General features: G+C 31.0%; 113 protein-coding genes, 1 tRNA gene, 1 other RNA gene and 1 pseudogene (2 of these 116 only partly in view). 60 read left to right on the top strand and 56 right to left on the bottom strand.

Translation table 11 applies throughout. The features are described from left to right. On the top strand, positions 1-2,242 hold the 3' portion of the coding sequence (locus tag WHA43_RS03450) for a PAS domain-containing protein (RefSeq protein WP_105045747.1). It extends 1,139 nt beyond the left edge of the window; only the last 2,242 of its 3,381 coding nucleotides appear in the window; its start codon lies off the left edge, out of view; its stop codon occupies positions 2,240-2,242. Positions 2,243-2,260: 18 nt separating this feature from the next. Here the strand turns inward: WHA43_RS03450 and WHA43_RS03445 are convergent, their stop codons facing one another. The 9 genes from WHA43_RS03445 to WHA43_RS03405 form a co-directional block, all read right to left on the bottom strand. Continuing rightward, a complete protein-coding gene (locus tag WHA43_RS03445) occupies positions 2,261-3,070 on the bottom strand; it encodes a M48 family metallopeptidase (RefSeq protein WP_105045746.1) in 810 nt (269 codons plus the stop codon). Beyond that, a complete protein-coding gene (locus tag WHA43_RS03440; protein ID WP_105045745.1) occupies positions 3,067-3,498 on the bottom strand; it encodes a DUF4870 domain-containing protein in 432 nt (143 codons plus the stop codon). Before WHA43_RS03440 ends, WHA43_RS03445 begins: the two co-directional genes overlap by 4 nt. Next, entirely contained in the window at positions 3,495-3,911 is a 417-nt protein-coding gene (locus WHA43_RS03435) for a DUF2752 domain-containing protein (protein WP_105045744.1), read from the bottom strand. Before WHA43_RS03435 ends, WHA43_RS03440 begins: the two co-directional genes overlap by 4 nt. Beyond that, positions 3,911-4,249, bottom strand: a complete 339-nt coding sequence (locus WHA43_RS03430) for a TM2 domain-containing protein (RefSeq protein WP_105047272.1) — start codon at positions 4,247-4,249, stop codon at positions 3,911-3,913. The genes WHA43_RS03435 and WHA43_RS03430 overlap by 1 nt, the downstream gene beginning before the upstream one ends. A gap of 180 nt (positions 4,250-4,429) precedes the next feature. Next, positions 4,430-6,766, bottom strand: coding sequence for a transglycosylase domain-containing protein (locus tag WHA43_RS03425; RefSeq protein WP_105045743.1), 2,337 nt, complete (start codon positions 6,764-6,766; stop codon positions 4,430-4,432). 314 nt (positions 6,767-7,080) lie between these two features. Then, positions 7,081-8,826 carry a hypothetical protein gene (locus tag WHA43_RS03420; RefSeq protein WP_146104895.1) on the bottom strand — a complete coding sequence of 582 codons (1,746 nt, stop codon included), beginning with the start codon at positions 8,824-8,826 and terminating at the stop codon, positions 7,081-7,083. A gap of 115 nt (positions 8,827-8,941) precedes the next feature. Beyond that, positions 8,942-9,622: a response regulator transcription factor gene (locus tag WHA43_RS03415; protein WP_105045741.1), complete on the bottom strand. Its 681-nt coding sequence runs from the start codon at positions 9,620-9,622 to the stop codon at positions 8,942-8,944. A 39-nt stretch (positions 9,623-9,661) separates the two neighbouring features. Next, positions 9,662-10,180, bottom strand: a complete 519-nt coding sequence (locus WHA43_RS03410) for a hypothetical protein (protein WP_146104894.1) — start codon at positions 10,178-10,180, stop codon at positions 9,662-9,664. A gap of 107 nt (positions 10,181-10,287) precedes the next feature. After that, positions 10,288-12,534, bottom strand: coding sequence for a tetratricopeptide repeat-containing sensor histidine kinase (locus WHA43_RS03405; protein ID WP_170039507.1), 2,247 nt, complete (start codon positions 12,532-12,534; stop codon positions 10,288-10,290). Between the two features lie 363 nt (positions 12,535-12,897). Here WHA43_RS03405 and WHA43_RS03400 point away from each other — a divergent pair, with 363 nt between their 5' ends. Next, positions 12,898-15,600: a phosphoenolpyruvate carboxylase gene (locus tag WHA43_RS03400; protein ID WP_105045738.1), complete on the top strand. Its 2,703-nt coding sequence runs from the start codon at positions 12,898-12,900 to the stop codon at positions 15,598-15,600. Positions 15,601-15,924: 324 nt separating this feature from the next. Here the strand turns inward: WHA43_RS03400 and WHA43_RS03395 are convergent, their stop codons facing one another. Genes WHA43_RS03395 through WHA43_RS03380 form a run of 4 tightly spaced genes read right to left on the bottom strand, consistent with a single transcriptional unit; the run spans position 15,925 to position 18,443 of the window. Next, the gene (locus WHA43_RS03395) at positions 15,925-16,350 is read right to left on the bottom strand and encodes a DUF2147 domain-containing protein (RefSeq protein WP_105045737.1); all 426 of its coding nucleotides are present in this window, start codon (positions 16,348-16,350) and stop codon (positions 15,925-15,927) included. A gap of 6 nt (positions 16,351-16,356) precedes the next feature. Continuing rightward, on the bottom strand, positions 16,357-16,881 hold the full coding sequence (locus tag WHA43_RS03390; RefSeq protein WP_105045736.1) for a KdsC family phosphatase: 525 nt from the start codon (positions 16,879-16,881) through the stop codon (positions 16,357-16,359). Then, positions 16,871-17,566 (bottom strand): Rossmann-like and DUF2520 domain-containing protein, encoded by a 696-nt coding sequence (locus tag WHA43_RS03385; protein WP_105045735.1) that lies wholly within the window; start codon positions 17,564-17,566, stop codon positions 16,871-16,873. The genes WHA43_RS03390 and WHA43_RS03385 overlap by 11 nt, the downstream gene beginning before the upstream one ends. Before the next feature lies 1 nt (position 17,567). Beyond that, entirely contained in the window at positions 17,568-18,443 is an 876-nt protein-coding gene (locus WHA43_RS03380; RefSeq protein WP_105045734.1) for a DUF808 domain-containing protein, read from the bottom strand. A 237-nt stretch (positions 18,444-18,680) separates the two neighbouring features. Between WHA43_RS03380 and WHA43_RS03375 the strand changes: the two genes are divergently transcribed. Further along, positions 18,681-19,841, top strand: coding sequence for a trans-sulfuration enzyme family protein (locus WHA43_RS03375; RefSeq protein ID WP_105045733.1), 1,161 nt, complete (start codon positions 18,681-18,683; stop codon positions 19,839-19,841). Between the two features lie 78 nt (positions 19,842-19,919). Here WHA43_RS03375 and pckA read toward each other — a convergent pair whose 3' ends face one another. Next, entirely contained in the window at positions 19,920-21,548 is a 1,629-nt protein-coding gene (pckA, locus tag WHA43_RS03370; protein ID WP_105045732.1) for a phosphoenolpyruvate carboxykinase (ATP), read from the bottom strand. Positions 21,549-21,879: 331 nt separating this feature from the next. Here pckA and bshB1 point away from each other — a divergent pair, with 331 nt between their 5' ends. Further along, positions 21,880-22,596, top strand: coding sequence for a bacillithiol biosynthesis deacetylase BshB1 (gene bshB1 / locus WHA43_RS03365; RefSeq protein ID WP_105047271.1), 717 nt, complete (start codon positions 21,880-21,882; stop codon positions 22,594-22,596). Between the two features lie 56 nt (positions 22,597-22,652). Continuing rightward, positions 22,653-22,728 (top strand) — tRNA-His (locus tag WHA43_RS03360). 157 nt (positions 22,729-22,885) lie between these two features. Here the strand turns inward: WHA43_RS03360 and WHA43_RS03355 are convergent. From WHA43_RS03355 to uvrA, 3 genes are all read right to left on the bottom strand, one after another. Next, a complete protein-coding gene (locus tag WHA43_RS03355; RefSeq protein ID WP_105045731.1) occupies positions 22,886-23,254 on the bottom strand; it encodes a hypothetical protein in 369 nt (122 codons plus the stop codon). 521 nt (positions 23,255-23,775) lie between these two features. Beyond that, positions 23,776-24,854 (bottom strand): IS3 family transposase gene (locus WHA43_RS03350; protein ID WP_226742795.1). Its coding sequence is split into 2 segments (ribosomal slippage): positions 23,776-24,593 and positions 24,593-24,854, totalling 1,080 coding nucleotides; the frame shifts between segments, so codons are not numbered across the junction. Positions 24,855-25,139: 285 nt separating this feature from the next. Beyond that, positions 25,140-27,929 (bottom strand): excinuclease ABC subunit UvrA, encoded by a 2,790-nt coding sequence (gene uvrA / locus WHA43_RS03345; RefSeq protein ID WP_105045730.1) that lies wholly within the window; start codon positions 27,927-27,929, stop codon positions 25,140-25,142. 216 nt (positions 27,930-28,145) lie between these two features. On the opposite strand from uvrA, the gene WHA43_RS03340 reads away from it, so the two are divergent. Then, positions 28,146-28,733, top strand: a complete 588-nt coding sequence (locus WHA43_RS03340; RefSeq protein WP_394372833.1) for an RNA polymerase sigma factor — start codon at positions 28,146-28,148, stop codon at positions 28,731-28,733. Between the two features lie 313 nt (positions 28,734-29,046). Here the strand turns inward: WHA43_RS03340 and WHA43_RS03335 are convergent, their stop codons facing one another. After that, positions 29,047-29,703, bottom strand: coding sequence for an endonuclease III domain-containing protein (locus tag WHA43_RS03335; protein WP_105045729.1), 657 nt, complete (start codon positions 29,701-29,703; stop codon positions 29,047-29,049). A gap of 36 nt (positions 29,704-29,739) precedes the next feature. Next, positions 29,740-30,171: a hypothetical protein gene (locus tag WHA43_RS03330; protein ID WP_105045728.1), complete on the bottom strand. Its 432-nt coding sequence runs from the start codon at positions 30,169-30,171 to the stop codon at positions 29,740-29,742. Positions 30,172-30,273: 102 nt separating this feature from the next. Between WHA43_RS03330 and bcp the strand changes: the two genes are divergently transcribed. Then, positions 30,274-30,729, top strand: a complete 456-nt coding sequence (bcp, locus tag WHA43_RS03325; protein WP_105045727.1) for a thioredoxin-dependent thiol peroxidase — start codon at positions 30,274-30,276, stop codon at positions 30,727-30,729. Positions 30,730-30,784: 55 nt separating this feature from the next. Here bcp and WHA43_RS03320 read toward each other — a convergent pair whose 3' ends face one another. Continuing rightward, positions 30,785-33,232, bottom strand: coding sequence for a TonB-dependent receptor (locus tag WHA43_RS03320; RefSeq protein WP_105045726.1), 2,448 nt, complete (start codon positions 33,230-33,232; stop codon positions 30,785-30,787). A gap of 5 nt (positions 33,233-33,237) precedes the next feature. Continuing rightward, positions 33,238-34,941, bottom strand: coding sequence for a M23 family metallopeptidase (locus tag WHA43_RS03315; RefSeq protein ID WP_105045725.1), 1,704 nt, complete (start codon positions 34,939-34,941; stop codon positions 33,238-33,240). A gap of 147 nt (positions 34,942-35,088) precedes the next feature. Here WHA43_RS03315 and WHA43_RS03310 point away from each other — a divergent pair, with 147 nt between their 5' ends. The 4 genes from WHA43_RS03310 (at position 35,089) to rny (ending at position 37,472) form a co-directional block, all read left to right on the top strand. Beyond that, positions 35,089-35,379 carry a hypothetical protein gene (locus WHA43_RS03310; RefSeq protein WP_105045724.1) on the top strand — a complete coding sequence of 97 codons (291 nt, stop codon included), beginning with the start codon at positions 35,089-35,091 and terminating at the stop codon, positions 35,377-35,379. Positions 35,380-35,389: 10 nt separating this feature from the next. Further along, positions 35,390-35,683 carry a cell division protein ZapA gene (locus WHA43_RS03305; RefSeq protein WP_105045723.1) on the top strand — a complete coding sequence of 98 codons (294 nt, stop codon included), beginning with the start codon at positions 35,390-35,392 and terminating at the stop codon, positions 35,681-35,683. Positions 35,684-35,736: 53 nt separating this feature from the next. Then, positions 35,737-35,856: non-coding RNA, 6S RNA (gene ssrS, locus WHA43_RS03300), on the top strand. A 47-nt stretch (positions 35,857-35,903) separates the two neighbouring features. Next, positions 35,904-37,472: a ribonuclease Y gene (rny, locus tag WHA43_RS03295; protein ID WP_105045722.1), complete on the top strand. Its 1,569-nt coding sequence runs from the start codon at positions 35,904-35,906 to the stop codon at positions 37,470-37,472. Between the two features lie 182 nt (positions 37,473-37,654). Here the strand turns inward: rny and xerD are convergent, their stop codons facing one another. Beyond that, positions 37,655-38,551, bottom strand: coding sequence for a site-specific tyrosine recombinase XerD (gene xerD, locus WHA43_RS03290; RefSeq protein ID WP_105045721.1), 897 nt, complete (start codon positions 38,549-38,551; stop codon positions 37,655-37,657). 127 nt (positions 38,552-38,678) lie between these two features. Between xerD and WHA43_RS03285 the strand changes: the two genes are divergently transcribed. From WHA43_RS03285 to aroQ, 3 genes are all read left to right on the top strand, one after another. Then, positions 38,679-39,203 (top strand): outer membrane beta-barrel protein, encoded by a 525-nt coding sequence (locus WHA43_RS03285; RefSeq protein ID WP_105045720.1) that lies wholly within the window; start codon positions 38,679-38,681, stop codon positions 39,201-39,203. A 214-nt stretch (positions 39,204-39,417) separates the two neighbouring features. Continuing rightward, positions 39,418-39,897 carry an outer membrane beta-barrel protein gene (locus WHA43_RS03280; protein ID WP_211290303.1) on the top strand — a complete coding sequence of 160 codons (480 nt, stop codon included), beginning with the start codon at positions 39,418-39,420 and terminating at the stop codon, positions 39,895-39,897. Positions 39,898-39,976: 79 nt separating this feature from the next. Next, positions 39,977-40,390 (top strand): type II 3-dehydroquinate dehydratase, encoded by a 414-nt coding sequence (gene aroQ, locus WHA43_RS03275; protein WP_105045719.1) that lies wholly within the window; start codon positions 39,977-39,979, stop codon positions 40,388-40,390. A gap of 116 nt (positions 40,391-40,506) precedes the next feature. Here the strand turns inward: aroQ and WHA43_RS03270 are convergent, their stop codons facing one another. From WHA43_RS03270 to WHA43_RS03255, 4 genes are all read right to left on the bottom strand, one after another. Continuing rightward, the gene (locus tag WHA43_RS03270) at positions 40,507-40,863 is read right to left on the bottom strand and encodes a GNAT family N-acetyltransferase (protein WP_317197484.1); all 357 of its coding nucleotides are present in this window, start codon (positions 40,861-40,863) and stop codon (positions 40,507-40,509) included. 35 nt (positions 40,864-40,898) lie between these two features. After that, positions 40,899-42,074 carry a DUF4105 domain-containing protein gene (locus WHA43_RS03265; protein WP_105045718.1) on the bottom strand — a complete coding sequence of 392 codons (1,176 nt, stop codon included), beginning with the start codon at positions 42,072-42,074 and terminating at the stop codon, positions 40,899-40,901. Between the two features lie 5 nt (positions 42,075-42,079). Continuing rightward, complete coding sequence (locus WHA43_RS03260) at positions 42,080-43,156, bottom strand: PorV/PorQ family protein (protein ID WP_105045717.1); 1,077 nt, start codon at positions 43,154-43,156, stop codon at positions 42,080-42,082. A 64-nt stretch (positions 43,157-43,220) separates the two neighbouring features. Continuing rightward, positions 43,221-44,204, bottom strand: coding sequence for a YheT family hydrolase (locus tag WHA43_RS03255; RefSeq protein ID WP_105045716.1), 984 nt, complete (start codon positions 44,202-44,204; stop codon positions 43,221-43,223). A 99-nt stretch (positions 44,205-44,303) separates the two neighbouring features. Between WHA43_RS03255 and WHA43_RS03250 the strand changes: the two genes are divergently transcribed. Continuing rightward, complete coding sequence (locus WHA43_RS03250; RefSeq protein WP_105045715.1) at positions 44,304-45,053, top strand: CDP-alcohol phosphatidyltransferase family protein; 750 nt, start codon at positions 44,304-44,306, stop codon at positions 45,051-45,053. Here WHA43_RS03250 and lptB read toward each other — a convergent pair. The 4 genes from lptB to WHA43_RS03230 form a co-directional block, all read right to left on the bottom strand. After that, positions 45,050-45,787, bottom strand: coding sequence for an LPS export ABC transporter ATP-binding protein (gene lptB / locus WHA43_RS03245; protein WP_105045714.1), 738 nt, complete (start codon positions 45,785-45,787; stop codon positions 45,050-45,052). The two genes, WHA43_RS03250 and lptB, sit on opposite strands and share 4 nt — an antisense overlap. 100 nt (positions 45,788-45,887) lie before the next feature. Continuing rightward, complete coding sequence (locus tag WHA43_RS03240) at positions 45,888-46,235, bottom strand: carboxymuconolactone decarboxylase family protein (protein ID WP_105045713.1); 348 nt, start codon at positions 46,233-46,235, stop codon at positions 45,888-45,890. Further along, complete coding sequence (gene tatC, locus WHA43_RS03235; RefSeq protein WP_105045712.1) at positions 46,210-47,040, bottom strand: twin-arginine translocase subunit TatC; 831 nt, start codon at positions 47,038-47,040, stop codon at positions 46,210-46,212. Before tatC ends, WHA43_RS03240 begins: the two co-directional genes overlap by 26 nt. Next, positions 47,040-48,008: a KpsF/GutQ family sugar-phosphate isomerase gene (locus tag WHA43_RS03230; RefSeq protein ID WP_105045711.1), complete on the bottom strand. Its 969-nt coding sequence runs from the start codon at positions 48,006-48,008 to the stop codon at positions 47,040-47,042. The genes tatC and WHA43_RS03230 overlap by 1 nt, the downstream gene beginning before the upstream one ends. A 139-nt stretch (positions 48,009-48,147) precedes the next feature. Between WHA43_RS03230 and WHA43_RS03225 the strand changes: the two genes are divergently transcribed. Next, a complete protein-coding gene (locus WHA43_RS03225) occupies positions 48,148-50,331 on the top strand; it encodes an ATP-dependent DNA helicase RecQ (protein WP_105045710.1) in 2,184 nt (727 codons plus the stop codon). A 49-nt stretch (positions 50,332-50,380) separates the two neighbouring features. Here the strand turns inward: WHA43_RS03225 and WHA43_RS03220 are convergent, their stop codons facing one another. The 12 genes from WHA43_RS03220 to WHA43_RS03165 all read right to left on the bottom strand — a co-directional run bounded on the left by WHA43_RS03220 (position 50,381) and on the right by WHA43_RS03165 (position 60,181). After that, positions 50,381-50,674 carry a hypothetical protein gene (locus WHA43_RS03220; RefSeq protein WP_105045709.1) on the bottom strand — a complete coding sequence of 98 codons (294 nt, stop codon included), beginning with the start codon at positions 50,672-50,674 and terminating at the stop codon, positions 50,381-50,383. A gap of 78 nt (positions 50,675-50,752) precedes the next feature. Next, positions 50,753-51,700, bottom strand: coding sequence for a hypothetical protein (locus WHA43_RS03215; protein ID WP_146104893.1), 948 nt, complete (start codon positions 51,698-51,700; stop codon positions 50,753-50,755). 10 nt (positions 51,701-51,710) lie between these two features. Beyond that, the gene (locus WHA43_RS03210; protein WP_146104892.1) at positions 51,711-52,622 is read right to left on the bottom strand and encodes a DUF6175 family protein; all 912 of its coding nucleotides are present in this window, start codon (positions 52,620-52,622) and stop codon (positions 51,711-51,713) included. A gap of 13 nt (positions 52,623-52,635) precedes the next feature. Further along, on the bottom strand, positions 52,636-53,151 hold the full coding sequence (locus WHA43_RS03205; protein ID WP_146104891.1) for a hypothetical protein: 516 nt from the start codon (positions 53,149-53,151) through the stop codon (positions 52,636-52,638). Further along, positions 53,148-53,981, bottom strand: coding sequence for a FlgO family outer membrane protein (locus WHA43_RS03200; RefSeq protein WP_146104890.1), 834 nt, complete (start codon positions 53,979-53,981; stop codon positions 53,148-53,150). Before WHA43_RS03200 ends, WHA43_RS03205 begins: the two co-directional genes overlap by 4 nt. 18 nt (positions 53,982-53,999) lie before the next feature. Next, positions 54,000-54,845 (bottom strand): hypothetical protein, encoded by an 846-nt coding sequence (locus WHA43_RS03195; protein ID WP_105045704.1) that lies wholly within the window; start codon positions 54,843-54,845, stop codon positions 54,000-54,002. Positions 54,846-54,948: 103 nt separating this feature from the next. Continuing rightward, complete coding sequence (locus WHA43_RS03190) at positions 54,949-55,797, bottom strand: hypothetical protein (protein WP_105045703.1); 849 nt, start codon at positions 55,795-55,797, stop codon at positions 54,949-54,951. Positions 55,798-55,810: 13 nt separating this feature from the next. Then, entirely contained in the window at positions 55,811-56,452 is a 642-nt protein-coding gene (locus WHA43_RS03185; RefSeq protein ID WP_170039505.1) for a response regulator, read from the bottom strand. 64 nt (positions 56,453-56,516) lie between these two features. After that, complete coding sequence (locus WHA43_RS03180) at positions 56,517-58,196, bottom strand: tetratricopeptide repeat-containing sensor histidine kinase (RefSeq protein WP_105045701.1); 1,680 nt, start codon at positions 58,194-58,196, stop codon at positions 56,517-56,519. Between the two features lies 1 nt (position 58,197). Further along, a complete protein-coding gene (locus WHA43_RS03175) occupies positions 58,198-58,695 on the bottom strand; it encodes a hypothetical protein (protein ID WP_105045700.1) in 498 nt (165 codons plus the stop codon). Positions 58,696-58,781: 86 nt separating this feature from the next. Beyond that, positions 58,782-59,459 (bottom strand): ZIP family metal transporter, encoded by a 678-nt coding sequence (locus WHA43_RS03170; RefSeq protein WP_105045699.1) that lies wholly within the window; start codon positions 59,457-59,459, stop codon positions 58,782-58,784. Further along, on the bottom strand, positions 59,456-60,181 hold the full coding sequence (locus tag WHA43_RS03165) for a class I SAM-dependent methyltransferase (RefSeq protein WP_105045698.1): 726 nt from the start codon (positions 60,179-60,181) through the stop codon (positions 59,456-59,458). Before WHA43_RS03165 ends, WHA43_RS03170 begins: the two co-directional genes overlap by 4 nt. A gap of 111 nt (positions 60,182-60,292) precedes the next feature. On the opposite strand from WHA43_RS03165, the gene WHA43_RS03160 reads away from it, so the two are divergent. Then, positions 60,293-61,465 (top strand): THUMP domain-containing class I SAM-dependent RNA methyltransferase, encoded by a 1,173-nt coding sequence (locus tag WHA43_RS03160; protein WP_105045697.1) that lies wholly within the window; start codon positions 60,293-60,295, stop codon positions 61,463-61,465. Here WHA43_RS03160 and WHA43_RS03155 read toward each other — a convergent pair. Both WHA43_RS03155 and WHA43_RS03150 read right to left on the bottom strand, forming a co-directional pair. Next, entirely contained in the window at positions 61,451-62,305 is an 855-nt protein-coding gene (locus tag WHA43_RS03155; RefSeq protein WP_105045696.1) for an alpha/beta hydrolase, read from the bottom strand. The genes WHA43_RS03160 and WHA43_RS03155 overlap by 15 nt on opposite strands. A gap of 9 nt (positions 62,306-62,314) precedes the next feature. Next, positions 62,315-63,223 carry an alpha/beta fold hydrolase gene (locus WHA43_RS03150; protein ID WP_105045695.1) on the bottom strand — a complete coding sequence of 303 codons (909 nt, stop codon included), beginning with the start codon at positions 63,221-63,223 and terminating at the stop codon, positions 62,315-62,317. A gap of 271 nt (positions 63,224-63,494) precedes the next feature. On the opposite strand from WHA43_RS03150, the gene priA reads away from it, so the two are divergent. The 5 genes from priA (at position 63,495) to ald (ending at position 71,633) form a co-directional block, all read left to right on the top strand. Next, a complete protein-coding gene (gene priA, locus WHA43_RS03145) occupies positions 63,495-65,945 on the top strand; it encodes a replication restart helicase PriA (RefSeq protein WP_170039503.1) in 2,451 nt (816 codons plus the stop codon). Between the two features lie 190 nt (positions 65,946-66,135). Beyond that, positions 66,136-69,195, top strand: a complete 3,060-nt coding sequence (locus tag WHA43_RS03140) for a PAS domain S-box protein (RefSeq protein ID WP_170039501.1) — start codon at positions 66,136-66,138, stop codon at positions 69,193-69,195. A gap of 8 nt (positions 69,196-69,203) precedes the next feature. Continuing rightward, complete coding sequence (locus WHA43_RS03135) at positions 69,204-69,611, top strand: response regulator (protein ID WP_105045693.1); 408 nt, start codon at positions 69,204-69,206, stop codon at positions 69,609-69,611. A 26-nt stretch (positions 69,612-69,637) separates the two neighbouring features. Continuing rightward, positions 69,638-70,345, top strand: coding sequence for a GDSL-type esterase/lipase family protein (locus WHA43_RS03130; RefSeq protein ID WP_105045692.1), 708 nt, complete (start codon positions 69,638-69,640; stop codon positions 70,343-70,345). Positions 70,346-70,547: 202 nt separating this feature from the next. Beyond that, positions 70,548-71,633, top strand: coding sequence for an alanine dehydrogenase (gene ald / locus WHA43_RS03125; protein WP_105045691.1), 1,086 nt, complete (start codon positions 70,548-70,550; stop codon positions 71,631-71,633). Between the two features lie 34 nt (positions 71,634-71,667). On the opposite strand, the gene WHA43_RS03120 is transcribed toward ald, so the two are convergent. Next, the gene (locus WHA43_RS03120; protein ID WP_105045690.1) at positions 71,668-72,558 is read right to left on the bottom strand and encodes a sterol desaturase family protein; all 891 of its coding nucleotides are present in this window, start codon (positions 72,556-72,558) and stop codon (positions 71,668-71,670) included. A 115-nt stretch (positions 72,559-72,673) separates the two neighbouring features. Here WHA43_RS03120 and rpsF point away from each other — a divergent pair, with 115 nt between their 5' ends. The 10 genes and pseudogenes from rpsF to WHA43_RS03070 all read left to right on the top strand — a co-directional run bounded on the left by rpsF (position 72,674) and on the right by WHA43_RS03070 (position 78,377). Beyond that, positions 72,674-73,015: a 30S ribosomal protein S6 gene (gene rpsF, locus WHA43_RS03115; protein ID WP_105045689.1), complete on the top strand. Its 342-nt coding sequence runs from the start codon at positions 72,674-72,676 to the stop codon at positions 73,013-73,015. Positions 73,016-73,018: 3 nt separating this feature from the next. Continuing rightward, positions 73,019-73,315: a 30S ribosomal protein S18 gene (gene rpsR, locus WHA43_RS03110; protein ID WP_105045688.1), complete on the top strand. Its 297-nt coding sequence runs from the start codon at positions 73,019-73,021 to the stop codon at positions 73,313-73,315. A 16-nt stretch (positions 73,316-73,331) separates the two neighbouring features. Further along, a complete protein-coding gene (rplI, locus tag WHA43_RS03105) occupies positions 73,332-73,775 on the top strand; it encodes a 50S ribosomal protein L9 (protein WP_105045687.1) in 444 nt (147 codons plus the stop codon). A gap of 63 nt (positions 73,776-73,838) precedes the next feature. Further along, positions 73,839-74,303, top strand: a complete 465-nt coding sequence (locus tag WHA43_RS03100; protein ID WP_105045686.1) for a DUF6495 family protein — start codon at positions 73,839-73,841, stop codon at positions 74,301-74,303. A 136-nt stretch (positions 74,304-74,439) separates the two neighbouring features. Next, a complete protein-coding gene (locus WHA43_RS03095; RefSeq protein WP_105045685.1) occupies positions 74,440-74,853 on the top strand; it encodes a response regulator in 414 nt (137 codons plus the stop codon). A 90-nt stretch (positions 74,854-74,943) separates the two neighbouring features. After that, a pseudogene (locus WHA43_RS03090) lies at positions 74,944-75,153 on the top strand (ATP-binding protein); the annotation flags it as partial. Continuing rightward, a complete protein-coding gene (locus WHA43_RS03085) occupies positions 75,150-76,292 on the top strand; it encodes an FIST signal transduction protein (protein WP_105045684.1) in 1,143 nt (380 codons plus the stop codon). The pseudogene WHA43_RS03090 and the gene WHA43_RS03085, both read left to right, overlap by 4 nt. Further along, the gene (locus tag WHA43_RS03080) at positions 76,289-77,338 is read left to right on the top strand and encodes a sensor histidine kinase (RefSeq protein WP_105045683.1); all 1,050 of its coding nucleotides are present in this window, start codon (positions 76,289-76,291) and stop codon (positions 77,336-77,338) included. Before WHA43_RS03085 ends, WHA43_RS03080 begins: the two co-directional genes overlap by 4 nt. Beyond that, positions 77,335-77,658 (top strand): histidine kinase, encoded by a 324-nt coding sequence (locus tag WHA43_RS03075; protein ID WP_105045682.1) that lies wholly within the window; start codon positions 77,335-77,337, stop codon positions 77,656-77,658. The genes WHA43_RS03080 and WHA43_RS03075 overlap by 4 nt, the downstream gene beginning before the upstream one ends. 5 nt (positions 77,659-77,663) lie before the next feature. Next, the gene (locus WHA43_RS03070; RefSeq protein WP_105045681.1) at positions 77,664-78,377 is read left to right on the top strand and encodes a LytR/AlgR family response regulator transcription factor; all 714 of its coding nucleotides are present in this window, start codon (positions 77,664-77,666) and stop codon (positions 78,375-78,377) included. A gap of 327 nt (positions 78,378-78,704) precedes the next feature. Here WHA43_RS03070 and WHA43_RS03065 read toward each other — a convergent pair whose 3' ends face one another. Continuing rightward, a complete protein-coding gene (locus WHA43_RS03065; RefSeq protein ID WP_105045680.1) occupies positions 78,705-79,403 on the bottom strand; it encodes an SIR2 family NAD-dependent protein deacylase in 699 nt (232 codons plus the stop codon). A 68-nt stretch (positions 79,404-79,471) separates the two neighbouring features. Here WHA43_RS03065 and WHA43_RS03060 point away from each other — a divergent pair, with 68 nt between their 5' ends. Continuing rightward, positions 79,472-80,065 (top strand): YdeI/OmpD-associated family protein, encoded by a 594-nt coding sequence (locus WHA43_RS03060; RefSeq protein ID WP_105045679.1) that lies wholly within the window; start codon positions 79,472-79,474, stop codon positions 80,063-80,065. Here the strand turns inward: WHA43_RS03060 and WHA43_RS03055 are convergent. Genes WHA43_RS03055 through tsaE form a run of 3 tightly spaced genes read right to left on the bottom strand, consistent with a single transcriptional unit; the run spans position 80,062 to position 82,092 of the window. After that, a complete protein-coding gene (locus WHA43_RS03055) occupies positions 80,062-80,430 on the bottom strand; it encodes a DUF4258 domain-containing protein (protein WP_105045678.1) in 369 nt (122 codons plus the stop codon). The genes WHA43_RS03060 and WHA43_RS03055 overlap by 4 nt on opposite strands. A gap of 48 nt (positions 80,431-80,478) precedes the next feature. Beyond that, positions 80,479-81,675, bottom strand: coding sequence for an alanine dehydrogenase (locus tag WHA43_RS03050; protein WP_105045677.1), 1,197 nt, complete (start codon positions 81,673-81,675; stop codon positions 80,479-80,481). 9 nt (positions 81,676-81,684) lie between these two features. Then, complete coding sequence (tsaE, locus tag WHA43_RS03045) at positions 81,685-82,092, bottom strand: tRNA (adenosine(37)-N6)-threonylcarbamoyltransferase complex ATPase subunit type 1 TsaE (protein WP_105045676.1); 408 nt, start codon at positions 82,090-82,092, stop codon at positions 81,685-81,687. A gap of 277 nt (positions 82,093-82,369) precedes the next feature. On the opposite strand from tsaE, the gene WHA43_RS03040 reads away from it, so the two are divergent. The 21 genes from WHA43_RS03040 to WHA43_RS02940 all read left to right on the top strand — a co-directional run bounded on the left by WHA43_RS03040 (position 82,370) and on the right by WHA43_RS02940 (position 103,332). Then, positions 82,370-83,917, top strand: a complete 1,548-nt coding sequence (locus WHA43_RS03040) for a SulP family inorganic anion transporter (RefSeq protein ID WP_105045675.1) — start codon at positions 82,370-82,372, stop codon at positions 83,915-83,917. 381 nt (positions 83,918-84,298) lie between these two features. Continuing rightward, positions 84,299-84,850: a hypothetical protein gene (locus WHA43_RS03035; RefSeq protein WP_105045674.1), complete on the top strand. Its 552-nt coding sequence runs from the start codon at positions 84,299-84,301 to the stop codon at positions 84,848-84,850. Between the two features lie 20 nt (positions 84,851-84,870). Beyond that, positions 84,871-85,458 (top strand): hypothetical protein, encoded by a 588-nt coding sequence (locus WHA43_RS03030; RefSeq protein WP_105045673.1) that lies wholly within the window; start codon positions 84,871-84,873, stop codon positions 85,456-85,458. Between the two features lie 147 nt (positions 85,459-85,605). Beyond that, entirely contained in the window at positions 85,606-87,156 is a 1,551-nt protein-coding gene (locus WHA43_RS03025; RefSeq protein ID WP_105045672.1) for an MORN repeat-containing protein, read from the top strand. 155 nt (positions 87,157-87,311) lie between these two features. Further along, entirely contained in the window at positions 87,312-88,061 is a 750-nt protein-coding gene (locus WHA43_RS03020) for a hypothetical protein (protein WP_105045671.1), read from the top strand. Between the two features lie 37 nt (positions 88,062-88,098). After that, positions 88,099-89,112 carry a hypothetical protein gene (locus tag WHA43_RS03015; RefSeq protein WP_105045670.1) on the top strand — a complete coding sequence of 338 codons (1,014 nt, stop codon included), beginning with the start codon at positions 88,099-88,101 and terminating at the stop codon, positions 89,110-89,112. A 581-nt stretch (positions 89,113-89,693) separates the two neighbouring features. Then, entirely contained in the window at positions 89,694-90,080 is a 387-nt protein-coding gene (locus tag WHA43_RS03010) for an HU family DNA-binding protein (protein WP_105045669.1), read from the top strand. Positions 90,081-90,306: 226 nt separating this feature from the next. Continuing rightward, a complete protein-coding gene (locus WHA43_RS03005) occupies positions 90,307-91,026 on the top strand; it encodes a toll/interleukin-1 receptor domain-containing protein (RefSeq protein ID WP_105045668.1) in 720 nt (239 codons plus the stop codon). Positions 91,027-91,186: 160 nt separating this feature from the next. Continuing rightward, a complete protein-coding gene (locus WHA43_RS03000; protein ID WP_105045667.1) occupies positions 91,187-91,714 on the top strand; it encodes a hypothetical protein in 528 nt (175 codons plus the stop codon). Beyond that, complete coding sequence (locus WHA43_RS02995) at positions 91,704-92,483, top strand: nucleotidyltransferase domain-containing protein (RefSeq protein WP_146104889.1); 780 nt, start codon at positions 91,704-91,706, stop codon at positions 92,481-92,483. The genes WHA43_RS03000 and WHA43_RS02995 overlap by 11 nt, the downstream gene beginning before the upstream one ends. A 156-nt stretch (positions 92,484-92,639) precedes the next feature. Next, a complete protein-coding gene (locus tag WHA43_RS02990; RefSeq protein ID WP_105045665.1) occupies positions 92,640-93,455 on the top strand; it encodes a hypothetical protein in 816 nt (271 codons plus the stop codon). A gap of 371 nt (positions 93,456-93,826) precedes the next feature. Next, positions 93,827-94,009: a hypothetical protein gene (locus WHA43_RS02985; protein ID WP_211290302.1), complete on the top strand. Its 183-nt coding sequence runs from the start codon at positions 93,827-93,829 to the stop codon at positions 94,007-94,009. A gap of 65 nt (positions 94,010-94,074) precedes the next feature. After that, complete coding sequence (locus WHA43_RS02980) at positions 94,075-97,737, top strand: Eco57I restriction-modification methylase domain-containing protein (RefSeq protein WP_105045664.1); 3,663 nt, start codon at positions 94,075-94,077, stop codon at positions 97,735-97,737. A 754-nt stretch (positions 97,738-98,491) separates the two neighbouring features. Further along, a complete protein-coding gene (locus WHA43_RS02975; RefSeq protein ID WP_105045663.1) occupies positions 98,492-98,875 on the top strand; it encodes an HU family DNA-binding protein in 384 nt (127 codons plus the stop codon). 169 nt (positions 98,876-99,044) lie between these two features. Then, positions 99,045-99,641: a GNAT family N-acetyltransferase gene (locus tag WHA43_RS02970; RefSeq protein ID WP_105045662.1), complete on the top strand. Its 597-nt coding sequence runs from the start codon at positions 99,045-99,047 to the stop codon at positions 99,639-99,641. 161 nt (positions 99,642-99,802) lie between these two features. Then, the gene (locus WHA43_RS02965) at positions 99,803-100,597 is read left to right on the top strand and encodes an SDR family NAD(P)-dependent oxidoreductase (RefSeq protein WP_105045661.1); all 795 of its coding nucleotides are present in this window, start codon (positions 99,803-99,805) and stop codon (positions 100,595-100,597) included. 12 nt (positions 100,598-100,609) lie between these two features. Then, on the top strand, positions 100,610-101,194 hold the full coding sequence (locus tag WHA43_RS02960; protein WP_105045660.1) for a DNA-3-methyladenine glycosylase family protein: 585 nt from the start codon (positions 100,610-100,612) through the stop codon (positions 101,192-101,194). Between the two features lie 327 nt (positions 101,195-101,521). Next, a complete protein-coding gene (locus WHA43_RS02955) occupies positions 101,522-101,908 on the top strand; it encodes a hypothetical protein (RefSeq protein WP_105045659.1) in 387 nt (128 codons plus the stop codon). Positions 101,909-101,935: 27 nt separating this feature from the next. After that, positions 101,936-102,373, top strand: coding sequence for a VOC family protein (locus tag WHA43_RS02950; protein WP_105045658.1), 438 nt, complete (start codon positions 101,936-101,938; stop codon positions 102,371-102,373). 47 nt (positions 102,374-102,420) lie between these two features. Continuing rightward, a complete protein-coding gene (locus WHA43_RS02945; protein ID WP_226742933.1) occupies positions 102,421-102,879 on the top strand; it encodes a hypothetical protein in 459 nt (152 codons plus the stop codon). Between the two features lie 60 nt (positions 102,880-102,939). Next, positions 102,940-103,332: a DUF1398 domain-containing protein gene (locus WHA43_RS02940; protein ID WP_105045657.1), complete on the top strand. Its 393-nt coding sequence runs from the start codon at positions 102,940-102,942 to the stop codon at positions 103,330-103,332. A gap of 59 nt (positions 103,333-103,391) precedes the next feature. Here WHA43_RS02940 and WHA43_RS02935 read toward each other — a convergent pair whose 3' ends face one another. Beyond that, positions 103,392-104,210: a DUF1853 family protein gene (locus WHA43_RS02935; RefSeq protein WP_105045656.1), complete on the bottom strand. Its 819-nt coding sequence runs from the start codon at positions 104,208-104,210 to the stop codon at positions 103,392-103,394. Between the two features lie 55 nt (positions 104,211-104,265). Between WHA43_RS02935 and WHA43_RS02930 the strand changes: the two genes are divergently transcribed. Then, positions 104,266-104,940, top strand: a complete 675-nt coding sequence (locus WHA43_RS02930) for a DUF2461 domain-containing protein (RefSeq protein ID WP_105045655.1) — start codon at positions 104,266-104,268, stop codon at positions 104,938-104,940. On the opposite strand, the gene WHA43_RS02925 is transcribed toward WHA43_RS02930, so the two are convergent. Beyond that, on the bottom strand, positions 104,930-106,270 hold the full coding sequence (locus WHA43_RS02925) for an MATE family efflux transporter (protein ID WP_105045654.1): 1,341 nt from the start codon (positions 106,268-106,270) through the stop codon (positions 104,930-104,932). The genes WHA43_RS02930 and WHA43_RS02925 overlap by 11 nt on opposite strands. Positions 106,271-106,374: 104 nt before the next feature. Between WHA43_RS02925 and WHA43_RS02920 the strand changes: the two genes are divergently transcribed. The 4 genes from WHA43_RS02920 to WHA43_RS02905 all read left to right on the top strand — a co-directional run bounded on the left by WHA43_RS02920 (position 106,375) and on the right by WHA43_RS02905 (position 109,063). Next, the gene (locus WHA43_RS02920; protein ID WP_105045653.1) at positions 106,375-106,770 is read left to right on the top strand and encodes an acyl-CoA thioesterase; all 396 of its coding nucleotides are present in this window, start codon (positions 106,375-106,377) and stop codon (positions 106,768-106,770) included. 77 nt (positions 106,771-106,847) lie between these two features. Then, complete coding sequence (locus tag WHA43_RS02915; RefSeq protein ID WP_105045652.1) at positions 106,848-107,969, top strand: DEAD/DEAH box helicase; 1,122 nt, start codon at positions 106,848-106,850, stop codon at positions 107,967-107,969. Position 107,970: 1 nt separating this feature from the next. Beyond that, positions 107,971-108,594 (top strand): trimeric intracellular cation channel family protein, encoded by a 624-nt coding sequence (locus WHA43_RS02910; protein WP_105045651.1) that lies wholly within the window; start codon positions 107,971-107,973, stop codon positions 108,592-108,594. A 4-nt stretch (positions 108,595-108,598) separates the two neighbouring features. Continuing rightward, a complete protein-coding gene (locus WHA43_RS02905) occupies positions 108,599-109,063 on the top strand; it encodes a MaoC family dehydratase (RefSeq protein WP_105047267.1) in 465 nt (154 codons plus the stop codon). Between the two features lie 34 nt (positions 109,064-109,097). Here the strand turns inward: WHA43_RS02905 and WHA43_RS02900 are convergent, their stop codons facing one another. The 5 genes from WHA43_RS02900 to WHA43_RS02880 form a co-directional block, all read right to left on the bottom strand. Continuing rightward, positions 109,098-109,532: a hypothetical protein gene (locus WHA43_RS02900; RefSeq protein ID WP_105045650.1), complete on the bottom strand. Its 435-nt coding sequence runs from the start codon at positions 109,530-109,532 to the stop codon at positions 109,098-109,100. A gap of 132 nt (positions 109,533-109,664) precedes the next feature. Next, the gene (locus WHA43_RS02895; protein WP_211290301.1) at positions 109,665-111,065 is read right to left on the bottom strand and encodes a TolC family protein; all 1,401 of its coding nucleotides are present in this window, start codon (positions 111,063-111,065) and stop codon (positions 109,665-109,667) included. Positions 111,066-111,068: 3 nt separating this feature from the next. Continuing rightward, positions 111,069-112,424: an HlyD family secretion protein gene (locus WHA43_RS02890; RefSeq protein WP_105045649.1), complete on the bottom strand. Its 1,356-nt coding sequence runs from the start codon at positions 112,422-112,424 to the stop codon at positions 111,069-111,071. 5 nt (positions 112,425-112,429) lie between these two features. Beyond that, the gene (locus WHA43_RS02885) at positions 112,430-114,094 is read right to left on the bottom strand and encodes a peptidase domain-containing ABC transporter (protein ID WP_105045648.1); all 1,665 of its coding nucleotides are present in this window, start codon (positions 114,092-114,094) and stop codon (positions 112,430-112,432) included. Next, positions 114,087-114,770, bottom strand: a complete 684-nt coding sequence (locus WHA43_RS02880) for a TetR/AcrR family transcriptional regulator (RefSeq protein WP_105045647.1) — start codon at positions 114,768-114,770, stop codon at positions 114,087-114,089. Before WHA43_RS02880 ends, WHA43_RS02885 begins: the two co-directional genes overlap by 8 nt. A 236-nt stretch (positions 114,771-115,006) precedes the next feature. Between WHA43_RS02880 and WHA43_RS02875 the strand changes: the two genes are divergently transcribed. Then, a protein-coding gene (locus tag WHA43_RS02875) for a cold-shock protein (RefSeq protein ID WP_105045646.1) crosses the window boundary here: on the top strand, positions 115,007-115,343 show its 5' portion. 116 nt of this gene lie beyond the right edge of the window; only the first 337 of its 453 coding nucleotides appear in the window; the start codon lies at positions 115,007-115,009; its stop codon lies off the right edge, out of view.

Raw genomic sequence — 115,343 nt, 5'->3', positions numbered from 1 at the left:
AGAAAATGAGCTTAAAATGAAAGAAGCTCAAAAACTGGCTAATTTAGGAAGTTGGTATTATGATGTAATTAATAAAAAATCGAATTGGTCTGAAGAAACTTATCGTATTTGGGGATTATACCCCGAAAATACTGAAATTGATTTGGTTGATCATAAAAAATTAGTCCATCCAAAAGATTGGGAACGTTTCAATTCAGTTATCAATAATGCTACAGAAAAAGGTATTCCTTATAAAATGGAATTAGAACTTATTTGTCCTGATGATACTTACAAAAAAGTCAATACTATTGGTGAACCGATTTTTGATGAAAACCACAATGTAATTGCTTTTAGAGGAACTACTCAAGATATTACTGATAGAGTAATCATAGAAAATGAATTAAGAGACGCAAAAGAGAGAGCAGAGAAAAGCCAGTATGCAATGGAGCAAGCAAGTAAATTGGCTAAAATTGGTTATTGGGAACACAATTTTATTACAAACAAACTTACTTGGTCAGATTATATTTATGAATTGTATAATTTATCTCCTGAAGTAAACAATATTAAATATTTAGATGCTAGAGAATTTTTTGATAGTCAATCTCAAGAAAAAATTATCAAAGCAACCAAAGAACTCATCAAAAATGGCACTCCTTATGATTTAGAATTAAGAATGATTAATTCTAAAAACGAAGAAATTTTTGTCAGAAATGTAGTGCAACCTGTTTATAATGATGATAATGAAATCATAGGTAAAAGAGGAATCATTCAAAATATTACTACAGAAAAATATTTACAAGATTTAAATCGTGAAGTGGCTAGAATGGTAAAAATTGGAAGCTGGAGTGTTGATTTAGAGAAAGAAACAGTTTTCTGGTCAGAACAGATTCACGAGTTACATGAAACGGATTCAAAAACATACAAACCAAACTTACACGAAGGGACCAATTTTTACAGAGCTGATTTTAGAAATATGGTAGAATCAAGTATTGAAAATGCTGTAAATACTGGTGAAGGTTGGGATTTTGAAGCTGTAATTGTTACTGCTAAGAAAAAAGAAATTTGGATTCGCTCTATTGGAAATGCTGAATTTATTAATGGAAAATGCATTCGACTTTACGGAGGGTTGCAAGATATAGATAGCAGAAAACAAGCCGAAATTAGACTGCAATCATTGGCGAATAATTTACCTGGTGTTGTATTTCAATACTTTATTTATACAAACGGAACTGATGCATTGAAAAATGTAACTAAAGGTTCTTTACAAGTTTGGGGGTTTGAGCCTGAAGAAGTTATGGACAATAACCAATTGGTTTGGGATAGAATTAAAATCGTAGGAGATTATGAAAAAGTTCAAAAAACTATCTTAGAATCCATAGAACACAAAACAAAATGGTCATGTCGTTTTAAATATGTAATGCCAAATGGCGAATTAAAAATTCTTTTAGGAAGAGGAACACCTAATGTTCTTGCTGACGGTACAATACAATTTAACTCTATTTTGCTTGACGTTTCGCAAGAAGCTAAAAACGAAGAGTTGCTAAAACGTTATACTCTTGAACTAGAACGATCTAATGAAGAATTAGAACAATTTGCTTATGTGGCATCACATGATTTGCAAGAGCCCTTAAGAATGATATCTAGTTTTATGGATTTATTAAAACGAAAATATGCTGATAAAATTGATGAAAAGGGACAGCAATACATAAATTTTGCTACTGATGGAGCAAAACGAATGAAAAATTTAATTCTCGATTTGTTAGAATATTCAAGAGCAGGAAGAACTAATGAAGTTAGAGAAAATGTAGATTTAGACTTGTTACTATTCGAATTTAAAGAACTAAGACGAAAAATTATTGAAGAAAAAAAGGCAACATTAGTTTATGATCAATTACCTACAATACAATCCTATAGAGTTCCTTTAACACAAATTTTTCATTGTCTTCTAGATAATGCTCTAAATTATAGTAAAACAGATTGTCCTCCTATTGTAGAAATAAGTTATAAGGAAGATGATAGTAATTTTATATTTGTTATAAAAGATAATGGTATTGGTATTCATCCAAACTATCATGACAAAATATTTTTGATTTTTCAAAGACTTCACAACAATGATAAATTTACCGGAACTGGAATCGGATTGTCATTAGTTAAAAGACAAGTTGAATATTTAGGTGGCTCAATTTGGTTAGAATCGGAAGAAGAAAAAGGGACTACTTTTTTTATTCAAATTCCTAAAAACATCAAGCAATTACAAACGTGAGGTTGTAAATTTGAAAAATTATTCAACATTAAATGATAAATTTTCTTGTATTTTTTTCCAAGTTTTTTCAGAAAGAATAGGCATAAAATCTGTCTTTTTATCTTTGCTATATTCAATGATATATGCTGCTCTCTCTTTAGAGTCAGGATGCGTACTAATCCAAGAAACAATGGATGGTAATTGACTGTCAGCCAAAGACAATCTGTATAAAAAATCAGCAAAAGGAGCAGGATTTACATTGGCATTTGTCAAATAATCTACTGATTTTATATCAGCTTCTTTTTCTAAACTTCTATCAAAAGCAGATGATGAAAGTGTTTTTGCAGCTTGTTTTACAATCTCTCCTCCAGCACTTCCTGTTGTTATTGAAATCAAAACCGAAAAACCAATCTCTTTGATCAACTTTTTCATAACATGTTGCATCTGAATGTGTGCCATTTCATGACCAATCACACCTACCAATTCATCTTGATGCTCAATATCTGCAATCAATCCTGAGTAAATAACCAAATGTCCATTAGGCAATGCAAATGCATTAACCTCATCAGAATTTAAAACATGGACTTTGAAAAAATCTTTGTCAAATTCATTCGCATCACTAATTCTTGTTACAATACTATCTAACGATTTTGTTAAAAAAACATCTTTATTTTCAGTATTTGAGGCTTTAAAAGATTCCCATAAAAGGTCTCCTAATTTCTCTTCTGTTTTATCAGTAATTTGTTCAACTTTAAAGAGCGAAATCCAATCAACCTGTTGCAAAGCAAACAAAGTCGCAAAAAATAACAATACAGTGATTAGTAATTGCGTGAGTGTTTTTTCTGTCATGGTTTGCAAATTAAATTTGTTAATGGGCCATACAACCACCATTCTACATGAACTCCTTTTCGTGCTTTGATTGCAGTGTAAATTGTTGCGATAAACTCCGTGAAATTAAAAATAAAGGCCGTAAACATATAGCCAAAATAATTATTTGTCAATGTTTCTTCTCCAAAAATAATTCCGATTGTCCACCAAAAAGCTACACTATTGATAAATAGCATAGAAACTTGCGATACCAATGCTTGTGTGCAATGCCAACGAACAAAATAGGTTGATTTTCTATTTCCAACATAAAAAATGAAAGTGGCAATTAAATTTATAATTGGTAAAGGCAATCCTGAAATAATGGCAATTAATGACATTAAATAACTGTTAGAAGCTTTTTCAGCTTCGTGATCTCCAGGTTCGTAACTAAATTTTTTGATGTGTATCATAAGCCTTTTGCAATGTTCCAAATCCAGTTTAATAGCACAAGTACAATTAAAATAATGGCAATTTTAGGTTTTATTAGCTGTTTTTCCACTTTTTGATAATTATAAAAAAGGGTTCTTTTTTTGGTTATTATATCAAAACCAATCCAAATTGGAGCAAAAATCATGATCATTGCAACCAAAATACTGAAAGGATTTGTTTGAATCGCTTCCAAAAAATGGCCTTTTGTTAACGAAATTACACCTCTTGTAGTACCACAAGACGGACAAGGTATGCCTGTGACTTCTTTAACCAAACAGACTTTAACATTACTAAAATCAGTATAATTTGCTGAAATATGAAAAAACAACCAAACATAACCAACAATACATGCTGTAGTAATTAGCACATACAACTTGTTGCTGGTCAGTGACATTATGCTAAAATTCGTTGGATTTTTTCCATATTTTTTTCTCTTGTAGCAGATTGAATCATAAACCAATCAATAATTGCCCAAATTCCTAAACCACCACAAGTCAATAATTTTCCAACACCAAGACCTGTATCACCAATCATAAAACGATCAATACCCAATTGCCCTGCAAAAATTGAAACAATCAATATTGTTGAAGGATCATTAAACTGAGTAACTGATAACATAGGCCATTTAGAATCATCAGCAGCAATCAAACTATTTCTGATTGAATTTACATGATGACTTTCAAAATATTTTCCATTACTCATGATGAACATGTCTACTTTTTGTGCTTCCATTATAGATTTGTTTTTTATAGTTTTTTGTTTGTCAATTATACAAATTCTATTTGAAAAACATGACAATATTTTAATTGTTTTTTATAAAATCCTAAAAATTAGAAATAAAATTCAAAATTTCATTTAAATAATTGATTTTTAGAGTTTGTAAAATTTATAGGTATGATTTTTTTAAAACAATCACTCAATAATCTTATTGATATTCAAACTATCTAATTGTTGAATGCTATCCAATTTTCTTAATCTCTCAACTTCTAGAATTGAATCTCTAAGCAACAGCGATTTTAAATAGGTGCTATCATTTTTAAACGTTGCATTTGATTCTTCCGAAGAAAATTCACTAAATGGCGGACAAGGAAAATATTTGAAATCGTATGTAAAATTGGTCAATATTGGATTTCTCCAACTACTCATACTTTTAAAAATACTTGCCACCATTGGCAATGCAGTACTTGCTCCTGAACCAACACGAGTGCTATTAAATTGTACTCTTTTATCTAAAGTACCAACCCAAGCTCCTATGACAATTTCAGGTGAACAACCAATAAACCAACCATCACCATTGTTTTGTGTTGTGCCTGTTTTTCCAATAATATTATACGGAATTTGATAGTTTTGAATACTTGCTCCAGTACCATTTGTGGTTGCAAATTCCATCATTTTTTGTAAATTTTTAATACTATTATAGCTCGCTACTCTGCCATTGTATTTTGGAGTTGCTTTGTATAAAACAACACCATTATGATCTTCAATTCTATCAATAATATAAGGATTTACTTGATTTCCTCCATTAGATATTGATGCGTAAGCTTTTACCATTTCATACAAACTGATGTCTGCAGTGCCTAATACAATGGAAGGGACTTTCGGAATTTTAGCTTCAATTCCCATTTTTCTGGCTTGTTCTAAAACTCTATTTGTGCCAGCTCTCAACTGAATTGCTACAGATGCTGTATTTACAGAATTTGCCAAAGCACCATATGTACTAAAACTTCCTCCATAACTTCCATTCGCATTTCTTGGTTTCCAATTGTCATATTTTTTATAAGTAATTGGTTGATTATCAAAAAAATCGCAAGGATCAATTCCACTTTCCAAACCTGCTAAATAAGTGATGGGTTTAAAAGTAGAGCCTACTTGTTTTTTATTTTGGATTTGATCATATTGTGAAAATCCGTAATCAATGCCTCCTAAATAGCCTAAAATAGCACCATTTCTACTATTCATAACTAAAATTCCTGTATGTAATCTGTTGATTGCACTGATGATAGAATCTTGAAGCGATTGTATTTTATTTTGATAACCCTCACCAATTTCCCAGTATTTTCTTAATTTTTTATTAGAAACAAATTGCTGTATTTCAGCTTCTGATTTGTTAGCTGCTCTCAAAGCTTTTACCTCTGAATGATTATTGATGAGTTTTTTGATAAACGCCTCTTTACCTCCTTGAGTTGTGGCACTTGTCCAATACAAATCCATTAAATTTTGAAGTCTGTCCATGTTTCTTTTCATAGCATTTTCAGCATAGGTTTGAACGCTAGGATTGATGGTGGTGTAAATTTTTAAACCATCTAATTCTAAATCATAAATATGACCTTCTTTAGTCGGATTTTTTTCTGCCCAAGCATTGAATTCGCTTTTTACAAATTCTTTATAATAGTTTGCAATCGATGAAATTTTTGCTGGCGGAACATAACGTAATTTCAAAGGTTTTTTTTGTTTTTCAGCTTCTTTTTCAGTAATATAACCATATTTAACCATTTGATTTAAAACAACATTTCGTCTGTTTTCTGATCTTTCTGGTTGTGTTCTTGGATTGTAAAAGGAAGGCGCTTTCAATACACCAACTAAAGTGGCACACTCAGCTAAAGAGAGTTTTTTAGGAGTTCTGTTAAAAAATCGTTGTGACGCTTTTTCTATACCATATAAATTTTCACCAAATGAAACTGTATTGAAATACAATACTAATAATTCATTTTTAGTATAAACACTTTCTAATCTTCTGGCAATGATAACCTCACGCATTTTATTAATCAAAGTCGATAAAACATATTGTTTTTTACGACCAAAAATATTTTTAGCGATTTGTTGCGTAATGGTACTTCCTCCACCTTTGCCTTGTTGCAACAATAACGATTTGATAATTACACGAGCATAACTCTTATAATCAATCCCTTTGTGTTCGTAAAATCGAACATCTTCTGTAGCAACGAGCGCATCAATTAAATAATTATTCAATTCAGTGCTATCGATATTTGATCTGTTTTGTAAAAAATAGGTTGCTAAAACCGTCTTTTGACTGCTATATAAAGTTGATGTAATAGGATTTTTTAAATTTTTCAATTCAGCTTCTTTAGGAATTTTTCCAAAAGCACCCAAATAGGTGAGTATAAAAATAAATGTCAATAAAAAAATGATTGATAAAAATCCATAAAGAGCTGATTTAAAAGGATTTTTTATAATAAAATTTATTTTTTCTTTAAAAAAGGTTTTTAAATTGATGAGCTGTAAATTCATATTGAATTGTAAATGGCTGTTTTGAAATTTGAAAATTTAGATTCTTAAATCGTTGTTCTAATCGCAATCGAAGATATAAAATATTCGAATGCTGTAAACATATTCAAAAAATAGTAAAAAAAATGTTAACTAAATGAAATACAGTTAAATAAATAATATTTTAATTTTCAGTTTTATTGTTTGCTACATTAAAAAATGAAATCAATTGGATAATTTTAAAAAAAACAATTACAAAAAATCCTTTTTAAAAATTAATATGACAAAAAAATAGCCATCAAATTGACGGCTATTTCCTTTTCACTTAAGCTACCCAATTATCTTAAGTCGAATGTAGTGATTTGCTTTTTACTATTTTTAAAATACAAGATTCCAAAATCATCATCTACTTCATATTCAGGTTTTTTATCTTTCAAGACAAGTTCTGATACTTTTTTACCATCCTCTTTGTTCAATTTTACCAAACCAACACCATCCTCTAATTTTGTTAAGATGTATAAATAATTTCTACTTTCTTTTGTTGCACTAAATCTTTTATTCATTTCACCTAACATACCAGTAGCTGCATTAGCACTATATCTTGCATCTTTATAATTTTTAGCCATATTTTGGTTAACACTTTGACTCATTAAAGCTGCAGTTACTGCTCCCATTGCAATTTTACCTAATAAACTTTGACCAGGAGCTTTCAAATACGATTCATAAATTAGTTTTCCATCATAAGAAACCAACAAATTATTTTGTTTTGCTCCCAATAAAATTCCGTTATCTCTAAACTCAATTTTTGTAGGAGTTTCATTTTCTTTAAAATCGATATCCATTACTTTTATGCTGCTTCCGTCATTTTTAATAAAAAATAGTTCTGTCCCTGAACTAACCACAAATCTGTCGTTTTTGGTATCGTACGAAGAAATTAAATTGGTCGCTTTTTTAAATTTTGTTGGATCTTTTGCAAACTCTCCTGTTTTAAAATTGGCAATTCCCATATCAGTACTTGTGATATAAAAAATCAAATCATTCTCTAACAACACGACATTTTTAAAAACGGGTCCTGTCTTGATTTCTTTTTTTAATTGAGTTTTACCAGTTGTTAAATCTAAAGAATTCATCAAACCATTATGAGAAGCATAATATAAATTGGTTTCAGTAGGTTGAGCTATAAAAATTCCACCTCTAATATCCACCGGTTTTTCCCATTTATTTTCGCTAGTTTTCAAATCGTACATCTGAAAAAATGAATCTTTTCCATCAAACATTTGCACTAAAAGTCCTTTTGATGTGATTGAAAGTGCTTGTGGAATTGCTTCTAATTTTTCTGGTTTTTTGGTTGTTCTTTTTCCTGAACCATCAATTTTGTGTAATAATGATTTTTTTCCATCACTTTCTGTTACAAAAAACAATCCTTTTTCACTATCAGCAATTACCGAAATGTAAGGAGTTGCTTTGTCTAAATCATCATACACCCAATCAATTGTAAAGTTATTCTTATCAACACAAACAATTCCTTTTTCAGTTCTTACAAATAATTTGCCATTAGATTCATAATATTTTGTGACATCAATATAAGCACCCATTGTTTTTTTGTCAGTAAAACTTACGGTATTTTCATTTTTAAGTGTTTCCATATCGAAAACGCCTAATGAATATCCTTTTGCAGTGCCACCAAGCATGTAGATTTTTTGATTGGTGTAATCTGGGCGTACCATAAAAACGCTACCCCATCCATCTTTTGAAGAATTGAAAACCTCTTTTCCTGTAAAATAACTTAAAATTACTTTTGAGTAACCTCTTGTTAACACTACATAAGGAAGATTTTCTAGCAATGTTAATTCTTCAGGTTTTATTTTTCCCAATGATTTGTATTGAAAAACTACATTTTTATTATGAGCTTCAATGACTGTTAATCCGTCCGAAGTTCCTACAAGAAGCATTCCTCCTGGAGCAACTCGCATTGTTTCAACATTTCCATCCATAGAAAATACATTACTTTCTTTGATGTTGTTTTGGGCTTTTAAGGTGATTGCTGATACAAATAAAATCAGCATTAATTGTATTGTTTTCATACGTAGTATTTTTTTTAAAATTGTGTGAGTTTTTTTTAGAAGGCAAAGAATTTCTAAGCTTATAGAAATAAGCGATTTTTTTTAGTTAAAAAAAATGAGAATTAGTGAGGAGATTTTAGTTAAACCATTTCTTTTTCATGGCAATTTTGATAGCTGCAGTTTTGTTTGATACATGCAATTTGTCATAAATATTTGCAATGTGTTTACGAACTGTATGCGGACTTATAAATAGTTTATCTGCAATTTCTTTGTAATTCAAACCTAAGACGATTTCTTGTAAAATTTCCATTTCTCTGCTGGATAAATAATCAATCGTTTCTTGGTTTGAATCTGAAATTTTTGGTGTTGGTTTTTCTGAAATACGTAGCATTTCTAATGTTTTTTTGGCAACTATTGGCGACATTGGCACTGTACCTTCATTAAGCAATTCGAAAATAGAAGTTACAATTTTTGATATTTTTTCATCTTTTAATAAATACCCGCTTGCACCTGCTTTTACAGCTTCAAAAATTTTTTCATCTTCACTAAAAGCTGTCAACATTAAAAATTGAATGTCTGGATAAATTTCTTTGGATATCAAAACAGTTTCCAATCCATCCATTTCTGGCATTTCAATATCCATCAAAACCACTAAAGGATGTAAATTTTTAGAACGTTTCTCCATTTGTTTTAGAAAGTCAATTCCATTTTCGGCAGTAAACAAAACCTCTATAGGTTGATTGTACTGAAGTTGTTCTGACAAAGTATTTCTAAGAAGTCTTTTGTCATCAACAATTGCGATTGGAATTTTTTTCATTTTTTTAAAGAAACGTTCTAAATCTTTGATTGACTATTTTTATTGCTCTATAATGGTACCTGCAAAAGTGTTTGTTGTTGAGCTTGCAGAGATTGGTAAAGAAACAATATTTATTTCAGGAATTACAACTTTCACTTTTCCACCTGTTATGGTTACTGTTGCACTTACATTTTGACCAATTACTGGAACAAATTCTTTTTCATAATGACCAGTTGAATTATTATAGTTGATATTTGTACCAATCATAATTTCATCAGCTAATAAATCTGATTGATTACCTGTTGTAACAATTTTATAAGTTCCTGCTGAAATACCTGCAGTATTATTGAATATGACAGCAACTGTATTTGTGCCATCACCTGGTATTTTGTCAAAAGCACCTAAAGTGTTAGCGCCAGCAATATTTCTCATAGATAAATATGTTGTATAATTGGTTGAGCCAATTCTCCATCCGTTAGACGGAATATTTCCTCCTAAACTTTCATCGTCATTTGATGAACAATTCACCATGAATACTGTCATGATTGCAAATACTGTAATTTTTAATACATTTTTCATTTTGGGTAGTTTTAATAATTAATAATTTGTTTTTGATTTTTGTAATTATTTACACCACAAAACAACTCAATTACTAAAACGAATTCAATAATACATATGTAGTATATTTATAGGATTGGAATGTTAATTTCAACTTCTGTTCCATGAGGTTTTAGCTCAGAAAAATGAATATTACCTTTTAAATACTCTATACGAACCTGCATATTTTTTAATCCTAAACCTCCTTTTTCTAAGGCTTTTTGGTAATTGAAACCAATTCCGTTATCGCTAATTTTAACTAAAATTTGTTGCGCATTTTTTTCTAAAACAATTTTTAATTCATTGGCTTTAGCATGTTTAATTACATTATTTACCAATTCTTGGATGATTCTGTATAAGATAATTTCTTCGTTAAACTCCAATTGATCTTTAAAACCGATACTTTCAAAAGAAATTTTGAGCGAGTTTTCGTCTATTTTTTCAATAAAACTTTTGATGTCTGCAGCAATTCCTGATTTTAATAAAAAATTAGGCATCATTTTATGGCTAATTACGCGCACTTCTTTGCAGCTTTCATCAACCAATGCCATCGTTTTTTCGGCCAAAAATTGATCTTCTTCTTTTTTGATTTCTATGCGATCTAATAAGCCATTTAAATTCATTTTTACAGCGCTAAACAATTGTCCAACTCCATCATGCAAATCAGCTGCAATGCGTTTGCGTTCTGTTTCTTCTGCTTCAATAACTGCTTGTGTGAGCAATTCTCTTTGTTTGTGTTGCTCTGCCAATAACAACGCTTTTTGCTCAAGTTTCTTTTTACGAAACAATCCAAATCCAATTAAAAACATCAACAAACTTCCACTAGAAATCAATAAAATGGTACTGTTTTTAGATTGAACTGCTAACTTTTCTTTTTGTAAAGCCACTTCTTTTTGTAGTGCAATTTTCGAAAGATTGTTAATTTTTTCTTCTTTAACTGAGGCATCTAATTTGCTTTCTAATAGTTCTTTACTTTGTGAAAATAATAATAAACTATCTTTTGCCGATTTTAATTTAGATTCAGATAACTCAAATTTTTGAGCTACAATCAATAAGTTTTTTTGAGCGTTTTGCTTGCTCAAGTTTAATATTTCATTCTCTTTTTTCTGAGTTTCATATTTGGTTTTTAGTTCGTTAACTGCAGTAATGCTTTTGTCATTCAACATTTTTTCATACAGTTTTTGATATTTTGATTTGTACAAATAGGCACTTTCAAATTTTCCTCTGGTAGAATCTAAAACGGCTCTATATTTGTAAATCTCCGTAAAAGTATAAGCATCAGCAGTGTTTTCTGTGGCAACTTTTTCAGCTTCTTCATACCATTTTAATGCTTCTTCATAGTTTTTTAAACCACGATATCCGTAACCAATATTGTGTAAAATAAGAGGAACACCTTGTTTATTTTGATTTTTGTTGGCTATGATAAGTGCTTTTTTAAGATAATCAATTCCTTTTTGATATTTTTCATCCCTCAAAAAAATAGCTCCCAAATTATTGTAACAAGTTTGAACACCTCTATCAAATTTCAATTTTTCAAAACTCTCAATAGCTGAAAGCAAACGCTTTTCTCCTTCAAGATAATTTTTCTGAGAAATAAGAATATTTGCACTATTTACCAACGTAATTCCATAGGTTTTTTCATCACCTGCTGCTTTGCTGTAAGCAGCACTTTTATCATAATATTTAATAGCTTCCTCATAATTTCTTTGATTGTATAATTGCCTGCCTATGTTATTATAGATACTTGCCATTCCATCTTTGACTCCTATTTTTTCTTTGATTGCCAAAGATTTAAATAAAAAAGAAACTGCAGTTTCGTAATCTCCCAATTCCGCATAATTAAGTCCCAATGTTTCGTAGGTTTTTTCTAATCCAGAGTCATTTTTATAAGCTATAAAAATCTTTTCAGCACGCTTTACATCTTCAATTGCCTCTTTGTATTTGCTAATGGTGCTTTTTGCTTGTCCTAATTCTCTATAAACATCCGCAAGCTGCAGTTCGTCTTTGTTGTTTAACAAGATTTTTTTTGATTCTTCTAAAGCAACAATGGCTTGATTACCTTTGTTTTTAAAAATAAAATAACCAGCTTTGATTTTTAAGGAAGTCAAAACACCTTTTTCATAATTGATTTTTTTAGCTGATTTATAAGCTTCATTTAGATATTGAAAAGTGCTTGCAGAATCTTTTCGATACAATAAAAAAGCAATTTCGTTTTGCAAATCAACTTTTTCGGTGATTGATTTACTCTTAGAAAGCGATGATTTTAAAGTTTCTAAATTAGTTTCTTGCGCAATACATGGATTTATTCCAAATAAAAAAATAATAATTAGTCCCAAAAAAAGGATTAATTGTGACTTATAAAAAGGGTGTTTTTTGTAATTTAAAAGGCATTCATTTCTCATTTATTTCTTTTTTAAAGAATAGCAATTCAAGTTGTTAAATAAAAACCTAAGGAACAAAAAAAAATGATATGAAATGAATATCTAATTTATTTTTTTTGAACTTACTTCAGTTTTACATCAACCAATTTTTTTTGATTACTTTAATTCTTTTAAATTAAAATGCAAAAAAAGTATCGCTCAAAGTGCGACACTATTTTCACAAAAAACATTTTGAAAGCTTTCATTTTATGAGTAAACTTGTACTATAAACGAATAATTCATTATCAATTGATAAACTGAATACTTCAATAAAAGACTATGAACAATCATCCTTACCAAAAAATTACCAATGACAGGCATTTTATCATCAATTGTTATATTGAAATGTTGTCAAGAATTAATGAAACTGAAATTATCCAACTAATAGAAAGCAATCCCGAAGATTTTTCGATCATTGAAAACGAACAAATTTCCGTTGAAAAATTGATACAATCATTAAGTATTTATTTTCAATTAATGACTTTGGTAGAAGAAAATGCGGCAACGCAATACCGAAGAAAAATGGAAAATGAAGAAAAAATCTCAGCCATTAGAGGTTCTTGGGGTGAAGCTTTTCAACAATGGAAAGATAACGGAATTCACGAAGATAAAATGCTTGAAGCAATTGCAAAAACAACTGTGATTCCTGTGTTGACAGCGCATCCAACAGAAGCTAAAAGGGTTACTGTCATTGAAATTCATCGTGAATTGTATTTGTTATTGGTACAAAGAGAAAACACTGCTTTTAGTAAAATTGAACAAAATGATATCAAAGAAAGAATCATTCATTTACTTGAAAGATGGTGGAGAACAGGTGAAATTTATTTAGAAAAACCAACCATTAGAGATGAGAGAGCCAATACCATTCATTATTTGAGAAAAGTGTTTCCGAATGTTTTGAAAAAAAGCGATCAACAGCTCAAAGGTTCTTGGATTGAAATGGGGTTGAATCCTATTAAAATAAAAAATCCTGATAACTTTCCAAAAATCAAATTCGGAAGTTGGGTTGGAGGAGATAGAGATGGGCACCCTTTTGTAACTCCAACAATTACGCAAGAAACCTTGTTGTTACATCGAAAAAACGCCCTTTCATTGCTAAAAACATACATTACTACTTTGGCAAGTAAACTGTCTGTTTCTGCGATCAGCAATCCTGTGCCTTTTTTGTTATCAGAAGCTATTCATAAAAAAGCTATTGCTTTGGGTGACGAAGGTCAAAAAGCCATTCAAAGAAATCCGTATGAACCTTGGAGACAGTTTGTTAGCTTGCTACTAGTTCAATTAGAAAATACTATTTGCGGCAAAAATACAGATGCCAATGCACACTATAAATCAAGCAAAAATTTAGCAGATGATTTGAGATTTTTAAGAACAATTCTCAATGAAAATGGCTATAAAGGATTATCAGAAGATTTGCTTTTTCCCATAGAAAGAGCTGTTCATTGCTTCGGATTTCATTTAGCAACGTTAGATATTAGACAAAATAGTGCTTTTCACGATAAAGCAATTTCTCAGATTTTAAAAGCAAATGGTGAAAAAGACACTGATTTTGAAAACTGGAATGAGCAAAAAAGAGTTGATTTTTTAAATTCTTTGTTAGAAAACAATGCTCCAATTACTGATATAACTGTTTCTTACGGAACAGAAGCTGATAATGTGTTGGATTGTTACAGAGTCATTAGAAATCATATCAATCTTTTTGGTTCAGAAGGAATTGGGTCGTTCATTGTAAGTATGACGCGTAATGTAAGTGACTTGCTAGTGGTGTACTTGTTAATGCGCGAAACACAATTGCTAAACACCAATATTAAAGTAGTGCCATTGTTAGAAACAATTGAGGATTTAGAAAATGGTTCTGAAATTTTGTCTCAATTTTTACAACATCCTATTACTAAGAAACGTGCAAGCTTAGTCAATAATATTCAAGAAGTGATGTTGGGTTATAGTGATAGCAATAAAGATGGAGGAACTATAGCAAGTAAATGGAATTTGTTTAAAGCTGAAAAAAAACTAGCTGCAATTGGAAGAGAAAACAACACTGAAATGTACTTTTTTCATGGAGCTGGAGGAACAATTAGTAGAGGAGGAGGAAAATACCATCGTTTTTTAGAAAGTATGCCTGCGAATACAGTAAATAATACCATCAAAATTACGGTTCAAGGTGAAACGATTGCACAACTTTTTGGCAATCCGTTAACGGCAACCTATAATTTAAATGCCTTGGCTTCTGGAGTTGCTAAAAAGAGTATCGAAAATTCTTTGATAGAAAATGAAAGCAAATTTCCAATGGAAACTATAGAATATCTTGCCAAAAAATCATTTGAACATTACCGAGATTTTATTGATACACCTGGTTTTATAGATTTTTATGGAAAGGTTACTTGCATAGATGTGTTAGAAAAAAGTAAAATTGGTTCAAGACCCGCAAGAAGAACTGGCACAAGAACATTGAACGATTTAAGAGCAATTCCTTGGGTTTTTAGTTGGAATCTTTCTAGAATTACTTTGACAGGTTGGTACGGTTTGGGAGGAGCTCTCAAACAATTAAAGGCGGAAAAACCGGCTGAATTTGAAGCATTAAAATCGACCATTAATGATTGGACATTCTTTAAATTTTTAATGATTCAAACAGAAACCAATTTGATTCTTTCGAATGTTGAAATGATGAAGATGTATGCAGCTTTAGATGATAATACTGCACAAAGAACCATTTTTATGGATAAAATTTTGACAGATCATCATCATGGACTTAGCTTAATTGCCGAACTTTTTGGTGAAAATGCAGCTACTAGAAGACAAGGACAATATGATAATTTAACTTGGAGAGATCACAAACTACAAATTTTAAACAGACTGCACATTAAATATTTGAAAGAGTGGAGGGCACTAATTGATGACAACAGTCCTGAAAAAGAAAAGATGCTTACACAATTATTAAGCATTATAAACTCGTTATCTAGTGGTTTAAAAAATACAGGTTGATACTAATTTTCTTTTCAATCTTTTGATTTTGGAACGGTTTGTTTGATTGGCAAATTTATATTTACAGCATTTTTTATTAAAAAATAACACAAATGCTAGGTATTAGTATACCTGCGAGTTTGCAAATGCTCACTAATGTGATTTCAGTTGTGCTCGTAAATAGTCTAAACACCAAATCTTTTGTTTTTTTTTGAAATTTATAAAGTCATAGACCTTAAGAAATACAAACCATTTTTAGTATTCGAAAAGGCATGATTTTCTAATAAAGTACAATAATCATTTGTATCTTCTATAAGAAATATCAATGTTATTGTACCTAAATAATTATAAAGCTCTCGTCCAAAAGGCTGTTTTTCCAATCAAAGAAAATCCGATATATCCTCTGATTTTCAACTTGTTTTCGGTTTCAAGTTTGATGTAGCATTTGTATACTTTACCATTTCTTGGATCTAAGATTTTACCTCCTGACCATTCTTCACCGTCTTTTTCCAATCCAGTTAAGATGTTCAATCCTAAAATGGGTTTGTTTTTATTTTCGCCCGTACACAAATCACAGACAGCATTTTTACGCTTCGGATTTTTGATTTCTACAACTTTTGCAAAGGCTTTGCCATTTTTTTCATATACTTCAATCACAGAATCAACTTCGCCTGTTTCTTCATTGGTAGAATGCCATTTTCCAAAAATTGTTTGAGATTGTATACTGAAAGCGGCAATTAAAAAGAATGTCGTTAAAAGAATTTTTTTCATAATTAATTAGATTTGAGCATCGAAATAGGTATTCCATTTTTGTTGTACACGCATGGTTTGTTCAATAATATCACGCACACAGCCTTCACCACCTTTTTGATATGAAACATATTGGGCAATTTTTTGTACTTCAGGTGCTGCATCATTGGGTGCACAGGGCAATCCCACCAATTGCATTACTGGAATATCGGGTAAATCATCTCCCATATACAATATATTTTCAGGTTTCAAATCGTATTTTTTTACCAATTCTTGGTATTGCACAATTTTATTATGTGCACCTAAATAAATGTCTTCAATCCCTAAAACTTTCAAACGTTTGCGAACACCTTCATTAGTACCACCAGAAATAATGCAAATCCGATATCCACTGTTTAAAGCTGTTTTCATGGCATATCCGTCTTTCACATTCATGTGACGTAACAATTCGCCATCTGGCATAATGGTTAGCATTCCATTAGTCAATACGCCATCTACATCAAAAATAAACGTGGTGATGTTTGCCAATAATTGTTTGTAACTAAGCGTCATTTTGTATCGATTTTGTTAAGATTGTATAAATTTCTTGTTGTTTTTCTGTCAACAAAAATAAATGATTTTTTATGGTTGCAGCATCCTTTCTTATAGCAGGTCCTGTTTGAGCTAGGGCAGGAGGTAACACTTTAATTTTGTCAGCAGTTTCATTGATTAATGGATGCAATATTTCAAAAGGAATTTGATGTGTATCGCAAATATCATGAGCAATTTTATACAAATGATTGGTAAAATTGTTCGCAAAAACGGCAGCTACATGTATTGCTTTGCGCTGTTCAGAACTTATATGATATATTTTTTTACTTAAAAAACCAGCTAATGTTTCGAGTAATTTTACATCACTTTCAGTAGTGGCCTCTATACAAAAAGGAACTTGTGTATAATCTACTTTTTTATCTTTGCTAAAGGTTTGTAAGGGATAAAAAACACCTTTTCGAGTGTTGTTTTTTAAGCCTGATAAAGGCACACTTCCTGAAGTATGAACCACGAAATCAGTTGAAATTTGTGAGGAAACTGTTGCAACTGCATCATCAGAAACAGCTATAATAGTAACATCAGATTTTGGAATAGCATTCAAATCTCTTGAAGAAATCAATTGAACATTCAGTGTTTCAATGCTTTTAAAAGCCTCATACAATTGAGTGCCCACATTACCTTTTCCAACAATCAGAATTGAAATCATGTTACGAAGTTACCAAATTTTTAATTTTCTGGAAAGCTAGTACAAAAAGCAATATCACAAAACCTACTCCTAAACCAACTATAAATTCTTTTAGCGTTGCAGGTAATGATGTTAACATGTGATGAAAAAAGTCTATATGATGTGCAAAAATTCCACCTGCAACCAATAGCAAGGCTAATGTTCCTAAAACAGCCAACAAACGAATAATTATGGGTAAAGATTTTACTAAAATGCTACCAAAAGACACTAACAATTTACTTTTATCAGTACCTTTTTTTATCAATTTATATCCTGCATCATCCATTCTAACCATCAATGCTACAATGCCATAAACGCCAACAGTTGCAATTAAAGCCACTATAGTTACCACCAAAAGTTGTTTGATAAAAGGTGCTTCTGTAACAGTACCTATGGCAATAATGACGATTTCTAATGATAAAATAAAATCAGTACGAATGGCTGAGCTAATTTTTGTTTTTTCGAAAGCAATCACTTGCTCAGGAGTCACTTCTGTTATTTGTTCGGTTTCTTGTTCTTTTGGATGGGGTACAAAAAATTCGAATATTTTTTCAGCTCCTTCATATGCCAAATACAAACCTCCAATCACTAAAATAACAATAATAGCTGGTGGATACAAAGCATTTAAAATAAATACAACTGGAAGAATTATTAATTTATTTACAAACGAACCTTTAGTGATTGCCCAAATAACAGGAATTTCGCGATCTGATACAAATCCCATCGCTTTTTCAGCATTTACAGCCAAATCGTCTCCTAAAATACCCGCAGTTTTTTTGGTTGCAATTTTACTCATTGCTGCTACATCATCCATCAATGCTGCTACATCATCTAACAAAGAAAATATTCCTGAAGCCATTCGTTTTTTTTATGCAAATATAGGAAGTATGGCAACTGAATATTACAATTTTTAGCTGTTTTCCTTTAAAAAATTCTTTGAAACATTGTATTTCCGTTATTCAACCATTTGTGAAATTAAAAATAATTCTAGTTTGTGGAATTAGTGTAATTCGTGTCATAATTTAATTCAAGTCAAAAAAGCTTTTTCATAAGATTCCAATGGAATTTAGTAATTTAGCCATCCTAAATTAGTTTCATGAAAAGCACTAAAAAATTCGGAATCAACACAACCTGTGTTCATATTGGCGAAGTAAAAGATGAACAATTTAAAGGCGCAGTTTCGCCCATTTATCCATCAACTTCTTATGCTTTTGATGGCGTTGATATCAAACGTTATCCAAGATATTTCAACACGCCAAATCAAGAAATGTTGCATAAAAAAATTGCAGTTTTAGAGCACACAGAAGATGCTTTGATTTTTAGTTCTGGAATGGCTGCCATTTCAGCAGCGTTGTTTGCATTTCTGCAAAATGGTGATCACGTAATTGTGCAACAAGTAATTTATGGAGGTACTTTTAACTTTATGGTGAATGAATTTGAGAAATTTGGAATTGAATATTCGTTCACAGAATCTGACAAAATTGAAGATTTCTTGCCTTTACTTCGTCCAAATACAAAGGTGATGTATATTGAAACACCATCTAATCCGTTGTTGGGAATTACAGATATGAAAGCAATTGCAGATTTGTCGAAACAACATCAAATAATTACCATGATTGACAATACATTTGCGTCACCTATCAATCAAAATCCTGCTGATTTTGGAATTGATATTGTGTTGCATTCAGCCACCAAATACATGGGAGGTCACTCTGATATCTCTGCTGGAGCTATTGCAGCAAGCAAAGAACATATTGCTAAAATTTGGGAAACAGCCATTAACTACGGAGGAAATTTGAGTGATCAAACAGTTTGGCTGTTAGAGCGTAGTATGAAAACTTTGAATTTGCGTGTAAAAGAACAAACCAAAAATGCGCAAATCATGGCTGAATATTTAGAAAAAAGCGAGCATATTGACGCAGTGTATTATCCAGGATTGCCAAGTCATCCTCAATATGAAATTGCTAAAAAACAAATGAAGGGATTTGGGGCCATGTTATCTTTTGAGTTGAAAAGTCATATTGATGCCATGCAATTTCAACGCAATTTACAGTTGATAAAACCTTCTATGAGTTTAGCAGGATTAGAAAGTACAACTGTAAGTCCAGTGCAAACAACTCACGCTTTATTAAGTGAACAAGAGCGTTTGGAAAGAGGTATTAAGAATGGGTTGATTCGATTTTCAGTAGGCATAGAAGAGCCTGAAGATTTAATTGCTGATATTGAACTTGCTATAGAAAAAACGCTGAAGAAATAGCTTAATTATACCATTAGAAAGAGCGGTTTTTATGGTGAAAACCGCTCTTTTCAATTCAAATAATTAATAATACAAACTTTAAATATGCTCAGACAAATTATGGTGTTCGTCAATTAATGGGCCTCCTTCAATGATTTGTTTAGAAGCTTCATTCGCAAATTTTTCAAAATTCAAGTGAAAAAAGTGAGCCAAATGAATTGCTTTGCCTATGTAAGCTCCTTTTTGCAACCAAGTATTCATAGGGTCTAACATTTCTGTAGGAACTCCAGGACAATATTTTGGCATAAACAATCCAAAAATAGGATGTTGTTCAAAATCAACTTCATCTAATTTTCCTTCCAAAGCAGCAGTAATCATTGCTCTTGTGTATCTCAATTTAATTCTAGAGCCAACTCGAAATGGACCTCCTGTCCAACCTGTGTTTATCAACCAAACATTTACGCCAGCTTCTGTCATTTTTTTGCTCAACATTTCAGCATATTTTGTGGGATGTAAAGGCATAAAAGGTTCACCAAAACAAGCAGAAAAAGAAGGAACAGGTTCAGTTATGCCAGCCTCAGTTCCTGCAACTTTAGCAGTATACCCAGAAATAAAATGATAGGCAGCTTGACCAGGCGTTAATTTTGAAATAGGAGGTAAGACCCCAAAAGCATCACACGTTAAAAAGAAAATATTGGTAGGATTGCCTGCAAATGAAGGTTCTTGAATATTATCTATATGATAAATAGGATAACTAACTCGCGTGTTTTGTGTGATAGAAAAATCGGCAAAATCTACTTCACCATTCTCATCAAAAACAACGTTTTCTAAAATTGCTCCGGGTTTAATTGCTCTGAAAATATCAGGTTCTTTTTCTTCTGTTAAATCAATTACTTTGGCATAGCAGCCACCTTCGAAATTAAAAATAGTATTATCAGCTGTCCATCCATGTTCATCATCACCAATCAATTTTCTTTTAGGGTCAGCTGATAATGTAGTTTTTCCAGTTCCTGATAATCCAAAGAAAATAGCGGTATCACCAGCTTCACCAACGTTTGCAGAGCAATGCATTGGCAATACATTTCTTTCAATTGGCAATATCAAGTTTAAAGCAGAAAAGATTCCTTTTTTCATTTCTCCAGTATAGGCTGATCCACCAATCAAGGCAATTTTCTTAGTGAAATCTAAAATTGAGAAATTGCCTTGTCTAATGCCATATGCTTCAGGATTTTCACAAATGTAACCTGGCGCACAAAGAATCAACCAATCTTCTTGAAAGTTTTCATGATCTTCTTCTGAAAGTCGTAAAAACATGTTATATACAAACATACTTGACCAAGGATATTCTGCAATGGTTCTGATATTAGTTTTAAATTCGGGAGCAGCACAAACAAAAGCATCACTTGCATACAATTCTTTATTTGATAAGTATTCAACAACGTTTTGTTGAAGTTTATCAAAGTTTTCTGATGATAATGGTTTATTAATTTTTCCCCACCAAACTTTATTAGCAGTGTAATTGTCTTTTACGATAAATCGGTCTTGAGGCGATCTTCCTGTAAATTTACCTGTATTAACGGCTAATGTTCCGTTTTTTGTCTCAACACCCATTCTTTTTTCAGTCGTGATTCTTTGCAATTCATTTGGGGGTAAATCCCAAAATACTTTTGCATTTTTTATACCATATTGACGTAAACTTGGTTTTTTTATTTGATTGATTGTTTCCATAGTACATAGATATTATTTAATGCTATTGAAGAAAGTCAATTTAGGGGTTAAAGTGGGTTTTCATTGACTTTGAATAGTGTTATAAAAGTACTCTACTAAAGGAAGTATTTTTATGATAAATATCATAAAACACTGAAATTCAATATTTTTATGAATTTTTAAAAGCTTTTAATCGATTATTGATTTTTCTAAAAACCATAATCAATTAGTTTGATATTTATGTAAAAACTTTCTTTGAAATGTCTATTTTTGACAAATGAAAACATATTGAAAGTCCTCAAAAATGACTTTTAAGAATCGTTTAATTCACAATAATTATTATTAAACTATGATAAAACTAGACATACTTGCTTTTGGTGCACATCCTGATGATGTTGAATTGGGTTGTGGTGCAACCATTGCCAAAGAAATTTGGCTAGGAAAAAAAGTAGGCATTATCGATTTGACGAGAGGTGAATTAGGAACAAGAGGTTCTATTGAAATAAGACAAAAAGAGGCCACAAAAGCTGCAGAAATATTAGGAGTTTGTGTTAGAGAAAATTTAGATTTTGCTGACGGATTCTTTGTAAATGATAAAATACATCAGTTGAAAGTTATTGAAATGATTCGAAAATACCAACCTGAAATAGTGTTGTGTAATGCTATTGACGATAGACATATAGATCATTCAAAAGGAAGTAAATTGGTTTCAGATGCCTGCTTTTTAAGTGGCTTGATAAAGATTAAAACTACTGTTGATGGCAAGATTCAAGATCGTTGGCGCCCAAAACAAGTATATCATTACATCCAATGGAAAAATATTGAACCAGATTTTGTGGTAAACGTTTCAGGTTTTTTAGATAAAAAAGTAGCTTCAGTAATGGCTTATACTTCTCAATTTTACGATCCTAAAAGTACTGAGCCAGAAACCCCAATTACCAGTAAAAACTTCATAGACAGTATTGTATATCGAGCAAGAGATTTAGGAAGATTGATAGATGTGGAATCTGCAGAAGGGTTTACAACTGAACGTTTTGTGGCAGTTGAAAATTTTAGTAAATTAATTTAAGATTTTCTTTTTGAGTATTCGAAAATAAATTATATTTGCACCCGCAAGTTATATACGGTGGTTGTAGCTCAGCTGGTTAGAGCGCTAGATTGTGGTTCTAGAGGTCGCCGGTTCGAAACCGGTCTTCCACCCAACAAAAAAACCTTCTTGATTTTTCAAGAAGGTTTTTTGTTTTTGGGGATTTTTTTTAAAAAAATATCAAATATTGAAGATGTCAATTTAAATAAAAAGCTAGGGAACTTTGTATTTAACAGTTCTGTTTGTCTGATTAACTCTAGGGGTACTTTAGTTAATTAGATTTTTTAACAGACTCTTCAATATTTGATAGTCTTTGAAGAATACCATTTGATAATTCTTCAAATTGTTTTCTAACTATGCTTTGAATATGAAATTCTATAGGGGATTGAACTTCAGTTAGGGGTACATAGTTATTTCTATACTTTCCAACGCCAGTAAACAACCACATTGGATCTATTTCTTTTATATTGTCGATAATTCCGAGCAAAATCGTTTCATTTGGTTTTTTGGTGAAGTTGATTACAGCGCTGACAAGTTGTTGAGAAACTCCAATGAGTTCGGAAAACTGTCTTTGATTTAAACCAGTATCATTAAAAACCATAATTACTCTTTCTGCTCTTTCTTTATCTGCACGTTTCATTGTAAAGGGGTCAACAAATGTAGTAAAAAAAATCTACAAACAATGTAAGTGCTGAAAAATATTTTCAATTTTAGTCATAAATTCATCTAAATTTTGTAATTTATAGTAATATTTTGAATCAATTTTGAGTGATTTTACTTCTTTTTGAGTATATACAAAATTTCTTCAATCCTTAAATCAATCATTTATATATAAAAAATTATAATATTGATTTATAATAAATTAAATATAATTATATAAAGTATTGAATTAAATAAATTAACGAAATTATATGTGAAAAATGATAAATTTTAACAGGTTTTACCATGAATTTAACAATGGAAGTGAAAAAAAATGAAAATATTTTCATTTTTTTTATGATTTGCGGTAAAAATACCACAAATGATGTTGAAATTTGATTCAAAATCACCTTAAAGTGGAGTATAAAAAGTCAAATTCTTCCTGATTTTTGTCAATTTTTAAAAAAGGTTGACAGCGTTTTGTAAGCTTCCCTTAAATTCGATCCATTCAAAAATAGAATTTTATTCATTTAATCTGTATTCAATTGGTGATTTATTTTTAAGTGATTTATGTGGTCTATTGTAATTATAATCGTTTATCCACTCTTGGCTTATATCTTTTACTTCTTGGATAGATTTAAACACGTAAGCATTGAGTATATCTCTTCTAAAAGTCCCGTTTAATCTTTCAATAAAAGCATTTTGTGTTGGTTCTCCTGGTTGGATAAATATGAGTTTAATCTCATTTTCTTTGCACCAACTATCGAGTTTTGCACTTATAAATTCGGGACCATTATCAACCCTAATCATTTTTGGTAATCCTCTACGTTCGCCTATTTGGGCTAAGCATCTAATAACTCTTAGTGTTGGTAATGAGGTATCTGTTTCAATCATCAATACTTCTCTATTATAATCATCTATAACGTTTAATAATCGGATTCTTCTACCATTCCACAGAGAATCACTCATAAAATCAATACTCCAAACTTCGTTCATTTGCGTTGGCTGAAATAGTTGTTGTTTGACTCTTGCAGGTAATCTTTTCTTGGAACGTCTTCTTATATTTAATTTCATGGATGTATAAATGCGATATAATTTTTTGTGATTAACAAGAGTTCCTGACTTTCGTATGCGATGATAACTTTGCCAAAAACCAATGGTTACATGTTTTTGTACCAGCAAATCAAGTTGTTTTATAAATACATCATCTTGCTTAACAACCGCCTTGTAACTGAAGCTACTTCTAGGAACTGTGACTATTTTACACGCTTTACGTTCACTTATAGCATAATTACTTGTGATGTAAGTGACTAGTTCTTTTTTCTCGCAAAGCGTTAAAGCTTTTTTTCAATCACATCTTTTAATGCTTGATTCATCAGTGCTAAATCGGCATACATTCTTTTGAGCTTTGAATTCTCTGCTTCTAGTTCTTTTATGCGTTTTAGTTCTGTGGCATCCATACCTCCATATTTGCTTTTCCAACGATAAAACGTTTTGTCGGATATACCATTGGCTCTGGCAATATCGGTAACTTTAACTCCTTGCTCTTGTTGTTTTAACATGGCAACAATCTGGTTTTCGGTAAATTGGGTTGTCTTCATAAGTTTTCGGCTTTAAATTTAATAATTTTTACTGAACGCGCTCCTTCGTCGCTTGTCGAATTCTATTTTTAAATGGCCGAATTTTGGGGAAGCTTACAGTTTGAATATAAATCTGACAATCTTGTAATATATTTTATGGCAGATTTTTTCATTTTATAATATCAAAATGAGTAATTCTGAATTTAAAATCTCTAGTATTTTTTTTGATTGAAAATCTTCAAAATAAAAAAACGTATCAAAGAATTGAGTTTTCTTTGATACGTTTTTTGAAATCAAAAATATATTCTATCCTAATTTTTCCTTTAAATATGGAGCTGTGAGTGAAATTTTATTTTTTATAAGTTCTTCTGGAGTTCCCTGAAAAATAATATTTCCTCCTCTAATTCCACCTTCCAAACCTAAATCAATAATATAGTCTGCACATTTTATCAATTCGATATTATGTTCAATGACTATTATTGAGTGTCCATTTTCAATCAAAGCATTAAAAGAGGCTAATAGTTTTTTAATATCATGGAAATGCAATCCAGTGGTAGGTTCATCAAAAATAAAAAGGGCTTTTTCTTTGGTTGCTCCTTTAACTAGAAATGAAGCAAGTTTAATTCTTTGTGCTTCTCCGCCAGAGAGAGTAGAAGAGGATTGTCCTAAAGTAACATATCCCAAACCAACATCTTGCAAAGGTTTTAGTTTTTGTGCAATTTTTCCAGCAGAATTTTCAGTAAAAAATGATACAGCATCATCAATGGTTAAATTCAGAATATCATCAATCGTTTTTTCAGCAAAAGTTACTTCTAAAATTTCTTTTTTGAATCGTTTTCCATGGCAAGCATCACATTCTAAATGAACATCTGCCATAAATTGCATTTCAATGGTTACTTCGCCTTCACCTTTACATACTTCACAACGTCCTGCATCAACATTAAAAGAAAAATGCTTTGGTTGATAATTTCTGATTTTTGCCAATTTTTGATTTGAAAAAAGCGTTCTAATGTCATCGTAAGCTTTGATATAGGTTACTGGATTGGATCTTGATGAACGACCAATGGGATTTTGATCAATAAATTCGACATGTTTTATAAACTCATAACTTCCTTTTACAGCAGTATGTTGCCCGATTTTATCTCCATAACCTGCTATTTTTTTCTGCATGATGGGATATAAAATCTTTTTAACCAAGGTGCTTTTTCCTGAGCCTGAAACTCCTGTAATTACTGTTAAACACTCCAAAGGAAATGTAACATCGATATTTTTAAGATTGTGCTCTCTTGCACCTAAAATTTGAATGGAATTTTTAGAAATTCTTCTTTTTTTAGGAACTTCAATTTTAAGTTGATTATTTAAATATTTTGCAGTTAGCGAATTGGATTGCAAAATTTCATCAAAATTTCCTTCAGCAACTACATTTCCACCATAGGTTCCTGCTTCAGGGCCAATGTCAATAATATAATCAGCTTCTTTCATGATGTCTTCATCATGTTCTACAACAATGACTGTGTTTCCTAAATCGCGCAAATTTTTTAAAACTCCAATCAAACGCTCAGTATCTTTTGGATGCAAACCAATACTTGGCTCATCTAAAATATACATGGAACCTACCAACGAACTTCCTAAAGAAGTTGCTAAATTAATTCGCTGACTTTCTCCTCCAGAAAGTGTATTGGATGGTCTGTTCAAAGTTAAATAGTTCAAACCAACATCATTTAAAAATTGCAAGCGATTTTTGATTTCAACCAATAATCGTTTCGCAACTATTTCTTCATATATAGTGAGGTGTAAATTTTTAAAAAATGCAGCCAACTCATTCAAAGGAAGAGTTACCAAATCTGTAATAGTTTTGTCATTTATTTTTACATAATTTGCCTCAACTCGCAGGCGCTTTCCTTGACAGGTTTGACATTTTGTTTTTCCTCGATAACGAGAAAGCATCACTCTGTTTTGAATTTTGTAGCTTTTTTCTTCCAAAGCCTCAAAAAAGTGGTGAATGCCATGAAAACTTTTGTTTCCATTCCAAACCAATTCTTTTTGTTTTTCTGTCAATTCGAACCAAGGTTTATGAATTGGGATATCAAATTGATACGCAACAGCCACTAAATCTTCTTTGTAATGTCTGAAAGAATCTGTTTTAAAAGGGAAAATTGCATCTTCATAAATGGATAATCCTGTATTTGGAATAACTAAATCTTCATCAATTCCAATGACATTTCCATAACCTTCGCAAGTTGGACAGGCTCCATAAGGATTGTTAAAACTGAATAAATGAGTATTGGGTTCTAAAAAAGAGAGATTGTCCAATTCAAATTTATTACTAAACTCAAAAATTTTTGAAGTTTCTAAATTTTCTACAAAACAAGTGCCTTTTCCTTCGAAAAATGCAGTTTGAATAGCATCACCCAATCTGTTGTAAAAATCTTCGTCATTTTTGGTGATGATTCTGTCAATAACTAAATATATAGGTTCATTTTTATAGATTTCTAGAGGAAAATCAGGAATTCTATACACAGTTTCTTGCCATTTTATACGTGCATATCCTTGTTGTTCTAAAACTTGAAAAACCGTTTCTAAATTTCTGTTTTCTGGTATATATATAGGAGAAAGCAATAATAATTTTGTTCCATCAACAAATTCTTTGATAAAATTCACTACATCAGAAACCGAATCTTTTTTTACTTCATTGCCAGAAATAGGAGAGAAGGTTTTACCAATTCTAGCAAATACCAACTTCATGTAGTCATAAATTTCTGTTGAAGTTCCTACAGTTGAACGTGGATTTGTAGCATTTACTTTTTGTTCAATGGCAATTGCAGGTGCAATTCCTTTGATATAGTCAACTTTTGGTTTGTCTAATTTTCCTAAAAATTGTCTTGCATACGATGACAAACTTTCTACATAACGTCTTTGACCTTCAGCATAAAGTGTATCAAACGCCAAAGAAGATTTTCCTGAGCCAGATAAACCAGTAATTACCACCAATTTATTTCGAGGGATAACAACATCAATATCCTTTAAATTATGGAGTTTTGCACCTTTTATGATGATATTTTCTTTGGGATTTATAGTCGCTAAATCGGTCTTCATGGTCTTCGAAAAATAAACTATAAAAGTACCAATAAAATCATTTACTTAAAAAAAGTTTCTATTTCTAATTGTTAAAATTATTTGTTTGTCTAAAAAATAATTCTATATTTGACCACGTAATAACCACAAAACAAGACGCATATACTAAAAAACTACTTTTAAAATTAATATCAAATTAATCAAAATTGAAAGAATTTTCTTTCAAAAAAAGTAGTTATGATGCGTACAAATGTCACTTCAGATAGTTTATTAGTCAAAAATTATATTTTAGGAGATGAATCTTCTTTAGAAATTTTAATCAATAAGCACCAACAAAGACTCTTTAGTTTTATTTATAGTAAAGTAAAAGATAAAGATGTTGCCAATGATATTTTTCAAGATACATTTATCAAAGTAATTAAAACTTTAAAGAAAGGAAATTACAATGAAGAAGGTAAGTTTTTACCTTGGATAATGCGAATTGCTCACAATTTAATCATTGATTTTTTTAGGAAAAATAACCGAATGCCAAATTTTAAAAATTCGGATGAGTTTGATATTTTTTCAATCATCAGCGATGATTCCTTAAATGCTGAAAAACAAATTATTCAAGAACAGATTTTTGATGATGTGCGAGAGTTGATCAATGAATTGCCAGAAGAACAAAAAGAAGTGTTGATTATGCGAATGTATAGAGACATGAGTTTTAAGGAAATTAGCGACAATACTGGTGTTAGCATCAATACAGCCTTAGGAAGAATGCGTTATGCACTCATCAACATGAGAAAATTAATAGAAAAACATAAAATTATTTTAATTAATTAACAATAAAGATAAAATTGTATCGTTAAGGATTTATAATCAAGTCGTTAAATTCACTATATGATGCAACTTTACTCCAAAAAGTCATCTGAAATTCAGATGCAACCTAGAAAAGAAACAGTTCAATTTTTGATTAATTTTTCCAAGTCGCTAACTATTGTAAAAACAAAATCAAAAAATTTCATTGAATTGAATTTGAATTAAGAGTGGAAAAAGCTTCAACAAACGTTGAGGCTTTTTTTATGATTTTTTTTAACACAAAGTCGCAAAGGTTTTTCGCAAAGTTTTTCTTTAAGACTTTAGAACTGATAATTAGTTAAGATTTTGCTTTGTAATATTCATCCAAAACAGATTTTCTTCCAACCGTTTTTGTAATGATGTCTTTTTCTAAATCCCAACCCCTTGCAGGAGAATATTCACGTCCATACCAAATAATTTGCAAATGCAAATCGTTCCACAATTCTTTAGGAAACAATCTTTTAGCATCTTTTTCTGTTTGCACCACATTTTTTCCATTCGATAAATTCCAACGAAAAAGCAATCTGTGAATATGAGTATCTACAGGAAAAGCAGGAACTCCAAAAGCCTGACTCATAACAACGCTCGCTGTCTTATGGCCAACAGCAGGTAATGCTTCCAAAGCTTCAAAACTTTGCGGAACTTCACCATCATATTTTTCAATCAATATTTTTGACAATCCATAAATGCCCTTACTTTTCATTGGTGACAATCCACAAGGCTTGATAATCTCTTTGATTTCATCCACAGTGAGTTTTACCATATCAAAAGGATTGTCTGCTTTTGCAAACAAAATCGGAGTGATTTGATTTACTCGAACATCAGTACATTGTGCTGATAATAAGACAGCTACCAATAAAGTGTAGGGATCTTTGTGATTTAACGGAATGGGAATTTCTGGATAGAATTCCTGTAATTTTTGAATGATAAAGTTTACGCGCTCTTGTTTGGTCATCAATTTAAATTTGATTGGAATACAAATTTAAACAGATTAATCTAATTCTGCATAAATATCATCATCCCATTCAAATCCTTTAACTGCCCAACCAATATTATTTTGGTAAAAACTAATTCTCATTCTTAGTATAAAATTTTCAAATCGAATCGCATAGACTTCTTTATAAAGTACATTTTTCAAATTAGTCTCTTTTACTTTGATAACGTCAACACTTTTACCAAAATTAGAGATGAAATAATCTTTATAACTCTCTGTTTTGATTCTTATTGAATCGACTTCAATTTCACTAAGTGCCCAGTAAGGTTTTATATCATTAAAGGCAACTTCAAAATTCATATTTAAAAAATCATTGGCAGTTTTTTTAGTAAAAGCCTGAACTTCTGCAATATCTTTGAATTTTTTAGTTTGACTAAAAGTAATTGAGTTAATCATTAGCAAAGTGATTAAAAAGGTACGTTTTCTCATAATTGATATTTTTAATCACAAATTAAATTTGAATTTATTCGAAATTAAATAAGGCAAATGACTTATTTTTGAAATTATTTTCAAATTAAATTCAAATTACAGATGACATCACTAAAAAAAGGAGACAAAGCACCCAATTTTGAGGCAAAAGATCAAATTGGAAATACCATCCGTTTGCAGGATTATTTAGGAAAAAAGTTAGTATTGTTTTTTTATCCAAAGGCAAATACGCCAGGTTGTACAGCAGAGGCTTGTGATCTGAGAGATCATTACACTGTATTTTTAGCAAAAGGGTATGATATTGTGGGAGTAAGTGCTGATGCTGCAAAGCAACAACAAAGTTTTACTACCAAATATGAGTTGCCTTTTCCATTACTTGCTGATGAAGACAAAGAAGTAATCAAAGCTTATGGTGTTTGGGGTCCTAAAAAATTTATGGGAAAAACTTTTGATGGAATTCATAGAACCACATTTGTAATAGATGAAAATGGTTTTATTGAAGAGATTTTTGCAAAAGTAAAAACCAAAGAACATGCAACACAGATTTTAGGAAAATAAGTCTAATTCTTTTTACAAAAAAAGCGTTTTTCAAATTTAGAAAACGCTTTTTTAGTTATAACTTCATTCCAATTTTAAAGTTTAAAACCCTTCCTGTCATAAAATTCGGAATTCCGAATTGTGTTTTAGAATACACATCACGAACCCAAGTATTGGTAATGGCATTTTGAATATCAAACATGTTGAACAATTCCAAACCTGCTGTTAGTTCTTTAAAATTAGATAACCATCCAGTTTGATATCGTTTATTGGCATCTGTAAAAACGTATGAAATTCCTAAATCTGCACGTCTATAATCGCGCAAACGCTGTTGAAATTGATATACATCAGCATACGCAGGAGAACCTCCAGGCAAACCAGAATTATACACTAAATTCAAATACGCTTTTAAATTTGGCAAATTCGGAACATAATCTTGAAATAAAATTCCGAATTTAATTCGTTGATCTGTGGGTCTTGCAATAAAACCTTGATTATTGATATTTTCTTCAGTTTTTAAATAACCCAAACTTACCCAACTTTCACTTCCTGGTACAAACTCACCATTCAAACGAATGTCAACTCCGTAAGCATAAGCAGTTGCAGCATTGTCTGCTCTATATCTAATTCTCACATTATCAACAGTATATGCATTTACATCATTCAAATCTTTGTAATATGCTTCCACTGTCAATTTAAAAGGACGTTCCCACATATCGTAACTGTAATCCATTCCTGTTACCAAATGAATGGACTGTTGTGCTTTTACATCCACATTGATATTTCCATTAAAATCACGCAATTCACGATAAGAAGGAGGTTGTGCATACAAACCACCAGAAATTCTAAAAAGCATGTCTTTATCCCAATTGGGTTTGATGGCAAATTGCGCTCTCGGACTTATAATTGTTTGATTTTTTGAGGCAATTCCATTTCCTGTAACTGACCAATGATGCGCTCTTACGCCAATATTGTAAAAAATTTCGTGGTCGTTCCAAAAAGTTCTTTCATCAAACTGAACAAAGCCAGAAACACGATTTATGGAAACTTCATTATCTTTTCTGATATTTTGAAATGGTACAATTTCACCTTCAAAAGGCTCATAAGGTTGATTATTTCCTGCATGATGTGGAGGACGAATTGAAAATCCTAAAGAGTCAATAACTTCCCATTCGCGTATACGATCTCTAATATCTTCTTTTTGATATTTCGCACCAAAAGTCCATTGTTTTTGATCTTTATTAATGCTACCTCTTACTTGAAAATTGGTGATTAACGCATCTAAATCGTTTCGAGCATGATTGAGTTGCGAACCAATTCCCTGTGAAAATTGAACTTCGCCAAAATTTTCTGAGCCAATATTGGCATCTACTTCACCCAAATTGTATTGGGCAGCAATATCAAAATATTCTTCTTCTTGCGTGTTGTATCTTGATGCAATTGTGGTGATTGTAAAGTTCTCATTGATTTTATAATCTGCAGAAAATGCTCCAAAAAGTGTCAAATAATTATCTTGTTCTTGACCATTGTAAAATACAATCAATTCTAATGGATTTGCAACTGTTCCAAAACGAGTTCTTCTAGAAAGTGGTTTGTAATTGTAATTATTTAACGAAAAATTTCCTAAGAAATTCAAGCCAAATTTTTCTGAAAACTCATATGAAAGATGTGTTTGAACATCTGTAAATTTGGGCCTAAAATTCACTTCAATTTGTTGGCTGTTTACGAACAAACTATTGTCTCTGTAACGAACTCCAGTTATGGTACTTAATTTTTTATTTAAAAACTGACCTTCAAAAGTGGCACTTCCTCCTAAAAAACTAGCATCAATTGTGGTGGCAGTTTCTGTAGGTTTTTTGTAAGTAATGTCTAAAACCGATGAGAGTTTATCACCATATCTTGCTTGAAAACCACCAGCAGAAAAATTGATATTTTGAATCATGTTAGTATTGATAAAACTCAAACCTTCTTGTTGTCCTGAACGAATTAAAAAAGGTCTATATACTTCAATACCATTTACATACACTAAATTTTCATCAAAATTTCCACCACGAACATTGTATTGTGTACTCAATTCATTGTTGTTATTTACACCAGGTAAAGTCATTAAAATATTTTCAACACCTGCATTTGGGCCAACTACATTTTTTACTTTGTTGATGTCGATTTTTGTAATTCCTTGCGCTTCTTTTTTATTGTCTTTGATAACAATTTCTTTTAATTCTTCTGTTTTTAAAGTTAGAATAGGTGAAAAGCGAATGCCATTTCTATTATTTACAGTTATTTTTTCTGATAAAGTTCGGTAAGAAATATGACTAAAAACAAGTGTAACTTCAGTATTTACAGGAATTCTGATGGAATAATTTCCGTTTTCGTCAGTTTCTGTTCCTGTATTTCCATAAGTAATTGAGACCTTATCAATAGGTTGTTTTAGGTTGTTTTTTACAGTTCCTTTTACGATGGTTGTTTTTTGAGCTACCAAAAAAGTAGGAAAAAAAAGGAATAGAAAGAGTAATTTTTTCACAAAGGCTAATTTACTTGTTTTTTAAAGAACGTAACAGAAAGCTCGTTCGTATTTCCCACATTGTCATAAACTACAATTTTAAACAAATGTTTGCTACCAACCAAAACTTTATCAGTAAAATCGTAGGTAAGAATTCCTGTTTTGTGATTGTATTCCATTAAAATCCATTCATCATTTAAGGTGGCTCTATAGGTATCAATCCCTGAACCAATATCACTAATTTTTACTTTTAAAGTTTCGGAATTTGAAATCCATTGCCCATCTTTTACGTAGAGTAATTGTATTTTAGGTTTTTGATTATCAGTTGCTAACGTGTAATTTCCTAAATATTTAGTTGTTGTAAAAAAAGTGCTGTCCCTTTTCCTGGTATATTGATATCTTGGATATTTTGGATAATCAATATTGGCAATATAAAGTTGTTTTTTTTCTTCATCACTGTATTTAGAAACATCAAAAGTGAGTGTAAATTGATCATTTAAAGGAATTGTTTGTGGGTAAATTTTGGCAATTCCGTTTTCAACTTTAAAATCTAAATATGTATCACTATAAAATGTGCTTTTTGGAAAGGCAACTGTTACACCATTCAAAGAGAATTTATGGAATTTTTTTGCAACTATTTTGAATGAAGTTGTATAATTTTTTTGAGATAAAATGGATTCAGTTTCTTTACCAATCACAGGGATTTTTAACGTGCTTTCATTTCCATAAAAATCTTTAGCAATGATACTTACAGTATAATTTAAATCTTTTTCGATATTGATTTTTCCAAAATCAATCAAGTCTTTGTAGGTTGATAAAGTATTTACAGAATCAATAAATGTTTTTTGAAAACGAGTTTTGTATTTTTTAAAATGCTCATAATCAATATGAAGATTGATGAATTTGCTTTCATCAAATGAAAAAGACTGTAGATCATGATGGTAAAACCGTTTTCCATTCACGAACATTTCAAGGCTTTGAATGCCTAATTTATTGTAAGTATCATTACTTTTATCAAACACTTCAACACCAAAACCAATGGTATTATTTGCCATAATTTTATCAGTAATATAATTATTGTTGGCAATTTTTTTTACAGATAGCTGAAAACTATTGTTTTGATGATTGATATGAGAATTGTTGTTTAAAGCAAAAACTTTTACGGATTGAAAAATAGGAGGTATGCTGTCATTGATTGCGATTCCGAAAAGCAAAGGATTGATAATTTTTTCACTTTCTGTATCACGAATTTCGAAATGTAAGTGAGGTCCTCCAGAACCTCCAGTATCCCCAGAAAAAGCAATCAATTCGCCTTTTTTGATTGGGAAAGAATCTTCTTTTAATCTTGTTTCTTCAATTTCATAACATTCTTTTTGATACTGAATTGATTTTAAATAAGCTTCAATTTTTGGAGCAAATTTGCTAAGATGTGCATACACAGAGGTGAATCCGTTTGGATGAGTGATATAAATAGATTTGCCATAACCAAATTGACTTACTTTGATTCTTGAAATATATCCTTCAGCGGCAGCAAGAACTTCTAGTCCTTCAATTCCTTGAGTTTTGATATCTAATCCTGAATGAAAATGGTTGTTTCTTAGTTCACCAAAAGAACCTGATAAAATGATCGGAATTTTTAAAGGAGATTGAAAATAATCTTTTGGGTATGGGGCTTGACAAATCCCAAAAAAATAGGAAAACAGCACAAAAGTGAACAGAATTTTTCTCAAAAGACAATTATTTTTTGTAAAAATAATAAAAAATATGGTTTTTGTAAATTCTTTGTTAGTAATGTATGAATAAAAAAGCAGTTAATAGTTGTAAAATAAAAAACAGATTACTAACTTTGTAAGGATAGTTTATTCTAAAAAGCAAAAATGAGTAATACGCTTGAAGCAGTTCATTTATTGGAAGTTACGTTGCAAAAATTACTTTCTAATTATGAATTTTTGGTAAAAGAAAACCAGATTTTACTTCAAACGAATACAAAATTACAACAGCAGCTCTTAGAAAATGAACAATTTTTAGCAAATCAAAAGAAAGAATATGAAATGCTTAAAATTGCAAAAACTATCGAAGGCAGTAGTAAAGATACAAAAGATACAAAATTGAAAATAAACGCATTGATTCGAGAAATTGATAAATGTATTGTTCAGTTACAAGAATAAAGTTCTTTAAATGGCGGAAAAACTAAAGATTAATGTAGTAATTGCGGGCAGAACCTATCCTTTGAGTGTAAATAACACCAATGAAGAGGAAGGAATGCGTAAAGCTGCAAATGCTATCAATAAATTGATAACCCTTTATGAGCAAAACTATGCTGTTAGCGACAAACAAGATGTGTTGGCTATGTGTGCATTGCAATTTGCTTCGAAATTAGAAATCAGTGCTTTAGAGAAAAATTCCACCAATAAAGAAGCAATAGAAAAATTAAATGAATTGACAAATTTGGTCAATGAACATTTAAAGTAAGTTCTTTAAAATACATTAACACACACTGCCTACGTTAGTAATTTGTTTGATAAACTCAACAAAAATCTATTATAGAGGATGAGTTTTAGTTGCTAAAGCAAGCCATCAGAACTAGTTTCTTTAGATGGATCCTTGATCAGCTAGTTAGTCCTAATCATGTAATAATAGAGTTTATATAAACCCCACTAATGTAGGCTTTTTTATATACTAAATTTAAATTATGGATGGAATGATTCTTCCCATTTTATTGGGAGTTTTAGCTGGAGTAGCTATAGGTTTTATAATCTTTAAAGCACTAGAAAAATCAAAAGGAAAAAGAATACTAGAAAATACAAGAAAAGAAGCGGCTTCTATTATCAAAGAAGCAAAAATTGATGCAGAATCAATTAAAAAAGACAAAATTCTACAAGCAAAAGAAAAATTTATTGAACTAAAATCAGAACACGAAAAAGTAATTTTAGCTAGAGAAAAAAAGATTTCAGAAGTTGAAAAAAGAGTTCGTGAAAAAGAATCAATTGTTGCATCAGAAATTGATAAAAATAAACGATTAACCAAATCTCTTGAAGACAAACAAAAAGATTACGATACAAAACTTGATTTTTTAGAGAAGAAAGAGAGCGATCTTGAAAAAATGCACAGTCGTCATATAGACATGCTAGAACAAATTTCAGGATTGTCAGTAGAAGAAGCTAAAAAAGAATTGATAGCTTCTTTAAAAGACCAAGCAAAATCAGAAGCTATGGCTTTTGTTCAAACATCCATAGAAGAAGCCAAATTAACAGCAGAACAAGAAGCTCGTAAAATTGTTTTAGGAACCATTCAAAGAGTTGGTGTTGAACAAGCTGTTGAAAACTGTGTATCTGTTTTTAACTTAGAATCTGATGATGTTAAAGGAAGGATCATTGGTAGAGAAGGTAGAAATATCAGGGCTTTAGAAGCTGCAACTGGTGTTGAAATTATTGTTGATGATACTCCAGATGCTATTATTTTATCTTGTTTTGATCCTGTTCGTAGAGAGATTGCACGTTTGGCAATGCACAAATTGGTAACTGATGGACGAATTCACCCTGCAAGAATTGAAGAAGTTGTTGAAAAAACTGAAAAACAAATCACCCAAGAAATTATTGAAATTGGTAAAAGAACCGTAATTGATTTAGGTATTCATGGTTTGAATCCTGAGTTGATTAAAATCGTTGGACGAATGAAATATCGTTCTTCTTATGGTCAAAATTTATTACAGCATTCACGTGAAGTAGCCAATCTTTGTGGAATCATGGCTGCTGAAATGGGCTTGAATGTAAAATTGGCAAAAAGAGCAGGATTATTACATGATATTGGAAAAGTTCCAGATGCTGAGAGTGATTTACCACACGCATTATTAGGTATGCAATGGGCTGAAAAATACGGTGAAAAAGAGGAAGTTTGCAATGCGATTGGAGCGCACCATGATGAAATTGAAATGAAGTATTTGATTTCGCCAATTGTACAAGTTTGTGATGCAATTTCTGGAGCAAGACCAGGTGCAAGACGTCAAGTGTTGGATTCGTATATTCAACGTTTAAAAGATTTAGAAAACATCGCTTTTGGTTTTCCAGGAGTCCAAAAAGCCTATGCAATTCAAGCAGGACGTGAATTACGTGTAATGGTTGAAAGCGGAAAAGTGAGTGATACAAAAGCATCTGAATTGTCATTTAATATTTCTCAAAAAATTCAAAATGACATGACGTATCCAGGACAAGTAAAAGTTACTGTAATCAGAGAAACAAGAGCTGTCAATGTGGCTAAATAATTAGTTATTAAAACTCATTAGACAAAATATTTTTTTAAAAATATGATTTAAGAAAAATCTTGCTTTTTAAGCAAGATTTTTTGTTTTAGAAAAGAGTTAAAATTCACTTTTTAAAGCTGTTCTTAATTCCTTTTTCAAAATAACTATTAGTTATTTTCCTCTGTGAATGTTAGGATGGGCTTTTATCTTCTAGGATGATAGGTTTCTACAACTTCGCGCAAATAACTTTTATCTAAATGCACATAAATTTCAGTTGTTGTTATACTTTCATGACCTAACATTTGCTGAATTGCTCTTAAATCTGCACCATATTTTAATAAATGTGTAGCAAAAGAATGACGAAAAGTATGTGGACTTATTTTCTTTTTCAAATTGATTTTAGTAGCATTTTCATTAATCATCATAAAAATCATTTGACGCGTTAATCCCTTCCCACGTCTATTTAAAAACAACGTGTCTTCATGATTTTTTTGAGGTTTTTCATGAATTCTGATTACATTAATGTAGGACTGAATAAATTTTTGAGCTTGTGTATGAATTGGCACAAAACGCTCTTTATTTCCTTTTCCTAAAACACGAATAAAACCTTCATCAAAAAATAAATCTGAAATTTTTAACGTAATAACTTCACTAACTCGTAAACCACAACTGTACATGGTTTCTAAAATAGTTCGATTTCTTTCTCCTTGAGGATGACTTAAATCAATGGCTCCAATCAAAGCATCAATTTCTTCTTCAGAAAGTGTATCAGGTAATTTGCGCCCTATTTTTGGGGCTTCAATTAAATCTGTAGGATTTGTTTTTCGATAATCTTCAAAAACTAAATATTCAAAAAAACTTTTTAAGCCCGAAATTAATCGCGCTTGGCTTCTTGCATTTATTTTTTTTGCAGCATCATAAATAAATTGTTGAATGACGGTTTCATCTATTGCAATTGGTGAAATAGAAATCTCATTTTCCGAGAGAAATTTGCTTAATTTTTCTAAATCATTTGTATAACTATTGATGGTATTGATAGACAAACCACGTTCAATTTTTAAAAATGTTTGATAATCTTTGATGGCGATATTCCAATTCATAAACTAAAGATAGTTAAAATACATTTAAAGAAAAAAGTTTGATTTTTATTGTAATAAAAAAAAATAGAATCTAAACTAAAGGTTATTTTATTTAGATTTGCCCCTTAATTTTTAATAAATATAACTCATGAAAAAAGTATTATTAGTAATTTCTATTGTTTTATCTGCGATAGTAAATGTAAACGCTCAAGAGACTAAATATGGAATTACTGGAGGATTTCACAATGTCACAATCAGTGCATCAGCAGGAGGTTTTACAGTTTCAGATGGTGCAGCTGGTTTTTTTCTTGGATTTTTTGCTGATTTCAATGTTTCTGAAAAGTTGAATATCCAACCTGAAATTCATTTTGCATCTGCATATCAAGAGGGAGAATCTTTGAATGAAATTATCATTCCTGTAATGTTAAAATATTTTGTAACAGAAAAATTAAATTTACAAGCCGGGCCTCAATTTGATTTTGTGACTGAAGAGTCTGATGGATTGAATAAATTTGGAGTAGGTTTAGGATTTGGATTAGGGTATGATTTGTCTGATAAAGTATTTGTAGCTTCAAGATATTCGCTAGGATTAAGTAATAGATTTCAAGATACATCAATGGGAGTTACATCTAAATTTGACACTTTTCAATTAGGTTTGGGGTATAGATTCTAAAAAAAACTATTCATATTTATAAAAGGAAGCAAATTTGCTTCCTTTTTTATTAGAATTTATTTTCAAAAAGCGTAAGCTCGTAATTTAAAAAAGATAATTGTGAAAAAAAATACTACATATGTAGTATTTTTAAATATCAATAAAATATATCACAAATTATTGCGATATTCATTTTATTTTATATATTTGTTTCATAATTTAAAAATTAATAATTATGAAAAAAATGTTATTTATTGCTTTTTTTGCAATTTGTGGATTAGGAACTGCAAATGCTCAAAGTTTTAATGCTGGAGTAAATTTAGGTTTACCAGCTGGTGATGCTGACATGGTTTCTTCTTTCGTTTTAGGAGGTGAAGTAAACTATATGTTCACATCTGATGACACTTTTAATTATGGTGTTACTGCTGGAATCAATTTTTTCTTCAAAAAAGATCCTTTTGACAATGCTTCCTTTTTGCCAATTGCAGCTTCTGGAAGATATAATTTATCAGAAGATTTCGTTTTAGGTGCTGATCTTGGTTACGCTCTTGGTCTTTCTCCTTCTGGAAATGATGGAGGTTTTTATTACAAACCGATGTTAGGTTACAACCTTTCAGAAAAAATGATGGTTACTGCATCATATTCAACTGTAAATGTTAGTAATGGTGGTGGAAACTGGGGCAGCTTTGGACTTGGCTTAATGTTTGGATTATAGTAGTAAATAAAAATCATATTATAAACGGAAACTGAAAAGTTTCCGTTTTTTTTATACAATAATATTGTATTTTTGAACTATGAAAATTATCATTATTAACGGTCCCAACTTAAATCTCCTCGGAAAAAGAGAGCCAACAATATATGGCAATGAAACTTTTGAAATGTATTTTGATACTTTACAACAAAAATTTCAACATTTAAAATTACATTATTTTCAATCAAATATTGAAGGTGAAATTATTGATAAGCTTCATGAAGTTGGTTTTGATTTTGATGGAATTGTCTTAAATGCTGCTGCATATACACATACTTCTGTTGGAATTGGAGATGCTGTAAAAGCTATTCAAACTCCTGTTGTTGAAGTGCATATATCTAATATTCATGCCCGCGAAGAATTTCGTCATCAAAGTTTTATTGCGCCAAATGCCAAAGGAATAATCGTTGGTTTTGGTTTGCAAGGCTATGAATTGGCTTTGAAAAGTTTTGGCTAAAAATAATCTAAATCAAAAATCATTTTAATATCTGCGCGTTTGTAATTGGCTGTTTTCTCTAATTCAACTTCTTTAAAACCAATTTTGTGATATAAGGTTATTGCAGGAATCAATTTTCAATTTGAATATAATGTAATACTTTTCCAACCTTTATTTTTACCAAATTCTAAACAATGTAACACTAATTTTTCTCCTAGTTTTTGTCCTCTAAAACTTGGTTTTACAGCCATTTTACTCAATTCGAAATACGTTTTTTGATTGATTAAAGAAACAACACCTACAATTTCCTCTTGATATTTTGCTAAAAAAATAAAGCCTCCTGAATCTAAAATGTATTTTTTTGGTTGGCTCAGCACCAATTCATCATAAGGTTCTATATAAAAATAGGAGCGAAGCCATGCTGCATTCAAATCATAAAAATCTTGTGCATATTGATTTTCAAATGGGATAATTTCAAAAGAAGGAGTTTTCATTCAGATTTGTGAATTGCTAAGGTTTAAATTCAAAATTATTTATAAAGGTTTTTATGAGTTAAAAACCAAAATCTTACAGCAAATAAAAGAAGTAAAGGAATGACTGCCATTGGAAATTCTTGAATTTTTAATAACCAAAGAATAGGAATCAAACTCAAAAAAACAATTAATAATTTTACGTATTTTGCAATCCATTTTGGTGGTTTTTCCTTAAAAAGGAAAAAAGCAATTAAAAAATTAGGCGCAAAAGCCCATAAAAAATTAAAGTTGTTTGGTGTTGTTGAATGATTGGTGAAAAACCACAAAAAAACAATCAATATTCCTACAATTCCTGTAAATGAGAAAATAGTAACATCTAACCATTTTGCTCGTTTTTGATTTTTTATATCAGAAAAAGTGATGTAAATTCCAATAATAGAAAAAATCAGGAAAATTAAAAAGGGACTAAAAAGTGAAGTTTTTGGAGCTAAATTTTTAAAATCAAGTAAAATTTCTTCATTTTTTACCAAATTTTCAGAATTTCCTTGATTTGTAATTTTACTGTTTTTAAAAATTGAGTATATGTATTTTGGCAAATACATAAATCCTTCTACAGACGCTTTTTTATCTAATTTACTTCCTAAAGCCACATTAATTCCAAAACTTCCCCAAGAATTCCAAGGTATTTCTTGATTCATCAATTGTCTAAAAGTTTGATTTTTTGGAAGATTTTCCTCACCAAAATGAAGCTTATTTTTTAAAACAGAAGAAGTAATATCTCTCAATTTTGTCGCACAATTATCAAAATAAGGATCGTATAAATAATCGCTATTTTGAGGAAGTGCATTATTTTCTAGGTAATTGAAAAAAGCTTGTTTTTCTTGTTGGGTTAAATTCAAAACTTGTTGTTTTACCCAGCGTTTGTCTTGATAATAACTCTGTAAAAAAGTGCTGAAAGGATATCTTCCTAAAGTGTATAATAATTTTCCTTTGACAAAATTGGAGTAAAAATTTGGCTGATTAAAATCAAACATTCCATAGTTGTAAATCAAATCCAATTGCAACATTGGGTCTTTTACTCTGATAGCTGAATGACCAAAAGCTTCATACAATTCAGTTCCAGGACCAGTAGTTACAATGCTAATTTCTGAGTAAACAGATAATTGAACTTGCGATTGTAATGAATTGAAAAACAGCGAAAAAAGAATTAGAAAAGCGTATTTTTTTATCATAAAAATTATCTTCTAAAAAAACTATAATCAAAAGTTATGGAGAAAATATTCGAAAAAAGCGCATTGCCTACACTGCCAATATTTGTCAAAGCATAATCAACTTGAATGCCTTTGTAAATAAAACCTAATCCAAAATTAGGTTGCATAGATAAAGATTTTGAATTGTCAAATTCGGTGGTATTTTGAAAATTTCCAACGCCAATTCTTAAAAACGCAATACGTTCATAATCCAGTTGAAATCCAATGGCAGGATCAATACTAGCAAAATCTGTAGAAATAACATCATTTGTTCTGGCAAAACGAATATTCAAATCCACTTCTGATAACAAGTTGAAAAAACGTCCAATTCTAAAGTTTTTAGCAACACCCAATTGCACTTTTGGTTTGGTAATTTCAGTGGTTTCTGGCAATTCTTGGTTTTGACCTGGAATCGCATTTTTAATTTTTTCAAACTCTGTTTCATTGATACTCCAACTATTAAAAGTTGTTGTGATATCACGAACCATCAATCCAAAATGCCAATCATTTCGTTGAAATTGAATTCCTGCATCAAAGCCAAAACCCCAAGAAGTAGCAAATTCACCAATAATTCTTCTAACAACTTTGGCATTTACTCCGAATTTTACATCTTTAAAAATCAAATTTCTTGCATAAGCAACATTAAACGCATAATCAGCTGCTGAAAACAAACTCACTCTGTTAAAATCGATATTTCCATCACCATCAATCAATTCTGTGGTATTCAAAATATCATCCACACCAAAACGAATTACAGAAAATCCTAAAGCACTGTTTTGGTCAATTGGCATGGCAAAAGCAGCGTAATTGTAATTGGCAATTCCTGCAAAATACGATGCATGCATTAACGAACCTTGATAGTCTTCAATACCAGCTAAACCTGCTGGATTCCAATACATTGCATTCACATTATTGGTAGTTGCAACCACAGCTTTGCTCATTCCTAAAGCGGCTGCATCCACACCAATTGATAAAAATTCGTTAGAATAATTTCTAAAAGCTTGTGCTTTTATAATTACTGGAAATAATAGTAAAAATAGTAAAAATTTGTATTTCAATGACATCAAAAAATTTATAACAAATATCTAAAAACCTAGTAAAATAACAGTCGTTTTTAGCAGATATTGTTTACAAGATTGTAATTCCGATATTTTCATTGATAAAACGAGCAATTCGTTCTTCTAGCCAAGTATTTTCTGATGCTTTAAAAGAATTTATAAAGCCACAATGTCCACCATAATTTGGAGCTTCTAAGTGAAATAAATCAGAATTGTGCGCTTCATCAAAAGGATAACATTCTTTTGATAAAAAGGTGTCGTCTTTTGCATTGATTAATAATGTTGGTTTTTTGATTGCTGTAATAAATGGTTTTGAACTTGCTTTTTCCCAATAATCTTCTGGACTTTCAAATCCGAAAACAGGAACAGTATATAAATATTCTAAATGTTTGAATTTCGTAGCTTTGAATAATTTATCTTTATCTAATTGATATTCAGGAAATTTATGTGCTTTCTCTAAAACTTTTGTTTTCATAGTTTTAAAAAAAACTTCTAAATACAATTTGTTTTTTAGTTTTTCCATTTCTTTTTCTGCAGAAGCAATGTCAATTGGAACTGAAACAGCAATGCCACCTTTTATAATAGGAGAAATGGCATCACTTTGTTCACCCAAATATTTTAAAGTCAAATTTCCGCCCAAACTAAAACCAATAATAACAATGTTTTTGTAGGAATAATTTGCTAAAATATGTTTGATGACAAAATCTACATCTTCTGTTTTTCCACTGTGATATGTTGAAAGTAACAAATTATCCTCACCACTACAACTACGTAAATTGAAACAAACAACATCTAAACCTTTAGAATTTAAATGATTGGTTGTAGAAGTCATATATTTAGATTCTGAACTTCCTTCCAAACCATGAATTAAAACGGCAAGTGTTTCTGAACCAATCAATGAAAAATCCAAATCAATAAAATCATGATCCCAAGTCGTGATTCTTTTTCGATTATACTTAACAATATCTTTCATAAATAAAGGTCTATACATCGTATTAAAATGACCATTTCTGAAAGGAATTGTTGGTAAAAAATCGGAAGTAAAGACGGGCATATGACGTATTTTTTACAAATATGACAAAAAATGATTGAAAACACAAAAGCACTTTCAATAGATTTCTTACTTTAGCTTTTCAATAAAATCAACTATCAAATGAAAATAAAAAGTCACATTCCCAATTTATTAACGCTTGCCAATCTTTTTTGTGGTGCAGTTGCCACAATGTATGCCGTAAAAGGATTTTATGAAATGACTGCAATTTTTGTGGTAATTGGAATTCTTTTTGATTTTTTAGACGGATTTGTAGCACGTATTTTAGGAGTTAGTGGCGAATTAGGAAAGCAATTAGATTCTTTAGCAGATGTTGTAACAAGTGGGGTTGTTCCTGGATTATTGTTATTCTTTTTGATTAAAACAAACGTTATTAATGGCCCAAATGTAGAAATGGAGATTTCTTTTGGACAATTTGAACCGAAATTTGGATTGCTCCCTTATGTCGCATTTTTATTGACAATTGCTGCTGCATATCGTTTGGCAAAATTTAATTTAGATACAAGACAATCAGACTCGTTTATTGGATTGCCAACACCAGCCATGAGTTTATTTGTAATTTCATTACCCTTAATTTATCAATCTACAGATATTGAAATGGTGAAAACGTTGTTGCTTGATAATAATTTTTTAGTTGGAATTGCAGTAGTTTTAAGTCTTTTAATGAATTTGGAAATTCCGTTATTTTCTTTAAAATTTAAAGATTTTTCTTTGAAAAATAATGCCGTGAAATATGTATTTCTTGCAGTTTCAGTTCCGATGATTGTTTTACTGAAATACATGGCAGTACCTTTGATAATTACTTTTTATGTAGTATTATCATTGGTAAATAATTTAATTAAAAAAGCTTAAACTGTTTTTTTCTTTTTAAGTTCGAAATCTTTACCCAAATATACTTTTCGAACCATTTCATCAGCAGCTAATTCTTCTGGAGTTCCTTCTTTTAGGATGCTACCATTATACATCAAATAGGTTTTGTCAGTAATGGCTAATGTAGCTTGTACATCGTGATCTGTAATTAAAATTCCGATATTTCTATCTTTTAAGTGTGCTACAATATTTTGAATATCTTCAACAGCAATAGGATCTACACCTGCAAAAGGCTCATCTAATAGAATAAAATTTGGGTCTGATGCTAAACAACGAGCAATTTCTGTTCTGCGTCTTTCACCACCAGATAATAAATCGCCACGATTTTTTCGAACATGACCAATATGAAATTCTTCAATCAAGGATTCTAATTTCTTTTTTTGATCAGATTTAGAAAGTTTAGTGAATTGCAAAACAGACATGATATTATCTTCCACAGAAAGTTTTCTAAAAACAGATGCTTCTTGTGCTAAATATCCAATTCCTTTTTGAGCGCGTCTGTACATGGCATCATTGGTGATCTCTTCATCATTCAAATAAATATGACCTTCATTGGGTTTGATCATTCCAACAATCATATAAAAACAAGTTGTTTTTCCAGCTCCATTTGGGCCTAACAAACCAATGATTTCTCCTTGTTTTACTTCCAAAGAAATTCCTTGAACTACTTTTCTGCTGCCGTAAATTTTTTGGGTGTTTTCTGCTCTTAAAATCATGTTTTGAAAACTTGGTTAACTATATATTTGAATTGTAAAGTAAAAATATCAATTTTGATTTTTTATGAATCTTAATTTGCTCTTAAAAATAGAAAGTCAATTAATTCCCACTTTCTAAAGCTTCCCAAAATTCAACAGCTCTCCGCAAATGTGGAATAACAATAGTACCACCAACCAACGTTGCAATTGACATTGTTTCCATCATTTCTTCTTTAGTTACGCCATTTTTATAGGCAGTTTCTAAGTGATATGCAATACAATCATCACATCGTAAAACAGCAGATGCAACCAAACCAAGCAATTCTTTTGTTTTTACTGATAAATGTCCTTCTGTATAGGTATTGGTATCTAAATTGAAAATTCTTTTGATAACCTTATTATCGGTTGCCAAAATTTTTTCATTCATTTTTTGACGATACTCGTTAAACTCTCGAACTTTTTTGTGCATTTTTTTCTTGATTTTTAATAACTCTTTGTGAAACTAAAATTCCAACTTCATATAAAATCATAATTGGAATGGTAACAATAATTTGACTTGCAATGTCTGGTGGTGTAATGATTGCGGCTACAATCAAAACAAGAACCAAAGAATGTTTTCTGTATTTTCGTAAAAATTGGGGAGTTAAAAGTCCGATTTTAGTTAAAAAATAAATCACAACTGGCAACTCAAAAATGACAGAAACTCCAATTAATAAATTGGTAACCAGGCTTATATGCGATTGTAATGTAAAACTATTTACAATATTATCTGAAATTTGAAAGTTGTATAAAAAATGAATTGATATAGGTGCAATTACATAAAAACTGAACAAAACACCAATAAAAAATAGAAGTGACGCAATAAAAATAAATCCTCTAGAATGTTTGATTTCTTGATCTGTTAAACCTGGAGCAACAAATCGCCAAATTTCCCACAATAAATAAGGAAATGCCACAATAATTCCTAAGATAATTGATGACCATAAAGAGTTCATTAATTGCGATGTTACTTCAATACTTTGCAATTTTTTATCTGAAAAAGTAACGTGGCAAAAATCACTGTCCATTCCAAAAAAATTGAAAAAATCACAAAAAACTTGGTAAGTAATAAAATCTGGCTGAATGTGCGCTAATAAAAAATAGTCGTACACTTGTTCAGAGTATACAAAAAAAACGACTGCTAAAATTATTACAACAGCTGCACTTCTTACCAAATGCCATCTTAATTCCTCTAAATGTCCTAAAAAAGACATTTCTTTTTGTTGTGCTGCCATTAAAAAATTCCTTCTTTGATTAAATCGTGTAAATGTACAACTCCTATATAATTATCATCGTGATTTGTCACTAATATTTGAGTAATACTATTGGTTTCCATTCGTTCTAAAGCTTCAATTGCCATGGCATCTTCTTGAATAGTTTTTGGGTTTTTACTCATGATATCTTTCGCCGTCAAATGATTGATTTCAGTTGATTTTGTCAACATTCTTCTGATATCACCATCTGTAATAATTCCAATAATTTTTGAATTTTCAACAACAGCAGTTACTCCCAATCTTTTTGCTGAAATTTCTACAATCACTTTTGCAACTGAATCATTTTCAGATACTTGCGGTATTTCATTATTTGCAATCAAATCTGAAACACGCAAATACAAACGTTTTCCTAAAGCGCCTCCAGGATGATATTTTGCAAAATCAGCACTTGAAAATTCTTTCAATTCCAATAAGCAAACTGCCAAAGCATCTCCCATTACTAATTGAGCAGTGGTGCTTGTTGTAGGTGCTAAGTTATTTGGACAAGCTTCTTTTTCAACAAAAGTATTTAGTGCAAAATCAGCATTTTTTCCAAGAAAAGAATCAATATTTCCTGTAATGGCAATGATTTTATTTCCATAATTTTTTATCAAAGGAACCAAAACTTTTATTTCTGGAGTGTTGCCACTTTTTGATATACAAATTACCACATCATCCTCTAAAACACTACCTAAATCGCCATGAATAGCATCTGCAGCATGCATAAAAACAGCTGGAGTTCCTGTAGAATTGAATGTTGCTACAATTTTTGTAGCGATATTTGCGCTTTTTCCTATGCCGGTTACAATCACTCTACCTTTTGAATTGTAAATAAATTTTACAGCATTTTCGAAATTTGTATCAATAAAATTTGCTAAATTAGCAATAGCATTACTTTCAGTTAGTATCGTATTTTTAGCTGTCGTGATAATTTTAGAATAATCTTTCAAAAGTTATGGTTTTATCTAAAAAAAATTGTTATATCTTTATATTACAAAAGTTCACAAATTTACTACAAAATAAGTTACATCAAAAATTATAAAATAGTTTCCGTTTTCGGATACATATTTAATTAGAAAATTTAGAAATATGGATTTATACAGTCCTCTTAAAAAGTATTTTGGATTCAATAAGTTTAAAGGATTACAAGAAAAAGTAATTGAAAGCATTGTAAATAATCATAATACCTTTGTGATTATGCCAACTGGAGGAGGCAAATCATTGTGCTATCAATTACCAGCTTTGATGAAAGAAGGGACAGCAATTGTGGTTTCGCCATTAATTGCGTTGATGAAAAATCAGGTTGATGCCATTAGAGGTATTTCTGAAAATAACGGAGTTGCTCATGTTTTAAATTCTTCTTTGAATAAAACAGAAATCAATCAGGTAAAAGAAGATATTGTAAACGGAATTACAAAACTTTTGTATGTAGCTCCAGAATCTTTGATTAAAGAAGAATACATTACTTTTTTACAATCTCAAAAAATTTCTTTTGTAGCAATTGATGAAGCACATTGTATTTCTGAATGGGGACATGATTTTAGACCTGAATATAGAAATCTAAAAAATATCATCAAAACGATTGATAATGTTCCTGTAATTTGTTTGACAGCAACTGCCACCGAAAAAGTACAAGAAGATATCTTAAAAACACTCGGAATTACTGATGCCAATTGTTTCAAAGCTTCATTTAATAGACCTAATTTATTTTATGAAGTGCGTCCAAAAACGAAAGAAGTTGAAAAAGACATCATTCGTTTTGTAAAACAGCGACCAGGAAAATCAGGCATTATTTATTGTTTAAGTAGAAAAAAAGTGGAAGAAATTGCCCAAATTTTGCAAGTAAATGGCATCAAAGCTGTGCCTTATCATGCAGGTTTGGATGCAAAAACCAGAGTAAAACATCAAGATATGTTTTTGATGGAAGATTGTGAAGTAGTTGTAGCAACAATTGCATTTGGAATGGGAATAGACAAGCCAGATGTTCGTTACGTAATTCATCATGATATTCCGAAATCTCTAGAAAGTTATTATCAAGAAACAGGAAGAGCAGGACGTGATGATGGAGAGGGCTATTGTTTGGCATTTTATTCTTACAAAGACATTGAAAAACTCGAAAAATTCATGTCAAGCAAACCAGTTGCAGAACAAGAAATTGGTCATGCTTTGTTACAAGAAGTTGTTGGTTATGCCGAAACTTCTATGAATAGAAGAAAATATCTGCTACATTATTTCGGAGAAAATTTTGATGAAATCAATGGTGAAGGTGCAGATATGGATGACAACTCTCGTAATCCAAAGAAAAAACACGAGGCAAAAGAAGATGTTGCAAAACTTTTAAAAGTTATAAAAGAATCTTTACAACAATACAAATCAAAAGAAATAGTCAATATTCTAATAGGTAAAGAAAACGCACTATTAACCTCGCACAAAACACATTTACAACCCTATTTTGGAATTGGTAAAGATAAATCCGCCTCTTATTGGATGGCCTTATTGCGACAAATTATGGTAGTTCATTTCATTAAAAAAGAAATAGAACAATATGGTGTAATTAAAATGGCAAAAGAAGGTGAAGAATTTTTGAAAAAACCTACTTCATTCATGATGACTGAAGATCATTCTTACAACGAAGAAGATGATAATTCGATCATTGCAAACTCAAAATCTTCTGGAGGTTCTGCTGATGAAGTTTTGGTAAAACAACTCAAAGATTTGCGTAAAAAAGCAGCCATGAAATTGGGAATTCCGCCTTTTGCAATATTTCAAGATCCTTCAATAGAAGATATGGCATTGAAATACCCCATCAATTTAGACGAACTTTCTAAAGTTCATGGTGTAGGAGAGGGAAAAGCTAAAAAGTTTGGAAATGATTTTGTGAAATTTATTGCAGATTATGTAGAGGAAAATGACATTTTACGACCTGACGACTTGATTGTAAAAAGTACAGGAGTTAACTCAGGAATAAAATTATACATCATTCAAAATACCGATAGAAAACTACCTTTAGAAGATATTGCAGATTCTAAAGGATTGGAAATGAGCGAACTGATTAAAGAAATGGAAGCCATTATTTATTCTGGAACTAAATTAAATATTGATTATGCATTGGATGATTTGTTGGATGAAGATCAGCAAGAAGAAATTTATGATTATTTCATGGAAGCCAAAACCGATAAAATTCAGGATGCTTTAGATGAATTTGATGGTGAATATGATGAAGACGAATTACGTTTAATGCGGATAAAGTTTATTAGTGAAGTTGGGAATTAATTCATAAAAAAATGTGGCGCAAGCCACTTTTTTTTATGAATTAATACAGTTAAAAATCTGAACAATCTATTGAATTTATCATATCTCTAGCAGAGCTAACATCAACTCCACCTGAACATCTTGATGCTGCAGAAATAAATGCATTTGCTCTTGTTTTCATGTTGTTACAATTTGTTCTTGTTGGATTGTTGCTAAATGCAGTAACTGCATTTAAATAGCTATTATACTCAGAATCAATATTGCAAACTGCATCTGTAGTTTCTTCTTCAAAAACTTCACAACCTGTAAATGAAAATGCAATGGCTGTAATAGCTACAAAAAATAAAGTTTTAATTTTTTTCATGGTAATTGGTTTTAAATTATTTAGGATAAATTTATTGTAAATCGAAGAGTCGTTTTATCCCTATAAATAGGTAATTTATCACTTTATGATATTGATTTTTGTTTCAGGTTGGTTTTGATAATAAGCCATTGCAATCTCTTTGATACTATTAATTTTCATTTTTTCTAAGGCAACCTGATCATTATACACTTTCATCATCAAATCAAAAATTTCTTTTTCTTTTGCATCAATTTTTGATTCAATTTTTTTCATTAAACTTAGTGCATTATTCTTGCATTTTGATTCAGGATTGATGGTTCTTAGGACTTCTAATGTTTTAGAAAAATTTTGTTCACTAAAATAGCCATTGGCAATCATCATATTTTTTTCACAAACAGCATTGGAGTAATTTTTATAGTATTGAACGATTTTTCTATTAATTTCTAGATCGCATTTTGATATTCCAGAGGGAATTGAAATTAATTGGATGATTGCTTTTTCGTATAAATTACTTGCATTTAATTTATCAGCTTCCGCAATTATTAATGAGCAATTATTTTGATAATAATTTATAATTTTTGATTTTACAGAGTTTAAAAATATTTGAAAATCTTTGTTGTTTGAATTTATTTTTAAAATGCCATTTTTAATTGCTTCTGATTTATCTTTCCCAGAACCTTTGAATTTTACAGTTATACTTCCAAATTGATTGTTTGTTGAAAATTGTTTTACAAACAATGTAAATTCTCCACTGATTATTGAAATTGGTTGTAAACCAGCATCTAAATTTTCTTCATCATAAATTTCAATTGATGGATATACTAAAAAATCTGCATAATAATCAGTTGCAGCAACATCATTTTTTGAGATAATCTGTTTAATTTTTGATTTTATCTTTGCAAAATTTGCGTTTGAAATTTTTTCTTCATTTTCTGGCATGACAACAGAAATTATAATTCTTGAATTTAAGAGTGAATTCGTTTCTTGTGATTTTATGTTAAATATTGATAAAAAACACATTATTGAGAATAAGAAATTTGTTTTCATAATTTGATTTTTAAGGTAAAATAATTCTGATTGTTCCTTCAGAAACAGATGGTCTTGTTCTTTTTGCTTTTACACCATCTTTAGTTCCGCAAATATTTACAACAGCAACAGATAAAATTCTTGCAAAATCATTGACTGAGTAATTGGCTCCAGTTTCTGTTTTTAATGGTATTCGAACTTCATCAAAACTCAATATATTTTCAGAATCTTGTTTTATTCTAAATTGATTTTTGTAAGAATTACTTTGTACCCATTCTGTTATTAATTCTGAAATAAATTTACTTTCACTTCTCTCATCATCAAGTTTAAAAACACTTTCTTCTGTTACAATTATTTCTACTGTAATTGCTTTTCCAAGCGTAATAATTTGTGTAAAAGCATCATTGATTCCATTGATAAATTTCTCAATTCTATTTTCTTCAGTCAAAACTCTATCCACTAAATAACCATAATCTGTAGTTTTAAATGGGGGAGAACTAGAGGTAGGCAAATCATATAAAGCCATTCTTGAAGAAGCTTCAATTGCTTTTAATGAAACTTGAACGCTGTTAGTTACATTATTATCCTCTGAATGAATATTGATAAATGCTTTGACAATTATATCAGTTCTTGCCTCCATATAAATTGCTTCTTCTACATTGAATGTGGCATTTTTTAAAGTGCTTATTGCTTTTGATTTTTTTACCTGATTGATTGTTTCTTGCAGATCTTTAGGTCTAAAACCTCGTTCTTGAAAAGCATTATTTACTCTTGCAATTATTGATTGCCATTTAAAATCATTTTCAAATAATTCTAGAGCATTTTCACCTGATTTTGTAAAAGGCATAACCATAATTGTTGGCTGAACTTGTTCTACTTGTTGTGCAAAAACACTAGTGTTTATGACAACAAAAAGGACGAATATTAATTTGTGTATTTTCATGAGTTATTAAATTTTAAAATCCGAATTTTCTGATAACATTTTGATCTTCAAGATCTTTTCTAAGAGTTTTTACATTAACAAAAACATCAACTGCTACAACTAAAGCATCAACCATGTCTTGTTTTGCAGATTTTTTGTCAATTTTTGTAGCAATTACTTTTTGTTTTTGACCTCCAATAAAAGTTGTTTCAGAGATAAATGTTAAAAATCTTTTGTATCCAAAAAAATCTTTAAAATAATTATTATGACTTCTTTTTAATTCGTTTTCATTGAATCCGATTAATGGATTAGATAAACTTGAATTTGGTATTCCTCTAAAGAAAAGTGTTTCCATTGCTCGCATTTGCGCATCTTCAATAGCACTATTTTCATTGCCACCATAACCTAAAACTCTAAGTGATAAGACATCGCCATTATAGCTTTGATAAGTTACCTCTGAAGTTGGAAAAAATGCCACTTTTTGGCTTCCACAGCTAGATAATAAAAATATACTTATCAGTAATATTATGTAATTTATTGTTGTTTTCATTTTTCTATGTTTTTACAGATTATTTTTTTTTCTTCTTTAAAATTGGAATAAATTTCTTTACCATCAGTTGATACTTTTGCTTCCGAAAAATCTTCACTTAAAATTTTAGATATTTTAATTTTTCCTATAATTCTTGGCAATGGTTTGCCTAGAGAGTTGTCAACATAATAACATTCAAAAACCAAATTTTCTTGAACTCCTACCTTTGAACCTCCATCTAAAAGAACTGAAATAGCTTTTTCATTTTTTTCTTTTTCAATTCTAACCAGGTTTAATTTGATGGGAAAACTGGAAGTAAAATAATTACTTAATTCAGGAATTGTTGTTTTAATTGCACTTTCAAGAGCAGTTTCTGGTGTTAATTTAATTTCACTTTCATTAGATGATAATGTGGCTGTTCCGTTTTGAATTATTTCACCAGATTCAGTATTTATAATTTTTATTGTGTAAGTAATTGTTGCTTTATAACCTTTGCCTGCATTGAGTCTAATGAATTTTACACTTGTTAAAACTCCTGCTAAAGTATATTCAGCATTGATTGATTTATTAGCTTCAATCCAGTTTGTAGATTTATAATTTTCTTGTGCTTTGTTGATGACTTCTTTTCTTGCAGTTCCATCTAAATCAATAACTAAAAACCTATTTTGTTGATTTAAAACATCCAAGACTCTCTCAGATAACATATTTGCAAATTGTTCATGCCTAATATCTAATGAGGTGAATTTAGTAACACCAACAATCAATCTATAATCTTCTTCAGTTTGAGAATAGCCTTTGAAAAGAGAAATAAACATGAAAGTAAAAAAAAGGTACTTGGTTTGTAGTTTCATTTTTACGAATTCTTTTGATTATTCTCCTTTTAATTGCTCAATGTATTTTTTTGATTCTTCTAAGTTTTTTACAATTTTTGGCAACTGCGCAATAATAGCAGCTTGAAAAATTCCTGCAGTCATTGCATCTTTTCCCATCAAAGCTTTATCTAACATACCTGCTGAAGCAATTTCTTTGGTGCTTAAAGCTGCCAAACCAGTTAGAGCAGCTTGTTTTAATAGTAAATCACCTCCAATTTTAAGTGCATTATTTAAGCCATCTAACTCTTTATCGCTCATTTTTTTAATTTCATCAGGTGATAATTTATTACATTTCGAATCGAAAAGGGTATACTCTGTTATTTTACCTAAAGTAGGGTCTTCCACTTCATCAATTGATACACTAAAAATGTCAAAATCCTCTCTTAATTTAATAGTGTTTTGATAAAGTTCTTGTGCTGATGTTAAATACAAACTTGCAGATCCACTTGACCAAGTTTTTGCTGATTTTAAAGGAATTGTAGCCTTTTTAACAAAAATTACTGGTGCATCAGGTGCTTTTACTCCTACAATTAAAACTTGATCTACAATTTTGTTTTCTGATTTTTGAACTTGTTTGATCCATTTTTTCGACTTAAAATCACCACCATCTATGTCTTTTAAAAGCATTCCAGAATTTCTCATAGAACAATCATCTGGCATAAATACAAGTTGACCATCTAGAATTTTAAATTCTCCAGAGAAATTTTCTAAACTATTATCGTTGATAAATTCTTTACCAAGATTTACCTCTTTTAGATTAATTGCGGTAAGATTTGCATTTTGAGCTAGCAGTATAGATCCGGCAAAAAAGTAAGTAATTGAAATAAAAAGTAAGTTTTTCATAATATAATTGATTTAAGTTTAATCAAATGTATTATGAAGTTAAAGGTGAAAATATCCCTACAATTAGGTATATTTTACGTAAATTTTAATGTAATATCTGAGTTTATTCTTCCTCAGTTTTTAAAAGACGTTTTAAAATTTCTGTTAATTCGTTCGAGTTTTCATCGAATTTTGAATCTATTTCCTCTAGTTTTATATGATAAGGATTCGTTTCATTAACTTCAATTTCAAGTGCCATTAAATTTTGAATTTTAAAAGGTGTACTATAAATTTCAATACCATTTAAAAATTCTTTGAAATTCGCTGCATTTTTAAAAGGGATTATCATTTCTTTAGAGACTACCTCATTTTCTGTGATTCCATTTCCATCATTATCAATATAAAAACCTTTGATAACTATCCTCAAATTGACAAATGGATATGATTTTGTGGTCTTTGCTTTAGTGAAATTGATATTACTGTTTTCTGGATTGAATTTAAAAAGCATAAATCCATTATTAAGATTTTTAGGAGTGAAATTAAGTTTGATTGCATCAAAAATCGAATCATTAATTGATATTTTTCTGATTAATTCAATTTCTCCAAGCTTTAATCTTTTAACAAATATACTTTCTTTACCTTTTTCAATTCTTATTGAGTCAATTAAAGGAAAATCAATTGAATTCCGAGCCATATACATTTGCGTATATTTTACTTTGTTGTTCTCAATAATTTTTTCAACATAATCTGGAATTTTCACTATTTGATTGATAATTTCAGCTCCAACTAGGGTTTCAATAAATGCTTTATTATTTGATTTCTCGTCTGTTAATGTAGAATCTTCTTTTATTTTTAAATAAACAAACTCTGCTTGAGTTTTAGTCTTTTTAAAGTTATTTTTATAACTGATTAATTTTGAATTTGTACATGAAATAAAAACAAATAAACCGAATAATAAAACTACTTTTTTCATAATAAATAAACTTTTAAAACTGATATTTCATATCAATAGCATATTTCACTAATTCACTTCCAGAAGATAATTCTAGTTTTCGAATCATGTTTTTTCTATGCGTATCAATGGTAGATTTCGCTAAAAATAAATTTTCTGAGATTTCTTGTGAAGTTTTTCCTTCAGCAATCAACAGTAAAATTTCTTTTTCTCTATTGGATAAGACAACTTTTTCACTTTTTCCAATGGTTATAGTATCATCTATAAAGTCATTCAAAAAATTAAAAGCAACATTTGGATCAAAAAATTTTTCTCCTTTTGAAACTGTCAAAATAGCTTTTGACAACATTTTAATTCCTGAATTTTTTAAAATATAACCAATAGCGCCAGCTTGTAACATTTGTTTGATGGCTTCTGGCTGATCAAACATCGTCATTGTCAATACATGAACATGAGGAAATTGTTTTTTGATGCGTTTTGTGGCTTCAATGCCATCCATTTTTGGCATTCGAATATCTGTAATAACCACTTTTGGTTGTTTTAAAGCGACTAATTTTACCAAATCTTCACCATTATTTACACTACCAATAATTTTGATTTCTTCATCAAATTCAAAAAAAGAAGTAACTCCATCAATCAACATTTGATGATCTTCTGCCATTATAAGTGTAATCATAAACTATTTTTTGTAAAAATAAGTAATTTTTGTTTTCGTAAAAATCCCTACAAATAAGGATTATTTATTCAATTGGAATGTTCAACACAAACGTTGTTCCTTTGCCAATGGTAGAATCAATTTCAAAACTTCCGTTTAAATGTGTGATTCTTTTTTCAATAGAATCCAATCCCATTCCATTGGAAAAGGTAACTTTATTTTTCTCAAAACCTTTTCCATCATCTTCAAAAATAATGTTAACCATGTTGTCATATAAAGAAATATTGATGGTCACATTGTTGGCTTCTGCGTGTTTAATAACATTGGTAATCAACTCTTGAATGATTCTAAAAATGGTGATTTCTAGACTGTTTTCCAATCGTTGATTGAGTCCAAAATGAACAACTTCAATTTGGATTTTATCAGCTTCAGAAATTTTCTGAGCCATAATTTGCACTGCATTCAGCAAACCAACATTTGCAATGACTCCTGCATTTTTTGCATGAGCAATTCCTCGAATTTTTTTATAGGTTTCATCAATCAAGTTTTCAGTTTTTTCATAGAGTTTTTCTTGATCAAATTGTTTCTTTTCTCTGTTGAGTTTAAGATTTTCGAAATGCAGTTTTAAAGTGGCTAAAACACTCCCAATATTGTCGTGTAAATCTTCTGCAATTTGTTTGCGTTCTTTTTCTTGACCCTCAATCATGGCATTAATTACCACCAATTCTTGCTCTTTTAAAAGTGTTAGGTTTTTTTGTTTTTCTAGCTCTTTCTCTTGATTGGCTAATTTTTGTTTTTTGTTACTATTCTTTAAGGCAAGAAATGAGATAATTCCTATTAAAAAAAGCGAAACAACCGTCCAAATAATCAATTTTTTTTGCTCTTTGTTTTTGGCTTCTACTTCTAAAATTCGTTTTTCTTTTTCGGCAGTTTGGTATTTTTTATCCAAATCAGAAATGGCGATATTTTGGGCTGTAAAGTTGAGACTATCGTTTGCTATATTGTATTTTTCGTAATAGGAGTAAGCGTTTTTGTAATCTCCTAAACCTTTATAACAGTTTGCAAACTTTTCATATAAAATTTTATCATATTTTAGTTTGTATGCAGTTGGCTCAATTTCTTCCGCTTTTTTTAATTGAATGATTGCTTCTTTATAATCTCCTTGTTTTTGAAAAAAGTTGGCATAGTTGATATAAAAGCTAATCAAAGCATTGCTATTTGTAATATCAATCAAATCTAAATTTTTCTTAAAGTAAAAACGGGCAGAATCTGGTTGAGTTTGGGTATATAAAAGCGCTAAATTTGCATAAGCAATTGCTATTGAACTTGATTTTTTGGTATATTTAATTGCTTTATGATAAAAATTGGATGCTAATCTTGGGTTTCTATCAAAATTATATTCAGCATACCTAAAATAAGAAGTAAGTATTTTAAGGGAATCATTTTTTTGTAAGGCAAATTGATAATAGGCATCTAAAAAAGGTTTGGCATCATAATTCAAATCATTTTGAGACTGCAAAATATCAAACAAGATTAAATTACATTTTGCAATGCTATCAAAAGCATTTACTTTTTTATAAAGATGTAACGATTTTGTATAGTTTTCATAAGCTTTAAAGTGGTTATTTTCATTATCAAATTTTGTTGCTTTTTGAAAATAATCATAGGCAATATCTAACTCTGATTTTTGTGCATACGAAAAACTACAAATCAAAAAAATGATGATTTGTAGTTTTTGTAAATTTAAATTTTTTAATGTTGGCATGCTAAGGCCCTTTAACAATTACGCCACCTCCAGCTTCAGAAGGCTGTATCAAATCTTTTTCATCAGTGTTTTTTTCTTTTGAATAAGAATTAATTATATCGTCTAAAATTGAACAAAATATTTGTTTTTCATCATTAAAAACTATCACATCTATCTCTTCATTTACTGAAAGTGAAATAGGGCTTGAACTACAATTTTGAATTGAACTTAAAGGCTCTTTAATATTCATCAAATAATTAGAAGCAAGGCTTCTTGTTGAGATTGGAGTATTGTCTGAAATATGAACAATAAAGTATTTTTTATTATTTTGAATGGTAAAAAAAACATTTTTTAATTTAAAATTATCATTTGCAGTCAAAATTTCAAATCGAACATATTTTTTACTTAAGTTTAAATAACTAAATTTTTTTCCTTTATCAGCTAAATCAAGATTTTTTTTCTGTTTGTAAAATGGTTTTCTAGTATGGTTTTTTAATTCTTCGAATTTAATTTCTCTCATAATTTATTTGATATTAGTTAGTTTATGTAAATATCAAAAAAATTTTTTCAAAGACGGCTACCTATATGTAGGTATTTTCAAAAAAATCACACCGTTAAAATTGTCAATACAATTCCTAAAATAATGGCTAAAAACTTTTTGATGTTAAAGCTATGGTTTTCAGAACCTTCAAATAAAATAATCGTAGAAATATGTAAAAAAACACCAATAATTATGGCAGTAATTTCTCTGTTATAAATGGAAAAAAAGTCGATTTTATCTGCAACTAAAACCCCTAAAGGACTCATTAATCCGAAAACTAAAATATAGATAAATATGGTTTTTTTGGCAAAATTGGAGTGCATTAAATAGGTTGTCAATACAATTGCAATCGGAATTTTATGAACGATAATTGCCCATAACAAATTATCATTAGCATGTTCAATAGGCAATCCCTCAGAAAAAGCATGAATACACAAACTGATAAAAAGCAACAATGGAAATTTATTTTCATTACCATGTATATGAATATGTCCATGTTCTGCACCTTTAGAAAAAGATTCTAAAACAGATTGCAACACAATGCCAATCAAAATTAAAAGTCCTATTGTTTTTGAATCATTATCTCCTGTAAAAACTTCGGGCATCAAATGTAAAATGGTGATAGAAAGTAAATACGAACCGCTAAAAGCCAATAGCAAACGTACTATTTTTTTAGGTAACTTTATAAAAATCACTAAAAAAGCACCAAGCAAAACAGAGAGTAATAATAAAATATAGGTCATTGTGCAATTAAAATTAATCTTTTAGAATTGGTTTCATCAAAGGTGTTCAGTTGATAATCTCCAAAAACATACTGTAAGTTCAATCCCACTTTTTCGAAGAAAGTAGTCATTTTTTGAAGATCTAAATATTTAACTCTTTCTGTAAAATGATGATGTTCACCATCAGCAAAAAATGCAATATGCTTTAAAATAAAACCATCTACAATTTCTCTCTGAATGTGGAATGAAATTCCATCAACTATTTTAGTTTCTTCGGTAACTAAAGTGTCTTTTACAAAAGAAGCATTTAAAAAATCAAAAACAAAAAATCCGTTTTCTTTCAAACAATTTTTTATGTTTTGCAACACTAAAATATCTTCTGAATCTTCTTTAAAATACCCAAAACTAGTAAATAAGTTAAATACTGCATCGTATTGTAAATCAAAGGGTTCTCTCATATCTTGTATGATGAACTTTAATTTTTGATTTTCAAATTTTTTTGCAAATTGAATGCTATTTTCAGACAAATCTGCACCAATAACTTTATAGCCTAATGAATTTAAAAAGACGGAATGACGTCCTTTTCCACAAGGTAAATCCAACAACAACGCATTTTCAGGAAGTGGTAAAAATTGGGTGATATTTCTCATAAACTGTTGCGCCTCAATATCATTTCTGTCTTTATACAAAATATGATAATAGGGCGTATTGAACCAATCAGTAAACCAATCTTTTGTTCTCATGAGTTTTTTGGTAATGTAAAAGTAACCAAATCTTAGATTAGAAAAAATGAATTTGTGATTTTCTGAATTTTCGATGTTAGAAAATGTATTTTTGCATAGAAATTTAGCAATATGAATACTGATTTTAAAATGGTGGCTACTACAATTTTCGGTTTGGAAAACGTTTTGGCTGATGAATTACGAAAATTAGGTGCCCAAGATGTTCAAGAGGGCATAAGAAGTGTTTCTTTTAAGGGAGACAAAGGTTTTATGTACAAGGCAAATATTGCTTTGAGAACGGCAATCCGTATTTTAAAACCAATCAAAGTCACTAAAATTTATGATGAAGAAGATTTGTATGATGCCATTAAAAAAATAAAATGGGATGAATTTTTAAAGGTTGATGGTAGTTTTGCTGTTGGTGCAGTAGTTAATTCTCCTAATTTCACAAATAATTCGCATTATATTGCTTTAAAATCGAAAGATGCCATTGCTGATTATTTTAGGGATAAATATCAAAAAAGACCAGATGTTGATTTGGATTATCCCGATTTAAAAATTCACGTGCATATCCAAAAAGATTTGTTGACAGTTTCTTTGGATTCTTCAGGCGATTCTTTGCACAAACGTGGGTACAGAACAGCCACAAATATTGCGCCTATCAACGAAGTTTTGGCAGCAGGAATGGTGTTATTGTCTGGTTATATTGGTGATGAAAATTTCATAGATCCTATGTGTGGTTCTGGAACAATTTTGATTGAAGCAGCCATGATTGCCAATAATATCCCAGCAAATATCAATAGAAAACATTTTGCTTTTGAAAATTGGAAAGATTATGACGAGGATTTGTATTTTACCATTCAAGATGCATTGTTAAAAAAAATAAGAAGTTCTCATTTTAAAATTATGGGATTTGACAAAGCTCCCTCAGCCATTGTAAAAGCAAAGCAAAACATCATTTCAGCCAATTTAGAGGAATTTATTGGTGTGCATCACGTAAATTTTTTCAATTCTAAAAAAGAAGTTTTTGGCAATACAACCATTTTGTTCAATCCGCCTTATGGTGAGCGTTTAAATGTTGAACTTGCTGAGTTTTATAAGAAAATAGGAGATACCTTAAAACACAATTATCCAGGTTCAACAGCTTGGTTAATTACTTCAAATATAGATGCTCTCAAACATGTTGGTTTAAAAACATCCAAAAGAATTCCATTAAAAAATGGAGATTTAGATTGTAAGTTTGTGCGTTATGATTTGTATGAAGGTTCTAAAAAAGCGTCTAAAAATAATTCAGACGCCCTTTAGAATATCAATGAAGATTGATGGTTTTTCGAGCATTGGAAATTTGCCACAATTGTCTATCAAGTGTGTTTTTTTAATATCTAAAAAATCATTAATTATATTAGGTGTTTCATTATCTACTGATGATTTTTCAATTCCCCATATAATTTCGATAGTTGCTGTTGTATTTTTAATAGCCTCTAACCATTTATTAGAATATTGTTGAATTTCAACAATCCAATAATTTATGAAATTCAATGTTTTTAATCCATCTTCATAGGTAAGTAATTTCCAATAAATACTTAATTCTTCGTCGCTAATAGAGTTTTCATCATTAAAATTTTTACGAATATATTTTTTAAACATTTCAAATGAACTTGAAATTTTTAAAAAGGTATCATTGATGTATTTTATAACGAAATCTTGTGTTTGCCTGTCAGGACTCAATTCAATAGAGAGACTTGTATTTAAAAGCCAAATCTTATTTATTTTTAAATAAGAAAATCCTGATGAAATAATAGATAAAATTTCACACAAAACACCAGTACCAAAACCTTGAGCAATGATTGAAACTTCTTTTATTTTTAATTTTTGAAGTAAAGTTAAAATTATTTCTGCTTGTTGAATCATTGAAAAATAATAATTGGTTGGTTTTGAAGAAAGTCCAAAACCAACCAAATCGGGTATCACCATTCGATACGTTAATTTTAGCTCATCTATTACTTTATGGTAATCGTATGAACACGATCCATAACCGTGAATCACTAAAATTATTTTTTCACCCACTACAGTATCTATGAATGATACCCTTTGCCCTAACAATTCAATTGTTTGATGCTTGGTTGACCAATCTTTAATATTCATTTGCTTCTTTTATGCAGTTGCAAATTCGTATTTGTAAGAATGATAAATTGATTGGTCTAGCTCTTTTAAAACCATCAACAACCAATTTATAGGTTCTTTATCTAAAACAAAACAGTTTTTATTTTCGATAATTTCTATATTATTGTGATGATTTGAAGCTATGTTTAGTAAAATATTTTTGATGTTAGAAAGGTCGTCTTTGCGCCAAAAAATCTTGACAGGAATATTGGTTTCTTTTAAAGCACCCATCCATCTATGCCAATACAAATAACTTTCTTCATTATAACAGCATAAAACCAAAGCTTCTTTTTGATGTTCTAATTCATTGAATTTTTGCCAAATTCTATCAATTTTTTCTTTGTCTTTGTACTTGTTGTTTTCTCCAGAAAGTTGATAAAAATGATTACTCTTGTAATTCATTAAAATATCTTTGTATTTCGCTATTTTTTTATTGTTTATAAGCGAAGTAATAGTATTTAAGTCAGAATAAATATCATTTGATATACTATTACAAATTAGTAGTTTTTTGATGTTAAAAGAAATGAAATTAGCATTTTTCTTGTATAAGATTTCTTTTGCAACCTTAGAACCATAACCGTCTGCTAAAATTGTAAAGCTTTTTAAATTTAATTTTCTCCAAAGTTCAATACACACATTTGCTTGATCCATTAATGAAAAGCAATACGTATCTGGCAAGTCAGAAAAACCAAATCCAAAATGGTCATGAATAATTACTCTGTAATATTCGCTTAAAATTGGGATAATTCTATTGTAATCATAAGTTGTTGAAGGATATCCATTAATGATTACTAATGTTTCTTTTGATGAAGTTTCATCTTCTGCTGTGTCTATGACAAATAAATCGTTGTTGTTAATACGAACGAATTTGCCATAACTCTTCCACTCTTGTGCAGTCATAATTTACGGGGGATTAATTATTAACTTAATAATGTTATGTCATGGCAAATATACTATTTTATTTTAAAGAATTACTATCAATCTCATATTTTTTTTAAATTTAATGGTTATTTTACATTAATTTAATAGTTTTCTTTAAATAACTTCCGGTTTTTTTTAAAAAATATTCTATGTGAATTGTTTTTTATTTTTTTTAAATCTATACAATAATATCATAACTTATTTTTAACCAATTATTTTTTGAGTAATTTTGGACTAAATTTTAATCAAATTGACTTCACCTTTCTTTATTGATGTTGTTTTACCCATTCCTATACAAAAGGCATATACTTATGCAGTTACTGAACAAGAAGCTGCTTTTTTGAAAAAAGGAATGCGTGTTGCAGTCTCTTTTGGAAGTAATTCTATATATACAGCCATTGTTTTGGAAATTCACCAAAATGCACCAATGCTATATGAAGCTAAAGAAATTCATCAAATTTTAGATGAAACTCCAATTGTTTCTGAATTTCAATTGAAACATTGGGAATGGATTTCATCTTATTACATGTGTTCTTTAGGAGAAGTTTTTAGAGCTGCATTACCATCAGCTTTGTTGCTAGAAAGTGAAACAGTTATATACAAAAATCAGGCCTTTGATGATGAATCTTTATTGAATGATGAAGAGTTTTTAATTTTTGAAGCATTGCAGCATCAATCCCAAATAACGATTCAACAAGTTTCTGATATTTTAGGAAAGAAAAAAGTAATGCCGATTATCAATCAATTGATTAAAAAATCGGTTATCTATATTAAAGAAGAAATTTACGAGCAATACAAACCAAAATTGGAGAAATATGTTCGTTTACATGCAAAATATTCAGATGATCAATCATTACAAAAATTACTTTCTGAACTTTCAAACGCGAAAAAACAACATTTAGCTGTACTTACTTTTTTTCAATTAAATTCCTCAAAAAAAGCTATTAAAGCAAAAGATTTAGAGAAAAAAGCAGGCATTTCTAGTGCAGTTTTAAAAGCATTGGTTGAAAAAAATGTTTTTGAATTGTATCAATTACAAGTTGATAGAATTTCATTTGATGGAAGCTCAAATTCTTTAAAAAGTTTGAACGAATTTCAAGAAAAAGCATTCTCAGAAATCAAAAATGAATTCAAAGAAAAAGAGATTGTATTGTTACATGGCATTACGAGTTCAGGAAAAACAGAAGTGTATTCAAAATTGATAGATGAGCAATTACAAGCTGGAAAACAAGTTCTTTTTTTATTGCCCGAAATTGCCTTGACAACTCAAATTATAACGCGATTACAAACGTATTTTGGCAATCAAATTTCCGTTTTTCATTCCAAATATTCCATGAATGAAAGAGTAGAAGTATGGCACAATGTGTTGGATAATAAACCTAAAGCCCAAATTATTTTAGGCGCCCGTTCAGCGATTTTTCTGCCATTTTCCAATCTAGGATTGATTGTTGTTGATGAAGAACATGAAACATCTTACAAACAATTTGATCCTTCTCCAAGATATAATGCGCGTGACGCAGCTATTGTGTTGGCAAAAATGCATCAAGCAAAAATAATTCTTGGTTCAGCAACTCCTTCTTTAGAAAGTTATTTCAATGCCAAACAACAAAAATATGGATTTGTATCACTTCATAAACGTTTTGGAGAAGTAAAGATGCCTAAAATTGAGTTGATAGACCTCAAAGAAAAACAGCATAAAAAACAATTAAAAGGACATTTTTCTGATACCTTATTGCAATATATTCAGAACGCTCTTGATCAAAAAGAGCAAGTCATTTTATTTCAAAACAGACGTGGATTTTCTCCAATTGTTGAATGCACTTCTTGCGGCTTTTCACCTCAATGCCCAAATTGCGATGTTTCGTTAACTTACCACAAATTTAAGCAAGAATTGCGCTGTCATTATTGCAGTTATCAACGTGCAATGCCCAATAGTTGTGGTGCTTGTGGAAGCAATACTTTAGATACAAAAGGTTTTGGAACGGAACAAATAGAGTTAGAATTGAAAGCGTTATTCCCTGATTATGTAATTGGCAGAATGGATTTAGATACCACTCGTGGTAAATTTGGCTATCAAAAAATTATTGGTGCTTTTGAAGCTCGAGAAATTGATATTTTAGTAGGAACTCAAATGCTTTCTAAAGGATTGGATTTTGATAATGTGTCTTTAGTTGGCATTTTAAATGCTGATAATATGCTTAATTTTCCTGATTTTAGGGCTTATGAACGCGCATATCAAATAATGGTTCAAGTTTCTGGAAGATCAGGAAGAGCTCAAAAGCAAGGAAATGTTGCTATTCAGACCTATAATCCAGAGCATCCAATTTTACAGCAAGTTGCTAGTACAGATTATGAAAAAATGTTTCATGAGCAACTGCAAGAGCGATTAAAATTCAAATATCCACCTTATTTTCGATTGATAAAAATTACCCTAAAACATAAAGATTACACCAAAGTAGATTTAGGAATCAATTGGCTTTTTAAAACATTGCAAGGCGTATTTGGAGAACATGTTTTAGGACCTTCAGCCCCATCAGTTTCAAGAATTAGAAACCAACATATTAAAAATTTGGTGATTAAAATTCCGCCAAAACAATCACTTTCTGCTACAAAAAAACAATTACAAAAAATTCGAAATACCTTTGAGGCCGTGAAAGAGTTTAGGTCGATTCGTTTTGTTATTGATGTTGACGCTTATTAAATGTATTTACACTTATTTTGTCTTATTGATTCTCAAATAAATAAGTTCATTTATTGGTGTATAAATTAGTATAAAAGCTTAAAATTTATTATATTCGGAATGTTTTTGAGAGTGATACAGAAATATTTGTTTTTTTAAAAAAGTAATTTTGTATTTCTATGTCATTTTATAAATGTTATCTGAAATAACAATGAAAAATTCCCCGGACCAAATTTTACATAAAGAAAACGTAAAATTGTTAAAAATTCTTCAAAATCTTCCTTTAGGTTTGAGTATTGAAGATGGTAATTCTTTATTTTTCAACAAAGCTTTGGTTGAAATGATTGGATATACTCCAGAAGAGGTTCCTGATGAAGAAACTTGGTATCAAAAAGTTTATCCAGATGAATCCTACAGAGAATTTGTGAAAAAGGAATGGAAAGAAAAGGTTTTAAACTCTCATAAAAATTCTCATAAATCACAACCAATTCAAACAAAAGTTCTTTGTAAAGACGGAACATTTAAAATTATTGAAAGTATTTATCAAAATGTTGAAAATGAATTTATTACATTGTATAAAGATGTCACAGAACAATATAAAACAGAAGAAAAACTCAAAGAAATCAATAAAAAAATTTCTTACCAAAATCAAGAGTTAGTAAGCTCAAAAATACAAATTCAAAATAGTGAGCGAAAGTTAATAGAGGCACAAAAAGCTTCAAAAACAGGTAATTGGGAAACAGATTTAGAAACTTTACAAGTAATTTGGTCGGCAGAAACTTATGCTATTTTTGAGTTAGATGCAGCAACATTCAGTCCAACTCATCAATCATTTTTAAAATTTGTACATCCAGATGATAAAGAAATGGTTGATAATGCATTTATAAAATCTTTTGAATCAAAAACTTACAATTCAATTGAACATAGAATTATTACATCAAAAGGAAATACAAAATATGTAGAAGAACGTTGGAAAGTTTCTTTTGATTTTGAAGGAAAACCAAAATTAGTTTTTGGAACCTGTCAAGATATTACTGAAAGAAAATTAATTGAGTTGGAATTGATTGAAACAAGATTAAAAGTTGAGGAAAATGAACATCGATTAAAGTTAGCTGTTTCTGCTGCAAACCTTGGTGTTTGGGAGGGATTTATTGAAGAGAAACTAATGATTTTTGATGATAAAATGTTTGAAATTTATGGAATCGAAAAAATAAATAATAATTTTCATTACGATGATTGGAAAAAGATTTTACATCCTGAAGATAAAGAGAGGGCCGTTTTTGAATCTTATTTGATACTCGAGAATAATGAACCTTTTAATAGTACTTTTAGAATCATTAAAAGTGATGGTCAAGTTGCTCATATTAAATCAGATGCAATAGTTATCAAAGATGAAAACGGAAATCCGCAGCGAATAATAGGTGTTAATAGAGATATTACAGAAATAATACGATCTGAAAATGTTTTAAAAGAAAATGAATTAAAATATAGAACGTTATTTGAAAGTTCTGATGATGCAATTTTGCTTTTGAAAGATAATAGGTGGGTTGATTGTAATGAAAGTGCCATAAAGCTATTTGGATCTAGCAGAGCACAATTATTGAGTAAAAATTTATTTAGTTATTTTCCAAAATATCAACCAGATGGAACGCCTTCTAAAGAAGGAGCACTTCAAAAAATAGCGTTATCCTCTGGTGGAAGTTCTCAACATTTTGAATGGGTTCATTGCAAAGAAAATGGCACAATGTTCACTACAGATGTTAGGCTAAATCAACTTGAAATAGAGGGCGAAAAATACATTCAAGTTATATTGAGAGATATTAGTGAAGCAAAAATTCTTGAAAATAAATTGAATGAATTTCGATATTTTTTTGAGAAAAGTAATGATTTATTGGCAGTAACAGATGTTGATGGCTATTTTGAATATGTAAATGCTTGTTTTCAAAATACATTAGAATACACTGAAGAAGAATTACGACAAAAAGAATATGATGAAATTTTTGTGCCAGAATTTATAGATGATGCGCGAAAAAAAGCAGTAGATCTCAGAAGCGGAATTGCTCTTGAAAATTATTCAGCTAAAATGCTCAAAAAAAATGGAGAATCAATTTGGGTTGAATGGAACGTCTTTATAAACGAATTTTCAGGAAAATTTTATGCAATTGGGCGTGATATTTCTGAATGGAAAAAACATGAAGAGGCACTAGCTTTAGCTTCGTTAATTGTAAATTCAAGTCATGATGCAATTATGAGTATTTCAATTGATAATAAAATTATTTCATGGAACAAAGGTGCAGAAAAAATGTTTGGATATCAAAAAGAGGAAATTATTGGAAAATCGATATTTCAATTAATACCTGAAAATATTCGGACAGAGCAATTTGAAATTTCTGAAAAAATAACTTCTAATGGATTGTTAGATTATTATGAAACACAACGTATTAGAAAAGATGGAAAAATAATAGATGTTTCTTTAACGGTTTCTCCAATTTTAGACGAATCAGGCAAATTAATCGCAACCTCTAAAATCATGAGAAATATTACTTCTCAGAAAAATATCGAAAAAGAGAAAAAGCAAATTGTCAATGATTTGATTCAAAGAAATAGAGATTTAGAACAATTTACCAACATTATTTCTCATAATTTAAGAGCTCCAGTTGCCAATATCATCGGAATCAATGATTACATGATGCAAAAAGATATATCTGAAGATAAAAAACATGCATTAGATAATGCAATGAATCAGTCAGTTTTAACTTTAGATAATGTAATTAGAGATTTAACCCTTATTCTTCAGGTGCGAAGAGACATCAATGAGCAAAAAACAGATGTTTCATTTTATGATTTGGTAGATAAAATCAAAACATCCATCTCTAATGAAATTATTGATAAAAATGTGCAAATTCTTGTTGATTTTAGTCAAATCGATACTATGACAACAATTAAAAGCTACCTTTACAGTATCTTTTTTAATTTGATAAGCAATAGTATCAAATACAGACAAGCAGATAAAATTCCTGTTATTGAAATTAAAAGTGAAAAGGTTGCATCGAAAATAATTTTAAAATTCAAAGACAATGGTCTCGGTTTTGATAACGTTAAAAGTGGCAATCAAGTTTTTGGACTTTACAAGCGTTTTCATAAGCATGTTGAGGGCAAAGGAATGGGCTTATTTATGGTAAAATCGCAAGTAGAATCATTAGGAGGAAAAATTTCTGTTACGAGTGAATTGAATGTAGGTACAGAATTTACTATAGAATTTAATTTATAAAAAGTAAGATGAAAAGTCAGGTACGATTTGTTTTAGTTGATGATGATGCAATAAACAATATGCTGAGTGAAATTTTAATTGAAGATGAATTTCCAGGAGTAAAAATCATTTCATTTATTGATCCTGAAGATGCTATTGAATATTTAAGTTCAACAGATACAACAGAAGAAAATGAAAAAACATTTTTGTTTTTAGATATTAACATGCCTTTAATGACTGGATGGGAGTTTTTAGAGCGGTTAGAACAAAATAAGATTCAAATGAAAGATTCATTTTTTATTTACATGCTTTCTTCATCAGTAAATAAAGATGATGTTGATAAATCTGCAATGAATTCAAATGTGGTGAGTTTTGTAGAAAAACCTTTAAATTTCGAGTTTTTAAGTCAGCTTTCAACAACTTTTTCATTAAAATAATGGTGATAAAAACATAAAATTCTAGTATGGATTTAAAAAATAGCATAAATATAGATGTAAGAATTGACAAATATGTTGTTCTTTTCATCATTGGTTCATTAGTTTCTGTTTCCAATATTTTTTCTCAATTTAAACCTATTTATGCTGAGGAAATTCAAGCAATCAAAACTTTCGAAAAAATTTACTTACCGCCAAAAAATCCCATTGTTTTCGTTGGAAGTTCATCCATTAGATTGTGGAAAAATATTGAAAAAAAGTTCGAAAAATACAAGGTTATCAATAAGGGTTTAGGAGGTGCTCAAGTAAAGGACATTATTCGTTATGCAGATCAACTTATTTTTGATTATAAACCGAGTCAGATTGTATTGTATATAGGTGAAAATGATTTAAAATACCCTGTAAATTCATCAGATAGTATTTTTGAAAATACAAAAAAATTACTATCAATGATTCGTGAAAAAATGCCTGATGTTCCTGTAGTTTATATTTCTATAAAACCAAGTCCTGCAAACGATTTATATAGAAATAAAATGATTCAAACCAATAATTTGATGAGAAAATATATAGAAACCGAATCAAATATGACGTTTGTTGATGTTTATAAAGACATGCTAACATCAAATGGTGGCTATCGTCATGAATTGTTTGCAAGTGACAAACTTCATATGAAAGCTGAAGGATATAAGATTTGGCAGAGAATACTAAAACCCTATTTGCTAAAACAGCCTCGCTAAAATACTAAGCAAAATAGCAATTCAATAAATTTCTCATTTTATTAGTTAAAAAATCGATTTCGTGATAATTTATTGCCAAAAAATCAACTAATTAAAGTTTCTAATAAACTTCACATAAAAACACATTAAAATCTGCAAATATTTTAAGAATTATGAATAATCAACGTATTTTTATGGCCGTAAATCAGACACATTTAAAATCATGAAAATAGGGATTCCTAAAGAAATTAAAAACAACGAAAATAGAGTAGGGATGACTCCTGCTGGTGTTTTTGCTTTAAAAAAACACAATCATACTGTATATGTGCAATCAACTGCAGGTGAAGGAAGTGGTTTTTTAGATAAAGATTATGAAGAAGTAGGTGCTATTATTTTACCAACTATCGAAGAAGTGTATGCTTCTAGTGAAATGATTGTTAAAGTAAAAGAGCCTATTGTATCTGAGTATGATTTGATTCAAGAAGATCAAGTTATATTTACGTATTTTCATTTCGCATCTAGTGAAGAATTGACCAAAGCAATGATTCGTAGAAAAGCAATTTGTATTGCTTATGAAACTGTTGAAGATGAAGACGGAACCTTGCCGTTATTAACTCCGATGTCTGAAGTAGCTGGAAGAATGGCAATTCAACAAGGAGCAAAATACTTAGAAAAACCAATCAAAGGTAGAGGTATTTTATTAGGAGGTGTTCCTGGAGTTGCTCCTGGAAAAGTATTGATTTTAGGAGCTGGTGTTGTTGGTGTACAAGCTGCGAAAATGGCTGCAGGATTGGGGGCAAGTGTAACCATTATGGATATAAACATGAAACGTTTACGTTACTTAAATGATGTTTTACCAAACCATGTAGTTACTGCTTTCTCAAATGAATACAGTATTCGTCAACACATTAAAACACACGATTTGATTATTGGTGGAGTTTTGGTAAAAGGAGGAAAAGCGCCAAAATTGATTACAAGAGACATGTTGAAAGAAATGAAACCTGGAACTGTAATTGTAGATGTTGCTGTAGATCAAGGGGGATGTTTTGAAACAACTAGACCAACTACACATCAAGATCCAACGTATATTATTGATGATGTTGTGCATTATTGTGTGGCTAACATGCCAGGTGCAGTTCCTTACACATCAACATTAGCATTAACAAACGTTACTTTAAATTACGTATTGAAAATTGCAAACTTAGGATGGAGAGAAGCTTGCAACATAGATAAAACTTTAGAAAAAGGATTGAACATTGTAAAAGGTGAAATCGTTTACGAAGAGTTATTACATGCTTTTGAAGCATAAAATTCTATAAATTTTAATAAAAAAGGTAAGTGTTTCATTTACCTTTTTTTTGTTCCCATTCTTTTCTCAAATCAGTAGATAAAATACCTGTTCCATCATGTTTCCATCCTGGAGGTTTTACCAAGTATTTCAATCGATTTACAAAAGTAGTTTTTGATGTAAAAGCATCCTTAAACATCTGAATCCATTCTTTAAAAGCCACTTTTACAGGATTGTACGTATGTATGTTTTTTACCAAACCATATACTGGCTTTTCAATTTCAGGCTCAAATGTTCCAAACATTCTATCCCAAATGATAAAAATACCTGCATGATTGCGATCCAAATATTGAGGATTTGTTGCATGATGCACTCTGTGATGGCTTGGCGTATTAAAAATAGCCTCAAACCATTTGGGCAATTTTTCTATCAATTCTGTGTGAATCCAATATTGATATAACAAACTAATTGAAATTTGAACCAACACCATTATAGGATGAAAACCCAATAATATCAGAGGAATCCAAAAAATAAAAGAGTAAAAACTTCCTGACCAAGTTTGTCGTAAAGCGGTGCTTAAATTATATTTTTGAGAAGAATGGTGCACCACATGGCTTGCCCAAAACAAACGATTTTCGTGACTCGTTCTATGAAACCAATAATAACAAAAATCTTCTGCAAATAAGACTAAAATCCATGACCACCAGGCAAAAGGAATAGTAAAGAGTCTGTATTGATAAAAAAATAAAAACACAGTCAATACCAAACTTTTCGAAATCAATCCTAAAAAAACATTTCCCAAACCCATAGCTATTGAAGTGGCAGCATCTTTAAACTCATATTCTTCAAGTCTTATTTTAACCGTTAAAATCACTTCTATAATTACGGTAATTATAAAAAAAGGAATCGCAAAATGGATTAAATTGGGTATTTCTGGTATTTGCATTTCATATTATAATTGTTCTCGCAATATAAAAAAATTTAAACCAAAATAAGTAATTGGTAATTCCTAAAAAGTTACTATATTTGCACCCTTAAAAATAAACAATAAATATTTACTTATGAATCATTACGAAACTGTTTTCATTTTGAATCCCGTTTTATCTGATACTCAGATAAAGGAAACAGTACAAAAGTTCGAAGACTATTTGGTTTCTAAAGGTGCCGAAATGATTTCAAAAGAAGATTGGGGCTTAAAAAAATTGGCTTATCCAATCCAAAAGAAAAAAAGTGGTTTTTATCACTTATTTGAGTACAAAGTTGCAGGCGAAGTTATTGCACCATTTGAGTTAGAATTTAGAAGAGATGATACTGTAATGCGTTATCTAACTGTAAAATTCGACAAACATGCTGCTGCTTGGGCTGAGAAAAGAAGAGAACGTGTTAAATCTGCAAAAAAATAAGTCATGGAAACTATTGAACAACAATCAAAAGGAGGTAAATCTGCTGATGTGAGATATTTAACACCTCTTGACATTGAAACCAAAAAAGAAAATAAATACTGTAGATTTAAGAAAAAAGGAATTAAATATATCGATTATAAAGATGCCGATTTCTTATTGTATTTAGTAAACGAACAAGGTAAAATTTTACCAAGACGTTTAACAGGAACCTCATTAAAATATCAACGTAAAGTGGCTCAAGCCATCAAAAGGTCTCGTCATTTAGCTTTAATGCCTTACGTTGGTGATATGTTAAAATAATTAAGAAGTAGATATTATGGAATTGATATTAAAACAAGACGTAGAAAATTTAGGATTTAAAGACGATGTAGTAACTGTAAAAAACGGTTATGGCAGAAACTTTTTAATCCCTACAGGACAAGCAGTTTTAGCTACTTCATCTGCAAAGAAAGTATTAGCAGAAAACTTAAAACAACGTGCTTATAAAGAAGCAAAATTAATTGCTGATGCAAACAAAATTGCAGAAACAATTAAAGGATATGAAATTAAAATTGCCTCAAAAGCTGGCGGAGACAAATTATTTGGTTCTGTAAGCAATATTGATTTAGCTGAAGCTATTGCAAAAGCTGGAACTGAAGTGGATAAAAAATTCATTAAAGTGACAGGTGGTACTGTAAAAAGATTAGGTAAATACGAAGCTTCTGTTAGATTACACAGAAACGTAGTAGCAGATATTACTTTTGAAGTAATTGCTGAATAAATTTACTCTATTATCAAACAAAAGCTCGTTAGAAATAACGAGCTTTTTTTAATTCAATACCTTATGAAATATCGTTTGTTAACCAAAGAACAATTCGAAAGTTTGCACCAAGAGTTTGCCATTTTTTTAGCTTCACAGAGCATTGATGTAAACGAATGGGCTGAAATTAAAACCCAAAAACCTGAAGTAGCTTTAGAAGAAATGAAAGTTTTTTCGGATGTTGTTTGGGAAGACGTTTTAACAAAAGCAATCTATTTAGAGCATTTTTCCGAAACTTCTGCCAATTTTTTTAAATGCGATGCAGATAAAATTCACAGAATCGCCATTAAAATTACTTGGGACATCAATCTATTAACTCAAGAAGGTTTTGAATGGTTGATGAAAAATCCGTTAGATAATTCTGTTGAAATATTTAAAGGAAGTAAACAATACACAGCAGAACGAAATACAGAAATTTTTGATCTTATAGAAAAAGGAAGTATCATTTCTAATGGTGAGATTTTCGAGTATTTTCAGGGATTTATATAAGCTGTTTTAACATTCTCTATAATCAATTCGTCGACACTTTTCTGCTATTCATCGATACTTTTTGGTGAATAGAGCCTTTCTATGTTTAAAAATGAGGATAATAAACTATTATTGATAGTTGTTAACAATTCAACTCATGAACAAGCAATTGGATATTTTATTAATTGAAGATAATTTTCTAGAAATAATGAAAATGAAAAGAACACTTTCATTATTAGAATTAAATCACACACTTTCAGAAGCAAAAGATGCAGAAATTGCCTTAGAAATTCTAAAAGGAAGTAAAAGATATCCCGATTTAATTTTACTAGATTTAAATATGCCTAAAATTAGCGGTATTGAGTTTTTAGACATTTTAAAAAAGAGTGAAGATTTTAGACATATTCCTACTGTGATTTTAACCACTTCAGACAATAAATCAGACTTAGAAGAGTGTTATAAATTAGGTATTTCTGGATACATCTTAAAACCATTAAAGTACGAAGATTACGTTAAAAAAATGGATGCTGTTTTAACATATTGGAGTACAAATGAACTAAAAAAATACTAACACGTGAAAGGAATTGTCTTTACTGAGTTTTTAGATTTGGTTGAACAAAAATTTGGTCTAGAAATGGTAGACAAAATCATTCAATAAGCTTCGCTAGAATCTAACGGAATTGGTATTGAAAAACAATATCACGACAAAATTTTTAAGATATTTCAATCATTAACCAAAAGACAAGATTCCTCAGGAATTGGTTTGTCAATTGCAAAAAAGATTGTAGAATTATATCAAGGAAAAATTTGGCTTGATAGTGAAAAAGGAATAGGAACGACATTTTATTTTACCATACCAAAAAAAATATGAAAACAGTTCAACTACGCAGAAACATTGACACTAATTGGCAATATTTAGGAGAAAATATACCTCTTGTTAAACCTCTTGTATTGGTTTTTGGAAGCAGGTATTTGCTTGAAAAAAACGATATCTATCAAGAAGTTAGAGAAATTTTTAAAGATGGTGAAATCGTTTTTGGCTCATCAGCAGGTGATATTTCTTCACATTCTGTAGATGATGATGGCATCACTATCACTGCAATTGAATTCGAAAAAAGTAATTTCGAAATCAAAACTGTCAATGTAAAAAATCAAAATCAGGCTGTGAATAGTTTTCAAGCGGGTTATGAATTGATTCAACAGTTTGATCAAGAAAATTTAAAATATGTGTTGGTAATTTCTGATGGAAGTGTCATTAATGGTAGTCAATTAGCCAATGGTATGAATAAAGTTACCCACAATGATATATTAATTACAGGAGCTTTATGTAGTGATGCTGCAAGATTTGAAAAAACTATTTGTTCGTACAACGAAAATCCAAAAGCTGGCGAAATTGTTGCGATTGGATTGTATGGTGAACATTTAGAAGTTTCATTTGCTATTAACGATGGTTGGACACCTTTTGGACCTGAAAGAATTGTAACCAAATCAAAAGACAATATTTTATACGAATTAGATAACAAACCTGCACTTGATTTGTATAAAACCTATTTGGGTGAAAAATCAAAAGAATTGCCTTCAGCAGCGTTGTTATTTCCTTTAAAAGTGAAATCTAGTAATGAAAACGAATCAATTGTTAGAACTATTTTAAACATTGACGAAAAAGAAAATTCAATGATTTTGGCGGGTGATATTGCCGAAAACTCCACAGTTCAATTGATGATGACTAATGTTGATAGCATTATAAATGCTGCCGAAATTGCTGCAAACAAAGCAAATCACCAAAGAAATAAAGTGCCAGAGCTTGCAATTTTAGTAAGTTGTATAGGTAGAAAATTAGTACTTGATCAACGAGTTGAAGAAGAAGTAGACGAAGTTGTTGAAGTTGTTGGGAATAAAACCACCATATGCGGATTGTATTCTTATGGTGAAATTGCCCCTTTTAACGGAGAAAATAATTGTCAATTACACAATCAAACAATGACAATTACCTTAATTAGCGAACAATGAATCCACTTTTAAAAAGGCAAATTCGAAAATATTTATCTGATGAATTAAAATCTCATCCAGAAATGCAACTTTTTTTGGATGCAGTAAATAAGTCTTACCACACTTTTGATGACCAATTTGTGATGCTTCAAAGAGCTACAAAAATTAGTTCTGAAGAACTATCTCAGGCAAATATTTTATTAAAAAAACAATATGATGCCCAAAATAAAATCATTGAAAAGTTGCAGAATGTTGTTGAAACTCTAAAAACCTACAACATAAAAGGGGTTAAAAACATTGATGATTTAGAACTTAATAGTCATAATCTTGTTGATTTTATCAACCATCAAGCAAAAAAAATCATCGAATTCAACACGCAAAGAGACAAGTTACTTCAAAATGTTGAGCAGCAAAATCGAGAACTCAATTATTATGCACACATGGTTTCTCATGATTTAAAATCACCCTTGCAAAGTATCAATACACTAACTTCTTGGATTAAAGAAGATTATAAAGACGCTTTAGAGCAAGATGGCCTAGAAAAACTAGATTTAATTCAAGAAAATGTAGACAAACTGTATTATATCGTTCACGGAATTTCAGAATTTTCAAAAGTTAGCAAAATTGAAAATAAATTTAAAAGTATAGCTTTAGAAAGTGTTTTATCAGACGTAGCAAAAAAAATCGAGACCTCAAAAAAATACGAATTCAATCTTCCAGCAAACCTCCCTGTAATTCAGGGTGATTTTTATACGTTAGAACGTTTATTTTTCAATATCATTGATAACGGAATTAAGTTTAATGATAAAGAAATTGCCATGATTACGCTAAATTTTAGCGAAGATGAAACCTTTTGGAAGTTTTCTATAAGTGACAATGGCAAAGGCATAGAAAGCAAATATTTTGATAAAATTTTCATCGCTTTTAAAAAATTGCAAAACGATGACAAATCTTCGGGCATTGGGCTTTCAATTGTCAAAAAAATTATAGAACTTTACAAAGGTACAATATGGTTAGAATCCACAATGAATGTTGGAACTACTTTCCATTTTACCTTAAAAAAATGATTTCTGAACAACCAAATTTAAATTATATAGATCAACTAGCAGCAGGAGATGAAGCTGTAAAGCAACTTCTGGTTGATGTTCTTAAAAATGAGTTTCCAGAAGAGAAAATTGCCTATTACGAAAGTTTAGCACAAAAAGATTTCAAGCTACTTGCAGCTAATGTACACAGAATGAAACCAAAAATAAGTATTTTGGGTTTCGAAAAAAGTTATAAATTAGCAAATGATTATGAACGAAATCTAAAAGATAACAATATTGAGGGTGCAGAAGCATTTGAGGAATTGTTACAAGTAATTTCATCGTATTTGAAAACTATTTAATTTCTATGAATTGCATATTAATTGATGATGAAAAAATGGCAAGAGTTATCATACAAACTCTTTGTAACAGTTTTGATGACCTTACCGTTGTTGAAGAATTTTCAAGTGCAATTCAAGCCATTAAATACTTAAATGAAAACGAAGTAGATCTTATTTTTTTAGATATTCACATGCCCGATTTTAGTGGGCTAGACTTTATCAAGACCCTAAAAAATCCGCCAAAAATAATCTTAACCACATCAGATCCTCAATTTGCTATTGAAGCTTTTGAATATGAGTGTGTAGTAGATTATTTGTTAAAGCCCATACAATTGCCACGCTTTGAAAAAGCCATTGCAAAAGTAAAAAATACAATCCCTAAAAAACCGAAAATAAAAGCTAGCAAGAGCGAAAAGGAAACGGTTGTTGAAAATGATTTTTATGTAAATATTGATAGACGTCTTATAAAAATTGATTTGGCTAGTATTTATTTGGTTGAAGCTAAAGGCGATTATATTCACATCAAAACAGAAGATAAAAACTATGTTGTGCATTCTACTTTAAAAAAAATAGAAGACAAATTGCCAACATCCCTTTTTTTAAAAGTGCATCGCTCTTTCATCATCAATGTCAAAAAAATCATTGATATTGAAGACAATAGTGTGTTGATTAAAAAAGATGTGGTTCCTGTAAGTCGTTCAAATAGACCTGAGCTTATGAAACGTCTCAATTTACTGTAGTTTCTTTTTAAACATTTTTCTTTCTAGCATTCCAATCCATTTAAAGGTTTCTTTACGTTTATCTATAAATTTTTGATCAATTGTTTTAGAAACATTCGTCGAAATACATCAATTCATTCATCGTAACTAAAAAGTTGCACATCGAAAAGAAAGCTAAACAGCATCTAATTGAACCTATCTTTGTAGTGTAATTAGAGAAAGGTAGTAATAATAAAAAGCATCCCTAACGAATAACCCCTATATACCCCTTACAAACCCTTAGTGTAAATTTTTACTGAGAAGGATTTTTTTGAAGCAAGTGTAAAGATTTAAATGTGAAAGAGCTACTTAGTAGCTCTTTTGTTTTTGTAATAACATAGCATTCAAAATGCTCGTTCCTGTACTTGCTAACTCCTTAATAATTATCAAATTGGCAAATCGATTTTCAGTTATTTGTGGATTTGGGTCTATAAAATAAATAGGAGTTTTTTGACTCACATAATGCACCAAACTTGCTGCAGGATACACTTGCATAGAAGTGCCAATAATTACTAAAATATCAGCTTTTTCAGTAAGTTCAATCGCTTTTTCAAGCATAGGTACTTCTTCTCCAAACCATACAATATGGGGGCGCAACTGACTTTTTTGTTTGCACAAATCTCCTAACATCAAGTCTTTTCTCCATTCTAAAATAGTAGTTGGATTTTTAGTACTGCGCACTTTTAAGAGTTCACCATGCAAATGCAACACATTTTTACTGCCTGCACGTTCGTGTAAGTCGTCGATATTTTGAGTGATGATTTGCACCTCAAAGTATTCTTCTAAAGCAACTAAATTATAATGTGCTTTGTTGGGCAAAACTGTTAACAACTGTCTTCTTCGTTGATTGTAAAAATCCAATACCAAAGCCGGATTTTTAGCAAAACCCTCAGGAGTTGCCACTTCTAATACATCATGACCTTCCCACAAACCATCAGCATCTCTAAAAGTTTTGATGCCACTTTCTGCTGAAATTCCTGCGCCTGTTAAAACGACTAATTTTTTCATAACTACAAAAATAGTATATTTAAAACCGTAAAGCGAATTCAATTTACAAGTACAAAATCAAATAGAAAATGAGTGATAAAGTTTTGGAATACATTGAAAAACATCCACAATGGAAAGAAATTCTCACTAAATTAAGAGAAATTATTACAGAATTCCCTTTGGAAGAAACCATCAAATGGGGTGCACCTGTGTTTGTTTTCAATCAAAAAAACTGTGTTGGATTGGCAGCATTTAAAAATTATTGTGGCTTGTGGTTTTTTCAGGGAGCTTTGTTGCATGACGAAAAAAAAGTTTTTATCAACGCGCAAGAAGGCAAAACCAAAGCAATGTTGCAGTGGCGATTTTTTTCAATTGATGATGTACAAACGGAACTAATCAAAGAATATATTGCCCAGACAATTGAAAATATAAAGTTGGGTAAAGAAATCAAACGAAAAACGGAGGATGTCAATGTAAATATTCCGATTGAACTTCAAAATGAGCTCTCTAAAAATAAGGATTTAACAATCGCTTTTCAGCAACTTACTAAGAGCTGTCAACGAGAGTATGCTACCTATATTTCTGAAGCGAAAAAATCTGAAACCAAACTAAAAAGAGTTGACAAGTGTATTGCTATGATTTTGGATAAAAAGGGATTGAATGACCAATATCAAAAAAACTAATTTATAATTATCTTTTCAATAGTTGCAGTAGAATCACATCTAGAAACGTATAAACTGATGTTTTTTAAATTGTCTTTACCCGTAATAAAGTATTCAGCACAAGGTTTTTGTCTTGGTTTTCCTTTGTTAAAATCTACATCTGCATTTCTTAGTATTTTAGAAATGATAGTAGTATCCAATTGTTTGTTTTGAAGAGTTTGCAATGCTTCATTGGAATAGAATCGTTCTTTAATTCGAATGGTTTTTAAGGTTCGTGCGTCCATTCCATAGTCAAATGAAGCATTTTTATTTTTCCATATAAAAGAAACTGCAATGGCTCCAATGGAAACACCTATCAAATAATAACCAATTCTTTTCAGTAACATCGTATAAATTTATGCTGCAAAAATACTTTTTTTAAGCTATAAATAGGGTTAAATAAGCAATAAATTAATATCTCTGTATGGTAAATCGAACCAATCAGCTACTGTTTTGTTGGTTAAAATTCCGTGATAAAAATACATGCCATTGCGCAAGCTTCTATCAAATCGTGCTGCATTTTCAAAACCACCTTCTTCTGCAATGTTTAACAGATATGGCGTAAAAATATTACTGATAGAAACAGAGGCAGTTCGTGCATATCTTGCAGGAATATTGGGTACACAATAATGAATCACTCCATGTTTTACAAAAGTTGGTGTGTTGTGTGTAGTAACGTTAGAAGTTTCAAAACAACCACCTCTATCAATACTTACATCTACAATGACAGCTCCTTCTTTCATGGTTTTAATCATGTCTTCAGTAGCACAAATGGGCGACCTGTTTTTACCTCTAATCGCACCAATAGCCACATCACAACGCATCAAAGCTTTGGCTACCGATTTTGGTTGCACAGTAGAAGTATAAATTGGTGCGTGCAAACAGTCTTGCAATTTGCGAAGTTTGCTGATAGAATTGTCAAAAACTTTTACTCTAGCTCCCAAACCAATAGCGGTTTTGGCAGCATATTCACCCACAGTTCCTGCGCCAAAAATCACCACGCTTGATGGTGGCACACCTCCAATATTTCCTAACAACAAACCATTTCCTTTGTTAATGCCGCTCATCAATTCGGCTGCAATTAATATAGATGCAGTACCAGCAATTTCACTGAGCGATTTTACAATAGGATAAGAATTATGCTCGTCTTTGATAAAATCAAAAGCCACTGCAGTAATTCTTTTTTTAGCCAATTGTTCAAAATAGGCTTTGGATTGAGTTTTTAATTGCAATGACGAAATTAAGATGGTTTGCGGATTGATATATCCGATTTCTTTTTCTGTTGGCGGGGCAACTTTCAATACAATATTGCATTTAAAAGCTTCTTCTACGTTGTCAGATATTTTTGCACCTGCCTCTGAGTATTCTTTGTCTGAGTAACTAGAATGCAAACCTGCACCAGTTTCAACTACAATTCGGTGACCATGTGCACACAAGGCAGATACAGCATCTGGCGTTAAACAAACTCTTTTTTCACCCAAATAGGTTTCTTTAGGCAAGCCTATAAAAAGCTCTCCTTTGCGTTTTTGCACTTCTAACATTTCTTCTTGGGGTAGCAAATCTTCTTTGCTAAAAGGAGAAAAAGAACTCATAAATGTCTATTATTTGATTAGAATGTTTCGTTTGCCATTTGCTGCCATAGAAAGTTGAATTTCTACCGCGTTTAAAGGTAGTAAATTTTTGATGTTTTGAGGCCACTCAATCAAACACCAATCATTGTTATAAAAATAATCATCAATTCCGATGTCTAAAGCTTCGGTTTCATCGATAATTCTATAAAAATCGAAGTGATACACTCGCTCATTGTTAGTGGTTTGATATTCATTAACCAATGAAAAAGTAGGAGAGGAGATGTTATCTACAACACCCAATTGCAAGCAAATTTCTTTAATAAGCGTAGTTTTTCCCACACCCATTTCTCCATAAAACAACAGTGTTTTTTTAGGAACAGTTGCAATTATTTTCGTTGCAATGGCCGTTAAATCTGATAAATCATAGTCTCTATTCATGAGGTTAAAAATAACAAAGATAATGTAGCTAGCGTTAAAAAATGTTTGAAAATTGCTTTCTAAACCAAGCTGCAGTTGAAACGACGATTTTCAAAGTCAATTCGAGTGTTTTTGTATAGTAACGAACTAAATAATATATCTAGAACAATCAAACCCTTTTTTTGTTTTATAAAGTAAAAGGATTGCCTAATTTTGCCACTTTCTAAAATGAAATTAAAAAGAACATATATAGCTTTTTATATAATTCTTATTTCATTATAAATATTCAACCAAAATAATGATTTCAAAACCTATCCAACTTAAAAAATACATCAACCTCTTTGACTTCAAACAAAAAGTAGATTATAAGACCGAAGTTTTATCAGGACTAACAGTAGCGATTGCATTGATTCCAGAGGCTGTTGCTTTTGCGCTCATAGCTGGCTTATCTCCGTTAACAGGTTTGTATGCCGCATTTGTAATGGGTTTGATAACCTCAATTTTAGGTGGAAGACCAGGCATGATTTCGGGAGCAACAGGAGCAGTAGCTGTGGTAATTGTTGCTTTGGCAATTTCGCACGGACCTGAATATATTTTTGCAACCGTTGTTTTAGCCGGAATTTTACAGGTTACAGCAGGTGTTTTACGTTTGGGAAAATTGATGCGTTTAGTGCCCCATCCAGTGATTTTCGGATTTGTCAATGGTTTGGCAATCATCATTTTTATGTCGCAATTGGCTCAATTTAAAGACAATAATGGCGATTGGTTGACAGGGAGTTCTTTGGCAATTTTTTTAGGATTGGTGGTATTAACCATGTTGATTATTTGGGGTTTGCCAAAACTAACCAAAGTGATTCCTTCGTCGTTAATGGCAATTTTAACCATTTCAGGAATTGTAATTGGGTTTGGGATTGATACCAAAACTGTGGGTGATATTGCGTCTATTCAAGGTGGTTTTCCGCCATTTCACATTCCTAATGTACCTGTTAACTTAGAAACGTTGGTTGTAATTTTCCCGTATGCGGCAATTGTGGCTGGTGTTGGATTGATTGAAAGTTTGTTAACTTTAAATATCGTTGACGAGATTACAGAAACGCGTGGTCGTGGTAATAAAGAGGCAGTTGCTCAAGGTGCAGCCAATATTTTATCGGGTTTTTTCTCAGGAATGGGAGGTTGTGCCATGATTGGTCAAAGTTTAATCAACGTTTCAAACGGGGCAAGAGCAAGGTTATCAGGAATTGTTGCAGCTGTGGCATTGTTAGCTTTTGTAATGTTTGGGGCAGGTTTAATTGAGCAATTGCCCATGGCAGCTTTAACTGGTTTGATGATTATGGTGGCAATTGGAACCTTTGAATGGGCGAGTTTAAAAACCTTTAACAGAATGCCAAAATCCGACATTTTTGTTATGGTAGTAGTTACATTAGTAACGGTATTCTTGCACAATTTGGCATTGGCAGTTATAATTGGGGTAATTATAGCGGCTTTGGTATTTGCTTGGGACAATGCGCAACGCATTCGTGCTCGAAAATATACTGACGAAAAAGGCATTAAACACTACGAGATTTACGGTCCTTTATTTTTTGGTTCGGTAACTGTTTTCAACGAAAAGTTTGATGTTTTGAACGATCCTGAACAAATCATCATTGATTTTAAAGAAAGTAGGGTTGTAGACATGTCTGCCATAGAGGCATTGAACAAAATAACAGAGCGATATGAAAAAGTAGGTAAAAAAGTACACTTACGTCATTTGAGTGCAGATTGTCAAAAATTATTGAAAAATGCCGACAAAATTATTGAGGTTAATGTACTTGAAGATCCTAGTTATAAGGTAATGTCTGATTTATAAAAAGTACATCATTTTCGTAAATTTCAAGACATAAATCCATACTTATCTCTTTAAAAACTGCTTTTTTATTTTGATGCATTATTGATTTTTCTCAAAATTAGCATATAAAAAATCATTCGTTTGTAAGGTTTTTTATAGCACATGACAATCAAATAACTTACCCAGTGATTTTTTTGTATTTCATATATAAAAAATGATTATTTTTCACACCATCAAAAAAAAGTTGTGGCGATTTTGCCCTTTATGTATACATGTCCGCTTTAATGCGCATGTTTATAAAAACAGGCAGTATGAAATGTCCATTAACAAAAGTTGCAAACCCACCAAAAATGATAATCAGGACATTACATCTGACCATTGAAAAACAATAAATATTAACAGATGAAAAACATGCTAATTCTTGTGTTATTATTTACTTGTTCATGGTTATCAGGACAAGAAAATACTGCTTTATTACTTCAAAAAACCAATGCTTCAGAACTCCAATTCGATACAACTAACGAAGATGCGGTTTTCATCGCTAAAAACAAGTTAACAAACAAATGGGGAATGTATCAAGGATATGCAAATCATGATATCAAAGAACTCATCCCACCAGCTTATGATTCCATTGATTTTTTTGGATACAATGCTAAACTAACAGGTGTTTGGCTTGATGGTAAAGTAGGTTTGTACACTTCACCTTGGACTTACGGTTCAAAAAAAGCCAAACAAACGGTTGAATGTCTTTATGATGGATACAAGATATTCCAGGTTGAAAAAACAGTCAATGACGGATTGAGCACTTACCAAAGCTATGTAGATTATGTAGCTGTAAAAAAAGAGGGACTTTGGGCTTGGATTGATTGGATGACAGGAGAACTAAAAACCGATTTTTTATACAATCTAGATAAAGAGCAAATGCCTTATCCGGAGTTTGAACAGGAGAATTAATCAAATTAAATTAAGAATAAATGAAAACAATTTTAACAACAATTTTTTTAGCAGCTACACTAATTGGTACAGCATCAAAAAAGGACATTGATGTTGCAAATCAACCTCTATCTAAGGCTTTTGAAAACACAACCAAAAATATCAAAGCTCTTACGAACCAATATGACAATCAACAATGCAGAACAAAAGAATACTTTGGTACTAAAAAAATAGGCGATAATGAGTCTTTAGAATTTGTCATGATATTTTGTACAAAAGGATTTATCAATAGCAAATCTACTTCAGATGAAAAATTTGTGAGACTTAAAATACAGCATAAGCAAACCAAAAACGGAGTTACGAAAATCTCTCAACACGAATCTGTGCATACTGTAAAATCAACCATTGAACATCCCAATATGGTATCTGCTAAACTCATAGAATTATCACTATCAAAGATTGAAAAAAACGAGTTCAGTTTATCAAAAATATTTGATATGAATAAATTGAAGTTGATTTATCCTACAGGGTATGAAGATAATTTTGTAAGGATGTTAAATCTTAATGGGTGGGGATTTGTAGATCTTAAAGATAAAAATAAAAATGAAGATGAAGATGAAGGCTGGTAGCATCTAATTGCTTGTGTAAGCAAATTTTGGTATCATACAAATGCCCTATACAGATTGTTATCTGTAACATTAAATGAATCATAAAAGAAGCATATTTAAAAACCTTATTGATTACAATGGGGTTAACAAAAAATAAAATTTAACTTTATGAAAAGAATAATCTTTTTTCTAGGCTTATTTCTTATTTCAAGTTTTACAACAAAACTTTACAGTCAATCTGATGAAGTTAAAAACCGCTATTACAGAATTACCAGTGCAGCAAAGGAGTTTGAAGTTGATTTAAATGCTTTTCCGCCTTCACCCTCTAAAACAACAGCTAGAGCAATTAGCGATTCAGCCTCTTCATTATACGTTGCTGTAAATAATTTATTATCAACCTTAGAGTATGAATCAAATACTAGTGTTAATTCTGCAGAATTAAGAAAAGCGTATCAAGACTTTCGATCAAAAATACAATTGATTGATTTGGATAGATTGGTTGATTTGGCAGATTTACTAGTGGATGCAAACTGTTTTACGAATGTTAAATTATGCAATTTTGTTTTTAGACATAAAGACGTGATTCGCGAATACAACAAAACCTATATCAACGGAATCAATAATGCACAACAAGCGTATAGTTTGGTAAAAAGAGAGTTTGAAAATGATAAGTTGGATAGAATGAGTAAGCAAATTAATACGAACCAAAAACAAACTGTGCAAAAGAAAGTAAATGATGATTTTAATGATTTTGATGAATTTGAGGATATAGATAACACTTCAAAAAAGAATTCATCAAATAATCTTACAAATGGTAAATCAATTACGATGCGCTATTCAAACGGCACAAAATATATAGGTGAATTTAAAAATAATCAAAGGTCAGGTATAGGAAAACTTTTTGATACTGATGGGAAAATAATTTATGAGGGAGAGTGGCTGAATGACACACAACACGGAAAAGGAAAAAGATATTTTAAGAGCGGTGATGTATACGAAGGTGAGTTTAAAAATGGAAAATATCACGGACGAGGTGTTTACCAGAAATATAACGGCTTTAAATATGAAGGTCAATTTCAAAATGATCAATTCAATGGGTATGGATCTATTTTTTATACAAACAAGACTAAATATGAAGGCGGTTTTAAAAACAATAAAGCCCATGAGTCAGGTACCTATACCAATAAATATGGTATTTTATTTAATGGAAATTGGAGAAATGGAGAGTTATACGGCAAAAAATTTGAGTATTTGGATCAGATTAAAAAAAGTAACTCAAGATTTTCTAGCTTACTTAATTTTAGAAGAAAATTTAACTATGCAGATAAACGTTTCGATTTTCAGTCAATTGACTTTAATAAAGAAGCTCCTACATTTGAAGAATTGGATTATGCAAATCTTACATTTAATGCAGAAGGATACATTGATATTCCATTTGTTTTAACTAAAGATTTGTCTCCAAATTCTACTTTTTTTCTTATGATTATTAATTCAAGTACTTGGTCTGTTTTAGATTCCAATAAGAAATCCATTGTTAAAAGCTATATAAATTTAAAAGACGAAAACGATAATATCATTGCAATAACGCAGTCAAATGATAATTTGTCAATACCTATCACCAAAAAAGGAACCTATTATATCAGGCTATTTAATAAATCTGGTAATATGTCCGAACATTTGTCATTATTTTTTGTAGGCGAAGCTTTGAATGTAAAATAATTATTATCCCTTGAAAAAAAGTATTTCAATAGTATAATTTACAGGATATTACACAGAATTAAGGCAATAGAAAAAGACACAGATGAGTATGAAAATGAACTAAACAAATACAATCAAAAGTTAGAAACACTAATTGTAGTACTTATTGCTAAACAATGACAGAAAAAAGAGAAATTAAGCAAAATAAAAAGAGAAGTAAAGTAACGCTATCTAAATTAACATTTCATAAACTTAACTGGTTAGAGTATATAACTATAGGGCTTAGTTTGTGGTTTTTGTTTTATCCAAAACCTTATACAATTCTTTTTACGGTACTTTTGTGTATTCCAGTAGTTGGACTTTTACTTAATGGATTAACTGGCAGACCAAGTATCGCAAGTCTTGTTGAAATTTCTAAAGACAATAATGGTGATGACAAGTATGATGTTGCAGATTTTATAGACTTTGCTGCATGGGTAATTTTAATAAGAGTTTTAATTGATTTTGAGTTTGAAAGTTTTTATAGTTTGATATTGCCAGGGACTATTACATTTATAATTATGTTAGTTATTCTATTTTCAACACATAAGCTTATAGATAATACAACTAAGAGCAAAACATGGATTTACCTATCACTTATTTTCAATGTTTTTCTATTCAGTTACGCTGGTACATATGGGGTAAATTGTGTGTTCGACAATTCTGAACCAATAGTTTACGAGACGGAGGTAATTGACAAAAGAATTAGTAAAGGGAGAAGAGGTAGGAAAACATATTATGTAAAAGTTAATCCTTGGGGACACCATTATGATAAGGAAGAAATATCAGTAGCAAATAGTCAATATGAAGAAATTCAAATTGGGCAAACCATAAAAATTGACCTAAAAGTAGGGCTATTTCACATACCTTGGTACTATATACAATGACCATGAAGAAAAAATACCAATAAAAAGTACCATTCAAATGCTTCAATCAACACAAAAACTCATTGCTTATTTCCAATTAGATGCCTCATTAAGAAATACAACCCTTATTACTTCTTTGGTAAATGCCGTTGTAAAATGTGGTGATAAACAAGATGCTAAGGCGCTGTTACAACTGTACTTACCCAATGCTTCTGAGTTTCATTATTCGTATCTTTTGCCTGTTTTTAAAGCCTTTGGTGATGCTTCAATGGCAGCTGAATTGTTCGATATTGTCATTAAAGACCAGCAATTAATACCCAATGCAGACCCCGAAATTTTAGAAGTTTTAGGTCATTTACAGTTTGCACCCATAAAACCAATCTTAGCTGAGTATCTTTTTAATTCAGATACTAAAACGGATTATTATATCAGCAAATATGCTGCTTTAGGATTGCTTCATTTCAATTGTGATGAATATCAAGAAACCATCTTAAAAGCCATTGAAAAATGTTATGGAGAAAACTTATTTCCTGAGTTTATTCCTGCCTTGGTTTGCAAACTAAAAGATACAAAGAACACACTCCAAAAACTCTATGATTTGGGTGATGAGGTCGCTTCAACAGATTGTAATGCAGGTATTTTACTCGGTTTTTCGTTGTGTGGAGAAGAAGGTAAATATTATTTTAAAAAAGCCCTTTTCAATCAACATTGGGAAACCTTTTCAACAAGTACAGGAACAATTCATTATGCCTATGAAGGGTTGAAAAACCTAGGCATTTTATTACAGGAACTATATCAAGAAATCAAATCCATTTCAGATACAGCCTCACTATCATACGCTATGGATGTTTTTTTGGCATTGTTGAACAAAAAAATAGAGGATATCGAACACAATGCTACAGAAAGTTATGCCAGTTTGTATGTTGCGTTATTTCAATGGAAAAGCGCATCTGAAAGCGATAATTTCATTGATTTAGCCACTAGCGTTGATAAAGAAACCGAAGCCTATGAAATTGAAAAATTACTTGCATTAAAAATGAATGAAGAGGTCGTACTAAAGAATTTTATATAATTCATTTCGTTAGGTATTGAGTACAGCTTTATTGACTATGGCGATTGGATTTTGGAGATAATTAATAGCTATAAGTAATATTCAATAGAATGCAAATCAAACCAAGTGTATGTTTAGGGTTTTATAAAAAAGCAAAACAACAACAAACACAAAGAACCCCTATGTGTACGCTATGTGGCTGAAATAAAAGTTAGTTACATAAATAAATCAATTGGTAACCACATAGCTATGATTTACTAAATTAAAGCGAAGCGACTACAATCACAAAAAACCCCTATGTGACCTTCTATGTGGCAAAAACAAAAGTAATGTCTTACACACCTGCAATCCCACACGTACCCAACTGCAATCGCGTCAGTGCGCAGTTGCAGACGGGCACGTGCACTACTACCTAATAATAGTACTATTTCTATTAATAAATAGTAGAAGTATTTTAGATAAATAGTACTAATTATCTACAGCAAATATACTATATTTGGGTACTCCACTACGTGCGCAGTAGCAGTTGGGTACGTACGCAATTGCAACTACACACTTTCGGAGCTGCAACAATACATTTACAATAATTTAATTTAGCAATTATGGCACTACAATACCGCATTACAAAACGAGCAAACAACATCAAAGAGAATAGTGAAATTTACATCATGCAAGCCATCCATACAGGAGTCATTGATACGGATGAACTGAGCGAAATTATCAGCAGTGAATCGAGTTTGTCGGAAGCTGATATCAAAGCAGTGTTGATTTCTTTGGGTAAAAAAATGCAGTTTTATTTGCAACAAGGTAAAATCATTGACCTCGATCATATTGGAAAATTTAAAATGGGATTTCAATGCAAAGCTACTAACGACCCCAAAAACCTAAAATCACCCCAAAGCATCCAAAAGTTTCATATCAATTACCAACCTACAGCCAAAATGAAAAAGTTTTTAAAACAAGGTGTGCCTGTGTTGAAAGAAGCATAGGGTGTTTTTCCTGTATTTGCTATAGCTGTGGCGATTGTATTGATTTTATTTGTATTTTGTGGTGCGAAAAAATGTGCTATAGTTTGTGAAATGTTACATAAAGTTGCGCATATTAACTAGTTAGCTGTAATTTCGGACAATGTTCAAATATTTGAAATGAGGCTTTCCGTAAATAAAGATGTTAGCAAATTATTAAATTAGTAACCTAAAAGAATAAAATAAAAATATGGCAAGATGTACAGCACCTTCAAGAGGACATAGAACAGCAAGTGGCGCAGCAAATTGTCCTGCGTGTAGTAGTAGATATGGCGGATATGGTTCTAGATATTCATACCCTTCTTATGATAACTATTATTCCTCAACCAGTAGAACATCTTCATCTGGAAATTATAATATTTCAAAAGGTCGAACTCGAAAAGCTTCTTGGTCAAAATCTAGTTCAACAATTTATTATACGTCAGCAGAGATAAATGCACTTACACCTGTTAGAAAAGTTGTAGAAAAAAGAGCTGAAAAACCTGATATTAGAGATATTTTTCTTTGTCACGCTTGGGATGACAGAAAAGAATCTGCATTAGAATTATACAACTTACTTGAATCAAATGGTGTAAATGTATGGTTCAGTGAAAAAGATATACCATTAGGAACTTCATTTCTTCGGGAAATCGATAAAGGTTTAGCAAAATCTAAAATTGGAATTGTTTTAGTAACACCGAACTTTTTGAAAAGAGTACAGAATGAAGGTGTTGCCGAAAAAGAATTATCTGCTTTACTTGCTACAGACCAGCTAGTACCTATTGTGCATAATACAACATATGATGAATTAAGAGATGTGAGTCCATTATTAGGGTCAAGGAATGGATTAGATACACAAGAAGATACAATGGAAAATATTGCAAAGAAATTGACTGAATTAATTACTGTAAAAGAAGAAAACTACAGCTAACAATGGCTATAAGTAATTGCTTGTTCTCGCCTACTCCTGAAAATCCTCGCGGATTTTCAGTTTGGTGCGTACTTGCAAAATTAAGTGCTAACCCACGCAACTACTCATAGCCGAGACCGTTACAAGCCATAGTAAGACGACAACAACATAAAGACGTCATATGAATATAATTCAACAAATAATTGACTTTTTTAATCATCCAGTTTTCATCATTGTAGGTGGACTAACTGTGGTTTTTGCAGCGATAGGAATAATTTATAGAGTTGTTTGTATAACCCTCGGAGTAACGCCCTTAGTATTTAGGATTGGAAAAGCAATTTGGCGTAGAAAAGTTGCAATTATTGGAACTTCCGAAGTATTTTCAACTCTCAAAGACTGCATCACTGACACGGATATATTTAATAAGAAAAACGTCATTCATATTCCTATTGACAATATTGACAAAGCAAAAGAACATACAATTTTACTCGTTGACTGGGAAACAAGCGGTATTCTAATAGACCAAATATTTGTAGCAAGAAAAAATCATAATACAGCCGTTATCATTTTTGCAAAGGCTGGTTCCATTCCTAACGACAAGATGGCTGAAATTGCAAACAAAAGCAATACAGTTGTAGTGAACTTCAAAGGTCGACTGCTAAATGACATCTTAAACTCTTTAATAACAACTAGCTTCGATGGACAGTAATATGTATTTAGAAACAATTCTCAACAAATACGCTCCAAGAAGTTTGGATAGCTATACGCTCAACATCTTACTTCTAAAATCAGACCTGCAAAAGTGGGCTTCATCTTGTTACATTTCAATATTGAACTCTGGGTCAAGAGCAAAAGGGACAGCTATTTCCATTGCATCTGATGTTGATTACCTTATTTCATTAACAAGTGACTGCAACGCCAATAACGGTGGTCTTAAAAGCATTTATGATAGTTTGTATAACCACTTAAGAACAAAGTATAATCCAGTCAGAAAACAAAACGTTTCCTTTAGAATTAAGATTGGCAACTTGGAAGTTGACATCACTCCTGCAAGAAAACAATCTGGAAATACAAATGACCACTGGCTTTATGTTTCAAAGCAAGACACTTGGAAACAGACGAACATTCAAAAGCATATTAATGATATATCAGGGAGTGGTAGGTTAAATGAAATTAAACTTCTGAAAATTTGGAGAGAGTTAAATGGACTTGACTTTCCATCAATCTATCTCGAATATTTATCAATTAGTTCCTTATCTGGAAAATCTAAAGACGCCTCAAAACTTAGCGACAACTTCATTTTTCTTTTAAGAGAACTAGCAAAAGACACAAACAACCCTCTGAACAGTAGAATTGTTGACCCTGCAAACTCAAATAATATTTTGTCTGATTTACTGACTGCGACTGAAAAAAAGGCTATCATTTCAAAGGCCAAAACTTCGTGTGGAAAACAATATTGGAAAGACATAGTATGGTGACGAAATCAAGAACTACGGCTGGTAACAGCCGTTTTGCAAAAGCGGGGGTTTTGTGCTTCTATGACAGTGAAGTGCTAAATCCAAGTTTTGTGCATATAATGAAGTTTAGTGCTGTAAATCCCCGCCTTCACAAAGCTGCAAAACGTTAGGCAAAATATGAAAAAACCAAATCCAAAATACAACCCAATTGACTTACTTGTTGAAAGGTTAGCGGATAATTTTGCCAAAGTAAAAGACTTTGATAAACTTCAAGATTCTGAAGAAGGGAAAAAACTATTTGACTTGATAATCAAATCAACGTCGGAGATGGAAAATTTTCAAACCTTATTCCTGAATTATTATATTCCTTCTGCAAATAGGTCAATTGCCGACAGTTGGACTCAAATTTCAAAATCTAAATACAAACATTTATTTAATATTTCAAAAGACGAACTAAAGGAGAATCTTTACGAAACTGTAAGACTTGGTTACGTTGGACTTTTCCATAAATATGAATCTTATTTAAAAGCATTGATTGACGCTACAAACTTTTTACTGAAAGAACTTAATGAAGAAAATAATCTTTTAACTATTGAGGAATATTGTAAAAAGAAATACAAAATAAATATTTTCAAATCACACGACAAATTTGCAATAACAAGTAGAATAAACTACATTTCAAATTGTGTTAAACATTGGGATGGATTTCCTGTAAAAGAACCCTTTCATTCGGATTTTTTATATGTAAATAGGAATGAAAAAATCAGAATAGAAAAAGACATTTTTAAAATTGACATAGATAGATTAAAATCTCATTGTGAATTGTTAATGTCACAGATAATAACAATTGGATTTAAACAATATTTTGAGCTTGACTATGAAATCATCAAAAAAGGTTTGAAACCTGAATTGAAGGACAGTGCTAAAACAAAACAAAAATTGGAAGAAGTAATTAAGAACTTTGATTTTGTTTTATCGGACTTTGAAAAATAAATATTTTGCCTAAACCGTGTATAAAAAATTGCTATTTATAACTTCACCAAAGGTTGTTGCGATTTTGCCAACTTCAGAATTTCCGTTGGAAATTCCTCTTTGTCAAAATCGCAACTTTTCATACACAAACAAGTTAAAAACTCAAACCAACCCAAAAAACTAAATACCCAAACAATGTTTCAAGAACCAAAAAAATAAAAAGAAAATGATCATTTCTTTTTTGAATCTAAACAAGAGTTAGAGAAAGTTTGCAATGCTCCAAAAGATAAAGACGGTGTTTTTAAAGTATTAGAATTCGAAATGGAAAAATAAATTTAGTATACATTGGGTATTCAAGTTCGGGTGGTCTTTACAACGAAATTGTAAACGGATTGCATCATGATAAAAACCCAAGAAATATAGGTTGGACATACCAAATGATCAAAGACAAAACAGATGCTCTTGATATTTATTGTTATGTTATAGAGGGTAAAGACAAGCAAAAATCAGCACAAGTTGATATGTTAAAAGACTTTCATGAATTTACCAGAAAGCTCCCAAACTGGAACAAATAGACACAATCCCCAAACATAATTTTTGTCAACATTTCAAATACTGCTATATTTGAGAAAAAAATGCAATGAGTTTATTTCAAAATGCTGTTTTAAAGAAATATCTAAAAGGCTTAGAGGCTGAGTTGGTAAACAAAGCCTATGAACGGTTTACACAACATTTTCACAATCCTGCTATTCAAGAAAATATCCGAAATTCTAAAGAGGAGCAATATCAAGGCGAATTTTTAATTGACCTTTTTGTAAATGTATTGGGTTATACTAAAAATCCAACCCCAAACTTTAACCTTACTACCGAACTAAAAAACATCAAAGGCTCCAAAAAAACAGATGGGGCAATCTTGTCAAAAGACCCTGATGCTCTGGAAAAAGCACTAGCGGTTATTGAACTAAAAGGTGCAAACACTACTGATTTAAGCAAAGTAGAAACCCAAGCTTTTGGCTATAAAAATAACCAACCTGGCTGTAATTATGTGATTACATCCAACTTTGAAAAACTGCGGTTTTATATTGACAATGCTGTTGATTTTGAGGAATTCAACCTTTTTCAACTCACCAAAGAACGTTTTGACTTGTTATGGCTTTGCCTTTCTGCGGATTATCTGTTAAAAGATATTCCGAAAAAGATGAAAGATGAATCGTTAACGCAAGAAGAAAACATCACAAAAAAACTGTATAAAGATTACGCTCTTTTTAGAAATGAAATTTTTGATGCCATCCAAAAAGAAAATCCTGCGTATGACAAACTAACGCTTTTCAAAAAAACGCAAAAATTACTCGACCGTTTTCTGTTTATCTTTTTTGCAGAAGATCGATTGCTATTACCACCAAACTCCATTCGTGCCATTCTAAATCAATGGACGGATTTGAAAGAAACCTATGATGCTTATTTCCCTTTGTACGACCGATTTAAAAAATATTTCGGGTATATGAACACAGGGCACAAAGGGCAACAGCACGAAATATTTGCTTATAATGGTGGGTTGTTTGCTCCAGATGAGGTATTAGATAACATCAAAATAAATGATGATTTACTCTACAAACACACCACCAATTTGAGTAATTACGATTTTGAGAGCGAAGTAAGTGTCAATATCCTAGGGCATATTTTTGAACATTCGTTGAATGATATTGACGAAATTCAGGCAGAAATCAATAACAATGGGAGTGAGACTAAAACCCAAAGCAAACGAAAAAAAGACGGGGTTTTTTATACTCCTAAATACATTACCAAGTATATTGTTGATAATACCGTTGGCAAACTGTGTGAAGAAAAGAAAACGGAATTAGACATACAAGAAGCCGAATATGAAAAAGAACGCAAAGGACGTAAAACAGCTACTTTAAAAGCCTTATCTCAAAAACTAGAGGATTACAGAAAATGGTTGTTGCAAATTACCATTTGCGACCCAGCTTGTGGTAGTGGTGCTTTTTTAAACCAAGCCTTAGAGTTTTTGATTGCTGAACATCGTTATATTGATGAATTACAAGCCAAATTGTTTGGTGATGCTATGGTTTTGAGCGAAGTAGAAAACTCAATTTTAGAAAACAATTTGTTTGGGGTAGATATCAATGAAGAAAGTGTGGATATTGCAAAACTATCTCTATGGTTGCGAACGGCACAAAAAGGCAGAAAACTTACCTCACTAAACAACAATATAAAATGTGGTAACAGTTTGATTGATGACCCTACAGTTGCAGGCGACAAAGCGTTTCATTGGCAAACCGAATTTCCAGAGATTTTTAAAGAAAAAAACAAAAAAGCTTTTCATATTACTACTGCGTTGCACGATAGTAGAACGTCACAGAGAATGATTGACTATAAAGTGCGCGAACACAGAGATTTGGGTACCAACCCATTGCCCAATTACACAAAGCTATTGCCGGAAGAAGAACTCATCATTACCCAAGAAATCATTGCCATTGCTCAAGAAAAAGCACTAAATATTATGGCATACAATGTCTGTGGTGATCATATCCATTTGTTGCTAGTTTGTGAAGAAGAAGAATTGCCAAGTATTCTGCAAATCATCAAAAGCAAAACAGCCAGAAAAGTAAACATAGCCAAAGGCATTACTACTGCTGCTGCTACAACAAGGGAGCATGCTCCCTTGCCCATGCATACTCCCTTGCCACATGATACTACTATGCAGCGTGGTGAGAAACAAAACAGTTTGTGGACACAAAAATATGGTTGCAATCCTATAAAAGATGAAGCCCATTTACACAACACTGTACACTATATACAAACCAACAGAGCAAAGCATGAGTTGCCCAACAACAAGCAATTAGCGTCTTTATTGGCACATCCTGTTTTGAATCAGTCTTATGACAATGCTTTTACCCCTGAATACAAAGGTGGCTTTGATGTGGTGATTGGGAATCCGCCTTATGTGAGCTCAAAAGGAGAGAGTTTTTCTGATTTAGAAAAACATTATTTTATTGAGAAATACCAATGTGCTATATATCAGATAGATTTATATCTACTTTTTAATGAAAAAAGTCTTTTAATTACAAATCAAAAAGGAATTATTTCATTGATTGAACCTAATGCATGGATGAATAACTTGTTTTTGAAACCTATCCGTAAATTTTTATTAGACAAAACAACAATTTATGAGATTGTAAATACACCTATTGGAGTTTTTAAAGACGCTACTGTTGACACAGTTATTTTAACTTTTGCAAGGAAAACTAAAACTGTTTTTCCAATAAAAATTTTAGAGGCAAAATCACAAGATATTATTTACTTACACTCAAAAGATGCTATTAGTTTTGCTAACAATGAAAATTTTGATTTTGATATATTAGTTTCACAAGAAGCAAAAAAAATTGTTTCAAAATTAGAGATTGAAAAAGTATCTTTAATGGATATATCAGTTGCTTCTAGTGGTATAAAAGAATATGAAAAAGGAAAAGGAAATCCACCTCAAACAGCTGAAGATGTAATAAATAAACCTTTTAATTCAACAGTAAAATTAGATGATTCTTATCAAAAGCACATTTCGGGTTCTGATGTAAATCGTTTTGTTTTAAATTGGCAAGGAAATTATTTAAAGTTTGGCGAATGGATTGCTGCTCCTCGAAACTCAATATTTTTTGAAGGTGAAAGATTAATAATTCGTGAAATCCCTGGCAAAATGGGTTTAATAGTTTCATATACTTCTGAGAAGTATACTATAAAAAATACAGCTCATATATTTAAAATTACTAAATCAGAATACTCTATCTTCGGTTTGTTAGCAATATTAAATTCAAAATTAATGGGGTTTTATTTTAAGAATAAATTTTCAGAAGATGATAATGTTTTTCCAAAGGCAAAATTAGGTCAATGTAAAAAATTACCAATTTCGAACAATATTAGAAACAATATGAATTTTAATAATTCAGTTAAAAAAATAATTAACTCACTCGATGAATTTAATATTTTGACTAAAAATTTTTCAGAATTGCTTTGTTCAAAATGCAACATCTCAAAGCCTTCTACCAAACTCCAAAACTGGCATCAGTTAACCTTTGGCGAGTTTTTAAAAGAACTTACCAAACAAAAAATAGTATTGAGTTTAAACGAGCAAGCAGCATGGATGCAATATTTCAATGAGCAAAAACAAAAAGCCCTTGCCTTAAAAACTGAAATAGACAAAACCGACAATGAAATTGATGCGATGGTATATGAATTGTATGGCCTAACAGCAGAAGAAATTGCCATAGTAGAAGCAGCCACCCAGTAGCAACTGCTACAACAAGGGAGCATGCTCCCTTGGCTTTACATAAAAAAAACATAATTCTCCCTTGGCTAAACATAGCAACAAGGGAGTATGCTCTCTTGCCATTGTATAAAAACAAATGTTTACATTAAAACACCCATAAAACCAACAGTTTTTTATAAAACAACTTAGTTATTTACAGTACTATGACTTTTTCACTGGTTCAGGGGTTTTTTTGTAGCCTTTAAAAAAAAGGGTTGAAAATAGCCATTATTTATAGGAAATAGCAGGTATACCTCAGTAAATTGGCCTATTTATTTTGGTAAAAGATTATTGACTAACATAAAAATAACCAAAATTCGTTAAAAACTTAAAGAAATCTGTTGATAACTTTGTAAATCACTAGTGTTTATAATACCTTATCTTTGAAAATGAAAAAGAGTCGAAGACGATGTTGTATCTAAGACCCCTTTTGAATTGGTAAACTAATTAAAGTTTTAACCTTGTGTATGGTAGCCCAAAGTTACACTTTTTTTTAGTTTACCAATAACAAAATTGTTAATTTTTAAAGCAGGCCAACATCCTGCATTGGTAAACAAAATGAACACATAAACAACTATTTATCTCTCATTGGTAATCAGATTGCTGATGGTCTGCTCATGTTTGTACCTTGGGCGTTGCAACGCGTGTTGTAGAGAATTTGGTGTAGGTACCTTTGAGGTTTCTTTTACAACGACCTCTTGTAATGTTGTAATAAACAAATACACATATAAACAAAATGGGTATTCTTTATAAGGCTCTAAAAAGAGCAAACCCTCAGGACAGAACACAACCTGAGAAATATTACGCAGCTATCGCAAATAATGGTAGCTCAGATTTTGAAACTTTGGCAGAGATGATCTCAGAACAGTCTGCCTTATCACCAACCGATTGTTTGGCGGTGCTGAGCATTTTAGAAGTCAATATCATTCGTGAATTGCGTCAAGGACGTATAGTGCGCTTGGGTAAATTAGGTAGTTTTCAACTATCACTCAATTCAGGAGGTGTTGCTACAGAAAGCGCACTAACGGCGGATGCTATTAAAAAGGCAAAGATTCTTTTTAGACCTTCGAGTAAGTTTCGCGAAATGCTGAAAAGCCTTTCGTTTAATAAGCAGGGATAGTTTTATGAATTAGCAAACCACAAGGTGGTAGCTAATAACTTTAAACCCCGATAACAGTTGGTTATCGGGGTTTTTTGTTTTTATTTGTAGTTTACAAATGACTATTTTTTAGGAATCTGTTTTTATAACCAATAAATAGTAAGAAAAAAAACACCATACACAACCACCTATGATTGATTTTACCAAAGAATACATCCTTGAAAATAACTTAGTTAGATTATCGCCTTTACAAATATCAGATTATGATCATTTTTTGCAATTTGCAAACAAGGAGCCTGAATTATGGACTTATTCATTACTACAGGCAAATTCTCCCGAAAAAATGAAAATCTATCTGGAAAAAGCAATAGAGGGCAGAAAAAACAAACATACGTATGCTTTTACAGTGTTTGACAAACGAACCAATCAATATGCAGGCAGTACCAGGTTTTATGATATTCAAACGGAAAATGCGGCGCTTCAATTGGGGTTTACTTGGTACGGAAAAGAGTTTCAAGGAACAGGAATCAATAAAAATTGCAAGTATTTGCTTTTGGCATTTGCCTTTGAAGTTTTACAAATAGAACGTGTGGAGTTTAGAGCCGATGCTAAAAACGAAAGAAGCATTCGTGCCATGAAAAGTATTGGATGTACAGAAGAAGGAATTCTAAGAAAAAACACTTACAGACCTGATGGTACAAGAAGAGATAGTATTGTGTTGAGTATCTTAAAAGACGAATGGTTTGGTAACGTAAAACATCAGTTAGCAAAACAGGTAAGTCATTAAAAGTTTGTATTAATAACATAACTATGGATTTTAAAAGTTATTTTAAAATCGAGAATCTCACAATCAACATGATATAAAAAAAATCACTACTTTAGGATGCTAAAATTACTATTTTTTTAAGTGTATACAGATCACTTTCAAAAACAAAAATACTTGATCATATGAACAATACACCTAAAGTAGTTTGGATCACAGGCGCTTCGTCTGGAATTGGCAAAGCCATGGCTTTTGAATGGGCAAGATTGGGTTATAAAGTAGCACTTTCTGCAAGACGCGAAAATTTGTTGCAAGCAATTGCACTCGAAATTACAAACAATGGAGCAGAAGCTTTGGTGGTTCCTACAGATATCTTAGTAGAAACTGCTATAGAAAGTGCTGTTCAAAAAATCATTGCAACTTGGGGGCGAATTGATATTGCAGTTGCCAACGCAGGTTTTGGAGTTTTTGGCAGCATTGATACCTTAACAGCTAAAGATTGGAGTAGGCAACTGCAAGGCAATGTCATTGGACTTGCGCTGACTGTAAAATATGCCTTGCCTTATTTGAAACTAACCCAAGGTCGCATTGGTTTGGTGGGCAGTGTTGGTGCATTTGTTCCCAATCCGTATGTGGGTGCTTATGGTGCCTCTAAAGCAGCAGTGCATTCTATTGGCTTAACATTGCAAGTAGAATTATTAAACACAGGTGTAAGTTGTACCACGATTCATCCTGGATTTGTAGTTTCGGAAATTGCACGTGTTGACAATCAAGGTGTTTGGCATCCTGATAAAGTAGACCCACGTCCTGCCAATTTGATGTGGCCAACTCACAAAGCGGCAAAAGTAATGGTCAATGCCATCATCAAACGAAAACGAAACTATGTATTTACAACCCATGGAAAAGTGATTCTTTGGTTGCAACGTTGGTTTCCTGGTATAGTTAGAAATATGTTGGCAAAAGGACCTAAACCTGGATAATAAAACAAGAGTGTGAGCAAACCTTTTTCTGATTCTATTCTAGAAAAAATAAGACAGCAACTTGCTGTTCCTCATATTATTACAACAAATGATGTATTTCATGATGTAATTAGTTGCATTGTAGAACAACAAATTCATTATAGAAGTAGCAAGCGAATTTTTGCCAAAGCCTTAGAACGTTCAGGTTTGGAACGAGTTTCTTTGGAGACCTTTGATTTGTTTGAAAAACACGGAATTTCACAGTTAAAATTATCCATGTCTAAGTTCGAAACCCTCATGGCTTTTTTAGACTTTTGGCGCAACAATACTCAAGACTTTTCATTACTTACTGATGAAGAGGTGAAAACTACACTTTCAGGGATCAAAGGCATTGGCACTTGGACTATTGACATGATATTGCTATACACTTTGCAACGTCCCAATGTATTTCCTGTTGACGATTTTCACGTAAAACAAGTCATGATTTCGCTATACCAATTGCATCCAACACAAAAACTCAAAGCCAATATGCTTGCAATTGCTGAGCAGTGGGGCCATCAAAAATCGTTGGCAACCTTGTATTTGTTGGATTGGAAAAAGCAACAAAAAATGAAATAGTTACACTTAATTTCTCTCTTTGCAGAGGGTTTTATATATTTTTATAGTAGTTTTTAGGCTATGCTGAATAATTACCTTGTTTTGTTATCAATTTTTCAGTTTTTAAAATGAAATTTTCGATTGACAAATGTCAAATTAACAAATGTATAGTACTAAAACAACTTCACAAATATGGTTTTAACTTGAAAAAAAGCATCTAACTGATTCCTAATTTTAATGAAATTTTTAGTACATTCGACGAGGAATTCTGTAGAAATAAAAAGTAGTTTTAACAAAATGAGTACTCATTAAAAGATTAAGAAACTCACATAAACAATATTGAAAATTATGAGAAAATTCCCATTCATCGGCCTGTTTTTGTTGCTAAGTACGTTCTTTTCTTGTGATGAAAAAAATGATGCTACTCAAGAGCAAGAAGCGCAATACATTCAACAATTATTTACAGAAATACAGGCAATGGCAAACAGTGTGCCCTGCGAAAATGAGTCGCAATGGAATTTTACAAGTTATGGAAGTAAGGCTTGTGGAGGTCCTGTGGGATATATTGCATTTTCAACAATTATAGATACAACACCATTTTTACAAAAAGTAGCAGCTCATAGAATTGCTCAAGAAAATTACAATATAAAATGGGGAATTGTAAGTGATTGTGCAGCGCCTGCTCAACCTATTGGTGTGGTTTGTGAAAACAATCTTCCTGTTTTTATGTATTGAAAAAAGTATTTTAAAAAAGAACTATTCATGGCACTCATCAATCCTCATATCAATTTCAATGGCAATGCTGAAGAGGCATTCAATTTTTACAAATCAGTCTTTGGAGGTCAATTTGCCAAAGTGATGCGCTTTAAAGATTTGGAAAGTCCTGATTTTCAAGTATCAGAAAAAGAAGCTCATAAAATCATGCACATTGCATTACCCATAGGAAGCAATGTTTTAATGGGAAATGATGTTCCTGAAATTTTAGGAAAAACCAATGAAAAGGAAAACAGGTCAAAAATTGCCATCAGTGCCGAAAGTAGAGAAGAAGCAGATAGATTGTTCAATGGACTTTCTAAAGGCGGACAGATTGAAATGCCTATTTCAGACAGTCCTTGGGGTTCGTATTTTGGAATGTTTAGAGACAAATATGGTATTGAATGGATGGTAGATTATGATGTAAATTATAAAGGAAAGGTATAGTTAAAATGATGTAAACTGTTATTAATGAGTAATTTTAAAAAAAAACTATGGATATTAAAGCCCTGCAAATAATTGCTGAGATCAATACAAACAGCCAACTACAACAACGTGTTGATCAGTTTGAAAATTTATTGAGTGAATTGCGTAAAAAAGCACTGACTGAATCATTGGTGGTAGCTATCAACAAAATGATTGATGAAATTAATGGAGTGACCACTGAAAAAGAACTTCAAAAAGTACTCAGAAAAATGCCATCTAGATTGATGCAACAAGTTGAAAAAGAAGCCAAAATTGTTCCGAAGTTTTATTATCGCAATCTTTGGATGGCATTAGGAATGTCGGCTTTCGGAATTCCAATGGGCGTAGTATTTGGCTTGATTCTTAAAAATATGGCGTTTTTAGGAATTGGCTTGCCAATAGGCATGTCAATTGGTATTGCAGTTGGCACAGCCATGGATAAAAAAGCGTTGGATGAAGGAAGACAACTGGATATAGTTATAAAATAGTGATTCACGAGTGTTTTACAATTTTAAAAAAATATAAATTAACCCATAAAAACTAATTGTATGTTTACCATAAATCAAATTAAAGAAACCCATTCAAAAGTAAAAAGCGGTGCAGATTTCCCGAATTTCATCAAAGAACTCAAACAAATGGGAGTAATAGGATATGAAACTTTTGTTGCTGACGGACATACAATTTACAATGGAAAGAATGGCTTTACCATTCAAACCGAACCAAAATACTCAAAATTAGAAATTGCAGCAATCAGCAATAAAAATCAGTTTTTAAATGATTTAAAAAATCACCAAAACGGAAATACTGATTATCCAACTTTTTGCAGTGATTGTGCAGCATCTGGCATAGAAAAATGGGTGGTAGATTTACAGCAAATGACTTGTGTTTATTTTGACAAAGCAGCTACTGAAATTTTGGTGGAGAAGATTCCGACTGCTTAATTTTATTGAGGTTTTACGTAAGGTTTAAATAGTTGATTGAGAATTACAATAAAGACTTATTAGGCAGTATCCCACCAAACCAAAAAGAACTTTTGCAATTCGCCAGTTTCACTTTTTAGCCAACACAAAGGAGCGTATTTTTGGTGTTCATATTCCACCGCTTTTTGCATAAAATCTTCATAAGAAATCCAAGAAACTTGAGGGTGTAGAATTAACAACCAATCTTTTTTATTGGGAATATAAAATTTTGCTTTTTGGTAACGCTTCAATTGTGTGGTTTTGGCGTAAAATCCAACAACACAATCCTCATTCAACAATTTGAATTCCGGTAATTTTGAATCTAAAGGCACAAACAATTGCGCTTTAAAGTACACTTGTTGTTCCCATTGAGTATTGTCTAATCCAAGCGTTTTTAAGTAGGAGGTTGCTTCTTTTGAATACAGCAAAGGCAGTTGCTTTTGGCTAAGTTTCGTAATTTTTTCTTGCAAAGAATCTTTTCTGTTAGGCCCAATCCAATGCGCTATTTCTGTTGTACCAACAGTAGCATCATACAAATAAAATTTATAGACAATTTCAATATGATACGGTTTTGAGTCTTTATAAAGAAGGCAATCCAATTCGCCCAAAGTGAGTTTGTCTTGCTGAATTTGAATATTTTCTGCAATGATATTGATGGATTCTTGTTGTTGAAATTCAAAAGAAACAAAGCGTTCAATGTATTTTCCCAATCGTTGATTTTCATCAATCTCAAGGTTTATTTTCGTAAATTTTGGGGCACAAAGAAAGGGTTTCAATCCATGCAAAGTGGTTGTCCACAAAAAAGGTGTTTGTAAAAACCCTTCGTATCTTTTTTGAATTTCTTTTGAATTTTGCTGCATACCAAGCCCTAAATTACAAATCTATTTTGTAATTTACCGTTTTAAATTCATAGAAATGAGTATCGAAAAAGCAACCTTTCAATTCTTACAAGACTTAGCTGAAAATAACAACCGAGATTGGTTTACCGATCACAAGAAACTATTTTTGGCAGCCCAACAAAATGCCAAAACTGTTTTTGCAGCAATTCACGGTAATCTTCAAAAACACGACCAAATAGAAACCTCAAAAATGATGCGTATTTACAGAGACGTTCGTTTTTCGAACGATAAAACTCCGTACAAACCTCATTTTGCGAACTCATTTTCGCGTTTGGGAAAAGAGTTACGAGGTGGTTATTTTATCAGAATCAAACCAGGAGCTTCTTTGGTTGCAGGTGGTTTTTGGGAACCTAACAAAGAAGATTTACACAGAATTCGTCAAGAAATAGCACAAGATGCTACTGATATCAAAGCCATTTTAAATGACCCAACGTATCAACAGTATTTTGGCGGAAAGTTTGAATGTTTTGAAGAGTTAAAAACAGCACCAAGAGGTTTTGATAAAGAGCATCCTGAATTGGATTTGCTCAGAAAAAAAGGCTTTATTGCTCAGAGAAATTTTACTGATAAAGAGGTTTTATCTGAAAATTTTATCGCTGAAGTTGACAACACTTTCAAGGCATTGCGTCCGTTTTTTGATTTATTCAGTGATATTTTAACTACCAATTTAAACGGAGAATCTATACTGTAAGATGTTTGTTCATCTCTCGTTTTACAACGATAATGGTAATGATCGTTGACAATACATCCGAAATTGGAAACGACCACCAAACACCTTCAACGCCAAAATATTTGGGTAAAAAATAGGCGAGTGGAATCAAGAAAATTCCTTGTTTGAGTAAGGTTAAAATCAAAGCGGGCATTGCTTTTCCTGCTGCTTGAAAATACGCAGAACCAATCAATTGCATGGTCACAATAGGCGTTACTAAAAACACCACTAGCAAAGCATGAGGAGTATCAGCAATCAAAGTGGTATCCGTCGTAAAAATGCGAATGATTTCTTCTTTAAAAATCAAAATTCCCACAAAAATGATGGTTCCCAACACCGTTCCAAAAGCGATGGCTGTTTTGATAGTTTCTTTTACGCGTTCCTTTTTTTGTGCACCAATATTGAAACCTGCCACAGGTAAAAATCCTTGTGAAACTCCCAAAACAGGGGATAACGCAAACATCATTACTCGGTTGATGATTCCGTATACAGAAATGGCAATTTCGCCCCCATATTTAAAAAGAGAGTAATTCAAAACAATCATCAATACACTTATGGCACCTTGTCTAACCACAGTTACACCACCCAAAGCCACAATTTCACGAACAATTTTAGGTTCTATGATAAAGTTTTTGGGGATGATTTTCAATTCACTTTTGTTAGATAAAAAGAAATACAAAATAAACAATCCACAACTCGCATACGAAATGGAAGTTGCCAATCCTGCGCCCCACATTCCCCAATGGAAATATTTGATAAAAACAATATCTAAGATAATATTTACAAAAGCTGGAATGATCATAGCAACCATGGCAAACTTTGGTTTTCCTTCGGCTCTAATCACAGGATTTCCCATCATAGCAAATGCCAAAAAAGGAACGCCATAAATAATCACATCAAAATAAGTAGCGGCAATGGGTAAAATTTCTCCTTTGGCTCCGAAAAGTGTCAAAATTGGTACGCTAAAAAACACGCCCAAAATCACAAAAATGATGGCTAATAAAATCGTTAAGCTAATTTGATTTCCAAAAGTTAAAAAGGCTTTGTCAGATTTTCCTGCACCCAAAGCTCTAGAAATGATAGAACTTCCACCAATACCAATTCCCATGCCAATAGATGAAATTAAAAATGCAATTGGTAGCACTACAGTGATGGCTGCAATTGCCAAAACACCAATCCATTGTCCTACAAAAATGGTATCAACAATCATGTTGATAGACATTACTAGAATTCCGATTGTGGCTGGTACTGCTTGTTTAATGAGCAGTTTGCTAATTTTTTCTGTTCCTAAATTGTTTGCTAATTCTACCATAAATCAGTTGCAAAGATGAGAAATAATCAGGATTTTTTATAAAATAGCATATCAATAATAGTTATGCGAATATTAATTTTTTTAAGTTTGTAAAAACCAACAGCATGCATACGATTTTCTCTGTAAAGTTTCGAGTTACTGAAGAAGCTATTGACACATTACATCATGTAAACAATGCAGTTTATGTACAATGGATGGAAGTTGTTGCATCCAAACATTGGGCATTTCTAACCCAACAAAATACCTTGCCTGAATATATTTGGGTAGTCATGAAACACGAGATTGATTATAAAAATCAGGCTTTTTTGGGTGATGAAATCATTGCTAAAACTTGGGTAGGAGAGACCAAAGGCGTGACATCTGTGCGTCATATTGAGTTTTATAAAGGCGATACTTTGTTGGTTGCAGCCAAAACTATTTGGGCAATGTTAGATGCTAAGACCCAAAAACCAGTAAGAATTAGAGAAAAAGTATTGAAAATTTTAGGGATTGGTTCTTAAGGAAATCCATTTAAATTCATTGCGTTATCACGCTAATTAAGAGTTATAAAACTATCTTTGCACAAAATTTGTAAACAATGACCACATTTTCTGCACTTGGAGTTCATAAAAAGTACATTCAAGCTCTTAAAGAACTCGGAATTTCGCAACCAACAGAAATTCAACAAAAAGCGTTGCCTATTTTATTAAATTCAAAAACTGATTTTATTGGATTGGCACAAACAGGAACTGGAAAAACAGTGGCTTTTGGATTGCCATTATTGCATCAAATAGATGCCAATCAAGCTCATATACAAGCATTGATTTTATCGCCAACAAGAGAATTGGTGCAACAGATAAAAAAACAACTGTTCAAATTCACGAAGTTTTCTGAAGAAAAAATCTTTTTAGAAGCTGTTTTTGGCGGTGAAAAAATTGACAAACAATTGTACAATTTATCAAGAACAACCCATATTGTGATTGCAACTCCAGGTCGTTTGATCGATTTGATTGAGCGAGGAACCTTAGATATCAGTCATGTTAAAACCATAGTTTTGGATGAAGCTGACGAAATGTTGAGCATGGGTTTTAAACAAGATTTGAATAGAATTTTAAAATTCACGACCAAGCCCGATAGAAAAACGTGGTTATTTTCAGCTACGATGCCTGAAGAAATTAAGAAAATAATCAAAACTTATATGGATGCAAATGCGCCAAGAGTAGAAATCAATAAAGATTTTTTGGTGAATGCAAACATCAGACATCAATTTGCAAAAACCACGATCAAAGATAAAACAGATGATATCATTGCGTTTCTTGAAAAAAGAACTTCGCAAAGAGGCATTATTTTTTGTAGAACCAAAGCAGGTGCTCAAAATTTAGCCACTCAACTTATAGAAAATGGTTTTTCAGCAGCGGCTTTAGAAGGAGATATGCAACAAAAAGAACGAGATAAAGTGATGCGTGCTTTTAAAAATGAAAGTCTACAATACTTAATTTCTACGGATGTTTCAGCACGTGGTATTGATGTAAAAGGATTGGAATTTGTCATTCATCATCAATTGCCAGAAACCAATGATTACTATACTCACAGAAGTGGACGAACTGCTAGAGCAGGAAAATCAGGTACATCCATTGCTTTTATTTTACCTTCGGAACTAGAACGAATTCAACAATTGCAAAAAGAACTGTCAATCAAATTTACAGAAGTAACTGTGTAAGATGGAATTGATTTATACGCTTGATATTTTAGGAACTTTTGCCTTTGCCATTAGTGGTGCTTTGGTAGCTTCTGATAAAAATTTCGATTTATTTGGAGTACTGATTATTGCGTTCGTAACGGCAGTAGGAGGAGGCATGTTGCGAGATGTGTTGATCAACGCACATCCTATCAATTGGATTGGCGATTTGAACTATGTTTGGACGATTTTAGCAGCAGTCATCACCACTTTTTTGTTTAAAAGTAAGATTTTACCACTAAGTAAAACCATGTTTTTGTTTGATTCTATTGGATTGGGAGTTTTTACGTTGTTGGGATTACAAAAAGGATTGACTTATGAATTGCATCCCATTGTTGCGTTGATTATGGGAATGATTTCTGCAGTTTTTGGGGGAGTTTTAAGAGATATTTTAACAAACAAAGTTCCGTTGATTTTTGAAAAAGAAATCTATGCGTCTGCTTGTTTGTTAGGAGGAATATCTTATTTGACTTTGGATGTATTGCATTTGAATAACAATATTAATTTTGTCATTTCGGCAACAATTATTTTTATTATACGATGGGTAGCAGTAAAATACCATTTGCAATTGCCCAAAATAAAAGATGATTTATTTACCAAGCACTAACACAATGAACCCAGTTATTTTTGAAGATTTTGAAGATTTCAAATCGATGATTGGAAAGCCTTTACCAAAAGGAAATTGGTATTTGGTAACTCAAGAAATGATCAACGATTTTGCCAATGCTACTTTGGATAAACAATGGATTCATGTAGATGAAAAAAGAGCCAAAAATGAAAGTCCGTTTAAAAGTACAGTTGCTCATGGATTCATGTCTGTATCTATGATTTCGAAACTTTTAGAAGAACAATTTACTATTAAAAGTGTGAAAATGGGTTTGAATTACGGACTTAATAAAGTACGTTTTCCAAATCCTGTTCCAGTTAATAGCGAATTGAGAATGCATGCAACTGTCAAAGAAATTGAAGATTTAGGATTGAATGGTATTAAAATTACTTTTTTGTGCACCATAGAAATCAAAGGTCAAGAAAAGCCAGCTTGTGTAGCTGAATTTTTAGCAGCCTTATTTGAATAAAAAAAGCTGCTTTTTGCAGCTTTTTTATGAATGATTACGATAAAATTCCGTCATCAGCACATTTTTTAGCGTGCCAAATTAAAAATACACTTACACTTACGGTAACTAATGGCTGTATCAAACTTTGATTGCCAAAAACTTCTATCGCATTTGTTAAAAATAAATTGTACACTAACTGTGTTAAAACTCCAATTATTGAGATGATAAAAAGCGTTGTCGCTATTTTTTTTCGCATTAACAGCACAATACATCCCAAAAGCCCAAACCAAACTGCAACTGCAAAAGCAGCTGTAGCCCAAGCTGGTGTGTTTTCGATAATTTCTAATTGATCAGCAGGAACCATGGCTTTCATTTCATCGGTCATGAGTTTTTGACCAAGATATGCCATTACTCCCAAAGCATTCCAAATGAGAGCTAAAACCCCAATTACCCAAAAAGAGGTTGCAGGTTTGTTTGAATTTTGTGTCATAATTTAGTAGTTTTTTAATTGATGACTAAATGTATGAAAAATTAATGAAGAATTGAAAATAAAGAGTTGAATATGCTAAAACCAGAGATTTCAGTGGTTAAAAAAAATAGAAAAATGCAAACGTTTAAACCTTTATTCAGCAATAGAAATTACAGCAGCTTTGAATAATTTTGCTTTGGTTTTAAAAAATAAATTCTGAATATCTATGGCTTTGAGTTTAGATTCAATCAATTTTGATTCACGAGAATTTACTAAAAACAACGAACTTTCTCCGATAAAAAATTTGCGATTTTCAGCATCCAACAATGTACCATAATCTTTTACGATTCCGTTGATGAAATTCGTTTGAGTGATGAAAGAATTCAATTCTTGTTGTACCGCATTTACCTCGTTTTTAATGGTTACTTTGGTTACTTCATTTTCAAACACGGTTTCTTGCAATTTGATTCTGGCCAGCTTTAAATCTCCACGTTCTTTTCTTAAAAATAAAGGCAATTGAAAAGTTAATCCGGCTTTAAAATTATCCACAATCAATGAATTGGCAACTCTAGGAGTTTGCGTTAAAAAGTTGTATTGAACATCCAATTTTGGCAATAAATTGTTCATTTTTAAATTTTTATCAACATTCAAACTTTCAATTTTAAATCCTAGAGATTTAATTTTTGGATGATTGTTAATATCAAAATCAGCATCATTAAACAACGCAATGTTAAGACTGGTATCAACCGTTTCAAGACTATTTACATCAGGAATGATGTTTTCTTGCAACTCAATTGGGGTATTGTTTGTAAGCCATAAAAAGTTTGACAATTCTAAAGAAGCTTTGATGAATTTGATGCGCGCTTTTTCAAGATTTAACTTTCTGTCATTCAATGTAATTCCTGCTTCAAGCGTATCTATTGCAGGTTTATCACCCTGTATGAATGAAGCCTTTACACCATTGAATCGAATTTTAGCATTCTCTAAAAACTCTTCGTAAATGCGTTTTTCATTGTAGGTTTTTAACCAATCAAAATAAGATAAAGAAGCATTGTACAAAATTTCATTGACTAAAATTTGCTGATCTTCTTTGGCTTGATTAATGAATAATTTTGCTTGTTTTAAAGACGCCATTCGTTCGTTAATCACGAAATTTCGGAGCAAAGAAGCTGAAATTCCGGCTGCATACAAACCATCAGTAGGCACTAAAGCCTCAGGATTTAAGTAGGTACCATCATTATTTTCAAAATTGGCTTTCAACTCAATTCCATACCAAGTCGGAATTTTGAAAGCACCATTCAATTTGTTATAATACTCAGTATCTTTAAATTGTTTTTTATCAAAATCAACTTCAATTTTTGGATCAAAAGCACCTCTAGCTTTCAATAATTTAGCTTCGCTATTATTGATGACCAAATTGGCTTGTTTTACAATAGGATGATATGTTTTTACATAGCCCAAAAACTCTGACAACGTCATTACAGAATTCAGATTTTCTTGCGCAGAAAGTCTAGTGAGCACGAATAAAAACAACAGTAAAAAATATTTTTTCATGGATTATTTTTTCTCTTTAGCAGCTTCTTTTGACTTACCTTCTGGTTGATAATAATTAGGAGGGAAGCTGTTTAACTGTCTCCAAAGTTCGAACCAAATTGGCACATCTTCTAACAAAGCAATGGTTCTTGCTCCTGAACCAACGCGAACTTCAGGCCAAGAATGATCAGTTTTATCAGGTGCTAACAACACTCGGTATTTTCCATTATCAGATATAAAACGTTCAATAGCAATTACTTCAGCACCATATGTTCCGTAAGAAACGTTTGGCCAACCACTAAAAACAATAGCAGGCCAACCATCGAATTGAACGCGAACTTTTTCGCCAATATGTAGTAAAGGCAAATCAATAGGTCTTACAAAAGTTTCTACAGCCAAATCATAATTTGCAGGCATAATTCCCACTAAATCTTCTCCTTCTTTAAAAGTCATTCCAATACCACCTTTGATGGCTTTATTGATGAAACCATCTTGTGGTGCAGTTATATATAACAAACTATTTCTAACAATGTAATTGCTATTGGTATTTTGTAGTTTTGTTACTTCAGCAACAGCCTCAAAGCCACTTGATTCTGCCGTAAACTTATCAGATTGCGCTTTCGAAATTTTATCAGCATAGCTAGCTTTTACAGTTGAAATTTCTACTTTAGCATTGATTACTTCGTTTTTAGATGCCAATAATTTGTTTTCTTGTGAAATTAATTTTGCTTGAGTTTCTTGCAATTTTAAACGCTTTTCTTCAACATCTTTGATAGCTAAAATTCCTTCTTTTTCTAAGGTTTCAGTACGATTGTATTGTCTTTGGGCAATAGCAATATTCGTTTTGGCCGCCTCAAAATCGATACTATCACTTTTTACTTTAAGTTTAGCTTGTAATAACTTATTTTGGGTTTGTTCTAATTTTAATTTTCGTTCTTCAATCAACGCTTCAATTTGTCTTTCTAAAGCCTGTACTTTAGAGTCGTAAGCGTTTACAGAAGATGATTTTGCATTGATTTGCTGATTGGTTCTTTCAATCAATAAATCATCAAAATACTCACTTTTAATCTCTGAAATGCGTAAAATTGTATCCCCTTTTTTTACAATATCACCTTCTCTTACATACCATTCTTCAATTCTACCAGGAATTTGCGATTGAATTGTTTGTGGTCTTTGCTCAGGCGTTAAGGTAGTTACCAAACCATTGCCTGTGATATTTTGTGTCCAGGGTAAAAACAGAATAATCAATACGAAGATGGCAAATACCAATAAAAACTTATTTAGTACTTTGTAATATTGTTTTGAAAAAATAGATTTTCCAGATTTATAAGTTGTTAAATCTACTGTTTTGTACAACTCGTTGTTAGATATATTTAACATCGTTTTTATTTTATAGATTTAATTTTTCCGTTTTCGAGAGTAATAATTTTGTTACACTTCATTTTCCAGCTTTTTTTACTGCTCACTACAATCAATGACCAAGGTCTTGAAACATCGGTCAAATAATCAATTATGCGAACTGTTTCTTCTAAATTGAATTGATCCAAAGGATCTTCAAGAATTAATAATTTAGGTTCTTTAATGATAGCTCTTGCTAAAATTAACTTTTTAGCCACAGTAAAAGAAATTTGTTTTCCTTCGGGTTTTATCACGGTTTCTAAACCTTTAGATTGTTCTTTTAAAAATTGACCCAAGCCAACAATTTCTAAAACTTCACAGATTTTATCGTCTTTAAACTTATCATTACTAAAAATTAGATTTTCTCTGATTGTGCCTTCAAACGGAGTTTCTTCAGACAAAGACATCCCTAATTTTGACCTATAATGATTTAAAAACAAGCTATTTAGTGAAAAATTATTTACGTAAATATAACCGGCAGTTGGTTCTATAATTCCAGAAATCAAACGCAATAAACTCGATTTTCCAGAACCACTTTCACCTGTAATTAACATTCTGCTTCTTGGTTCAATTTTTAAGGAAATGTCTTGAACTATGAATTTTTCTCTGTTTTTTACCTCATAAGAAACATGATCTAGTTCAATGAGCATTTCATCTTTAAAAACTGGTTTTTCACCATCTTGATCTTCCATTTTTTTATCAACGACTTGACCAATTTTTTCAATTGAAGTTAGTACGTCATAAAAAGATTCTAACCCAACAATTAATTTTTCAACAGAGGCAATTACTAAAAGAATGATGATTTCTGCCGCAACAAATTGTCCAATATTCATTTCTTGACTCAAAACCAAAGCACCACCAATCAATAACAAACTTGCAGTTACAATTACTTTAAAACCAATCATTTGTGTAAATTGGAGAATCAAAATTTTAAAGTGACTTTCTCTAGCCTCTAAATATTTACTCACCAATTCGTCATTTTTTGTTACTGCCAAATTTGTGGTTCCTGAAAGTTTAAAACTCACAACAGTTCTTGCAACTTCTTGAATCCAATGTGCTACCTTGTACTTGTTTTTTGATTCTACCAAACTAGTTTCTAATCCTTTACTAGCAGTAAATTTGAAGACCACAAATATTAATAGCAGTAATAATAATCCGAAGATGATAAAAAACGGATGGTAAAATGACAACAAAATCAGTGCAAAAAGAATTTGCAACACAGCTGTAGGCACATCAATCAAAATTTTTGACAATCCTTTTTGGATGGTTAACGTATCAAAAAAACGGTTTGCCAATTCAGGTGGATAATAATTGCGCAATTCCATCATTTTTATTTTTGGAAAACGATAACTCAATTCGAATGACGCTCTTACAAAAATTCGCTGTTGAATAGTTTCTATAATTCGCAATTGCATCAATTGTAATGCACCAGAAAATGTTACTCCAATAGTTACTAAAATTACTAGAACAACCCATGAAGTGGAAACTTGTGCACCTTGAATTAAATTGATAATTGCCTGAATACCAAGTGGTAAAGACAAGGAAACAACTCCACCAAAAATTGCATAATAAAAAATTTGAAATATTTCTCTTTTCTCCAATCTAAGCAAGCCTAAAAAGCGTTGCCAAGGATTTAATTGTTCTTTATTCATTGGTATATCCTAAAGTTTTAGAAACTAAATTTGTAAAAAATATGGTTGGAGAAACTTCTTGCCCGCAATTTGTAATCGAAGGAAAGTGTTCTTGTAAAAAATGTTGATGCAAACTACCTTCAATTATGGTACTTGACAAACTTAAAGCATATGGATAAGAAGGCTCAACATTTGAAATCATTTCTTCTATTCTCGTAACCAATCGTTTATAAACCTCAAAATAACCATTTTTATTTTCTTCTTGAACATTTTTGGTTAAAAATGATTTAGAACTTTCATTTACGATAATTTTATACAACAGAATCTCATTTATATGAGAAAAATTTGAGTCCTCTTCCACGGTTCTTGTTACAATGGAAATCGCTTTTTCAAGCTTTTCTTTTTGGTCAGAAATACTAAAAGTTTCAATAACCAATTGATATTCTAACCAAGCCCAATACCAAGAAGTTAAATATAAAAGCAATTTGTGTTTACTTTCAAAATAACGATAAATAGAGCTTTCGTTTGAGCCAATTTTGACTCCTAATTTTTTAAAAGTAAAACTTTCAAAACCAACTTCATCAATTAAATAAATACTATGTTCAATGATTTTTTTACCTAAATCAGAAGTCTCAGGATCCTTGATAAATATTTTATCAGGGACAGCAATTTTAAGTACAGACAATAAATTTCTCATTATCAAAATATTTGATTGCAAATATAATAGCATTGCTATCATATCAAATCATTTAATGGTAATTTATATTTTTTTTAACATAAATAAAAAGACCTTACAATCTCAATATTTATGAGTATCTTTGCAGCATTAAAATACTTCACATCCAAAAACTTAAAATAACTTTAGTGTTTATTTCGATTTCTGTTAAGTATTTTGTCTTAGCAGCATATTAATTAGATTATTTTAGATTTTAAATGGCCAAATCGCAACAAACCTTTAGTAAAACAGAAAAAGAAAAAAAACGTTTAAAAAAACGTTTAGATAAGCAAAAAAAAATGGATGCTAGAAAAGCAGAAAAACAAGAAAATGGAACAGGAGGAATTCAATTTGCTTACGTTGATCACTTGGGAAACTTAACAGATACACCACCAGATCCAACTATGAAAGTTGAATATGATGTAGATGACATTCAGATTTCTGTTACCAAAAAAGAAGATTTACCACAAGAAGATCCTGTAAGAAAAGGGAAAGTTTCATTTTTTGATACTTCTAAAGGATTTGGATTCATTATTGATGCAGAAAACAACGAAA

The organism is Polaribacter gangjinensis, assembly GCF_038024125.1.
In the GTDB taxonomy this organism is placed as follows: domain Bacteria; phylum Bacteroidota; class Bacteroidia; order Flavobacteriales; family Flavobacteriaceae; genus Polaribacter; species Polaribacter gangjinensis.
This window is presented reverse-complemented; position numbering and strand designations above follow the sequence as displayed.

Excerpts from the sequence above, each read along its gene's own strand:
- WHA43_RS03445 (WP_105045746.1), bottom strand. The coding sequence starts at position 3,070 with ATGACAGAAAAAACACTCACGCAATTACTAATCACTGTATTGTTATTT.
- WHA43_RS03440 (WP_105045745.1), bottom strand. The coding sequence starts at position 3,498 with ATGATACACATCAAAAAATTTAGTTACGAACCTGGAGATCACGAAGCT.
- WHA43_RS03435 (WP_105045744.1), bottom strand. The coding sequence starts at position 3,911 with ATGTCACTGACCAGCAACAAGTTGTATGTGCTAATTACTACAGCATGT.
- WHA43_RS03430 (WP_105047272.1), bottom strand. The coding sequence starts at position 4,249 with ATGGAAGCACAAAAAGTAGACATGTTCATCATGAGTAATGGAAAATAT.
- WHA43_RS03425 (WP_105045743.1), bottom strand. The coding sequence starts at position 6,766 with ATGAATTTACAGCTCATCAATTTAAAAACCTTTTTTAAAGAAAAAATA.
- WHA43_RS03420 (WP_146104895.1), bottom strand. The coding sequence starts at position 8,826 with ATGAAAACAATACAATTAATGCTGATTTTATTTGTATCAGCAATCACC.
- WHA43_RS03415 (WP_105045741.1), bottom strand. The coding sequence starts at position 9,622 with ATGAAAAAAATTCCAATCGCAATTGTTGATGACAAAAGACTTCTTAGA.
- WHA43_RS03410 (WP_146104894.1), bottom strand. The coding sequence starts at position 10,180 with ATGAAAAATGTATTAAAAATTACAGTATTTGCAATCATGACAGTATTC.
- WHA43_RS03400 (WP_105045738.1), top strand. The coding sequence starts at position 12,898 with ATGAACAATCATCCTTACCAAAAAATTACCAATGACAGGCATTTTATC.
- WHA43_RS03395 (WP_105045737.1), bottom strand. The coding sequence starts at position 16,350 with ATGAAAAAAATTCTTTTAACGACATTCTTTTTAATTGCCGCTTTCAGT.
- WHA43_RS03390 (WP_105045736.1), bottom strand. The coding sequence starts at position 16,881 with ATGACGCTTAGTTACAAACAATTATTGGCAAACATCACCACGTTTATT.
- WHA43_RS03385 (WP_105045735.1), bottom strand. The coding sequence starts at position 17,566 with ATGATTTCAATTCTGATTGTTGGAAAAGGTAATGTGGGCACTCAATTG.
- WHA43_RS03380 (WP_105045734.1), bottom strand. The coding sequence starts at position 18,443 with ATGGCTTCAGGAATATTTTCTTTGTTAGATGATGTAGCAGCATTGATG.
- WHA43_RS03375 (WP_105045733.1), top strand. The coding sequence starts at position 18,681 with ATGAAAAGCACTAAAAAATTCGGAATCAACACAACCTGTGTTCATATT.
- pckA (WP_105045732.1), bottom strand. The coding sequence starts at position 21,548 with ATGGAAACAATCAATCAAATAAAAAAACCAAGTTTACGTCAATATGGT.
- WHA43_RS03355 (WP_105045731.1), bottom strand. The coding sequence starts at position 23,254 with ATGAAACGTGCAGATAAAGAAAGAGCAGAAAGAGTAATTATGGTTTTT.
- uvrA (WP_105045730.1), bottom strand. The coding sequence starts at position 27,929 with ATGAAGACCGATTTAGCGACTATAAATCCCAAAGAAAATATCATCATA.
- WHA43_RS03340 (WP_394372833.1), top strand. The coding sequence starts at position 28,146 with ATGATGCGTACAAATGTCACTTCAGATAGTTTATTAGTCAAAAATTAT.
- WHA43_RS03335 (WP_105045729.1), bottom strand. The coding sequence starts at position 29,703 with ATGACCAAACAAGAGCGCGTAAACTTTATCATTCAAAAATTACAGGAA.
- WHA43_RS03330 (WP_105045728.1), bottom strand. The coding sequence starts at position 30,171 with ATGAGAAAACGTACCTTTTTAATCACTTTGCTAATGATTAACTCAATT.
- bcp (WP_105045727.1), top strand. The coding sequence starts at position 30,274 with ATGACATCACTAAAAAAAGGAGACAAAGCACCCAATTTTGAGGCAAAA.
- WHA43_RS03310 (WP_105045724.1), top strand. The coding sequence starts at position 35,089 with ATGAGTAATACGCTTGAAGCAGTTCATTTATTGGAAGTTACGTTGCAA.
- WHA43_RS03305 (WP_105045723.1), top strand. The coding sequence starts at position 35,390 with ATGGCGGAAAAACTAAAGATTAATGTAGTAATTGCGGGCAGAACCTAT.
- rny (WP_105045722.1), top strand. The coding sequence starts at position 35,904 with ATGGATGGAATGATTCTTCCCATTTTATTGGGAGTTTTAGCTGGAGTA.
- xerD (WP_105045721.1), bottom strand. The coding sequence starts at position 38,551 with ATGAATTGGAATATCGCCATCAAAGATTATCAAACATTTTTAAAAATT.
- WHA43_RS03285 (WP_105045720.1), top strand. The coding sequence starts at position 38,679 with ATGAAAAAAGTATTATTAGTAATTTCTATTGTTTTATCTGCGATAGTA.
- WHA43_RS03280 (WP_211290303.1), top strand. The coding sequence starts at position 39,418 with ATGAAAAAAATGTTATTTATTGCTTTTTTTGCAATTTGTGGATTAGGA.
- aroQ (WP_105045719.1), top strand. The coding sequence starts at position 39,977 with ATGAAAATTATCATTATTAACGGTCCCAACTTAAATCTCCTCGGAAAA.
- WHA43_RS03270 (WP_317197484.1), bottom strand. The coding sequence starts at position 40,863 with ATGAAAACTCCTTCTTTTGAAATTATCCCATTTGAAAATCAATATGCA.
- WHA43_RS03265 (WP_105045718.1), bottom strand. The coding sequence starts at position 42,074 with ATGATAAAAAAATACGCTTTTCTAATTCTTTTTTCGCTGTTTTTCAAT.
- WHA43_RS03260 (WP_105045717.1), bottom strand. The coding sequence starts at position 43,156 with ATGTCATTGAAATACAAATTTTTACTATTTTTACTATTATTTCCAGTA.
- WHA43_RS03255 (WP_105045716.1), bottom strand. The coding sequence starts at position 44,204 with ATGCCCGTCTTTACTTCCGATTTTTTACCAACAATTCCTTTCAGAAAT.
- WHA43_RS03250 (WP_105045715.1), top strand. The coding sequence starts at position 44,304 with ATGAAAATAAAAAGTCACATTCCCAATTTATTAACGCTTGCCAATCTT.
- lptB (WP_105045714.1), bottom strand. The coding sequence starts at position 45,787 with ATGATTTTAAGAGCAGAAAACACCCAAAAAATTTACGGCAGCAGAAAA.
- WHA43_RS03240 (WP_105045713.1), bottom strand. The coding sequence starts at position 46,235 with ATGCACAAAAAAGTTCGAGAGTTTAACGAGTATCGTCAAAAAATGAAT.
- tatC (WP_105045712.1), bottom strand. The coding sequence starts at position 47,040 with ATGGCAGCACAACAAAAAGAAATGTCTTTTTTAGGACATTTAGAGGAA.
- WHA43_RS03225 (WP_105045710.1), top strand. The coding sequence starts at position 48,148 with ATGGATTTATACAGTCCTCTTAAAAAGTATTTTGGATTCAATAAGTTT.
- WHA43_RS03220 (WP_105045709.1), bottom strand. The coding sequence starts at position 50,674 with ATGAAAAAAATTAAAACTTTATTTTTTGTAGCTATTACAGCCATTGCA.
- WHA43_RS03215 (WP_146104893.1), bottom strand. The coding sequence starts at position 51,700 with ATGAAAACAAATTTCTTATTCTCAATAATGTGTTTTTTATCAATATTT.
- WHA43_RS03210 (WP_146104892.1), bottom strand. The coding sequence starts at position 52,622 with ATGAAAATACACAAATTAATATTCGTCCTTTTTGTTGTCATAAACACT.
- WHA43_RS03205 (WP_146104891.1), bottom strand. The coding sequence starts at position 53,151 with ATGAAAACAACAATAAATTACATAATATTACTGATAAGTATATTTTTA.
- WHA43_RS03200 (WP_146104890.1), bottom strand. The coding sequence starts at position 53,981 with ATGAAACTACAAACCAAGTACCTTTTTTTTACTTTCATGTTTATTTCT.
- WHA43_RS03195 (WP_105045704.1), bottom strand. The coding sequence starts at position 54,845 with ATGAAAAACTTACTTTTTATTTCAATTACTTACTTTTTTGCCGGATCT.
- WHA43_RS03190 (WP_105045703.1), bottom strand. The coding sequence starts at position 55,797 with ATGAAAAAAGTAGTTTTATTATTCGGTTTATTTGTTTTTATTTCATGT.
- WHA43_RS03185 (WP_170039505.1), bottom strand. The coding sequence starts at position 56,452 with ATGATTACACTTATAATGGCAGAAGATCATCAAATGTTGATTGATGGA.
- WHA43_RS03180 (WP_105045701.1), bottom strand. The coding sequence starts at position 58,196 with ATGCCAACATTAAAAAATTTAAATTTACAAAAACTACAAATCATCATT.
- WHA43_RS03175 (WP_105045700.1), bottom strand. The coding sequence starts at position 58,695 with ATGAGAGAAATTAAATTCGAAGAATTAAAAAACCATACTAGAAAACCA.
- WHA43_RS03170 (WP_105045699.1), bottom strand. The coding sequence starts at position 59,459 with ATGACCTATATTTTATTATTACTCTCTGTTTTGCTTGGTGCTTTTTTA.
- WHA43_RS03165 (WP_105045698.1), bottom strand. The coding sequence starts at position 60,181 with ATGAGAACAAAAGATTGGTTTACTGATTGGTTCAATACGCCCTATTAT.
- WHA43_RS03160 (WP_105045697.1), top strand. The coding sequence starts at position 60,293 with ATGAATACTGATTTTAAAATGGTGGCTACTACAATTTTCGGTTTGGAA.
- WHA43_RS03155 (WP_105045696.1), bottom strand. The coding sequence starts at position 62,305 with ATGAATATTAAAGATTGGTCAACCAAGCATCAAACAATTGAATTGTTA.
- WHA43_RS03150 (WP_105045695.1), bottom strand. The coding sequence starts at position 63,223 with ATGACTGCACAAGAGTGGAAGAGTTATGGCAAATTCGTTCGTATTAAC.
- WHA43_RS03140 (WP_170039501.1), top strand. The coding sequence starts at position 66,136 with ATGAAAAATTCCCCGGACCAAATTTTACATAAAGAAAACGTAAAATTG.
- WHA43_RS03135 (WP_105045693.1), top strand. The coding sequence starts at position 69,204 with ATGAAAAGTCAGGTACGATTTGTTTTAGTTGATGATGATGCAATAAAC.
- WHA43_RS03130 (WP_105045692.1), top strand. The coding sequence starts at position 69,638 with ATGGATTTAAAAAATAGCATAAATATAGATGTAAGAATTGACAAATAT.
- ald (WP_105045691.1), top strand. The coding sequence starts at position 70,548 with ATGAAAATAGGGATTCCTAAAGAAATTAAAAACAACGAAAATAGAGTA.
- WHA43_RS03120 (WP_105045690.1), bottom strand. The coding sequence starts at position 72,558 with ATGCAAATACCAGAAATACCCAATTTAATCCATTTTGCGATTCCTTTT.
- rpsF (WP_105045689.1), top strand. The coding sequence starts at position 72,674 with ATGAATCATTACGAAACTGTTTTCATTTTGAATCCCGTTTTATCTGAT.
- rpsR (WP_105045688.1), top strand. The coding sequence starts at position 73,019 with ATGGAAACTATTGAACAACAATCAAAAGGAGGTAAATCTGCTGATGTG.
- rplI (WP_105045687.1), top strand. The coding sequence starts at position 73,332 with ATGGAATTGATATTAAAACAAGACGTAGAAAATTTAGGATTTAAAGAC.
- WHA43_RS03100 (WP_105045686.1), top strand. The coding sequence starts at position 73,839 with ATGAAATATCGTTTGTTAACCAAAGAACAATTCGAAAGTTTGCACCAA.
- WHA43_RS03095 (WP_105045685.1), top strand. The coding sequence starts at position 74,440 with ATGAACAAGCAATTGGATATTTTATTAATTGAAGATAATTTTCTAGAA.
- WHA43_RS03085 (WP_105045684.1), top strand. The coding sequence starts at position 75,150 with ATGAAAACAGTTCAACTACGCAGAAACATTGACACTAATTGGCAATAT.
- WHA43_RS03080 (WP_105045683.1), top strand. The coding sequence starts at position 76,289 with ATGAATCCACTTTTAAAAAGGCAAATTCGAAAATATTTATCTGATGAA.
- WHA43_RS03075 (WP_105045682.1), top strand. The coding sequence starts at position 77,335 with ATGATTTCTGAACAACCAAATTTAAATTATATAGATCAACTAGCAGCA.
- WHA43_RS03070 (WP_105045681.1), top strand. The coding sequence starts at position 77,664 with ATGAATTGCATATTAATTGATGATGAAAAAATGGCAAGAGTTATCATA.
- WHA43_RS03065 (WP_105045680.1), bottom strand. The coding sequence starts at position 79,403 with ATGAAAAAATTAGTCGTTTTAACAGGCGCAGGAATTTCAGCAGAAAGT.
- WHA43_RS03060 (WP_105045679.1), top strand. The coding sequence starts at position 79,472 with ATGAGTGATAAAGTTTTGGAATACATTGAAAAACATCCACAATGGAAA.
- WHA43_RS03055 (WP_105045678.1), bottom strand. The coding sequence starts at position 80,430 with ATGTTACTGAAAAGAATTGGTTATTATTTGATAGGTGTTTCCATTGGA.
- WHA43_RS03050 (WP_105045677.1), bottom strand. The coding sequence starts at position 81,675 with ATGAGTTCTTTTTCTCCTTTTAGCAAAGAAGATTTGCTACCCCAAGAA.
- tsaE (WP_105045676.1), bottom strand. The coding sequence starts at position 82,092 with ATGAATAGAGACTATGATTTATCAGATTTAACGGCCATTGCAACGAAA.
- WHA43_RS03040 (WP_105045675.1), top strand. The coding sequence starts at position 82,370 with ATGATTTCAAAACCTATCCAACTTAAAAAATACATCAACCTCTTTGAC.
- WHA43_RS03035 (WP_105045674.1), top strand. The coding sequence starts at position 84,299 with ATGAAAAACATGCTAATTCTTGTGTTATTATTTACTTGTTCATGGTTA.
- WHA43_RS03030 (WP_105045673.1), top strand. The coding sequence starts at position 84,871 with ATGAAAACAATTTTAACAACAATTTTTTTAGCAGCTACACTAATTGGT.
- WHA43_RS03025 (WP_105045672.1), top strand. The coding sequence starts at position 85,606 with ATGAAAAGAATAATCTTTTTTCTAGGCTTATTTCTTATTTCAAGTTTT.
- WHA43_RS03020 (WP_105045671.1), top strand. The coding sequence starts at position 87,312 with ATGACAGAAAAAAGAGAAATTAAGCAAAATAAAAAGAGAAGTAAAGTA.
- WHA43_RS03015 (WP_105045670.1), top strand. The coding sequence starts at position 88,099 with ATGCTTCAATCAACACAAAAACTCATTGCTTATTTCCAATTAGATGCC.
- WHA43_RS03010 (WP_105045669.1), top strand. The coding sequence starts at position 89,694 with ATGGCACTACAATACCGCATTACAAAACGAGCAAACAACATCAAAGAG.
- WHA43_RS03005 (WP_105045668.1), top strand. The coding sequence starts at position 90,307 with ATGGCAAGATGTACAGCACCTTCAAGAGGACATAGAACAGCAAGTGGC.
- WHA43_RS03000 (WP_105045667.1), top strand. The coding sequence starts at position 91,187 with ATGAATATAATTCAACAAATAATTGACTTTTTTAATCATCCAGTTTTC.
- WHA43_RS02995 (WP_146104889.1), top strand. The coding sequence starts at position 91,704 with ATGGACAGTAATATGTATTTAGAAACAATTCTCAACAAATACGCTCCA.
- WHA43_RS02990 (WP_105045665.1), top strand. The coding sequence starts at position 92,640 with ATGAAAAAACCAAATCCAAAATACAACCCAATTGACTTACTTGTTGAA.
- WHA43_RS02980 (WP_105045664.1), top strand. The coding sequence starts at position 94,075 with ATGAGTTTATTTCAAAATGCTGTTTTAAAGAAATATCTAAAAGGCTTA.
- WHA43_RS02975 (WP_105045663.1), top strand. The coding sequence starts at position 98,492 with ATGGGTATTCTTTATAAGGCTCTAAAAAGAGCAAACCCTCAGGACAGA.
- WHA43_RS02970 (WP_105045662.1), top strand. The coding sequence starts at position 99,045 with ATGATTGATTTTACCAAAGAATACATCCTTGAAAATAACTTAGTTAGA.
- WHA43_RS02965 (WP_105045661.1), top strand. The coding sequence starts at position 99,803 with ATGAACAATACACCTAAAGTAGTTTGGATCACAGGCGCTTCGTCTGGA.
- WHA43_RS02955 (WP_105045659.1), top strand. The coding sequence starts at position 101,522 with ATGAGAAAATTCCCATTCATCGGCCTGTTTTTGTTGCTAAGTACGTTC.
- WHA43_RS02950 (WP_105045658.1), top strand. The coding sequence starts at position 101,936 with ATGGCACTCATCAATCCTCATATCAATTTCAATGGCAATGCTGAAGAG.
- WHA43_RS02945 (WP_226742933.1), top strand. The coding sequence starts at position 102,421 with ATGGATATTAAAGCCCTGCAAATAATTGCTGAGATCAATACAAACAGC.
- WHA43_RS02940 (WP_105045657.1), top strand. The coding sequence starts at position 102,940 with ATGTTTACCATAAATCAAATTAAAGAAACCCATTCAAAAGTAAAAAGC.
- WHA43_RS02935 (WP_105045656.1), bottom strand. The coding sequence starts at position 104,210 with ATGCAGCAAAATTCAAAAGAAATTCAAAAAAGATACGAAGGGTTTTTA.
- WHA43_RS02930 (WP_105045655.1), top strand. The coding sequence starts at position 104,266 with ATGAGTATCGAAAAAGCAACCTTTCAATTCTTACAAGACTTAGCTGAA.
- WHA43_RS02925 (WP_105045654.1), bottom strand. The coding sequence starts at position 106,270 with ATGGTAGAATTAGCAAACAATTTAGGAACAGAAAAAATTAGCAAACTG.
- WHA43_RS02920 (WP_105045653.1), top strand. The coding sequence starts at position 106,375 with ATGCATACGATTTTCTCTGTAAAGTTTCGAGTTACTGAAGAAGCTATT.
- WHA43_RS02915 (WP_105045652.1), top strand. The coding sequence starts at position 106,848 with ATGACCACATTTTCTGCACTTGGAGTTCATAAAAAGTACATTCAAGCT.
- WHA43_RS02910 (WP_105045651.1), top strand. The coding sequence starts at position 107,971 with ATGGAATTGATTTATACGCTTGATATTTTAGGAACTTTTGCCTTTGCC.
- WHA43_RS02905 (WP_105047267.1), top strand. The coding sequence starts at position 108,599 with ATGAACCCAGTTATTTTTGAAGATTTTGAAGATTTCAAATCGATGATT.
- WHA43_RS02900 (WP_105045650.1), bottom strand. The coding sequence starts at position 109,532 with ATGACACAAAATTCAAACAAACCTGCAACCTCTTTTTGGGTAATTGGG.
- WHA43_RS02895 (WP_211290301.1), bottom strand. The coding sequence starts at position 111,065 with ATGAAAAAATATTTTTTACTGTTGTTTTTATTCGTGCTCACTAGACTT.
- WHA43_RS02890 (WP_105045649.1), bottom strand. The coding sequence starts at position 112,424 with ATGTTAAATATATCTAACAACGAGTTGTACAAAACAGTAGATTTAACA.
- WHA43_RS02885 (WP_105045648.1), bottom strand. The coding sequence starts at position 114,094 with ATGAATAAAGAACAATTAAATCCTTGGCAACGCTTTTTAGGCTTGCTT.
- WHA43_RS02880 (WP_105045647.1), bottom strand. The coding sequence starts at position 114,770 with ATGAGAAATTTATTGTCTGTACTTAAAATTGCTGTCCCTGATAAAATA.